The following is a 103,947-nucleotide window of genomic DNA, read 5'->3' as shown; positions in this document are numbered from 1 at the left end:
CGGACGGCTCGACGGACTCGGCCTCGGTCACGTTCTCACTGGTCATCGATGCATCTTCCTTGATCAGGAGTTACACCGATCGTTTTACAGTCCCGGATCGGGCTGTGTGCCGTTCGGCACGTCGCGGCGCAGTACCCGGGGCCGTGGGAGGTCGCCTTCCAGGAGGGCAACATCGCCGCAGTCGGATTCTGGCGCCGGGTTGCTACCGAGTTCGCTGGCGAGGCATGGACTGAGGAACGCAGACCGGTACCGGGTCGCCCAGACCTGCCGCCCGATACCTGGATCTCGTTCACTGCCCCGATTGAGGTCCAGGACTGAACGTCGAGCGCCGTGTTGCTGCCGAGCCGAACTCGGCGGCAACGCATACAACCGCCTGCGCACGTACTCGGGAGTGTGGTTGAGGTGAGCGGTGGTGAGGCCGGGACGAATGAGCACGGCGCGCCACTCAGTCGCCGCCAGGAGCGTGGCCCCGCTCGAAGACTGTTCCATCGACGCCGGAACCAACGCCAGAAGTCACCAAGCCTGTGTGGCGTCGCCAGATGAGGTAATGGCGGCTCATGCTTCCCTGCTCTTTGTGGTCGGCGTGGTCCATGCCGTCCAGGCTGAAGTAGCGCAGGCTGAAGTAGCGCAGCAGCACCATCTGGGCCCGTCGCCAGGTCACCACCGACCGGGCGCCCTTGCCGATGATGGCAGCAGCAGCCGTCCCTCGCCGTCGTCTGGTCTCGCACACTCGTGGACGCTCTGCCACTGCCCCACAGTGAGGGACGACCGATGCCCACGAAACGTCACTCAGACCGCTTGCCCCGTACGCGGAGGGCCGCCTCCAGCCGCGCGATGTCCTCGGCGTCCTTGGTCCGCCGAGGCCGGGAGGGATCCCAGATGGGCATCATCCGCTTGATCTCGATCTGGGCCTGCGGACTGACGATCGCACACTGCAGACCACCGATGCGGCCCGGCCCGGCATCGAGCATTCCCTCGGGCCAGGGCGCACCGGCCCAGGGGCCCCCGGCGACCACCACGCGGTCGGCCGCATCCCGGCCCAGGAGCGTAAAGCTCTTCTCCAGTCCGTCCTTGGCGAAATCGAGCTGCAGATCAGGCGACGGCCCTGGCACCGGTTGATAACCGTGCCGCAGCAAGCCTCCCGCCAGGGCACCCGGCATCGTCCGCCCAAACGAACCAGTCGATGTCCCCATGGTCCCGCGTGATCTCGCCGAGGAAGAAGTCCATGGCCCATCCACCGCGAAGCCACACCGTCACCCCAAGAGTTTCGGCAACCTCCACGGCCTCGGCAATCAGGCGAAGCTGTTGATCAGCACGTCCCATATCCACAACCAGGCAGGTTACGCGGCAACCGCTTTGCCCAGCACGTCATTTGTCCCCCACGGAGCGGGCAATCGCTGCTCGATGTGGCACTAGCCTGCTTCGGTGATCGAGTACGAAACATCAGACGGACCTGTCGTACGTGTGGGACGTCCCGGGCCACAGCCGGTCCACCTGTTGTTCTCTGAACCGTCAAGGCCGTATGGCGATGACCCGACGCTCGACTTCCTGGTGAGAGCCAGCGGGGAATGGGTGAGCATCGAGACTTCAGTGAGAACCTTGCACGGCGACGGTCTCGACGCCTTCCTCGCCACCTTGGCCGAGGACTTCCGAGGCTGGGAAGGCAGCCGCACTTGGCGCTCCCTGGAACATGACCTGACTCTCTCGGCAGAGCACCGCTCCAGCGGATACACGCACCTGACCTGGGGAATTCACGACCGTCCGCCCGCTGAGGAGTGGCACTTCGAGACCACCACGGTGCACGCGGCGGGCGAAGACATGCGAAATCTCGCTGCCGAGATGCACACATTCCTCACGACTCCAGTCGAGTAGGACCAGAGGGAGCAGCTGGCAGCCTTCTTGAGCACTGAGGGGAGACGGACCTCCATGTGCTCGATCGTGGCGTCCGTCCCGGCCCAGGCCACGGATGCACTGGACAACGATCTGGGCCACACCGCATGCACCGCCGACACGGACGCCGCGGCCTGACTTCCGCCGCTCTCCGCGACAGAGCTGGCAACCAGGAAACGGCCGACGCCCGTGTTCACCACGCAACCGTCGACGTCCTGCCCGGCTCCCGACCCCGCGTCGCCCACCAGCTCACGGTGTCCCTCTTCGAACTCGTCGACCGGTGCGGCCTGTTCAGCGGCCGTGGCCGGGGCCGCGCGCACGTATCCGTCCACCACCTCGTACGCCTCAACGACGGCACCGTCACCCGTATCGCCCTCGCCTGCCGTCGCACACCCGCCGCCAACCCCCACCAATCCCCCGCACTTCTCTGGCCGATCCGACAGCAGCAGAGCGAGCCGCTCCGGCTGGGTAGCGCGCATGATCCGAACGATGTCCCCTGGGCAGCCTCCGGTGCGTGCAAGCCAGCGGTGGCTACGACTTCGACAAGTACCGCCGCCCGCACACATCAATCCGCAGCGAAACGACCGCGGTCAGACCACGAGCAGCATCGCGACCGTCACCATGAGGAGCAGCCCGATGTAAGCCCAGGCGTGGGTGCGGTCGGGGATCCGTGGCGGGCGTCGGCGCAGCACCGCGATCACTGGCAGCGCCCCCAGGAGCAGCGCCGAGGCGGCGCGGAGGTCGATGAGACCCACGAGATGCACCTGCGTGTGCGCGGCGGTGGGGACCACTGCCACGCACAGGGACACCGCGGTGGCCGGCAACGCGATGGCGAGGGTGAGGGGGTTGGCCAGCGCAGTCGCCACATGCATCGCGTGCCCGGCCCGCCGCATCGCGGGGACGGTCATGACACTGCCGCCCACGCCGAGGAAGGCGGCGACCGCGCCGATCGGTGCACCAAGGGCGGCCGGCAGCGGATGCGGAGCGTCGGATGTCGTCCCGACCTGAGTGTTCGGGCGCAGGAATCCCGGGCGCAGGAGCAGGTCGGCAATGGTGAGAGCGACGTACGCGACGAACGCCCAGTGGGCCAGAACGGCCGGAGCGAGGCGCGTGGCGAGCGCGCCGGCCGAGGCGCCGACCGCCAGCAGGAGAAGCAGCGTGCCGCTGCCGCGGAGCGAGAGGAGTAACCGTCGCGGTGTGACGGCCGTCGCGAACCCTGCGTTCACCACCATCACCAGGGCCGAGGTGGCCGTCGCCACCCGCATCGCGTCCGCGCCGAGTACGGCGTCCGCCCAAACCACGACCGGTACGGCGACGAACCCTCCACCGAAACCGAACAACACTGTCGTCACCCCGGTGAGGAGCCCGACCCCGATCAACATCACGAAGTCCATGACCTCACTCCATCAGCTCCGACGATCTACTCGCATGCGATGGTCAGCACAGTTCCTTCGCGTGTCAGCCATTACGATGGACGAGTGAAGAACGTCCCGCTGGCCGATGTCGACCACGTCGACCGAGCTGTCCTGCCGATCGGCACCGACTACCCGCCCGGCCACGTGCTGGACTGGCACGAACACCGGCGCGCGCAGTTCCTCCACGGCGCCACGGGGGTCATGGTCGTCGATACCGCCGAGGGGACCTGGACCGTTCCGCCCGAGCGCGCCGTACTCATCCCGCCGACTACGCGGCACCGGGTCCACATGCTGGAGGTGAGCACCCGGAGCCTGTACATCGAGCCGCGCGCCGTCCCCTGGTGGCCCGCCACCTGCACGGTCGTGGACGTTCCGCCGCTGCTGCGCGAGCTGCTCCTGGCCGCTGCCGATTTCGAGGTCGACTACAGCCTGTCCGGGCGTGAGGGAAGCATCGCCGAGCTCCTCCTGTACGAGATCGCCGAGCGTGCCCCGCTCCCGTTCCACGTGGGGATTCCCGCCTCCGCCGACCTCGCGGTGCTCTGCCGCGAGTACCTTGCCGCCCCGGACGCCGACGCCACCAACGCCGCGTGGGCCGCCAGGACGGTCATGAGCGAACGGGCCTTCACCCGGCGTTTCCGCGCCGAGACCGGTGACAGCCCAGCCGTCTGGCGGGGCCGCGCCCGCCTGCTCGCGGCCGTCCCGCTGCTCCGCACCGGGTCGGTCAGCGAGGTCAGTGGCCGTATCGGCTACGCCTCTCCTGCGGCGTTCACCGCCGCCTTCACCCGCGCCTTCGGCACACCCCCGTCCCGCTTCTCCGTGGATCGCCGGGGCGGCGGCCGGCACTGACTGCCCATGATCGCGGTCCACGGGGCAGGATCATTTCCGTCCGCGGGGACCACCCAGCTGCCCGGAGGACCGACGCGCGGCTCCACCTCTACCGTCGCGCCGACCAGGACCGCACCGCACCCGTAGCCCCTTCCGGGGCCCCGAGGTTCATCGGATCAGCTGTTTTGCGGCACTTTTGGCCGGATGGTGCCGATCGGAGAGTGGGTTCATCCGTATCGCGCGCAGGGCACGGCCCGCTTGGGCAGCATACGGAGTGAACTCGATCAACTACTGAAAGCAACAATGGGGGGCAGATGCCACGGCCCAAGGACGCCGACTTCACCAGCACGCTGACGATGCTGCATACCGCCGTCATGACCACGGGGGCCGATCTTCGGGATGCCCTGGGCAAGGGCGTCGAGAAGCTGGAAGCGAGCGGGCAGGCCGCCCAGCAGAGTACGACGAAAACGGTGGTCGACGAGCTCGGCCGGATGCGTGTCAACCTGCGCGAGGCCCGGGACCGGCTCAGCGTCGGCGGGGAGGTGCTGAATTCAGAAGTGCGCCAGGCCGTTGCGGAGTTGCGGAACGAAATGCGCGAGGTGCGGAAGGCAGTCGAGGACCTCACCCCGCTCGGACCGGCTCCGCTTCCCACCGACAGCGGCACCGGTCCTGAGCCGGAACTCCCGTACGCCCCGGCCGCCCACGAAGTACCGCCCGCTCAGACCCCCCAGCCTCTCAGCGCAACGACCTCGTCGGCCCCGGCATCGGCGGCGGGGCACAGCGCAGCGCCGCAGACGGCACTGCAAGCCGTGGTCCCGGTGCAGCGCGATGGTGGTGACGGGAACAGGGACAAGGACGGGGACGGGGACGGGGACAGCAGAGACACTGTCCCGCTGCCGGTGGAACAGGTCCAGCAGGCGGTCCGTGACGTCCTGGCCGAAGAACTCGCGCCCCTGGGCTCCCTCTTGGAGAACTGGGTTACTGAGCGGGACACGGCGTTGATCGCCGTTCGTGACGATGTGCGGGCGCAACTGCACGGGTTGGCCACTGAGCTGCGCGAGCAGCTGGTCGCGGCCCGGAAGGAGTCGCGTGCCGGGCTTGTTGCCCTCCGAGAGGAGGCGAACGGTCTGCGGGCCGGACTGGAGAAGCTGCAATCAGCTGCTGATGTCGGGGAGCCGGCTGTCGTGGAGGTGGGCGAGGAGCACAGTGAGCTGCTGCGGCGGGCCGCCCGGGTGTCCTCCGCGATGCTGCTGTGTCATCGCGATATGTGGGAGTTCATCACGGCTCATGCCGGGCGTCACCCGCACTTCCGGGTGCCGCCGCAGGTGATCGACCAAGGGCACGACCGCATCCGTGCCGCGCTGTCCGGTCGTTCCCTGATCGCCCTGCTGATCAGCCTGCATTCTGTCGAGCACGCCTCCAGCGACGGCGACGGCGACCGGGAGCTGGCCGCCACCCTCTACGAACGGCTTCGGAACAGCCTGTCCGGCCTCACTGCGGCAGGCCAGCCGGTCGCCATCGCCCTGGACGACCGCGCTTCGTCCGAAGACGACACGATGACCGGCGCTGTCCCGCTCCCCGCGCCGATCGGAAATCCGGACAGCGCCTCGCATCCGAACGACCAGGAGGTCGGCAACGAGGTCGAGAAGGGAGTCGGGCGGCAGGTCGGGCCGGACCACGTGGCCGTCGGTGAACAGCCCGACCTCGACAAGGAGTAGCCACCGAACCCGCGCAGCCGCGCACGTGCAGGGCAACGGCTGCGATGCGAAGGATCCCCGTGAACCGGGTGGCCTGAGTTTCGGGTGGGGCCTGGAGTAAGCCATCACCGTTGTGGCAGCCGATAATGGAAGAGTGGGCCTGTGAGTTACAGCCTCTGGTTGATGCGGTTCGTGGACGGTGCGACCGTCGCCTCGGACGCTGAGCGGTTCCAGCAAGTGGTCGAGCCGTACGCGGTAAGTGGCGCGACGGTTGACCTTGCTCGACCCGCCACGGGGCACGGAGGCGAGTCCGACGCCTACGCCAGCTCCGAACGAAGTGACGGGCCGACAGCCGTGACGGTGACGCATGCACGTCGGGCGCCACGCTCGACCTGTTCGCTCGGCTCGTCGGCGAACTCGGGGACCTCGGGGACCTCGGGGACCTTGTCGTACCGCAGGGTGGTCGCGTTCTCTTCTCTCACCAGGACCGGCGGCAGTGTCTCCGTCTGGCGGTCCAGCAGGAGGCAGAGGCCATCCACCTCGCAGGCGAGCCGATCCGAACCGAGATCGACCGAAGCCGGGAGTGGGGCTGTCTTCCCCTTGCGGCGGGGAAGTATCGCGGCGGCTGTTCCCAGCCACAGACACGCTGACAGCCGGGCAGTCGCATGACAGTCCCCACCCAGTCATCGGGCTGGAGTTGGTGGCTGGTTACGTTCGCATGCCGGGCAGCGGCTACGGTGCTGTTGTGATGATCAACGGGGAGGACACGACATCCGGGACTGCGCTGCTGATCGCGGCAGCCCCGGCCGGCAAGGGCTGTCTCATCGACGCAACCAGCGTCCTGCCCACGCTCGCGGCGGTCGCGCCCAGCATCCTGACCGGCACGACGGCGGCCACCATCGTGGAACTCGCCGACCCGACCGACCCCCAGACCGTCCTCACCCGCATCCGCGCCGCAGCCGCCGCACCCGGTCCACTCACCCTCTACATGACTGGACAACTCCACCTCGACCACAAACAGCACCTGATCCACCTCGCACTCGCCCGGACCACGCCGACCACCCTGCGCTACACCGCACTGCCCTGGCACTGGCTGGCCGGCGAACTCGAACTGCGACGGCCGGGCACCACCACCGTCATCATCGACCTGGTCGCCACCCCGGACGCCTGGCAGAAGCTCCGCAACGAGGGCCTCGTTCTCGGCCATGGGATCCGCGTGTACGGCCGAGTCACCCCGCCGCCGAGCCGCCGCCAAATCGCAGAACCGGCCTACCTGAAGGCCCTCGCCACCACCTGGCGCAGTGGCATCAACCCGCCGCTCGCCCAGCTCCACGAACAGGTCGCCGCACAGGCCGGCTCCCACGACGCGCTGTTCCTGGCCATCGACAACACAGCCGTCCGCTCCCCCGCGGCGTCCGCTGTCCAGATCCCGAACCAGCCGCATCAGGCCCCAGTCCCTGGTCCGACAGCGCCCCCTCCGATGTGGGAAAGCGCCGAGGTGGCCAAGGAGGATCCGCTGCCTGCGATTCTTGCCGCCGCCCACGCCGGGCGGCACGGCGAAGCTGCGTCGCTCGCAGCCATGTGGGAGGGGTGGGCACTGCGTACCCACGGTGCGGGCTCCGCGCAGGCCACCCACTGGCTGGAGGTCCGGGCCGACCTCGCTCGTCTGGCCGACGATCCGGCGCGCAGCTGCGAGCTGTGGATGGCGGCCGCCGACGCCCGCCTCGCCCGGCAACAGCCCCCGGACGACCCCGCCGTGGAAGGCGCCGTGGACCGCGCCCACCACCAGTGGCAGGAACTTCGCGACCCGCAGCGGGCCCTGGAACTCGGCCCGCCCCTGGTCTCGTTGCGCCACCACGTACCTGGCCGACGCCCCGGGGCAGTCGAAGCCGTCCAGCACCGATTGGAGCTGCTGCACAGCACGTCCCCGGCGGGGGCCCGAAGCACGGCACCCTGACGAGAGACAGGGGGCGTCCCTCACACCCGGGTCGATCGTGTACGACCCGGCGTACCCCTGTCGGCCTGACGGTCGTCCCTCGCTCGCCCGGGGCACTTGGACAATTCTCCGCGCCTGCGGCCTCGAAGGCAACGGCGGGCGCGCTGGTCCGGCCCGTGTCCGGTGCCGTAGCCGACCTGGACGACCGGGCTGAACCGAATGGACATAGTGGTTCAACTTCCCATATCTGGTGAGTAGTTGAGGGTGCGAGGGTACGTTTGCAGTCGGTGACGCACTCGACAGCCGGCGAAAGTCTCGCGGGAGACGGCGTTGTGGCTCTGAGTCGCGGGGGGTTGGAGTGGACGCGAGTCGCGAGGAGGACGCCGAACCGTCGGCCGCAGTGGACGAGCGGCCATCGCGGTTCCGCTTTCGGGGAGTCAGGAACGGTGTCGCGCGGGCACTGTCTACCCGTACGCGGCGCTGGAGTGCGGTTTCGCTGTTGGTGCTGCTCGGCGCGGTTCTGACGGCGTATCTGGTGTGGCCGCAGGCCCGGACGCCTCAGGAGATGGCGTCGGAAGCCACGGACGGCCTGCGCACCTGGCGAGGTGTCACCTACGCGGGCACCGTGGCGGACAGCGATGGCGTGACGACCAGCGTGCGCGTCACGGTGAGAGGCGACGGCACGTCCTACGGCATGCTGAGTCGCGCCTACGGAGCACAGGCGCAGATCGCCGTGGGGAACGGCCGGACCCTGCTACGCGGCAACAGGCAGTGGTGGCTGTGGGACGAGCCGGGCAGCGCCGACTCTCTGGCCGACACCTGGATCGCGAATCCTCCCGAGAGGATATCGGGCCTGCTTCCGGCGTCCGAGCTGACCCCGAAGGCGCTGGCCGGTGCGGTCTCGGAGGGGACGGCAGGGAAGTGGCGGCAGGTAGAACCGCATCGGTGAACGGTCGCCATGCGCGCATGCTGATCAACGGCGCAGTGCAGATATGGTGACTGTTCCCGGCCGCTTCGTCGTCGCTGTCTGTACTGCCGACGCAGCCGAACGCGTGCGTGGGGCTTGCATGAGCCGTGTGGTGCGATGAATGGCTCGCACGGTTACGAGGGAGGAGCGCCGGAGGTGACCCGGTGTTCCTGCCCGGCACGAAACCCTCGGACCGTCGAAAGTTGCCGCAGCGGCTCACGGGAGACACAGTGAAAGAAGAGCACACGAGATCGGAGCATGTCGTGATCGTTCTCGGAGTCATCCTGCTTGTCATCGGTTTCGTGACCGGAATCTCGATCCTGTGGACGATCGGAATCATTCTCGCCGTGGTGGGTCTGATTCTGTGGATCCTGGGCGGGATGGGACACGCGGTCGCCGGTCGAAGGCACTACTGGTAGAGCGACAGGACAACCCTTCGTCGGATCCCGAAGGCCACTCGGCGTCATCCACCGGCGGATTCTGCCGGGGGCGGTGACAAATGAATGACGAGACCCGGGGAGGGAAGACCGCAGGAACGTCTCTGGCAATTCTTCGTTTCTCGGTGATCGGCGAGCGGAGGAGCCATGTCGACCGGAACCCTCATAGCGATCATCGTTGCGATAGTGGTCGTTTTGCTGGTGTGCGCACTCGTAGCATGGAGGGTTGCGCGCAGACGCCACCTGAAGGAACAGTTCGGCCCGGAGTACGAGCGGCTCGTGGAGGAGAAACAGAGCCGGCCGGCCGCGGAACACGAACTGAGGGAACGGGAACAGCGCCATGACGCGCTGGAGATCAAACCGCTCTCGGCGACGGATCGGGAGAAGTACGCCCAGGGCTGGAGCCAGGCGCAGGATCGTTTCGTCGACCATCCCGACGACGCAGTGCACGAAGCCGACCGGCTCGTGACCGCGCTGATGAGCGAGCGCGGCTATCCGACCAAGGGATACGAGCAGCAGGTCAGCGATCTGTCGGTCGAGCACGGCCGCACTCTGCAGAACTACCGCACCGCCCACGAGGTCAGCGACCGCAGCAGCCGTCACCAGGCGACCACGGAAGAGCTACGGGGGGCGATGGTCCACTACCGGGCTCTGTTCGACGAACTGCTTCACAATGGCGGGCGGCCGCAGGAGTAGCGAGGAAGAACCGCCCAGGTGCGCCTCCGGTCCGGGCCGCTACCCGCCGAAGGCGCCGGATCGGATGGAGGAAGAGCCATGGCGACGGGACACCGGGACCCCCTCGGGTCCGATGCAAGCAACCTGTCCACTGACGATCTACGCGGTGGGGGCGCCTCGGCGCCAGAGGTCCGCGAGGCCCCGACCGAAGTTCCACCGACCTTTCCGGGGGAAGCCACGACGACTGACCCGGGCCACGGTCCAGGCGGTGAGGACGAGACACCGCACGCACCGTCGTCCGGCGCCGCGCCCGACGACGACGCCGCCACCACCGCCGAAAGCAGAGACGGGGGTGAGGGGGACGAGCCCCTTCTCGGCGTCGGCAGGGAGCAGGAGGAGTTCCGCAGCCGGTGGCAGCGGATCCAGGGTGACTTCGTCGATGATCCCCGGGAAGCGGTCAGTGCTGCGGACACCCTGGTCGCGGAGGTGATGCAGGCACTTGCCAGGACCTTCTCCGACCACAAGCAGGGGCTCGAAAGCCAGTGGCAGCGAGGCGAGCAAGTACCGACCGAGGAACTGCGTGTCGCACTGCAACGCTACCGGTCTTTCTTCAACCGGTTGCTGAATACTTGAGCGGGCTGCCTGCCCGGCCCCGACGTCGGCAGTCGTGTACCGAAGCAGGTCCACCAGCTTCGGTGACCGAGGGCTCGGCGCAGTTCCTGCTTGTTCATGGACGAGCGGCCTTCGATGTTCTTCTTCTTGGCCTCCTCGTACAGATGGTCCCGCGTGGGCCCCTGTGAGCCGCGGTGTTCGGCACTTTCCTTGATGTGTCCGTACTGGCGCTCACGCTTCCTGCTCGATCCGGCCGGCATGAGAATCTCCTGGCGTGTCGGTACGGCCACAATCCGCACCGGGACATGTGAGGGATCCCCTCCAAGTGCGGTGTTCCTCCGTTCGTTCCTGTTGGCCGGCACCCGAACCGCCCGCTGCGGAGCAAGCCGACCCGGTGGTCGGCCACCGCCTCGGCGACCTGCCGGTACGAATGTCGCCGAGCGGTCCGTCGGCCGGTGCTCACTCCTTGACCGCGCCCGCATTGGCGCCGTTGACGAAGTAGCGCTGGAAGCAGAAGAAGAGAGCGGCCACCGGGATGGTGGACAGCAGGGCCGCCGCGAGTTTCAGCGGATACTGCGTTCCGCCGCCGAGTCCGCCCGAGACGAAGCGGGCCAGGCCCGTGGTGAGCGTCTCGTACTGGCCGGACTGCGTGCTGACGAGGAAGTGGGTGAACTCGTTCCACGATCCCTGGAACGAGAGGATCGTCAGGGTGATCAACGCCGGTCTGGCCATGGGCAGGACGACGGACCAGAAAATCCGGAACACACCCGCCCCGTCGACCCGTGCCGCCTCCTCGACCTCGCGCGGCACCGACTCGAAGAACTGCTTCATGATGAAGATGCCCGCCGCGTCCACCAGCAGCGGCAGGATCATGCCGGTGTACGTGTCGAAGAGACCGAAGGTGTTCAGCACCAGGAACTTCGGGATGAGCAGAGCCACGCCGGGCACCGCCATCACCGCGAGCACGAAGCCGAACAGCACCGAACGGCCCCGGAAACGCAGCCGCGCCAGCGCGTATCCCGCCATGGAGTCGAACAGCACCCGGCCCGCCGTCACCAGCACCGCGATCAGGGCGGAGTTGCCCAGCCAGCGCAGGAAGGGCACTCCGTCCGCGGCCCGGCTCAGCCCGAACAGCCGCTGGTACGCGGCCGTGGTCGGAGTGGTCGGCAGCAGGGCCAGCGGGTGCGCGGCGGCGTCCGGGTCCGTCTTGAAGCCCGTCACCAACTGGAGGACGAACGGGAGCAGATAGAGCAGACCCAGCCCGAGGACCGCGGTGTACCCCACCAGCCGCCACGGCAGGCGGAATCGGCTCAGGACGGGACGGCCCCGGTCGAGCGGGGCGCGACGGGCGCGTTCGCGTACGGCCGTAGCGGCAGCGGTCATCGGTTCCTCCTGGTACGTGCGCCGCGCTCCCGCAGCGCCCAGCGCTGGAACGCGGTCAGGACGAGGATCAGGGCTAGCAGGATGAACGCGATCGCCGCGCCCTGCCCGAAGTCCGCGTTGTCGAAGCCTGCCGAGTACGACAGGAAGGCGGGCGTGAGCGTCGTATTGCCCGGAGCGCCCTGGCCCATCACGTACACCTGGTCGAACACCTGCCAGGTGGAGATCAGCCCGAGCGTCAGAACCAGGAACAGCACGGGGCGCAGGGCCGGCAGCGTCACATACCGCAGCATCTGACGGCGGTTGACCCCTTCCATCGCCGCCGACTCCTCCAGTTCCCGCGGGATGTTCTGGAGCGCCGCGAGGAAGATCAGCATGAAGCTGCCGGAGGTCGTCCACACGGCGAGCAGGATGAGCGTGCACATCGCGACCGAGGGGCCCGAGAGCCACTCGAACCACGACAGCCCCAGTGTGGAGTGATCTGCCAGCAGGCCGGTGGGCCGTTCGGGATCGACGATTCCCAGACCTCCCAGGACCAGGGAGAGCACCCCGCGCGGGTCCGCGAACCAGTTCGGTCCCTTGACCCCGATCCAGGACAGCATGGAGTTGACGGCTCCGCTGCCCTGGAAGAGGAAGAGGAAGACCGTGGAGACGGCGATGGAGCTGGTGACCGACGGGAAGAAGAACGTCGTACGGAAGGCACCTCGCCCCCGCAGCATCTTCTGGTTGACGATCAGAGCCAGGCCCAGTGCCAGCACGGTCTGCAGGGGGACGGTCAGCAGGACGTAGTAGAGGTTGTTGCGCAGGGACGTGGCGAAGAGGGTGCGATCGAGCCCGTCCTGTGTGAGCAGCGACCGGTAGTTGTCCAGGCCGACGAAATCGGCCTGGCCGGAGAACGGGTTGGACTGTCCGTCCCAGTGCAGCAGGCTCACCCACAGCGCCATCAGGATGGGAAGCACCATGAACAGTCCGAGGACGAGCACCATGGGGCTGACGAACATCCAGCCCCAGGCGCCCTCCCCGCGCAGGCCCGCGCGCCGGGCGCGGGCCTGCGCGGTCGTGCCGGTTTCGCCGGGTGCGCTGTCAGGTGCGCCGGGCGAGCCGGTCGTACGGGGGACACCGCTCACGCGCATCGTGCGGAAGGGCATGGGGCTCAGTTGCCCTTCGCGATCGCCTGTTCGCCGTTGCGCTGAAGGTCGGCGAGGATCTTCTTCGGGTCGGCGGTGCGCAGCGACTGCAGATCGGTGTTGAACTGGCTCAGGACCTTGTCGAAGCCGGCGATCGTCACCGGGCCCTGCGCGTAGGCGCTGCCGTCCACCCAGGCCTTGGCGGCGGGCTGCTTCCCGGCGTACGTCTTGAGCGCGCTCGTCCGCGACGGCATGACTCCGAACGTGTCGGCGAAGTCCAGCTGCTGCTTCGCGGAGGTCAGGTACTTCACGAGGTCGACTCCCGCGTCGCGGTGCGCACTGTCGGCGGCAACGCCCCAGCAGTTACTGAAGGCGAGGGTGCCCTGGCCGGCCGGCCCCGCGGGCAGCGGTGCGACGGCGTACTTCACATCGGGGTAGTCGAGCTTCATGCCGCCTTCGAGCCAGTTGCCCTCGATGGTCATCGCGGCCTTGCCCTTGCCGAGCGCCTCACCGCCCCAGCTGGTGTCCACCTGCTTGGCGAACTTCATCGAGCCCGACTTGAGCAGGGACTGGACGAACTCGAGCCCCTTGGCGTTCTCCGCGGTGTCGGCGGTCATCTTCTTCTGGTCCGGGTCGGTGAGCCAGCCGCCCGCCTGCTTCATGAAGACGCCGAGCCGCTGGTACTCGTCGCTGGTGACCAGGCCGGTGACGCCGTTCTTGGTGAGCTTGCCCGCGACGGTCCTCAGCTCCTCCCAGCTCTTGGGATAGTCCTTCTCCGTCAGCCCGGCCTTCTGCCACAGGTCGGTGTTGATGGCCAGACCGAGGGTGGAGGTGTCCTTCGGCAGACAGACCAGCTTCCCGTCGTACGAGAACGAGGTCCGCAACTGCTGGGAGAAGTCGTCGGCGTCGGATATCCGGTCCCCGTACGGGTACAGCGAGCCGCCCTTCGCGTAGTTCGCGAACTGGTCGGAGTTGACGTAGAAGACGTCCGGCGGCTTGTGCCCGGCGAAGGACTGGGCAAGCTGCTGGTTCATGTCCTTGGCGACCTCGACGGAGACGGAGTTCCCCGACTCCTTCGCGTACGCGGCGGCGGCAGCCGTGACCGCCTGGGTCTCGGCGTCCCCCGAGGTGGCGATCAGTACCGTCAGATTCTGCTTGGCGGCCTTGTCCTGCTCCGGCTCCTTGTCGCTGCCGAAGCTGGACGAGCAGCCGGTGGCGGTCAGGAGCGCCGCGCAGGTGGCGAGCGCGACGACGGCCGTACGGGTTCCCATGAGTTCCTCCATGAGGGGGTGAGGCTTGCGGCTCAGCTGCCCGGAGAGGGCGCGCTGTGAATCGGTGGCCCGTGGAACGGGCGAGGGGGTGGTGGTTCAGTCGTCCGACGCGGACGTGCTGTCACGCACGACGAGGGACGGTTCGAGCAGGACGCGTTCGGGCGGAGCGCCGACCTGCGACATCCGGGCCAGCAGTAGCCGGACGCATTCGCGGCCGACGGCCTCCAGCGGCTGGGCGACGGTGGAGAGTCCGGGAGACAGGAGCGCCGCCAGGGGGTCGTCGTCGAAGCCGACGACGGCGATGTCGGCGCCCGGCACGACCCGTCGCTCGCGCAGGGCGTGATAGCAGCCCAGCGCGAGCATGTCGCTGGCGGCGATCACGGCCGTCGCCCCCGCGTCCAGCAGCGGTCCGACAGCGGCCTGGGCCGAAGCGATGTCATCGACGCTCTGTGCCCGCCTGCCGCGCACCGGTAGGCCGTGCCGTCGCATGGCGCGCTGCCAGCCCGCGGCGCGGTCGTCGCCGACCCCGGAGCCGCGCGGCCAGCCGAGGAACGCAATCCTGCGATGCCCCAGACCGACCAGATGCTCGACCGCGGCGTCCGTGCCCGAGGCGCCGTCGACGTCGACCCAGTCGCCGATCTGCCGACCGGACCACATCCGGCCGAAGGCCACGAACGGCACACCGCGCTTCTCCAGCCAGGCCTGGCGCTGGTCGCCCCGGTCGGTGCCGCTCAGTACGAAACCGTCCACGCTGTGGAGGTCGAGGAGTTCCTCGTATCCGTCGAGACCCGCACTGCCGGGGGGTGCGGCGAAGAGCAGGATCCGATAGCCGGCCTCGTCGGCGGTCTGGGACAGCGCGTGCAGGAACCGGTCCATGACCGGGGCCGAGGTGCCCGGGGCGGTGGGACGTATGCCGTAGCCGATGAGCTTGCTGGAGCGGGTGCGCAGGGTCTGCGCCGCTCGATGCGGGCGGTAGCCCAGCTCGTCGATGGTGCGCAGGACGCGGTCCAGGGTCTCCGGACGCAGCAGTTCGGGCGAGTTGAGCGCGTTCGACACCGTCTGCGGAGACACTCCGGCCCGCTGCGCGACCGTGGCCAGGGTTACCGAGGCGGCCTTGGTCGCGGGGGTGTTGGAGGAGCGTGGCATGAGGGTCTCCGGAACCGGTTGTGCGAATGGACGAGTTCATTGGAGCGTTCCAAAACCGTTGTCAACGCCCTGAGGTCGTCGTTAGGGTTCTTGGAACGCTCCAATGCCTGAGAGGTTCTGCTCTGTTGGACACAACTGTCAAGGCCCACGACATAACAAACTCCGAGACGGGGGCAGGCCCGTCGGCCGAAGGACTCCAGCCATTCCTGCATGACGCCTGTGTGACGCTGTACGCGCCGAGCTTCGTGATCTCGCGTGCGGACGGTCAGATCGACGGTGCCGCCGACGGCTTCTACCACGGCGACAGCAGAGCACTCGCCCGGCTGACCGTAGCGACGGACCACATCGTGCTCGCCCCGGTGAGCGGAGGGCTGGAGGGCGCGGACCGGGCGGCCTTCCGCAGTGTGCTGCGCGGCCTCGGCGAGGACACGCCGGACCCGGCAGTCACCCTGCACCGGCGCCGCCGCGTCGCCCCCGGGCGCCTGGAGGAGACCCTCGAAGTCTCCAACGCCGGGCGGCAGCACGTCCGTGTGCGGCTGATCGTCACCGCCGGGACGGACCTCGCCCCGATCGAGCGCGTCAAGTCCGGACATGCCCAGCGCCCGGTCACCGCCGCTTCCGCCGAGAACGGACTCCGCTGGTCGCAGGACACCTTCGCCGTACGTCTCACCGGCTCCCCGGAGCCCGCGGCCGTCGACCCGGCCGCCGGACGGCTGGAGTACGAGATCGAACTCGCCCCCGGAGCCGCCTGGACCGCCGTACTGCACTGCGACGCGGCACATGAGGACGGCGATCAGTTCCCCGCGCCCCCTGCGGACAGCCTGCCCTGGCGCACGCCGCGACTGCGCAGCGCGGACCGGCGCTTCGACCACTGGCTGAGCCAGTCCGCGGCCGACCTCGACCGGCTGCGTCTCACCGATCCGGAGAACCCCACCGACCAGTTCCTGGCCGCCGGGGCCCCGTGGTTCCTCACTCTCTTCGGCCGCGACTCCCTCTGGGCGGCCCGCATGCTGCTGCCCCTGGGCACCGACCTCGCCGCCGGTACGCTGCGCACCCTGGCCCGCAGGCAGGGCACGAAGTCCGACCGGGCCACCGAGGAGCAGCCGGGCAAGATCCTGCACGAAGTGCGCCGCGCCACCCAGAATTTCAACGAGAACTTCTCCCTGCCGCCCTGCTACTACGGCACGGTCGACGCCACCCCGCTCTGGATCACCCTGCTGCACGACTCCTGGCGCTGGGGCCTCGCGCCCGAACAGGTCGAACAGCTCCTGCCGCACGCGGAGTCCGCCCTTGCCTGGATGCGCGACCACGGCGACGCGGACGGGGACGGGTTCCTGAAGTACATCGACCACACCGGCCGGGGCCTGGCCAACCAGGGCTGGAAGGACTCGGGCGACTCCATCCGGTACGGCGACGGACGCATCGCGGCTTCCCCGATCGCGCTCTGCGAGGTCCAGGCGTACGCGTACGAGGCGGCCCGGGGCGGCGCGGACCTGCTGCGCGCCTTCGGCCGCCCCGGCGCCGACCGGTGGGAGGAATGGGCCGAGCGGCTCCGCGACCGTTTCCGCAGCCACTTCTGGGTGGAGGACGAGCGGGGACCGTACCCGGCCGTGGCGCTCGACGGTGACAAGAAGCCGGTGGACTCGGTCACCTCGGGCTTCGGCCACCTGCTGGGCACGGGCCTGCTCGACCACGAGGAGAGCGCCCTGCTGGCCGCCAGGCTCAGCGCGCCCGACCTCGATTCGGGCCATGGTCTGCGGACTCTGAGCAGCGACTCCGTGGCCTACAACCCGTACGGCTACCACATCGGTTCCATCTGGCCGCATGACACGGCCATCGCCGTGAACGGCCTGGTCAGGGCCGGGTTCCCGGAAGCGGCCGCGTCCCTGTCCGAGGGGCTGCTGAGCGCGTCCTCGGCCTTCGACGGCAGGCTTCCCGAACTGTTCGCCGGCCATGGAGCGGTGACCGACGCCCAGCCCTCGCCCTATCCCGCGTCGTGCCGCCCGCAGGCCTGGGCGGCGGCCTCGTCGGTGATGATCCTCCAGTCGGTGCTGGGGCTCTTCCCCGATGTCCCCGGCGGAACTCTCACGGTCGCGCCCGGGTTCGCGGAGGCATACCGTCCGCTGAAGGCCGAGGGGCTCGACATCGCGGGCGGGCGGCTGGACATCTCCGTCGATGCCGACGGTACGGCGCACGTCGAGGCGCCGAAGGGCCTGGTCGTGAGGAGGCAGCACCTGACACCCCGCTGACGCGAGCCGGTGTGCCCGCTCCACGGCACGTTGCCGTGGAGCGGGGCGAAGGCCTGCTTCTGCCCCGAGGGCCGGCGCGGGCCTCCGTGAAGGGCGGTGGCAACGGCCTTACGGCAGCGCACGCACGAGCGGTTCGGCTTCCGTCCCCACGCGCGGGGGCGGGCCGGCCGAGGAGGCCGGTGCCTCGCTTCCGCCTCGGCGCACCCTTCCCGGTGTGCACGGCTCACCTCTTCGCGGGTGTGGACTCGTCCGCCGGGCGCAGCGCCTGACGGACCGACCAGAGGACTGAGACGAGTGGTACTGCCACCACCGCTCCCAGTACTCCCGCCGCGATGGCGCCGCCGATCACCGACAGTGCGACCACGATCGGGTGCAGGCGGACGGCCCAGCTCATCACGAGCGGGTGCAGCAGGTGGCCCTCGATCTGGCCGATGACCACGATCAGGACGAGGACGACGGCCGCCACGATCGGGCCCTTCGCCGCAAGAGCCACCACGGCCGCGACCGCGAGGGCGATCGGCGAGCCGATCAACGGAATGAAGGCGGCGAAGAATTCCAGCAGCGCCAGCGGCAGAGCCAGTGGCACTCCGAGTGCGAAGAGGGCCAGTCCCACAAGTACGGCGTTGGTCCCTGCCACCAGGATGATGCCGTGGGTGTATCCGGTGAACGTACGCCAGGCCGCCCGGCCCGCGATCACCACCCGGGCCCGCGCCGTCCGAGGGAGCTGATCGCAGAACCAGTCCCACTGCCGGTCGCCCGAGTGAAGGAAGAAGACCGAGCAGAACAACGCCAGGACGAATACCGTCACCACCTCGACCAGTCGGCCCACACCGCTGACGGCCGTGCTGATGAGGGCGGAGCGATTGCTCGACAGGTACTGCCCGATCCGGGACTGGAGGTCGTCGAGCGTCCTCGGATTCAGCCGGAACGGCGGCCCCTCCAGCCAGTGTTCGATCCTGCCCAGACCGTCGCTGAACTCCCGTTCCAGCCCGGCGCGTTCTCCGGCGACCGCCTCGCCGACGAGCGTCAGGACGCCGAGGACGAGGACGATGCTGCCGAGCAGTGCCACGGTGACGGCGAGCGCCCGCGGCATCGGACGGGCCAGGAGATCCGTGATCGGGCGCAGCACCGCCGTCACGACCAGGCCGAGGAAGACGGCTGCCGCCACCTCGTGAAACCACCCCAGCGCCGAGAAGACCGCGTATACGACGGCACCCACCACGAGGATCCGCCAGGCGTAGGCGGCGGCCGTCCGGAGCGTGGGGTTCACGCGTGACGTGTACCGCGAGCCGGGCGGCGTCTGTCGCACGTCCGGGTTCCGGGCCGCGGGGCCGGTCATGCCGCGCAGCGCCCGGCGTGACGCGGTGCGGATCCGGTGTCGTCGTTCTTCGGGCGGTGCGCCGGGGTCCGTGTTGTCGGGCTGCGGATGCGAGGGCTCGGGCATTCCCTGCTGGTATCAGGAGGGGCCGCGTCGTTCCGGACTCCCGGGCCGACATGCGCAGGATGTCACCCCACGGGCGGAATCGCGGGTCACTGGAGGCGTCGCGACGCACCCGGCAAAGCGGAGCAGGACGGGGCGGAGAGCTGATTCTCGCGTGGCGTCGGCCGGCGCATCCGGTCCGGCCGCCAGCCGAAAGGACCGGCTCGTTTCCGCCGCGGACAGTGCGCCCCGGTCGCACCCTCTCTCCTGTGCGGGGTGATCCCTCCCCCCGCGCACCGGCGGGATACCAACTCCCCGGTCGAGTACGCCCGTTCACGACCTTTTTCGCACGCATCGGAGCCACTGGGCGACCCGTATCGCCCTCGCTGCCCGCCGGGCGTTCGAGAGTTCCATGCCCCCACGGAACGCCGAGTCGTCGAGCCAGAGCCGACCGGCTTTCGCACCACCCGTGACCAGCGAACCCGCCCACACCACTCCGATAGCATGTTCGAGCTCACGACGAGCGCTTTCATCGCCCGCCCTTCACCGGAGATCCACGTCATCCGGCACGAAGAGTGAACCATCCAGCCAACATCTAACAAATCGGCCAAACAATTGATACCTAGAGCATCGCGGGTGTTTTCGCGAAAAGACGACAGAATAGCGATCGCCGCGTGGCGTCGACCACGGGCGATACTGTGGGCCACAGCGGCGGTGGTAACCCTCGGATTCCTCATCGCACTGGAAATAGCCGCGCGCCACTACGGCATGCCGGGGCCGATCGTCACCCAGGCGCAAGAGGTGATCATCGCCCCCAAATCGGGCTTCCTGTTGTACGCCAGCATGGCGTTGATGATGGTGGTGCTCACCTGGAAGCAACGGCTCGTCGCCGCCGGTGCCGCGATCGGCATCGACCTCATCTTCTTGCTGGTGCGGTGGGCGACGGACACCAAGGTGACCGAAGGCCATCCCTTCGGCAACGGCGCACTGTGGGTGATTCTGGGCTGTGCGGTCATCGCAGTCACGCGCCGCACGGGCCAGGAGCGTGTCCTGCTGCTGAAGGGAGTCGGGCTGGGCCTGCTGCTGGTGACCGGCCGCAAGACGGGCGATGCCTGGCTGCTCATCACGTCGAAGGCCCGCCCGACCGTGCTCGACCAGTACGTGGCAACCGCAGATCATGCGCTGGGCGACCCGTCGTGGCTGGTGGGCCAGATCGTCACGGCCACCGGCCCGATCGGCGCCCGTTTCCTCGACGCCATCTACACACAGCTTCCGGTGGCCGCGGTCGCCGTCGCGGTGTACCAGCTACGCAAGGTGGCGGTCGAGCGTCGCTTCCCGGGCCACCATCTGGTGCGCACCTTCCTGGTCATCGGCCTGCTCGGGCCGGGCATCTACATGATCTTCCCGGTGGTCGGACCGATCTTCGCCTACGGCGCCGACGGCGGACACTGGGCGTTGGCCAACCTGTGGCCGGACACGCCGCCGCCGATCGGTACCCCGCACCACATGACATTCGACGAGATCACTCCGCGCAACTGCATGCCCAGCCTGCACACGGCGTGGGCTACCGCGATCTTCATCCATTCCCGCAAGGGGCCACGGATTCTGCAATTCGCGGGCGCGTTCTGGCTGGTTGCCACGCTCGGCGCAACGCTGGGCTTCGGCTACCACTACGGCGCGGACATCATTGCCGGCGTGGTGTTCACACTCACGATCGAGGCGGCACTGCGCTCGCTCGACCGTGGCTGGGACCGGTCGGGAATCCAGCTGGTCGCCTACGGTACAGCCGTCTTCGCCGCCCTCCTGGTGTCGTATCGCTATCTGTCGGTGGAGATGGCCGGACATCCGTGGGTGTTCGGACCACTTCTCATTCTGGCGACGGCCTCGGTGATCTACGGCTACGTCCGGACCACCAGGCTGTGGGATCCGAAGGCCGCACCGGTGCAGCAGCCGGAACCGCAACCGGAACTGGTTTGAGCCTGAGCCTCGTAGTCGGCCACCAGCGCTCGGCCGGTCCCGGCCGAGCAACTCGGCACTCCTGCGGCGGCGTTGCGCCAGGTGCCGGCCATGGGCGGGTCGGGCGACTCCTGAACGGCCGTACCACGCGCACCCCCGGGGCGGCAGCACGCCGACCGGGGTGCCTGGGATAGCGTCCCTCTCACTCCGGACAAGCGAGTGAGAGGGACGTCGTGCAGGTTCAGGTGCGTGGGCGGGGCGCCCGCTGGTGGATCACATTCGGGACGATTACGTTCGGGACGCTGTTCTTGGTCGTCGGGTTGATCCTGGCGGGGGTGTCGGCCTCGTTCCTGACGGACGCGGAGCGCGCCCCGGGCACAGTGGTGGCGCTGGAGTGGCGGAACGACCACAACGGCGCCTTCCGCAAGAAGCGGGAGAACGACAGGCCCGTGGCGTACCCGGTGGTCGAGTTCACCTCGGCGGACGGTACGCCGAGGACGTTCCGGAGCTCGACGGGTTCCAATCCACCGTCGTACGAGCAGGGTGAGCGGGTCGAGGTGCTGTACCGCTCGGATTCCCCCGAGGACGCGCGGATCAACGGGTTCGCCTCGCTGTGGCTGCTGCCCCTGATCTTCGGCGGGATCGGGCTGGTGATCGCGGGGATCGGGACAGCCATCGCGCTGGTGGGGCGGGCACGCTCCTGGACCGTGTGCTCAATGCGTACGTAACTGCGCGACCCCGGCCATGATCCGCCGGACAGCCCCAAGGTGAGGGAGCGATCAGCGGGTGTGCGCGTCCAGGGCGTCGATGATCTCGCGCCAGAGTTCGCGGGGTCGGTCGTGCCCCATGTCGGGGAGCAGCAGGAGCTTCGCTCCGGGCACCAGGTCGGCGGTGCGCTTCCCACCACTGGGGTCGGTCAGGATGTCGTCCAGACCATGAATCACCAAGGTCGGCACTCGAAGCCCGCGGAGTGCGTCGGCGCGTGAACCGCTGAGGATCATTGCTCCGAGTTGCCGTCCGGCTCCGGCCGGGTAGTAGGCGCGGTCGTAACTCTCGGCGGCCAGCTCACGCAGGAACGCCGGGTTGCCGTAACGCTTGGAGGCCCACACCAGGTCCCGTTCCGCCGCCGCGATGTACCCCTCGCGATCCGATGGCTTGGGGCGGAGGAGCACTGCCTGGGCCTCGGCGCTGGGCCGGCCGTAGTCGGACTCGCCGGTCGAGGACATCATCGACGTCAGGGTCAGCACTCGCGTCGGCTGTCCGATGGCCATCGTCTGGGCGAGCATGCCGCCCATCGAGGATCCGACCACATGCGCTCGTTCGATTCCGAGCGCGGTGAGCAGGTTGAGGCCGTCGTCGGCCATGTCCTTCAGGGTGTAGGGCACCATCGCGAGGGCGGACGCGATGTCTCCCGAGCTCACGGTGTCGGTGAACCGGCCCATGTCGACGGGGTGATCGTCGAACTTGGTGGACAGCCCGCAGTCACGGTTGTCGTACCGGATCACGTAACGTCCACGTTCTGCGAGTGCGCGGCAGAAGTCCTCGTGCCAGGCGATCATCTGCGCGCTGAAACCCATCACGAGCAGGACAGCCGGATCAGAGGGATCGCCGAAGGTCTCGTACGCGATGGACACTCCGGGCGACACTTCAACAATCGGCATACCGGGAGTATCTCAGCAATCCCCCGTCCGTGCGCACCCGGAATCGGCGCCGCTCGACCGTCGCGTCGGACTGCTGCCGGCAACCCGCCACGGCTGAGCCCTGGTCCTACGGTGTGAGACCGCTTCGCCAGCACCCGTGCACGTGCCGAAGCACCCGCTTGATAGTTCCGAGCGGTCTCTCCCATGGTTGCGAACTGCAGTCAGGCAGGAAACCAACTACCGGAGGGCACGCACTCATGCGCACTCTTTACGTCATCACTCACCCGGAGGCGACGCACCACGTCGAGGGAGTCGTCGGCGGGTGGCACGACTCGCAACTGACGCCCGCCGGTGTCCGTGCGGCGCGGTCCATTGCCCAGGCGCTACGGGCCCAAGTCCCGGACGACGCCGAGGTGGAGCTGTTCACCTCGGATCTGCAGCGCACCCTGCGGACGGCCAAGGAGGTGGCGGAACTGATCGGTGTGAAGCCGGCCCTGGATCGTAGGCTGCGGGAGAAATCGTACGGTGAAGCGGGAGGAAGGCCACAGGAGTGGCTGGACCAGCGCTTCGTCCCGCCGCCGGCTGTCGGGGAGCGGATGGAACACGACGAGGGTGTCGAGGGCGCGGAGACCAAGGCGGCGTGCGCGCAGCGCATCTACGCGGCCATGGACGAGATCCTTCGGAGCCCGTGCGAGCACCAGGTCATCGTGACGCACGGCGGCTCCTTGACGTTCGTCGTGGCGTCCTGGATCAGGATGCCGATCGAGTCGGCCGGATATGCCAGTTTCCGGGCGCCCTCCGGCAGCATCACCACGCTGCGCGAAGACGACTTCTTCCACAACCGCCAAGTCGTCAGCCTCGGTGACACCCGTCATCTCGACTCCACCGAAGCCGACTGACCTCGGCCTGGCCCGCTTCGACGACCACTGGAACGGAAGTCACAGCGGCGGGCCGTCCCGTGCACTGCCGGTCATGTCTCGGGTTCCGGCTCAGCTCTTGTGGCGTTGTCACACCAGGCGATCATCGTTGCCTTCGACAATTCAGGCCGGCGGGCGGATCCGATCGCTGGTCTTCTCCCGGAGCGCGGCTTCCAGTCGGTCGCGGGCCTTGGACTGGGCGGCGATCCGTTCGTTGAGGACCGCCAGCCGTTCCAGCGCGACGCGCAGACCCTTGTCCGAGGGCGGTGCGGCAGCCACATCGCCGTCCAGGCATGGCAGGAACACGTGCACATCGTCCAGCGTGAGCCCGGCGGCCAGCAGGTAGCGGATATTGCGGACCCGCAGCACGGCCCGCTCGTCGTAGACGCGGTAGCCGTTGGAGGCCCGTTCCGAGGAAATCAGCCCGGACTGCTCGTAGTGCCGCAGCGCACGAGCGGTCGTCCCGGTCGCGCCGGCCAGCTCACCGATCCGCACCCATTCCACCTCCCGGGTCACTCCTATCACGCCACCACCGCTCCGCCGTCGACCGGGAGTACCACTCCGGTGACGAACGACGCAGCCGGTGCGGCAAGTTGAGTGATCGCCCAGGCCACCTCCTCGGGGCGGCCGATCCGGGCCAGCGGGGTGTGCGCCACCTGCCACTCCCGCACTGCGGTCATCCGCTCCGGGGTCAGGCCCTGGTGCTCGCCGATGGGGGTGTCGATCGCGCCGGGGGCGACCGCGACCACCCGCACCCCGCGGGGTGCCAGCTCGACCGCCCAACTGCGGGTCAGCAGTTCCAGGGCGGTCTTGGTCGCCGCGTAGACCGAGCTGCCGGGCCAAGCACGCTGCCCCACCGACGTACTGACATTGACGATCACTCCGCCCGACGCTTCCAGGGACGGCAGCGCGGCCTGGGCCAGCAGGATTGGGGCGACGAGGTTGGTGGCAAGCTGAGCCGTGATCATCTCCGGCGTCAGCGTGCCGAGGGCGCCGCTGCGCACGATGCCGGCGTTGTTGACCAGCACGTCCAATCGGCCGTACGTCTCCAACACGGCCTGGACGATCCGCTCGGGCTCGCCCTCGGCGGTGATGTCGACGGGCAGCGGCGTGATCCGCTCATGCCCGGTCGCGGTCTCCTTCAGCGGTTCGCTTCGCCGTCCGATCGCGACCACGTGGGCGCCGTCGGCGGCGAAGGCACGGGCGGTGGCCCGACCGATGCCGGTGCCGGCTCCGGTGACGGCGACGATCCTGCTGCTCTGCGACGGGGTGCTGTTCATGCCAGTGATCGTGCAACCCTGCCGCCAGCGGCAAGGTCAACGTCTCGTCGGGGAATCCTCGGGAAATCCGCAGGAGGGCGAGCGTTCGGGCTTGGCCTGTGGGGCGGGTGCCGGCTTCGTCCGTAGCGCGGTGACCTCGTCGCGTTGTGCAGCCGGGCGGGAGAACGCCATGGTCCCCGGTCTGCTCGTGATGAGGCCCGTGGAGCGCGGTGTCAGGTCCGCACCCCACGGGCTGCCGGGGGCGGCTATGCCGCGGTGGTGATGCGGGCGACGGCCAGGCGCGTCGGCTCGCGATCGTGGGGGGCGTCGTCCAGGGCGCGGTGCAGGGTCAACCCCTCGATCAGCGCGTCCACTTGGCGTGCGGTGACGGCGTCGAAGTGCCGTTCGAGGATGCGGCGGCTTCGCCGCATCCACGATTGGCACAGCTGCCGGTATTCCGGGCGACGGGCGGCGAGGGTGTAGAGCTCCTGGGTGAGGATCAGGTCGCGACGGGGCCCCTCGGAGAGTGTGTGGATGAGGTCGGTGACGGCCTCACGGGCCTCTTCGAGGCTGTCGGCTCGGCCGAGGGAGATGTCGAAGCCGGCCACGATGTGGTCGGCGAATTGCGTGAAGGCTTCACGCAGCAGTTCGTCGATGCCGGTGAAGTGGTAGGTCATCGAGCCGAGCGGCACGTCGGCGCGGACAGCGATCTTGCGGTGGGAGACGCCTGCGACGCCTTCGTCGGCGATGAGGTCGAGCGTGGCGGCGAGAATCCGTTCGCGCCGCTGCGGGTCCGCACGTCCGGTGGCCATGCGAGCGCCGTCAGAGCTCGCGGACGGGGCGGGCCGGATTGCCGACGGCGACGACGTTGGCGGGGATGTCCTTGACGACCACCGCGCCGGCGCCGATCACCGAGTTCTCGCCGATCGTTACCCCGGGGCACACGATGGCGCCGCCGCCGAGCCAGACGTTGTCGCCGATGGTGATGGGGCGTGCGGCCTCGAGCTTGTCCCGCCGGGGCTGCGGCTCCACGGGGTGGGTGGGCGTGAGCAACTGGACGTTCGGGCCGATCTGGCAGTGCTCGCCGATGACGATCTGCGCGACGTCCAGTGCGGTCAGGTTGAAGTTGATGAAGGTGTGGGCCCCGATGGTGATGTTGCTGCCGTAGTCGACGGAGAGCGGCGGCCGCACGTCGACGCCCTCCCCCACGGAGCCGAGCAGTTCGGCGAGGAGCGGCCGGGCCTTGTCGGCGTCCTCGATGTAGGCAGCCTGGTAGCGGGCGGCCAGCTTCATCGCTTGCTGCTGGCGCCGGGCGATCTCGGGGTCATCGGCGATGTAGAGGTCGCCCGCGAGCATCCGCTCCAGGTTGGTGCGCGGGTCGTCAGCGAAGTGGTTCGTCGGCATGCGTACGATCGTACACCTTGAAGCGTACGATCGTACGCTCCTCGCGCGGACACGGACCCTTGAGGGCGGTCGCCAGTGCGGTCGCGAGCAGGCTGTGCGCCGAGGTGCGGTGGTACGTCCGCTCAGGGGCCGGTCGGTGGCGCTGTGCCGGCCGGGATCCGCGTGCCGTCCGGGGCCGTCTCGGACCGGGTCGGGACAGCGCCGGGCAGGCGGGGGATCCACAGCAGACCGATGAGCGCCGCGGCGAGCGCGAAGAGGAGGTTGAGCGTGAACAGCACGCGACTGTTGCTGGTCGCCAGGGTGGGGGTGATGACGGCGAACGCTGCGGCGAGCAGCCTGGCGAAGGCCATGGTGACACCCTGGACGGTGCCGCGCAGCAAGGTGGGAACGAGTTCCTGGCTCCAGACCTTGTAGATGGTCTCGCCGGAGGCGCCGGCGCCGATGGCGGTCAGCAGCAGGAGCGCGGCCAATGTGAAAGGGGTGGGTCCGGCCAGGACGGGCAGGGCGTAGCCGGTCAGGGCCAGCAGGGTTCCGGCGATGAACCACGGGCGGCGGGCCGGGCGGTCGGCGACCCGCATGAAGATGAGCAGACCGGCCAGTGCGACGGGGATGGCGGCGGCCTTCAGAGTGGTCACGGACTGGACGCTGTGATCGGTGAGGCTGACCCACAAGAAGTCGCCGAACTGGCCGTTGGTGTTGGCACCGAGGTTCCACAACGCGTAGTAGAGGCCGGTGGCCAGTGTGGTGGCCAGCAGCGGCCGGGTGAACACCTGTCGCAGTGCGCCCAGGCGGATCTCCTCGACCTGACCGTCTGCGGTCCGGCTGTCGCTGCTGTGTCAGGCAGCGGTCCATTCGGCGGATTCGCGCAGGGTGGTACGCAGTGCCAGGACGATCACCGCGACCAGCAGCAGCTGACCGTACAGGAGCCGGGCGCCCAGCTCGCCCAGTGGTGAGACGAAGATGGCGAACAGGGTGGCGACGACGATGCCGGCGGCCCACAGCAGACCGGACAGGGCGATCATGCGGCCCTTGCGCCCCGGTGGAGCCTCTTCGGCGATCAGTGCCAGGGAGACCGGCAGGTCGGCGCCGATGGCCAGGCCCACCACGATCACGCCCGCGTGGAGCATGGCGGGGCCCGTGGCGCCGGCCAGGAGTGCGGTGCCGAGGAGGAAGAGCAGCAGGGTGAGAGTGAGGACACGGCGGCGGCCGAAGCGGTCGCCCAGCCGACCGCCTGTCAGCGCGCCGAGGGCGAAACAGAAGGTGAGCAGGGCCGATATGCGGCCGATGGCGGCCTCGTTCAGGCCCAGGTGCGGTGCGTACAGCACCAGGGCGGTGCCGGTGGTGACGATGGCTCCGGCATCGAGATAGGAGGCCATTCCCGCCACGACGGCGGTACGCCAGGGGTTTTGCGGCGTGGGTGGTGAGGTGGACATGAGCGGCTCCGGGCAGGACGGTCGGGGCGGAAGAGGGCGGGGCGAGCCGAAGGACCCGGCGGCGAGGTGGCGCTGTTGCCGGGCTCGTGGCCGGCTTGCGGATGGGGCGCCCAGGGGCAGTCGGCGGATCTCGGGCCGGCTCCGCGTGCCGGGGCTCCGCCTCGCTCATCGCGGTGCCTCTTCCTGCCGCCGGAGGTTGGTGAGGATCGGCGCCCGCTCGCGCAGCTCGTGCCAGGGGGCGGCGGCCAGTTCCAGGACGGCCTCGGTGAAGGCGATGGACTGGCGGCGCAGTGCCGCGACATCGATGAGGTCCATCACGGGCTGGACGTTGAGCAGGTAGCCGGGGCCGGTGATGAAGTTCGCCGCGGGCAGGCCGGCGGTGTGCCAGAAGGGGCCGCCGTCGCCGGGCCAGGTGGTCCCGTCCGGGGAGCGGCCCGTGGTGTCGGGGACGAACGGGCGCAGCACTCTGGATTCGGTGACCCGGGCGCGTACGAGGGCGCCCCGCATGCTGTCGATGACGGCCGGGTGCGGGGTGGCGAAGCAGGCCCCGAACTCGTACTCCACACCGGGGACATGATCGCTGTGGCCGGCGGGCGCGACTCGTGCCCCGAGGTGCTCCAGACAGAGTGCTGCGGCGATGCGGGGCACCACGTCGTCCCGGTGCCGGTCGAGGAATGCCTCCAGACCCCAGGCTTCCTCGATGGCGAAATGCCCCGTCGACAGCAGCACCAGCACGCTGCGGGGCAGTTCCTGTCGCGGGATGCGGGCCAGGTGGTGGGCCATGGCGAGGATCGCCTCGCAACCGTTGTCCTCCAGGCCGTTACTGCCGTCGGTGTGCGACTGCAGCACCACCAGTTCCTCACTCGCGCCGGGGATGATCCCGACGATGTTGTGCGTGTCCACCCGCTCGACGTCCGCCACCAGGGTCAGCGTCACCCCCGCCTCCTGCCGGGCGGCCTCGTGCAGCACACGGCCGCTGTCCCTGCCTGCGAACAAGGCTGGAATACCGCGGTGCACACCGTCGTAGAGGAGGTATCCGCTGCCCAGTTCGGCCTCGGGCAGGTCGATCACCATGATGAGGCCGGCGGCACCCGCCGCCTCGAAGCGCGCCAGCTCGGCGCGCATCAGGTCGTGGGCCAGCCAGACCCGCTCGTAGCGCTGGTCGGGGGCGTAGGCGGGCTCGGCCACCGATGGTATGGGCGCGCTCCAGTCCAGCGCGTCGAAGTCCCCTGCCGTGAATGCCGGAAGCGGAACGCCCACCACGCCGATCCCGCCGGCCTGCGGCTCAAGGGTCAGCGGGCCGGTGACACCGCCGGGACCGGTACGTCCCGAGTACGCGACCGGGCTGACCACCTGCACCGCCGGCTCTCCGGCCGGACCGGCGAGCCGCAGCCCCCACTCGCGCGCGGTCCAGCGGCGCATCGGCACCGCCTCCAGAGCCACGTCGGACACGCCCACCTCGGCGAGGCGGCGGGCGAGGTCACCGACGTATTCGGCATGCGCCGCCGACCCGGTGGCGCGCAGTCCCCTCTCGTCCAGGGCACGCTGCCACGCCGTGAGTACCTCGACGGACAGGAACCGGTCGGCATCGACAGGGCGGACGGGCTCGGCGCGCACCCGGCCTTGTGACCAGGTCTGATTCGTTGCCTGCATCGGCACTCTCCCTTGATGTACGAGGAACAGCGCCAGCATGCACCGGTAAACTCACAACGAATAGACATGGATCCCCGAAGTACAGAGGACCATCTTTGTGACATCTCCAGAGCATGTTCCTGGCGGGCGACCGGTCCTGGAAGGCCGCCCGGCCGCCGCATGGCTGCGCGCGCACCGGGACGACCTCATCGCGTGCGCCCTCGACGCCCTGGCCGAACAGGAAGGCCAGGCGCCGGACCCCCTCCGGCGCCGCAACCCCGAACTCCGCTGGATCGTCGCGTACAACGTGGACGCGCTCATCAGCGCCATCGACAGGGGAAGCACCCGGGTCGAAGAGGACGACGTCGCCGACCTGGTCGCCTCGGCAGCCCGCCGCGCCGGCGAGGGCGACCCGATCAAGCACCTCCTGCGCGACTACCAGATCGGCATGGACGCACTGTGGCAGGCCGTGGCCCGCCGCTGCCTGCCCGCCGACCACATCGGTCTGATCCGGCTGACCAGCGCAATGCACACCTATCTGCTTCAGGTGACCACCCTGGTGGTCCGCGGATTCCAGCATGAGGCCGCCCGCATCCGAACCGGCGAACGCGACGCCCGCTACGCCCTCTACAGCGCCCTGCTCACCGGTGAACGCCCCGACACGGCGGCCAGACTCGCCGGCATCACCCTGCCCGAGCGCTACCTCGTGCTCAGCCTCCGTCTCGGCTCCGCACCGCCCACCGGCGCCACCGACCCCGGCCGTGCCCCCGAGATCACCCGGCACCGCCGCGCCAACGCCATCCGCCGCGTCCTGGCCGACCACGCCGGCGAGGACGCGCTGGCCCTGGTCCAGGACCCGGCCGCCACCGCTCTCGTGCCTCTGGCACCGGGATCCGGCGGCAGTCCCAAGCCACTCCTGTGTGAACTCACCGATCGGCTCACCACGCTGATAGCGGCCCCTGTGCACGCGGCGGCCGTCGAGGCAGCCCCCGACGCCGTTCCCGACGCCCGCGCCCAGAGCGAGGAGATCCTCCAGATCGCCCTGGCCACCGGGCAGCCTCCCGGCGCCTAGGTACTGGACGACGTCGTCGTCACCTACCAGCTCACCCGCCCCGGCCCCGGACGCGACCTGCTGCTCCGACGATTGCAGCCGCTGGACGGTCACCCCGAATGGGAGAACACCCTGCGCGCCTACCTGCGTCACGGATTCGACCGCAGGGCCACGGCCGCCCACCTCAACCTGCACCCCAACACGGTGGACTACCGCCTGGGCCGCATCGCCCGCCTGTGCGGCATCGACGCCGCCGACCCCGCCGAACGCCTCACCGCCTTCGCCGCCCTCTATGCCCGTGACCGTGCGGGCTACACGGCGATCGAGCGGATCGGGCTCGGGTTGGCGGTCACGCTGGAGTTCCTCGGCCCGTTGGCTGTGGCCCTGGCCGGGTCCCGGCGCCGCATCGACCTGGTTGCCGCGGTGGCGGCTGCGGGCGCGGTGGCCGTCCTCACGCGTCCCACGCCGTCCACCGACTACCTGGGCATCGGCCTGGCTCTGCTGGCCGCGACGTGCTGGGCCTGCTACATCCTGCTCAACCGGACGGTCGGGGCCCGCCTGCCCGGCCTGGAAGGCTCGGCCGCCGCGGCGGCCGTATCCGGCACCCTCTACCTGCCCGTCGGCATGTGGGTGCTGTGGCACCGCCCGCCCACAACAGCGGCGCTGGGCTGCGCGCTGGCGGCCGGGGTGCTCTCCTCCGTGGTGCCGTTCCTGGCCGACCTGCTGGCGCTGCGCCGCATTCCGGCGCACTTCTTCGGCGTGTTCATGAGCGTGAATCCGGTCTTCGCGGCCCTGACCGGCCTCGTCGTCCTCGGGCAACGGCTCGATTCCCTCGCCTGGCTCGCCATCGCCGTGATCGTCGGCGCGAACACCGCCGCGGTCTCCACCGCGCGCCGTCCCACCACCCGTAGGAGCACGACGTGAAGGCCCTCATCGTCCACGCCCACCCCGAGCCCGTACCTCCCGCTGAAAACTGTCTGCGCTCGTTCGCTGCTGACGAGTCGTAGACACTGCCGGCCGCACGGTCGAGTCCGGAAGCCGTCGCAGGGGTATGAAACTCCTATGGATCCGGATGTCACCACGGCCCAACTCCCCTTCGCGCGAACGGTGGCGAACGAAACAGCGAAACGAAGTACACGGTGACGGCGGCGGACACCACGTTGCGCGGTCGGTGCCTCTGGGTGGAGACGGTCGAGTCGATCGACAGCAGCACGAACAACGGGTTCACCGGCAAGGTCCGCAACGTCTCGTACACCTCGGGCTGAAAGGAAAACGAATGGCTACTCCTCTGTCCGCCTCTGCTGTCCTCAAGGCGTTGCGCGCCGAGGGCGTGCGCGTGGTCGAGGTCGGCAACTGGCGTACCCACAACCGCAACTCGAAGGGCCCGTGGGGCCCGGTCAACGGCAGCATCGTGCACCACACCGTGACCAAGGGCACCGCGGCGACGGTTCAGATGGTCCGCGACGGCTATCCGGAGCTGCCAGGTCCGCTGTGCCACGGGATGATCGCGAAGGACGGCCGGGTGCACATGGTCGGCTGGGGCCGCGCGAATCACGCCGGCGGCGGCGACCCCAAGGTGCTGGAGCAGGTCATAGCCGAGTCGTACGGCACCCGGCCGACTCCGCCCACTCGCGGCAACAGCGACGGGGTCGACGGCAACGCGAGGTTCTACGGGTGGGAGTGCGAGAACCTCGGCGACGGCAAGGACCCTTGGCCGGCCGCCCAGTACGACGCGATCGTCCGCGTCCAGGCCGCCCTGTGCCGGGCGCACAAATGGTCGGCGAAGTCCGTGATCGGCCACCTGGAGTGGTCGAACGACAAGATCGACCCCCGTGGTTTCACCATGGCCAAGCTCCGCACCGACGTCTCCGAGCGACTCAAGCACCCCGCGAGCTGGAACCCCGGCTCCGACCACGAGGAGGACCCCATGGCAGGAATCACCAAGCGCGACATCTTCGACGCCGTGTGGAAGACCGACGCGATCGGCGGCCCGACGGACGCGGCGGACCATTCGACGAATCCGACGTGGCAGCCGCAGTCCATCCTGAAGGACATGCAGGCCCGCATCCGGTCCATGGACAAGCGGATGGCCGCCCAGACTGCTGCGATCACCGCGCTCGCCGGTCAAGTCGGCACGGGCGCCGATTCGGAGACCGTCGTCGCCGCAGTCCAGGCCGCGATCGAGCGTGCCGTCGCCGGTGTCGACAACGCCGAGGAGTCCTGATGACCGCCACGATGTTCACGAAAGCCTTCTGGACGGCCACGGCGGAGCGCACCTTACGGACGGCTGCTCAGACCCTCATCGCGACGCTGGGACTCGACACCACCGGAGTGCTGGACGTCGACTGGGGACAGGCGCTCTCCCTCACCGGGAGCGCGGCGCTTCTGGCCGTGCTGACCGCGATCTCCGCCTCCGGGACCGGTGACGGGCCGGGGCTGACCGAGACCGTGCGGACGCGTACATAGCTCCGTCCTCCGTCGGCGAACGGATCACTGTCGAACCGGCACGGGTGCGGGGTGGGATCCGTGCCGCATGCGCGGCGCAGAACGGCCGACAGCCGCGACCGGGGGCAGCCATAATGCGTTAAACCCCCTGAGGAGCACGCCACTTCCACCGCCAATACGCGTCTGCCTGTACGCGCCCGGCGGGTCGGGTGGGTGGGGAAGGGCTACGCGGTCGGCGGAGGCCGTGCAGCGGAGTGCTGAGGGACCGGCTCGCGTCGGGTCAGGCGGTGATCTTGATCAACTCGACACCGCTGTACGCCTGTACCCCGTCACGGGTGACGACGGCGCGGACCGTTGCCCAGCCTGAAGCAGCGCCTTGCTTCGGCGCGAGCCACACGCTGCCGTCGTCGTCGGTGTCCAGGCGCACGATCGGCCGGCCGTCGAGCTCCCAGGTGATGTCCGCACCGGCCAGGTCGACCGGCGTGCCGTCCCACGCGGTGAGGGCCAGCGCCGCCCGGGTGGTGCCGCCCGCGGGGAGTTCGGCGGGCGTGGCGGTGAGCCGGAGGTCGGCGTGCACCGAGTTCGACCGGTACCCCGCCAGATCCGCCGGATACCAAGCGAGTTCGCGCACGAACCGGCCGTCCGCCCAGCGCGCGAGGTACCCGGGCCGGTGGTGCGCGTCGTCGATGAGTGCATACGTCGGGGTGCCGTTCTCACTGGCGACGAAGCCGTGCGGTGCGACGGTCACCGTGCCCAGGCTGCCGGGCAGCGGCAACGCGCGTGGCTGGAGATCGTGGCTGGCAACGATCTCCACTCCCCCGTCGAACGCCGTCCGCGACACCTTCAGATCCTCGGTGAGGTACCGGAACGCCGTCATCGCCCGCCCGAAGTACCGGCCGGCGACCCGCTTCTGTACGAGCGACAGCCCCTTGAGCAACTCGAATCCGCGCCCCGCCCTGAAGTCCGCCGTCATGTGCTGTGCCTGATAGTGCAGGTTGAGGCCGAACGCCAGCGCCCAGCTCAGGTTCTCGGTCGTGTCGACGCCGCGGTCGAGGTTGTGCGGGTAGAACGCGACCTTGTCGTGCATGACGGCCGTACCCAACGGCCACTGCTGCACGACGACGCCGTTGCGGTTGGGGCCGTCGTACGTGCCGGCCCGGTCGCCCTGCATGGTGTTGAGGTAGAAGCCGAGGCTCGACGTGAGGCTCTGGAAGATCCGGTCACCGCCGACCCCCTCGGTGCCGATGGGCAGGATCGCGGCGGACTGCGCCGTCTGCTCCACCAGTTCCTCGCAGTACGCGTACGGCGGCGCGCAGAAGTCGGCCGCGTAGTCGTACTCCCGGCGCGCGATCTCGTCCTGGAACATCATGTCCATTCCGTACGTGTCGCGGAACGTGCGGAGCTGGTCGAGGATCAGCGCCCGGGGCGCCTTGCGCCAGCCGCCGATGAGGTACCCGAGGTTGTTGGTGTGCGTCTTGGTGACCAGCTTGCCGTGTCCGTCGCGGATCCCGATCCGCTCGACGCCGCCGATCGCCGCCACCGCCCGGCTGTCGGGGTGCCACCATGTCGGGTTGGTGTACGCGCTGGCGTAGAACCCCCGGTCGTGGATGGTGTCGATGAGCCGCTGGAACTCCGCCGGCCCGCCGAGGTAGTCGAAGGTGAGGAAGTCCGGGTAGTGGTGATCGTGCTGCCCGTCGGAGTAGTAGCTGGCGAGTTCGACGCTGTACGGCCCCCCTGGCACCGCACGCAAGTAGTCGAACGCCACTTCGGGCCGGCCTGTCGCCGAGGTGCCGCCGGTCGGCTGCCAGAGGTCCACCTTGAGGTGCACCGCGTTGGCCAGCCCGGCGCGCAGCTGCGGATCGAGCTTGTCCGCCAGACCGCGCCAGGTGTTCATCCTGTTGTCGGCCCGGTACGCCGCGAACAGGTCGAAGGCGCTGCCTCCGGCCGCCAGCCGGGTCGCGGGGAGCGCCTCCGATCCGGCGGGGGCGATCCAGGCGTCGACCCGGTGCATCAACCCGGTCAACGCCTCGTTGCGGGCCCGGCCGCCCACGAAACCGAACTGTGTCGGGCGGAACGGCTTCACGCTCGCGGGCTGCACGGAGTAGACGCCGAGAGCGGAGTCGTCCTCCTCGAAGAGGATCAGATCGTGGGTCGCGGTCGGCATGCCGTAGTTGGCGTAGAAGCCGCCGGCGAGCACCGAGCGCGTGTGGGCGAGCCCGCCCCACTTCGGCGCGATGCCGAGCATGGTGCCGTCGGCGGGGATGACCCGGTAGGCCACTTCGGGGCAGGCGACCCGCAGGATGGGCCGCGACCAGAGGTTACGTATGGCTGTCGGGCGCAATTCCAGGTGTCCCGCGCGGAGCCGTACCGTCAGGTCCGCGGTGAAGAAACCGGGCACGCTGAGACGGACCGCGGCCTCGTCGGCGGCGACCCGGGTGACCTCGACCTCGGCCTCGTCGGAGAACACACCGGTGCCGTTGTCGTAGTACACGGCGAGCGGCAGCACACCGGGAGACTGGACCCGGCCGCCGGATGTCCAGTCGAGCAGCCGGCCGCGATCGTCGACGAGGACGCGGTCCGCACCGCTGCTCAGTTCCAGCGCACCGGCCCGGCTCCAGGTGGTCACCGGCCCGCCGTCGCCGACCACCTCTATGGAGTCCACGTCGAACACGAACGGATCGGCCGACTGCTTGTCGTCGGGGAAGAAGACGAGCACGAGCCGGCGCAGCGGGTAGGTGAGCTTGCCGTCGGCCACCCCGCTCCACGTCATCCGGGCCAGCCGCTGCGGCTCGAACGTCACGCGGGTCCGCCCGTCGAAACCGGTCGGGTCGACCCGGCTGGCGAGCGTGCCCCACTCCTCGTTGTCCTGGTCGAAGATCTTCAGCCAGAGGTTGCCCTTCTTCGGTGCGATCCCGGTGAGCCACACCGAAACCCGGGCGAGGTGCGGCTCGTACGGGCTGGGGAGCGCCACCGAGAACTCGCTGTACGCGTCGACCATGGTGACCCGCGCCTGCCCGGCGGTGTCGGTTGCCTCGATCGTCGTCCTGTACACCGTGGTCGGCGGAAGATCGTGCGGCACACCGTCGATGACGAGGCGCACGGTCGTGGCGGCGTCGTCACCGGAGAGCTGTGCGGCAGAGACCGGGGCGGCTGCTGCGGGCAGGGCGGTCATGGCGGGCAGGGACACGGCGGTGGTTCCGGCAAGGAAGGTGCGGCGCTTCATGGATACGCTCCGGCGTCGGCTCGATGGGGACAGCGTGTGCGCACCGTATGACCCTGTCATTAATGCGTCAATACCCTTGGCCTGCAAGACCGTTGGCCGATGAATTAACGCGTTAAAGCATGCTCGGGCGGTGGCTGTCTCGACGGGGGTCGGTCGTCTTCGCCTGCTCACCAGGTGGAACACACCCTCGGCCGACCGACTTCGGCGTCTCCGCACATGGCGACGCATGGCGAACACGATGGCAATCGGATCACGCTGATCGAGGACCCGGTGTCGTGGCGCAACCTCCCGCCTTGCACGCGCCGGTGGCTTTGCCCGTCCTCACCGAATCCGGGAGTACCGGTCTCCCTCGCATCGCCCTCGAGCGCGTCGACTCCTCCCAGCGGCTGGGCCGTCACCGCCGGGCCGTGGAGGGACGGGGACCCGGCTGTCCGGGGGGCGCCGCCCTGATCCGCCACCGCCACCGCCACCGCCACCCGTCTCGTGGGTTTCCCGTCTTTGACACCGCAGGCAGCGCGTGGGGTTGGCGCGGCGGCCCATGAGTGCAGCAATCATCACTGTCGGGCCGGCATTTGCCGGGCACCTCGTGACCTGTCTGAACGGTCTTCGGCTGACACAACGCCAGGAGCGGCCGGCTCGGGTCAACCGGCAACTGAGCGAGTTATACGGGCCCCTCCTCGCGCTGATCGAAATCAACAGCCGGGTGTACCACGCCTTCTCGGAGCGCCGTCCCCGCCCGGACGGCAGATCGCCCTTGCACCACGGACCGGACGAGCTGCCACCGTCGATCGCGGACATGGCGGCGCTGTCGCTCGAACCCGGGCCGCCCGATGACGCCCTACCGGCCTCCGCACTGCTCGATCACGGCGCGGCCGTGGCGCAGCAGTTGTTCGTCGTTGGCGCAGCGATAGCGGTTCCGGGCCGTGCCGCCCGTGTTGTCGTAGCGCCGGGCGGCGGCGAGCTCCTGGCGGAGGAGCGGGACGGCGGGGGCGGCCGCGGGCCCCATCCGCGCCCACACCTCGGCCACGTCGGGGCGATTGTCCCGGTGCTCCGACCACGCGTGCAGCAGCGCGGGCATCGACTCCTCCGGGTCCCTTCCCGCCTGCCACAGCGCCACCGCGAGGGTGCCCGCGACCCAGCCGCCGTTCTCCTCCGGCGACTCCTGGAGTCTGCGCAGGTCGGGCAGCAGCCCGGCCGCCTCGGTGCCCATGCGGGCGATCACCCGCATCGCGTCGTGTCGGTGGAACCAGCGCTCGGCCCTGAGGCTTTCGGACAGCGCGGACAGCGCGACATCCGTCTCGCCCCCGACCGACCACAACGCCGCAGCCGCGTCGACGCGGTGGCGTGGATCGCTGTCCCGGACCAGTTCCCTCAGCTCCGGCAGTGCCTCCTGCGCCGTCGCGCCGAGCCGTGCCAGTGCCCGCAGTGCGGCGCCCCGCACCCTGGCCCCTCCGGTCCCGGAGGTTCGCAGGAGGCGGAGAACCGGTGTCACCGGCTCGGCCGAGCCGGTGGCGGCCACGGCCTCCAGCAGGAACCCGGTGCGTTCGGGCCGGTCCTCGGGGTCGATCCAGGACAGCCGTCGGAGCAGTACGGGCAGCAGCGCGGCGGCCTCCTCCCGGCCCATCCGGTCGATCCAGTCGCCCAGTTCTTCCGGCACGTGTCCGAACCGCAGCACCTCGGCGAGCCCGGGTACGGCGCGTGCGTCACCCTGCACCGCGAGCGCGCTCAGCACCGCCCCGTAGGAAGTCTCGTTCCACTGCGCCTGGGTGGGGGAACCCGGCCCGGCCGCCACCCGTCCGGCCAGTGAATCGGCCGCCGGGCCGCCGATGGCGTACAACCGCTCCAGCTCCGCGGCCGCCCACCGGACGATGCGGGGCTCGGTCTCCCGGAGCTGCTCGCCCAGGAGCCGCACGGGCTCCTCGTGCGGGCCCCGCCATCCCGTCAGGAGCAGACCGCTCATGTCGATCGCCTCGCGCCGCTGGCCCCAGTCGGGACTGCGCAACTGGTCCTCCAGCAGCGCGAATCGTTCGGCGACCCGGTCCTCCAGGGCGTAGTGCAGTTCCCTGAGCAGGTCGGTCGCCCAGGGAGCCTTCACCGAGCCTCGATGCGATGCCTTGAGCCAACGCAGGTACGAGATCATCGTCGGCGTCTCCGGGGCGGGCACCCCGTCCTCGCGCGCCGCGCCCTCCGCCTCCCGTGCCTCCCGCATCACGCCGATGGCCATCTCCACGGTCCGCTCCGGCAGCCGGCCGGGGGCGCAGCGCGCGAGCTGCACCAGGGCCGCCAGTCGCAGCCCTGGTGCGGTCCGGCCGGTGTCGGGGAGCGCGAGGGCGGTCAGGGCGTCCGCCGCCTGAGGCGCGAGCTCCGCGTTACGGACGCCCAGTTCACCCAGTGCGGCTGCCAGATCCCGCAGCACGCGCGGGTCCTGCTCGGCCGTGAGCCGCCGGCGCAGCGCCGTGAGTACCGCTCTCTGGTCGTCGTGCAACTACACGAGTGCGCCCGGGAGTTGCTGCCGCAGGCTTGCGTCCGGGTCGTCGAGGAGATCCAGCAGCAGTCCGCTGCGCGCCCGGGTGTCCGACTCCGCTCGGGCGAGGTTGCGGGCCCAGGCGGCGTACTCGTCCTCGTCGTCGGACTCGAAGTACATCTCCGCCACGGCGCGGCCGTCGCCGTCGATGCTGCGGAGCAGTTCGACGATCTCGCCCCGCCCCGGCAGGCCTGCCGTCCTGACCAGTTCGAACAGGAACGGGATGCACGCGACCGTGCTGTCGTACACGTCTCCCTGGTGGTGCACCGCACCGTGCATGCCGTCGAGCGCGATCTCCCGTTCGGTCGCATCGGCGGACGCCAGCCCCCCGCAGCAGGCCCGGCACGTCCGAAGCATCGCCGTACGCATGGCCCATGGACGCCCAGTCGAGGCCTTCGATCCCTGTGAACATGATCGCAAGTCTGCCGGATCCCACTGACAACGGCGGTCGGCGCCCGGCGGCCGGACCCGAGGCGGTGCTCGCCTCCCCGACCGTTGCGATGTGCGGCATGCCGTACCAGCGGCGGACCCCGGAACGGGGCATGCGCGCGGGCCGAGCGTCTTGACAGAGACTGCCGTGCGGGGATCGTCTGGAGCTCAGCTCCGGTCGGTCGGAGTGTCCATGGAGTCGGGTACGGGGGTGGACTGGTCGTGTTGCGGGTGTACTTCACGTCCGAGGACCTGGGGCGGGTACGCGTCGCCTCGGGGCCGGATCATCTGTGGGAGATCAGCAACAGTGTGCAGACACTTCAACGGCGCGACGGAGAAGGGGTGTTCGGCGAATGGCGCCGGTGGGTCCGGCCGCGCCTCCCGGACAGTTGCCGGTTCCTGTCGGCGCTGCTGCCGCCTCACGGCTGTTCTCCGGATTTCCTCACTCCACCCCGGGGCGGCGGCGAGACGTTCCAGTCGGCGGTCGACACGCTGGTGCGTACCCCTGGTCCGCGCCTGCGCGGGGATCTGGCACGGGTCGCCGCTTCACGCCGGCTTCCGGGCTGGACGGACGCGCTGGCGGGTGGGGACGGTGAGATCCTCCTGCGACTGGGGCACGCCCTGCGCACGTACCACCAGGAAGCGCTGGCGCCGTTCTGGCCACGTATCCATGCCCACATCGACGCCGACCGCATCGTCCGTCTGCACAGACTGCTCGACGGCGGTACGGAGGGTCTGTTGGCCAGTCTCGGTCCGCGGCTGCGCTGGCGGCCACCGGTGCTCGAGGCCGACTACCCCGTGGACCATCACCTCCGCCTCGACGGCCGCGGGCTCACTCTCCAGCCTTCGTTCTTCTGCTGGCCCACGCCCATCACGCTCGCCGACGGTGAACTTCCCCCCGTTCTGGTGTATCCGATCGACCACGCGACGGACTGGATCCGCCCCGCGTCCCCGGAGCGAGCCGATGGCGGCGTGCCGGGTGCGCTGCTCGGGCATACACGTGCCGCCGTTCTCCAGGCGGTGCGAACCGGCTCCTCCACGGTCGGCCTGGCCCGTCTCCTCGGGGTGACCCACCCGGCGATCAGCCAGCACATGAAGGTATTGCGCGCGGCCGGCCTGGTGACCACGGTCCGCCGGGACGGGAGGTCGTTGCACGTCGCGACCGCGGAAGGGCGTGCGCTGCTGCGTAGTTGTGAGCGCGGCGGAACGCCCCGCCCGGAGGACTGGCCGGCGCCGCCCGGCACCGAGCGGTAAGTCTGGGCTTTCGGGGCTTGCGCCTGTCATGGGCACGAAAGGATGCTGAGGCGAGCTGTCGCACACGCATCCCCCCACCCCCACCGTCTCTCCCCCACCGCTTCTCCCCACGCTCCTTCGCCGTCACCTGCCCATGGCTCGGTTTCCCAACGGCGCATCCCCAGTGCGTCTTCGAGGTACCTCGCCGTAGCGGACGTGCCGAGCGATGCCGCGACACCAAGGCCCCTGAGCAGAACGGGCCACGCGTGGGGCGGATGGGCGGGGCGACGATCCCACGAAGGAGATGAAGCAGTGGCATTGCGCACTGCCTTCGGCCGCACTGCGGCCGCAGCCGCCTCGGTCGCCGTTGCCGGCACACTGTTCGCCGCACCCGGGGTGGCCCAGGCCTCCCCCGTACCGCGTACCGCCGCCGCGGCCACGAGCGGGAAGGCGGACTCCGGTCATGGCGTGGCATCGTTCCAGGAGCGTCACGGGCTGCCCGCCGGCGGACAGGTCGACGGCGCGACCGCAGCGGCCCTCCGACACGCGTCCGATGCCGAACTGCTCCGGACATTCCGCACGGCCACCGATCTCGGACCCGAGGAACTCGCCAACGCGCGCACCGTCATCGGTGTCGGCAAGGGAGCGGGAATTCCCGAACAGGGCCAGGTCATCGCGCTGATGACGGCCATGCAGGAGTCGAAGTTCGTCAACTACCTGACGCCGGTGGACCACGACTCCCTGGGTATCTTCCAGCAGCGTCCCAGCACCGGCTGGGGCACTCCTGAGCAGATCACCGACGTCGCCACGTCGTCGAAATCCTTCTACGGTGTGGCCCCCTTCGGCAGCAACCCCGGGCTGATCCAGATCGACGGCTGGGAGACGATGCCGCCGGGCGAGGTGTGCCAGGCCGTACAGGTCTCGGCCTATCCCGACCGTTACGCGCAGTGGGAAGCGTTCGCCCGCGACCTGCTGGCCCGCGAAAGCCCCTCCGTCCCGCCGATTCCCTGATCCCGCGTCGGCCACGGCATCCCACGCCCCACCGCACCGTGCACGCGGTACGGGCCGTGCACGCACTCCGCGCCCTGCACACCCGCCGCACTTCGCACCCCACTCCCCCCACACCCCTCCCATCAGGAGCCCCGATGCGCAAGAGATTCCTCGCCGCGGCAGTCGTCCTGGCCGCGGCCGGCACGCTCGTCGCCCCGGCCGCGGCCCAGGCGGAAGCCGCCCGCCCCGGTTCGGTGCCGGTACTCGCCCACGGTTCGAAGGCCGGGACCCCGGTCATCGGCGGACACCAAGATCCGGGCACGCGCCTTCGGGTCGGTGGTGTGGAAACGGCGAGCGCGCACACGTTGCCGATCGACTACCAGGTGCAGGAGACCGGCTACTGGTGCGGTCCCGCCGCTACCCGTATCGCACTGTCGGCGCGCATCGCCCCGCCCGGCCAGGCGGATCTGGCCCGGCAGCTCGGCACGACCGAGGCAGGCACCGATCACATCAGCCAGGTGACGGGCGTGCTCAACGCAAACCTCGGGACCGGCTGGTACGAGACCAAGGAGATGCCGAACGATCCACCCACCCAGGCCCAGCGGGACCTGCTGTGGAACGACATCGTCCTGGACATCGACAACAATTACCCGCTGGTGACGAACATCGTCGCCCCGCCGGGGAACCAGCCGCCCGGTTATCCGTCGGACCAGACGATCTACCACTACTTCACGGTCATCGGGTACGACGACGCGAACCGCACCGTCCTCATCGCCGACCCGGCGTCCTTCAGCGGCAACCAGATCTACTGGCTCTCCTTCGACCAACTCGCCACCCTGATACCGCCGAAGGGCTATTCCGCCTGATCCTGCGGCGGGTATTCAGCGCATGGAGCGGGCGACAGCCGCAGCCGGCCGCTGTCGTCCGCGCCCAGGCCACCATGCGGTCTCATGGAGACGACACGGCCGGGTGCCCCGTCAGGCTTGCGTCGTGGGCAGCGCGAATTGCCTTGTCAGGACATGCTTTTGGGGTGCTCAGGCAGCGAGTGAGTACAGACTGCGGTCGGCAACGGTGCTCAGTAGGTACAGCGACTCGACGCCCAGGTTCATCAGGAACAGCAGCAGGGTGACGAGCATCGCCGAGAACAGGCCGATGCCCGGGAGGACGAGGCGCGCGGCGATGCCCACGGGGCCGCCGGGCAGAGTACGCGGAGTCTTCGGCAGCCGCAGCGCGCCCCAGGGATTCGCCGACGAATTCGGGGGTATCGACGGGGCGGTCGCACACTGGGAGGGCTCGTCAGCCGTGCGTGAGCGGCTGGAGGCCATCGGCCGGTCCTCCACCAGTCTTGTGATCTTCCTGGAACACGTGCCGCACACGCTCGCCGCGTGGCTCAGCGACCGCAGGGCGGCCGCGCCGGAAGGCGAATACGGCCCGAGGTACGCGTGGGCGGAGGAAGCCCTGATGCGCGGAGCCGACTTCATGAGATCCCGCGGGCTCGTCCACTTCGATGCCCATTTCCACAATGTCCTGACCGACGGCCGGTCGATCTACTTCGCGGACTTCGGCCTCGCCCTGAGCTCAAGGTTCGAACTCTCGCGGATCGAGGCGGAGTTCCTCTCCGACCATCTCACGTATGACGGCCACTACATCGCGAATCATCTGCTCCGGCACCATCTGCCCGACGGTCTGCGCGGCCGTGTGGATCACGAGGCGTTTCTCCACAACTAGATCGCGGGCGAGAGGCCCGAGGGCGTCCGCCCGTGATCGCCACAATCATCGACCGGCACGCCCGGACTGCCGTCGTCCTGGACGGGTTCCACCGCCGCCTGCTTTCCGAGAGCAAGCGGACACCGTATCCGACGGCCGACATCGAGCAGGCCGGGCAAGGAAGTTGTTCAGCGGAATAGCGGCGGTTGGGGCCGGCCGGCGGGCCGGCACGCGTGTCCGATGCGGGAGAAGAGATCGGACGGACGGACCCCCCCGCCGGCCGGCCGCCTCGGCCGACAACGCGGCCCGGCGCGGCCCAGCTCACCCAAACACGACATATTCCTTGACGCGAATATTCTCCTCCAGGAATACTCGCCCTCATGGACGCACTCCTCACCGCCCTGGCCGACCCGGCGCGCTGGCGGCTCGTGAGCCTGCTGGCCGAGCGGCCGCGCCCGGTCGGTGTCCTTGCCCAACTGGCCGGAGCGCGCCAGCCGCAGACGACCAAACACCTGCAGACCCTTGAGCGCGCCGGCGTCGTCACCTCGCAGCGCACCGGCCAGCGCCGCGTCTACGCACTCCGGCCCGCCGCCCTGCGCGACCTGGCGGCGGCGCTCACCCTGCTCGCCGACACCGCGGACCAGGCCGGTGGCCCGCAAGCGACCTACGACCGCTACGGGCTCAGCCTCCACACGGAGCGGCTCGCCGCACAGGAATCGGGATGGGCCGACGGCCGTTCGTTCAGGTTCCTCCGGTCGTTGGCAGCCCACCCCGAGCTGGTCTGGCATCACCTGACCGAGGCCTCGCTGCTCGCTCGGTGGTGGACGCCGGACGACCTCCGCGTCTCCGAGCTCGTCTTCGAGGCGCGACCGGGTGGGCTGATCGTCCAGGAGTACCGCGATGCGGAGGACGTGGACGGCTCCGACCCGGTCGCCGGGCGCGCGGAGGGAGCCGTCGAGGACGTACGCCCCGGTGAGCATCTCGCCTACCGGCTCTCCCCGCTGCTTCCCGGCGGCGGGCTCGCCTTCACCGCCCATGTAGACCTCGGCCTCCGGCCCACCGTCACCGGCACGGACCTCGATGTCCGTTGGCGGATCACCAACAGCACCGTCGAATCCGCGGACTTCGTCGCAGGCATCGAGATCGGCTTCGGCCAGAGCCTCGACAGGCTCGCGGCAGATCTCGTCACGGGTTCGCACGACAACGACGGCACCGAGCACGACACCAACACCGACATCAGGAGCACGAAATGACAGAGCAGTCCGTCAGCCGCCGGGTCGTCATCAACATGAGCCTCTCCCTCGACGGCCACTACGCCGGGCCGCGCGACCCCGAGGACAATGGCTGGGTCATGCCGTACGCCCACACCGATGTCGCCCGCGACCACATGACCAGCGTCCGGGAGTCGGCGACGACGGCCCTGCTCGGACGGGTCAACGCCGAGGGGTTCCTCGGCTTCTGGCCGACCGTCATCGGCGCGGAAGGGGTCGACCCACGCGACGAGGGCTTCGCCAAGTGGCTCCTCGACACCGACAAGGTGGTCCTGTCCTCCACCCTCGGCCAGGCGCCGTGGGAGCGGACGACGATCGTCGACAAGCCGGCCGCCGAGGTGGTGGCGGACCTCAAGGCCACCGAGGGCGGCGACATCCTCGTGCTCAACAGCGCAAGCGTCATCAAGGCGCTGCTGGCGGCCGACAAGGTCGACCGGCTGGCCCTCACGGTCTTTCCGGTCTTCCTCGGCGGCGGTCCGCGCCTGTTCGACGACGGCCTGCCCACGGGGCGGTGGGCGCTCGTCAGCCAGGCCGCGGGCGAGCACGGCACGTTGTCTCTCGTCTACGACCGAGTCCGCTGAGCCGGCCGGCCAGCGGACTCGGCCGTGCACTGTTGCGTACCTCTCCCGCCCGGGTCGGGGCCGGCGGACTGGGTCGGGCCCGCGATTCACCGCTCCGCGGTCCCGAACGAACGCTGCTGCCGCCCCTGAGCGAGTCGCTGCCGTCCCCGGCCGCCAGAGCCTGAATCCACCGGCGAAACCGGGGTCCGTGCCCCCCGTTCCCGCGCTGACCGGAGTGGACCGATGGACGGCTTCGACCCCGCACCCGGTCGTAAGGTGCGGGGCCGAAGCCGCTGGATGAGCGCTGTGGTCACGCTACTCCTGGTCGGCGGTGCGGCGGCGCTTCCACCACACCAGGCCGCCGCCGACGGCCGCGAGGGCTGCGGCGAGTCCGGCGATCAGTCCGACCGGCGTACTGGAGCCGGTGTCGGCGAGGTCGCCTTCCGGATCCTTCCCGCCCGTGCCGCCGCCGTTGCCGCCGGTGGCCGGGGGCGTGCCGGGGTCGGTGGGCTTGCCCGTCGGCTCACCCGGCTTGGTCGGCGTGGGAGTCGGCTTCGGGTCCGGTCCCGGGGTGTCGCCGCCGCTGGAGATGTCGGAGGAGACGGTGTTGCCTCCCAAGAGCAAGAGGTTCGCGTCGCCGTCCTTGGCATTGTCCGTCAGCGTGCGCACCGATGACTTCGTCTCGCGAGGGAGATAGCGGTGCTCGGTGTCGAAGCGCTGCTTGGTCATGTTCCGCTTGGGCTGCTTGGAGAAGTCCACTCCGCCCACGCTCATGGTGTAACGGCCGCCGCCGGCGTCGTGCTCCCACTGCTGTTCGCCTTCACGCAGCGACTTCAGGTACGCCTGGTACACCTTCTCCCGCGTCCAGTCCTTGTTCTCCCCGCGCAGCGGCCACGAGGAGACATCGTTGCTGTTGATCACCTTGTGGTAATCGGTGGGGGTCTTGGCGTCCTGCTGGCGGATGAACTCCGCCGCCACCCGGGCCGTGTAGACGCGGCGCAGGTCGGCGTAGCGTGCGTCGTTGTTCACACGCCTTTCGACCTCGGGCATGATCAGCCGGTTCATGCGGTCTTCGGTGGCCTTCTTCTCGGCCTCGTTGAACTCGCACAGGTACGGGTCGCCCGGCATGTTGTCGATCTTCAGGTACTGAGCCTTGACCTTCAGCGGCGTGTCCAGGATATGGATGCCGCCGTTCTCCTCGCGAACGACCGCGGTGTCCGGCTCGATCCAGTTGCGGACCTGGAACCAGCAGGGAACGCCCTCGGAGTTGCGGGGCAGCGACTTCCAGTACTCGTCGGCCTCCGGGCGCTTCGTCGGGTTCATCGCATCGGCGAAGTCCCTCTTCAGCTCCAGGTCGGCCTCCAGCAGGGTCCGGCCGGCGTCGGTCTTCCCGAACGCGCTGTCCATGATCTTGTCGGGCTGGTCCGGGTTGAGGTTGACCCAGAACTTCTCCGGGGTCAGGGCGAGCCAGGTGAAGAACGCGTCGTTGATGAGCTGCGCCTTCTCCTTGCCTCCCCAGCCGGCGGTGTCTTCGGGGACTTCCTTGGCGGAGAAGCTGTAGTCGACGCCTTTGCCCTTGACCGGCTTGCCGATGTACCGCAGCTCCAGCGTGGTGAAGTCCACCCCGCCGGGCCCCTTGGGCTGGAGCCGGTTGGGGTCGGCCGCGTTCTTCCGGTCCAGGAACTCCTTCATGGCCTTCGGGTTCGGACGCGACTCGCGGATCAGGTCCTGCGCGCCGCCGCCGGTGACACCCTTGGAACCCGGGGGCTGCATCGTGGTCGTCTTGTCCCGTACGCCACCGCCCGGGGCCAACTCGACCTTCCTGGAGCGGTAGTTGTACTCGGTGACCTTGCCCGGGGCGTTCTTCTTCAGTTCGCTCAGGTGGTCCCTGGCGGCCTTCTCCTGCGGCTCGGCGAAGACGTACTTCAGGGACTTGACCGGGCTCTTCTCCTGCTTGGACCAGGCGATGTCGCCGGGCTTCTGCTTGGGGTCCGGGCGCCCGTTGGACTTGATCTCCAGCGCCTCTCCGGTCTTCTTGTTCCAGGCGTCCGCCTGACGCCGGTGGGTGTCGCCGGTGTCGGGGTCGGTGAAGTCGAACTCCTTCTGGCAGATCCAGTCGTCGCCGACGAGCCCGTGGTCCTTGATGATCTTCTTCTCGAACGCCTTGCCGCGCGGGTCGTTTCCAGCGTTCTTGATCAGGATGATGTCGCGCCAGTAGGTGAAGTCACCGTAGGCCTTCGGGTTCTTCTTGCTGGCCCTGATCCACTTCCACCACACCCGGTCGACGGCCCGGGACTTCGGAGGCTCCTTGGCCTCCTTCTCCAGCCGTTTGACGTCCTCCTCGGACGGCGGACCGAGGCCGTCCCACTTCTTGCCCGGGTTCTCGTACTCGTAGGTGTCCCACTGGGACTTGGCCCGCGAGGCATCGGCATCCGCGTCGGGCAGATCCACGATGGCCTGGAGATCCTCGGCCAGGTCGAAGTAGTCCCGGCACAGCATCCCCGGGTTCGGCGGCTTCTTGGCCGGCGCGGCATCCGCACTGGAGGTGAGGCCCGGCAGGCCGGTGAGCGTGAGAGTCGCCGCGGCGGCGACCGCGACAGCGGACGAGAGGCGCGCCCTCACGCGTAAACGTATGGATTTCAACTCTTTGTCCCTTACCTGAGGGGGCTTGGGGGACACTTGAGAGCGGTGTGAGCCCCCCGTGACATGACACCGCCAACGAGGCAGTCTGTACCTCAACTCTTTTTGAATGCAACCTGATTGGCGCCACGACACGCGGGCCGTTGCCGCACCTGCGGAGACACCGAGTAGGGTCGGCCGGTATGGAGATGACCGAGGACGAGTACCAGGAGCTGGCCGAGCTGGACCGGATCCGCTCCAGCAATCCCGTCCTGGACGCCTGGCTCCAGATCCAGCGGCAGGAGTTCCCCGCTTGGGCCCAACAGCTCGGCGGGGACTGGGACTTCACCCCCGCCTCGCTTGAGCGCCTGGAGACCCTCGTTCGCTCCCGCTGCACCAGCAGTGACCAGGCATGGGAGGAACGCGGCAGCGACTTCCTCCAGACAGCCGCCTGGTATGTCGGCGAGGTCCACAACCGCACCTGCGGCACCCGGTGGCAGTTCCACCCCGACTCCGCCACAGCCGACCCGGCCGTGTGGCCGTTCGTCACCGTGCCGTTCGACCGGCTCTTCGACTTCGAGGACGAAGACGGCATCGAATCCGATGCCAGACCCCTGTACACGCCGGTCAACCGCCTGTGCGGAATCCTTGACGCGGACGGCGGGAGCCTCATCACGGACATCGATATCCACACACCCCCGTCGCAGTAGTCGGCAGGGATCGCGTCAACGCGCCCTGAGGCACGGCCGGTTAGGTCGCGATGGGTCCCGACCGGTGCGGCGTATCCGCGGCCCGGCGGTGCGGGTCCTCGCCGCTGGTGGCCGAGAGGGGGTTGACCGGGCCGAGCAGGGCGAGCTCTCCCCCGTCCGGCGCCACAGCCGGCTCCCGGCCCAGGACCCGGCCGAAGTCCACCAGGTCGCCACCGGGACGGGCAAGGACTTCATCCTGGTCCTCACGGCGGGGGACGAGCCCTATGACCCGCTGATCAAGGGCTGAGTGCCGTCATCCCGGTCCGTCCGCCGACGTGAGCGCCGGAAATCGCCCGGCCGGCTCCACATCGGCCACGAGGAGCGCCGGATCGCTCTCGCGTCCACCTGCCGTCGGCGGGCTGCGGGGTCACTCCGCGGGCTTGTTCGCCCGGATCAGAGTCTGCTGGCCGTTGGCGACGAGCCTTCGATCGCCGTCCGCCCGGACGCCGTATACCTCCAACTGGCATACGGTCAGGGTGCGTCCGGACTTCAGGACAGTCCCGATCGCTTCGATGTGGTCACCTGCGGCGGGCGCGAGGAGGTTGATCTTGTACTCGACGGTGAGGACCTCGGACTCCTCGGGGAACAGCGTGAGCGCCGCGTAACCACCGGCGCTGTCCGCGATGGCGCTGGTGGCGCCCGCGTGGACGTAGCCGTGCTGCTGGGTCACCTCGGGACGGGACGGGAGCTCGATGTGGACCCGGCCGGGGCCGATGTGGGTCATGCGTGCGCCGAGGTGGGTCATGAGGCCCTGGCGGTCGAAGCTGTCCTGGACACGCTTCTGGACGTCGGGGCTCGCCTGTTCCTGCTGCGGTCGGTCTCCCATGTGCTCTCCTTCGTACGCGTACGGGCAAGGCGGGTGCGTAGCCCGACCAGGCATTCCACCAGCAGGAACCGCCGATGACGGTCATCATGGCACCGGATGGCCGACGGCCGGGTGGACCAGGCCCCGAGCCGTCCTGCGGAGGGTGCCGAGCAGTCCGGCCTGCGGGGCGACGGGCCAGCCGCACGCGGTGCCGATGCACTACGGAACGTCGATGAACCACGGGAGCAGAGAACTCGGCGGCGGCAGAATGTATCCAGTGGCAGGTGCGGCGCCGTCTTCTGTAGGTTCTACCGATGCGGCAATTCGCGGAGATCGAAGACCTGTCGGAACTCGTGCATGATGCGCTGGGAACGGGATGCCGCGTTGTCGCGGTGGACCGGCTGCGCGGGGGAAGCAAGAAAGGCGTGTACCGGGTCCGCCTCGATGGACCCCGTACAGAGAGCGTGATCGTCTACAGCTGGGCCGAGGCCGAGAACTTCTGGCCGGACGCGCGAGAGACCGATCCGGCCGACCCGTTCGCACCCGCCTCCGGGATGGTTCCGTTCCTGACCGCACGACGGACTCTGGAAAGTCTCGGGGCACGGACTCCGCAGGTGCTCCTGGCGGATGACAGCCGGCGCCGCTTCCCGGCGGACGTCGCCGTGGTCGAGGACGTCTCCGGCGGCACGCTCGAAGCACTCTTCGAAACCGACCCCGGGCGCGCCGCCGGGGCCCTGGGCGACCTCGCCGAAATGCTTGAGATGATGCACCGGGACCGGGCCCGGCATTACGGCAAGGTGCATCTGCTGGAGCGGGGCGACGGCGTGTCCGAGGTCTCGTGCGAGCGGCGGGTGCTCGACCGCGCCCTGCGGGATCTTGAGGAGGCGGCGGGCCGCGACGGCAGGATCGCGACGGCCGGCGCCGCTCTGCGCGACCGGCTGCGGGAGCTGGCCGACCGGGTGAGCCCTCGCACGGAATACGGACTGATCCACGGAGAACTCGGGCCCGACCACGTCCTGATCGACGCCGAGGGGCGCCCCGTCCTGATCGACATCGAGGACCTGATGTACTTCGACATCGAGTGGGAGCACGTCTTCCTCCGGCTCCGCTTCCGCGAGCGGTACACCGCACTGGCCCGGCCCGGTCTCGATCCGCAGCGGCTCGACCTCTACATGCTCGCGATGCGTCTGTCGCTGGTGGCCGGTCCACTGCGCCTCCTCGACGGTGACTTTCCCGACCGGGCGTTCATGCTCGGCGTCGCCGAGCACAACGCGAAGCAGGCTCTGGCGCTCCTGCCGTCGGTGTAGCCCCCGGGGCACGCGAGATCGCGTGGAGCACTCGCGTACGACCGCGTCGGCTTCCTCGGGGCTACGCGCCGGCCCGGCCGTGCGGGACGAGAGCGTCGGATGGTCACCGTCCAGCCGGCGTCGCGGACTTGGGCGGTCGGAGTTCGGCGCGTCGCAGCACGGGCACAGACAGGCCGAGCGCCGCGGCGAGCAGGCAGATCGCGCCGCATCCGGCGAAGAACACGTCCGCTCCCCACAGGGCCACGGTGACGCCGACGACCGGAAAGAGTGCGGGTGCGAGGCCGAGCGTGCACAGCGTCGTGACCGAGGTGACCCGGCCGAGGTATCGGGGGTCGGTCTCCGTCTGGATCAGGGCACCGGTCACGGTTGTGGTGAATCCGCTGGTCAGGCCGATCAAGGCGCCGAACATCACGGCGGTGGGCAGCGAGGGAGCGTGCCCCAGGGCGGCCGCCCCCGCGGCGGTGACGAGCAACGCGCCGGACATCGTCAGTCCGGCGCGCGGTATCCGGGGAGACACGGTGAGCAGCAACGCAGCGGCCGCCGCTCCGACGCTGAATGCGCTCGCGACCCATCGCATGCCCGAGGCGCCCCAGCCGCGTTCGTCCGCCAGGAGAACCAGGCCGGTGGCGACCGGACCGCTGAAGCACATCTCGCTCAGTCCGATCACCGCGACCAGTGGTGCGAGCATCCGGTGGCGGCGGACATATCGCAGGCCGTCAATCAACTCACGCCAGGCGGAGGCACGTTGAGACACCGCCTCGATCTCAGCTGTGATGCGCACCGTGAGCAGAACGCCGAGCGAGACGGCGAAGAGAACGCCTGCGACCGTGAACGCAGCGGCCGCACCACCTATCACCAGCACGGATCCCGCCAGAAGAGGGCCGACGGCGTTGCTCAGCCGGATCGACAGCCCGCGCATCCCCTGGACCCGGGCGAGTTGCTCGGGCGCCGTGATGCGCGGCGGGAGCGCGCCCACCGCCGGCATGAACACCGCGTCGACCACGCCGAAGACCAACGCGACCGCGACCAGCAGCCACACGCTCGGGGACGCCGGCACAACCGCCGCAGCCACGGCGAGGATCACCGCGCAGCGGATCGCATCGCTGACGACGGCAACCCGGCGCGGCCCGAACCGGTCGGCCACTACGCCCCCGCCGAGCATGAGCACCGCGCGGGGAAGTGCCCCGGCCGCGACCACCAGGCCCGCCTGCGACGGCCCGCCGACGCGAGTGGCAGCCCAGGACAGGGCGAGAAAGTACACGACGTCGCCCGTGACCGAAGCCGTGTACGCGGTGAGCCAGCGCAGGACATCGACGTCCCGGAACGCGGGCCGCGCGGACAGGGTCATGTCCTGCGCGCTCACGCGTCGCCGGTCGGCGGCTGAGCCGTACCGGGCACCGGGAACGCCTGCACTTGCAGCACCACCGGAGAGGAGCCTTCGGGCGCTTCGCTCGCTCCGTGCCGGTAGCGGGAGATCACCTCGAAGATCTCGGCCCTCATCCGGTCCACGTCACCAGGGGTCAGATACAGCAGGAAGTCGCTGTAGGCAGTGGCGTCGAGCCATTCCTCAGGAAGCAGCGCCACCTCCTGCGCGGCCCGGCGCAGTCGATCGGCAGCGGCCACGGCGACTGCCTGTACGTACGCGCGTCCGGCCTCGCGCTGTTCCGCGGGCGCGGCCGCGGGATCGTGGATCGACTGCCGATGGACGGATTTCCACCATCGTTCCCGTCCGGTGCCCCGGTCCGGCTCGTCCACGATGAGTCCGCCCGAGGCGAGGCGGCGCAGGTGATAGCTGGCCGCGCCGGGGTTGATGCCGAGTTCGTCGGCGATGCGGGTGGCGGTGGAGGGACCACGCTCGCGCAGCAGAGTGAGCACGTTCAGGCGCAACGGGTGAGCGAGTACGCGCAGGGCAGCGGTGTCGAGTTCGATGTCCCGTTCCGAGGACTCGGCGGAGGCGGAGCTCTTGGCGAAGGGAGTGGAGGAAGCGGCCATGCGCCGACGATAGACCTACAACAGTTCTTTCGAAAGAGATGTTGTGAAGGCATGGGTCAGGGGCAGGAGCCTGAACCCACGAAGTGGCAATACACCGGCCCTTCGAGTTGTCCCCCGGTCTTCGACACGGACAAGGGTGCCGAACGCCGCAATCTCCGTGACCGGCCCGGTGACCACTCGCCCGACCCTCGCGCTACCCGCGGCAGGTGGGCGAAGACGCTGATCTCCGGCTCTTGGACGGCCAGTTGACGGAAACCCTCGCCCGGCCACGGATCACCGGCCGGGCTCGCGCTCGGGGATTGCGGTCAGGGCGATCATGCGGTGCATGACCGCCGTCGGAATCGAAGGGTTCTGGGCGGCGTCCTCGGCACTGTGCTCATCGAGGAGCAGGGAGATCAGGACGTCCGACGGCAGGGCCGGGTTCTGCCGGGCCGAGTGCTGGACACTGTGGTCGGCATCGCCGGCCAGCCTGACGGCGGAGTCGACGCCGAGGCCGGAGTCGACGCCAAGGCCGGAGTCGACGCCAAGGCCCGATGGTTGACCTGCCTTGGCGCTGGTACTGCCATCGAGCCGGGGCCGCCCCGGACGCAAGGGTGAGGGTCGGCTCCGGCAAGGTCGAGCAGGGTGTCTCAGCCGGCGTCGGCGGTCTCGTCGAAGAAGCGGACGATCCGCGGAAGGGCCTGCCTCACCGAGTCGCTGTGGTCGAAGTCGCCGACGTCCGTGAGCCGGTAATCGGCGCCGTTGCCCGTCAACTGTTGCGCACAGTATTCGGAGTGGGAGTCATCGACGTCCTGGTCGCCGCGGGCGTGGAAGAGGCTCACAGGTACGTTCGGCTTCCAGTCGCACGTGGTGTCCAGCGCGTTGAGCCGGAGCTTGAGGGTGCCGCTGGGCGTGCGGATCTTGTCCAGGAAGTCTTCGGTGAACAGGTCCTTGGAAGCGGGCGGCAGCGCGCCGGCGATCTGCTCGGTCGTGTGGTCACCGTCGAAGAGGTCCTCCACGATCTGGTCGTAGGGCGCGCGGAAGACTTCGCCCGGCGAGCCGTAGAGGCCGTAGGTCTTGTTCCATGCGGTGGCGAAGTAGGCGAGATAGAGACCGGACTTGGCGATCTTGTCGTCCGCCGCGGCCGCCTCGAACACGGACAGATGGAACGGGCCGGCGACCGGGGCGAGCGCTCCGAGCCGGAAGTAGTGGTCGGCGCCCTCCTCCTGGAGTGCCCGGCCGACCAGCATCGTCGCCGGCCCGCCCTGCGAGAACCCGCTGACCTGGACCGTACGCTCAAGCTCCCGGCCGTTTCGGTGGGCGAAGGCACGGGCCGCGCGCAGCCCGTCGACACTGGCGGCAACGGTGGCCCGTGGGTCACCGTAGGGGTGGAATCCCTCGCCCGCGCCGAGGCCCACATAGTCGGGGGCCGAGACCGCGCGTCCGGTCGACGCGAACAGGTACGCGGCAAGTCGGTCGTCGGAGGCGGGGTTCTCCGAGGCGACGTCCTTGCGGTAGGCGATGGTTCCGTGCAGCCAGGAGACGGTCGGCAGACGATGCCCGACGGTCTTCGGCAAGACGAGGAGCTGGCTCGCCGTGGTGCGCTCGCCCGTGCTGTTCGTGGTGCGGTAGACGACCTGGTACGCCGTCACTCCGTAGCGGACCTGGGAGGAGTCGATCTTTCCTTGGAGCTCCAGGGTCACCTGTTGTGCCGTCAGGTCGGCCACCTGGCGAAAGGAGACGACGGTTCCGGCCTGCGCCGGCCGGGTGTGGGTGTCATCGACCGGGGCCGGCACGGTCGTGGCAGGTCGGGTCAGGGTCGCGGCCGTCGAGGACGAGGCCGGCACGGTCAGTGCCGCGCCGCTGCCGAGGATCGCCGCACCGACCAGGAGCCGGACATGGAAACGCTGTGAAGTCATGTGTGGATCTTGCCGACTGACGGTGGCACAGGGACATGAGGCCACCCACCCACCTTGCGTAGGGCCAGCCCTACAGGGCTTCCCTAGGGGTGAGCGGGTGCGCAGGCGGTGGATGGAAAGGTCACGTTCGTCGGTGACCCCGGAGCACCTCGGCCCGGTGGACGGCCGCTCGGCGGAGTCGGGCTCCGGGCTTCCGTGGAACGGCGGTCGGCATGGGGCGCCCGGTCACCGAAGGCGTTGGATGTTTAGGGTCGGGCCCATGACGAGGACCACACCGCCGCGGCCGCTGGTTGTCGAGACGCCGCTGGAGCATCCAGTAGCCCGTCCGGTTTCCGGGCCGTTGGCCGGTGGCCGGTTCACCGGCGTCGCGTCAGCTCCCTCTTGGCCCGGCCGTCCGCGGGCCCCGGCCATGACCGGCACGGTGTCTCGGCCATCAGCATCCGCCGGTTCGCACCCTTGAGCAGTCTTTGAGTTTTCCTCGAACCGCCCTTGCTCCGTGGCAAGCACGCATGATCATGGAGACTCCAGGGGCCGAGGGTTGCGGCTCGCGTCCGCTTCATACTGCCCACCGCTCGTCGTTTGCCCCTGCCTCTGCCGCTCAGTCAATGGAAGGTATTCCGTGCGCAAGCTCGTGTACTACATCGCGTCCACTCTCGACGGTTTCATCGCGGGACCGGACGGTTCCGACCCCACCGGTCCGGACGGCTTCTGGCCGGTGCCCGAGGACTACATTCAGCACCTCATCACCGAGTACCCGGAAACCCTGCCCGCTCCGGCCCGTGCCGCACTGTCCGTCACCGCCGACGGGACGCATTTCGACACCGTCCTCGAAGGACGCCGCTCCTACGAGATCGGTCTCCGGGCCGGATTGACCGACGCCTACCCGCACCTGCGGCATCTGGTGTTCTCCCGGACGCTGAGCGAGAGCCCGGACCCGGCGGTGGAGCTGGTCGCGGACGATCCGGTGGAAACCGTACGGCAGTTGAAGAAGCAGGACGGCAAGGACATCTGGCTGATAGGCGGTGCCGAGCTGGCCGGTGCGCTGTACTCCGAGATCGACGGGCTGATCGTCAAGCTGAGCCCGATGACCATCGGCACCGGGATACCGCTCTTCTCCCACAAGGCGGCATTCGACCCGTGCGGTTGGGAACTCACCGACCACACCGTCCTGAAGAGCGGGGCAGCCTTCCTCACCTACGCCCGCCGAACCCCGACCGCGTAACGGTTGGGCGAGGGCCATGAACACCTGCGGCCCTCGCAGCAATGGTTCCTCGACAACACCCTCGGGCCCGCACCACGCCCGAACGGCAACGCCGGTCCCCGCGACCCGAACCGGGTCCCGGAGGCCGGTGTTCGCCACATCACGCGAGTCCCGGATCAGCTCACAGCACGCATGTACCCGGGGACCGGGCAGCGCGAAGCGAGGAACGCACGGCGACGGGTCTCAGGCTCCGCAGAACGGCATGGCCCGCACGTATCCGCCGAGGTTCTCGTCGTCGGTACCCAGGAGGGCATCGGCGGAGCCGGGCAGACACTCCACCGCCTCGATCTTGTACCGAGGGAACGTCCCGAGCACGGCCGGGTGCGCCGCGAGCGTGATCCGCACCTGGCCGGCGGCCGACACGGTCACCCGGCCCGCGTCGCTCACCGCGGAGTCGAACGGGCCGTCGTCACCGGCGTCCGATGCCGAACTGACGATGATCCGGCCGGAACCGGTCACCGAGATGTCGGAGATGTGCCGGGTGCCCTCGCCCGTCGGGTACGCCGCCAGGTAGGCCCGGCGCGTGACGGCACCGAACTGCGGCTGTCCCCACGGAGCGAACGACAGCGGCGCCGCGTACAGCGTGGCGGGACGTTCCGCGCCGGCTCCCCGGTCCGCCCACAGGGCGGCAAGGTTCCCGCCCCGGGCGACGAGCGCGAAGCTCTCGAAGTCGTCGCCCTCACCGATGCCCGGCAGCGGCGAGTAGTCGAGGACTGACGCCGTGGAGCCGGTGACCTTCAGGCGGTAGACGATGCCGCGGCTGGCGAGCGCCAGGTACTCCCCGGCATCCCGCCGGGGATGGCCTCGATGGCCTCCAGGTCGACGGGTTCCGGGCCGTCCCAGGTGATCGGGGAGATACCGTCGGAGCCCTCCCGGTGGGTGATCCGGGACAGACGCTGCTGCCCCGACCGCTTGTTGTCGTGCACGATCAGCGCGTGCACGCCGGCTCCGTCCGCGGTACGGCCCTCGTACGCGAGACCGCTGACTCCGCTACGGGCGTCGCCGCCGACCTTCTGCCATTCGCCGTCCGCACCGGCCGGGGCGCTGCCGAGCACCGTCAGCAGCGCGGCCGCCGCGGTGATCCAGGCCATGCGCTGCAACTTCGGGAGTTCCACTGGGAGTCGCTCGCCTTCTCTGTCCGACAGGCGCGAGGTCACGCGCCGGGCGTCAGGCTATTGATCACGGCGGGCGCGACCCAGCGACGGTTGGTCCATTTAGCGGAGCGCGAAGTCGGACTCGCCAGGCACATGCCACACCCGACAGCGCCGCCCCGCGGCCGGCAAGGCTGGGGTCTTTCGTTTGGATCAGGCCGGATCAGGCACCGGGGCACGCGAGCCCGGCCCAGACGAGAGGCCCTGGGTGCGGAAACGTCGTGGCCGACCGGCGTGCGGTGCGGGTATCGTCCGGTCCCCCGACCAGCCGTCTTCGGCGGCCTCCGATGTTCAGAGAGCGATTGTCATGATCAGCCGTCAAGCAACGACGACCCTGTGGCGCCCGACTGGCCCCAAGGAACTGGATCTGGTCCGGGAACTGAACTGGCGTGGATGGCCACCTCGTCTCCCCGAGCAGCCCATCTTCTACCCGGTCCTCAACGAGGACTACGCGATCAGAATCGCGCGGGACTGGAACGTGAAGCACGACGGAGCCGGGTTCGTCACGCGTTTCGAGGTCGAGTCGGAGTTCCTGCGCCGCTACCCCGTACAGCAGGCCGGCGGGCGAACGATTCTCGAGCTGTGGGTTCCCGCCGAAGAGCTCGACGATTTCAACGAGCACATCGTCGGTGAGATTCAGTTGGTCCACGAATTCCACTGAGCAGCCCCGGGAACCACCGGCCTCGAACACAACCCGGAAGCAGGCAGGTTCGGCCAGTGCGTGCTCTCGGTGGGCGGTGCCGGAGTGGCTGGGGTGGCCGGCTCACACGGTGCCGAGAAAACCTGGATCCGCCCCGTCGAACTGTCGGCTCGACTCCCGGGCGATCCCGAGCAGTTCCCTCATCGGCACGGCGCGACGGCTGGTCCCGGAGATGTTCTCGCGTGCCTCGGCGGACCACAGCGGCGGAAACAGTGACAGGCCCTGGGCACCGCTCAAGGCCCGGACCTCGTCCTGCCAGCCGGGCCAGCGGAGGCCGGCGTAGAAATCGTCGAGCGCTCCGGAGGCCAGCCAGGTCAGCCAGGTCGAGTGGCCGACGCCCAGGGGTTCCCATTGCAGTGAGTCCGGAGCGAAGTAGACCATCTCGCCGGGGGCTCCGGGGCGGCCGGCAGCGGCGGCGTCCTCTCCGTTGAGGACGAAGACGCCGCCCAGTACGTCATGTGCCACCACCAGGCCCGTGCCGGTTCGCCAGTCGGGGTCGAAGTCGCGGGGGAACTGGTTGACCCCGGCCAGCCCCGGTACCCCGTGCGCCGCCCCGCTCCCGGGGCTCGCGAAGACCCGCAGCCAGCCGCCGTCGACGAGCAGACCGCCGCAGTGCAAGACCATCGCGCCCAGGTACGACCTGGCCGTCACCTGCAGTTGGAGGAGCACTGCCGCACCCAGCCGGTCATCGGGCGGGAGCACCTCGATGTGCGCCGGTCCGGCGCCGAGCGTCTCGCGGAGGTCCGGCCAGGCCGGGTTCTCGACGTCGATCAGCTGGTTCAACTCACGCATGCCCGCATCGTCGCACCCCAGGCCCGTGCCGTACTCCCCGGGTCAGTCCGTGGCCGAGGACTGGTCCGCTCGGCCCGGGCGGGACCATGTGAGCCCCTCAAGCAGTTCGATGCTCTGGTTGAACTCCACCAGCAGGGTGAGGAACTGCTCGGTCCGCTGGTCCGTCCATCCCGACGCCTCGATGAGGCGCGTGGTCCCCGCGCGACTGATGGCGCGATCCGCCTCCAGGTGTTCCAGGCCGAGCGCAGTGGGACGGAACTTGCGGGCCATCCCCCCGTCGGGATCGGGGATGCGTTCCACCAGGCCGTTGCGGAGCATGGCGCTGACCTGGCGGTTGATGGTGGAGACGTCGACCTGGAAAGTGTGTGTCAACTCCTTGAGCGTGAGCGGTTCACCGACTTCCAGCCGGGTGAGCAGGACGTAGGCCGATCGTTCCAGGCTCTGGCCCCCAGCTCGGTCATGCCGTGGTGGAACCGACCGCGGATGGTGAAGTGTGATCCGGTGCGGTGCGGGTCAGCGGTCCTGTGAAAGTGCCAGGCGCTCGGCGAAGGCGCCGTCGGCGTGGACCAGATCCTCGTACCGGCCCTGTTGGACGATGCGGCCGTGCTCCATCACCACGATGTGATCGGCGATCTTGGTGTTCTCCAGCCGGTGGGTGACCACGACCGTGATGCGGTCGGCGGCGATGGCATTGATCCGCTCGAAGATGCCGTGACCATCATCTGGGTGCGCAACACACCCATCTCCGCGGCCTGCTGGCGGTCCGCGAACCCGTGCTCCGGGTAGGCGGCGGCCTCGACCCGGCAGACCGCCTCGACCAGGGCGGTGTCGGCCTCGGGACTCGCCCCCGGGCCCCCCGGAGCCCCGGCCGGCCGCACCTCTTCCCCAGCCCGCCGCGGTGGACGACACTCGTCGCAAGATCACAGCACCTCCGTGCGATACCGGCTGGCCCCCGAGCACCCCTATCCTGCCGCCACCGACGACTGTTACGCGGCCCTGGAGTGGCTCGCCGCGAACGCCGCCGGCCTCGGGGCGGACCCGGCACGGATCGCCGTCGCCGGGATCAGCGCCGGGGGTGGTCTCGCCGCCGCCCTCGCCCTGCTCGCCAGGGACCGCGGCGGCCCGGAGCTGTGCTTCCAGCTGCTCGACATCCCGGAGCTGGACGACCGCCTGGAGACCCCCTCGATGCGGGAGTTCACCGACACTCCGGTGTGGAACCGTCCCAACGCCGTGCACAGCTGGCGGGCCTACCTCGGGGCGGACCGCGACCCGGCGGCCCCGGTGCCCGCCTATGCCGCGCCCGCCCGCGCCGAGGACCTGTCCGGGCTGCCGCCCGCGTATGTCGCCGTCAGCGACCTCGATCCGCTGCGCGACGAGGGCCTCGACTACGCCCAGCGCCTCGTGCGGGCCGGTGTCCCCACCGAGCTGCACCTGTTTCCCGGCACCTTCCACGGCGCGGCGGGCTTCGTGCCCGACGAGGGCGCGCTGGACGCGCTGCGCCGCGGTCTCGCCGGCTGACAACCCACTCCCCCGCAAGGAGCCGCACATGACCGACCAAGCAACCCCCGTACCGGAGTACGACGCGCTCGTCGTCGGCGCCGGTTTCGGTGGCCTCTACGCCCTGCATCAGCTGCGCGCGCACGAATTCAGCTGCCACGCCTTCGAGACGGGCGACGACGTCGGCGGTACGTGGTACTGGAACCGCTATCCCGGAGCCCGCTGCGACGTCGAGAGCCTGGACTACTGCTACTCGTTCTCCCCCGAGCTGCACGCCGAGTGGGACTGGACCGAGCGCTTCGCCACCCAGCCCGAGATCCTGCGCTACGCCAGGCACGTCGCGGACCGCTTCGATCTGCGACCGATGATCTCCTTCGAGACGCGGGTGGCCTCCGCCGTGTGGGAGGAGGAGAGCAGGACGTGGCTCCTGACGACCGAGGACGGCCACCGCGCCCGCGCGCGCTTCCTCGTCACCGCCGTGGGCTGCCTGTCCGCATCCCGCGTTCCCGACCTGCCCGGCCTCGATGCCTTCCGCGGCGAGGTGCACCACACCGGCCGCTGGCCGCACGAGGGCGTGGACCTGGCGCCAACGTGGAAGGAAAGGCACGGGTGTTCATGCCGTACGCGGGCGGGCTCAACCATTATCGGGAGCGGTGCGAGGAGGTCGCGCGATCCGGCTACCGGGGCTTCGCGCTGGGCCCGGAGGTGTCGGCATGACGCGGGACACCCTGACGCTGGACGGGCGCTCCGTCGTCGTCACCGGCGCGGGCCGGGGCCTCGGCCGGGCCTACGCCCTCGACCTCGCCGGGCGCGGTGCCCGTGTCGTGGTCAACGACCTCGGAACGGCGACGGACGGCACCGGGAGCCGGGACGCGGGCCCGGCGGCGCGGGTCGTGGAGGAGGAGCCGCCCGAGGCGGTCGCGCCGGTGGTGGCCGCGCTGCTCGCCGATGGGGTGCCGGTCACGGGCGAGGTGCTGAGCGCGGGGCGCGGCCGTGCGGGCCGGGTGCTGACGGGTGAGAGCCCGGAATCCGTTCGGCGGACGGCGGACCGCTGCTCCCGCAGGACCTCACCGAGTGGATCGCCGAACTCCTCGCTGTGGAGGGAGTGGTGTACCCGGCCTCGGCGCACGAGACGCCCTGAGCGGCTTTCCGGTTCGGCGCGGGTCGGTGGGGGTCGTCCCCCGCCGACCCGCAGAATTTTGCACTACGCGCAAACTTGCATAGCATGCACTTCATGAGTGCCGCCGACATGCCTCTCGGGCTGCGTGAACGCAAGAAGCGCGCGACGCGCGACGCCCTCGCGGACGCGGCGCTGCGCATGGCCGCAGACCGCGGTTTCGAGAACGTGACGGTGGAAGCGGTCACCGACGCGGTCGGCGTATCCGTGCGCACCTTCTTCAACTATTTCCCGTGCCTTGAGGACGCGATCACCCGTCCCGCCCAGGACAACGCCGAGCGGACCCGGCGGGCGGTGCTCAACGCACCGGAGGAACTCACGGCGCTCAACGCCCTGCGCGAGGCGATCGGCCAGGAACTCGCCCACATCGAGGAGGACCACGAACGCTGGGAGCTCCAGATGGCCGTGCTCAGGACGAGCCCTTCACTGCTGTCCGGATTCCTGGCCGCCCAGGGCGCGGACGAACGCGCACTGATCGCCGCCGTGGCCGAGCGCCTCGGCCAGGATCCCGAGTCCGATCTCCGTCCCAGGCTTCTCGCGCACGTGGCGATCGCCGCCGTGCGCGCCGCCGTCGAGCTCTGGGTGGCCTCCGGCCGTACCCGCACGTTCCAGAGCATCTATCACGAGGCGTTCGCCTCGCTGGCCGCCGGTCTGAACGACTGAACTGAAGCGCATCCCTGAGCCTCCACCGGGGACTTTCACCCGATCACCCCGACCATCCGATCAAGCGAAAATCCAGAGAATGAGGAACGCCAGCCGATGAGCGCTGCCGTCACACCCGAAACCGGTACCGCCGGTGCGCCCGAAAAAGCCGCACCAGCCATGACGCGTCGTCACATACTCCAGGCCATGTCGGGCCTGATGGCCGGCATGTTCGTGGCCATCCTGGCCTCCACCGTGGTCTCCAACGCACTTCCCAGGATCATCGCCGATCTGCACGGCAGCCAGTCCTCGTACACCTGGGTGGTCACCGCCGAGCTTCTGGCGATGACGGCGACCGTCCCGATCTGGGGCAAGCTGTCCGACCTCTACGACAAGAAGCTGCTCATCCAGCTGTCTCTCTCGATGTTCATCGTCGGCTCGCTCGTCGCCGGCTTCTCGCACAGCGTCGGCCTGCTCATCGTGAGCCGTGTGGTGCAGGGCATCGGCGCGGGCGGTCTCACGGCGCTGGCCCAGGTCGTGATGGCGGCGATCATTCCGCCGCGTGAACTCGGCCGCTACTCCGGCATCTTCGGCGCCGTGTTCGCGGTCGGCACCGTCGCGGGACCGCTCATCGGCGGTGTGCTCGTGGACACCTCCTGGCTGGGGTGGCGCTGGTGCTTCTTCATCGGCGTGCCGTTCGCACTGCTCGCGATCGTGCTGCTCCAACTGACCCTGAAGCTGCCCACGGTCCGCAGGGAGGTGAAGATCGATTATCTCGGTGCCGTCCTCATCATGAGCGGGGTCAGCGCACTGCTGCTGTGGGTGACCCTCGCGGGCAACCGGTTCGACTGGGCTTCGTGGCAGACCGCCGCACTGGTCACCGCCGGCGTGGTCCTGCTGGCCACCGCGGTGCTGGTCGAATCCAAGGTCCAGGAACCGATCATCCCTCTGGACATCTTCCGCAACCGCACCGTGACGCTGACGACCGTGGCGAGCCTGCTGGTCGGCGTGGCCATGTTCGGCGGCACGGTGTTCCTCTCCCAGTACTTCCAGATCTCGCTCGGCAAGACGCCGACCGTCGCGGGCCTGATGAGCCTGCCGATGATCCTCGGTCTGATGATCTCCACGACCGTCGCCGGGCAGATCATCTCCGCCCGGGGCAAGTGGAAGGGCTTCCTGATCGCGGGCGGCATCATCATGACGGCAGGCATGGGCCTGCTCTCCACGATCAGCGCGGACTCCTCGTTCGGGCTGCTCAGCGTCTACATGGTGGTACTCGGCGTGGGTGTCGGCATGCTGATGCAGAACCTGGTGCTGGCGGCCCAGAACGACGTACCCGCGTCGGAGCTCGGCGCGGCGACCTCGGTGCTGTCGTTCTTCCGCAGCCTCGGTGGGGCGATCGGCACGAGCGCGCTGGGCGCCGTGCTCAGCCACCGGGTTGCGAGCGAGATGGCGAAGGGCTTCGGCGGGGCGGCGGACAACGGGGGCGCCGGCCATGGCATCCCCGACCTGACCAAGCTTCCCGAACCGGCCCGGCAGGTGGTCGAGCACGCGTACGGGGTCGCGACCGCGGATGTCTTCCTGATCGGAGCCCCCTTCGCGTTCCTCGCCCTGATCGCGGTGCTGTTCATCAAGGAGAAGCCGCTCAAGACGCAGAGCGGCATGGAACGGCTCGCGCAGGAGAACGCCGCCGCGGCGAAGCCGCCGGCCACCCCGGCGCACTGAGCCCACCGGGTACGAGGAGGAGCAGGCCGCCGTGACCGCCGCGATCCGCGGACGCCCGGTACGTGGCGTACGCGTGAGGACGTGGCGCGCACGGCGGCCGGGCTCTCCCCTGCGGGTCGCGGGGTCACGGGGTCGCGGGGTCGCGGGGTCACGGGGTCGAGCCAGGCTCTTCCCCGCGGACCGCAGGTCGCTCCTGACTCACCGCGGGGCGGACACCGGTCGTCGATCGACACGGACTCGCGGCCTGCTGTGTCACCCGGCGGGAGGAGTCGGCCACGCGCCCGGCTGCGCCCCGCGGTTGGGTTTCTTTCCGGCGGAGCGGTTGCCGATGAGCGCCTGCCGGATCTGCGCGGCGGTCGCTCGCGCGTGCTCCGAGGTGGAGATCGCGTCGGCGGTGGCCGGGACGAAGCGGTGGGCCGGCCGCTGACAGTACGGGCAGGGCGCTCCGTCGGCGAGCAGGTAGCCGTCCTCGCATGTCCGGTTCGAGCAGGCGCCGGGGCTCACCAGGGCCTCGGCGATCTCCTGGGGCGCCCAGCGGCGACGGTTCTCCTCGTCGCGTTCGTGGATCGCGTGGGACCAGCGGTTGCTCCAGCGCCTTTCGATACGGTCGAGGAGTTGGGCAGCCGTCCGGCGCTCAAGCTCCTCGAACAGAATGTCGGGCAGGGTGCGCGGGACCCGGTGCCCGAGGGCCTGGAGCAGTGGTTGGGGAAAGCCCTGCATGATGAAGCGGATCGGGTCGCCGCCCGGACTCTGCTTCCACTGCTGGCAGTGGCAGACGCCTCCGTCGGACAGCGGGTTGTGGCAACGGGTGCACAGTCCCCGGCAGTCCACGCAGATCCCGTCGCTGAGCCCGTCCAGGTGCGGGGCCGGCGCCCTGCCGCATTCACGGCAGCAGGCCGCGCACAGGCCGCACAGCCGCTCGTTGCCCTGCTGGGTCGTCCAGTTCCGCTGCTGGCAGCGGCAGCACAGACTGGTGTTGCAGTAGTCGCTGTGCTCGCCGTTGTGCCGGCCGAGGGGAGCGAAGGACATGGTGCTTCCTCTCTTGGGGGGGGCCAGGGCGTGCCGACAAAGCGGGAGCAGCGGCCAGGAAAGCGACGGGCGCTGCTTCGATGCGGCGCGGTGGGACCTCCCCGCGCGGTGTTGCTCCGTACAGCCTAGTGAATCAGCGCCGGACCGGACGGCATGCGGAACCCGCACCGGCGGAGAGACACAGGCCTCCCGCCCTCAGGCGCTCTCCTCGATGAACCGGCGCAGTTCGCGGGCGAGTGCCGCCGGGTTGTCCATGGGGACCAGCGTTCCGGCCCCGGGGATCTCGACGTATCGCCCCTGCGGCAGCAGTTCGGCAAGACGTCGGCCGGTCTCGGGCGGCATCATCCGGTCCTCCGCGCCCCAGGCCACCAGCGCCGGCCGGTCGAAGTGCCGCAGCCGATCGGCGGCCCGCAGATAGGTGTCCTTGCGCGTGGAGCGCAGGAAGCGGGCCAGGTCCCGGCGGATCGCCCGGTCGGTCAGCAGCGGCCGGTACCAGCGGCGTACCCGCTCGTACGGGATCCCGTGCGCCGTCATACCGCCCAGTGAGCTGCGCATCGCCACCAGGAAGGGCACCCGGAAGGACTGGAGGAGCAGGAACAGGCCCCCCCGCACTCGGCTCGCGGCCGACAGGGTGCGGCCCTGGATGCCCGGCGGGTAGTTGTCGAGCGCCTCGCAGGAGGTGAGCACCAGTCGGGCGATGCGCTCGTCGCGTACGCCGGGCAGGAGCTGGGCCGTGCCCGCGTCGTTCTGCACCAGCGTGACCTCGCGCAGGTCCAGCCGCTCCAGGAATTCGGCGAGCAGGTCCGCCAGGCCCTGGGCCGACAGATCCGCGGACGGCCGCATCGGTCGGCGGTGGCTACCGAGCGGCAGGACGGGGACGACCACGCGGAAGTCTTCGCGCAGATCTGCCACGAGGGCGTCCCAGACCGAGTCGTCGAAAGCGAGCCCGTGGAGGAGCACCAGGGTCTCGCCCCCGCCCTCCCCGGTTCCGGTGTCGGTGTCGGTGTCGGTGTCGGTGTACTCGATGGTTCCGGCGCTCAGTTCGATCTCCGGCATCGCTTGGCCTCCCCATGACCGTCACTTGATAGACCGATCTAGTGAGAGACTATCCGGCATGAGGACCACCGGCGACACCAGGCAGCGGATTGTTACCGCCGCCACCGAGCTCTTCCGGCGGCAGGGCTACGCGGCGACCGGCATGAAGCAGATCGTCTCGGAGGCCGGGGCCCCGTACGGTTCGGCGTACCACTTCTTCCCCGGCGGCAAGGGGCAGCTCGGCGAGGAGGTGATCCGCACCTCCGGAGCCGCCTACCTGGAGCTGATCGGCAGCCTTTTCGCCGCCCCGGAGGCGGATCCGGCAGCCGCCACCGCTGCCGCCTTCACGGGCGCCGCCGAGACTCTCCGGGAGCTGGACTTCGCCGACCCGTGCCCGATCGCCACCGTGGCCCTGGAGGTCGCCAGTACACACGAGGGGCTTCGTCGTGCGACGGCGGATGTCTTCGCCTCGTGGATCGAGGCCCTCGCCGGCTTCTACGCCGGGGCGGGCATCGAGGCGGACACCGCCCGGGACACCGCGGGCTCGGTGATCGCCCTGCTGGAGGGCGCCTTCATGCTCGCCCGAGCGGCCCACGACACGACCCCGGTCCTCACCGCCGCCCGAGCGTCCGCCGCCATCGTCCGTGATGCCCTGGAGTCCGGCTGAGCGATGTCGGCCCGGCCGTCAGGAACCGCAACCTAGTTCAGGAGGCCTTCGGCGGCGAGACGGCCCGGGTGGACGAGACCGGTTGCGGCCGGTGTTTCGACGAGGATGAAGTCGAGTTGCTGCGGACTCCTGGCGTGCCGCTCCCCCGGACCTTCCCCGCAGGGTCGCGCAGAAGGATCCTCTCCACTGGCACGACCGGCCTGCGATCATCCGGCGGGTCCTGCCACAGCCGGTCGTGGTGCCGGTCGAGGGCGCGGACGAGTCCGATCTCATGGCCCGGGGCCTGGCCGCGGCGGACTGGTCGCGATGGCCCGGCGAGCAGGGCCGGTCCGTCGCCGGTTTCCTGAATGCGTGGTGGACCCGGATCCTGCGGGACGAGTCTCCGCCGACCCCGGCGTGCGAGGTGTTCAAGAGCTGGGTGACCGCGAGTTCCTCGGTCACCCCGTGGCTCGCCCGCAGGGAGGCGGAGACCGGCCCGGCCGCCCCTCGGCACCTGCTCGCGAGTGTCGAGTGGTGGCGGGAGGACCTGGCCTTCACCTGGTGGCGGGGCACGGAGGCGGCGGAAAAGGCGGCCTGGAGCGAAGTGAGGCTCTGGCCGGCCTGTCAGCTGCAAGAAAGTGCGCAGCCATTCATCCATGTCCCGGACGGGAGGCTCAGATGGTGGCCACGAGCAGATCCTCTCCGCTCGATGGGCGAAGTCCGTCGGTCCGATCGGCGAAGTAGCGCTCGGCCAGCAGCGCCCCCGGCACGTGTTGGGCATCCGTGAAGCCCGCTTCGCGGGCCAGTGCCAGCATTTCCTGCGGGGTGTAGAAGCTGACGAACGGTGTTCCGGACGCTCGGGCACCCTTTTCCGACGTCTGGAGTCCGGAGCGGTCGGCGTCGTCGAGGAGTTCGGTCGGCAGCAGGAACGTCATGGCGAGTGTCGAGCCGGGGCCGAGCGATGCGATCTGGCGGAGGGTGGCGGCGGCGGCGTCCTTGGTGAGGTACATCGTGACGCCGGTGGAGACGACGACCGCCGGCCGGCCCGGGTCGAAGCCGGCGGCGGTCAGCTGCACCGTCCAGGACTCGACGGCCTCGAAATCCACCGGCACCAGTCGCAGCCGGTCGGGGATGCCGTAGCCGAGTTCGATCAGGCGCCGGCGCTTCCAGGCCTGGGGGCCGGGCTGGTCGACCTCGAAGATCCGTAGCCGGGAGGCGATGTCCGGCCTGCGCTGGGCGAAGGTGTCCAGGCCGGCGCCCAGAACCACGTACTGGGCGACGCCGCGGCCGGCCTGCTCGGCAATCAGCTCCTCGATGAAACGAGCGCGGGCCACGACGGCCGCCCGGAATCCGCGGGTGGCACGCGGGTCCATGTCCGGACGGCAGCGCCAGCCATCGTCGGGGGCCGCCAGCCGCAGGCCGATCTCGTCCTCGAACACATGGGGCGGCGGGTCGACCTGGACGTGCATCGCCCGCCAGAGGGCGACGCGCACGGCGGTGCTGTCCGGTGCCTCGATCTGCTGGTCCGCCACGATGTTCTCTCCCTGCGGTCCTTGCGGTCGGTTCTCGTCCGGAGCCAGGAGGCCCCGGAACGCTGGTCGCGGAGCCCCTTCGACGAGGTCTCCCGCATCCGCGCGTACTCCCATGGGGGAGGATGCACGCTACTCGCACCAGCCGGACCATACGGAGGCACACAGTGGAAGAGCCGGACCCGATCGACCTGATCCACTTGGTGGACGCGGACGGCGACCGGTGTGTCGTCCGCGTCACCGGTCGCCATCAGCCAGGCGTTCTCACCGGGCACGACATCCTGCGCACCGATGTCCTGATGTCCACCGACTTCCTCGACGCACGGCTTGAGCTCCATCTCTTCCAGCGGGATCTCGCCTCCTGGGAACACGAGCTCGACGGGCTGGCTCCCGGGGGTATGGCGAGAATCGGCGGTGGCCGAGGGCTGGAGCTCGGCATTCGGCTCAACGAGGACCGGTCCGTGAGCGTGACGATCCACGACCCCGACCGGCTCACCACGCTCTTCTCGATCCAGCCGCAGGACGACTGGATCCAGGACCACCGGGTCCGGCTGGACCGGCTTCGGCAGGTCTGGCCGAGCGAGGTCGTCGAGAGCTCTCCGATGGTCTACGGCTGGAGTCCGGACCGTAGGAACTGAGTGCCTGAGGCACACCATCGGTACCCAGGCCGCTGTTGGGCGGCCTCATTGCGGATCGGGGGACGGGATCATGGGCGAGGGCGGACTCGACGGGCAACTCGTGTCGGCGGTACGAGCGGGCGATGCCGGGGCGGTGCGGTCCCTGCTCGAGAGCGGTACGGATCCGGACACGGTGGATGCGACCGGGCTGCCGGTGTTGTGCGTGGCCGTGGCCGCGTACGACGAGCATGTCGTCGGCGCGTTGGTGGAGGGCGGCGCGGACCCCGACCGGCTGCTGCCGGACGGAACCACGCCGCTGTGGCGCGCCGTGGACGGTGGTTCTCCGGCGATCGTCTCGGCGGTGCTGGGGGACGAGCCCCGGCTGCGGCTTTCGGAAGCCTCCCGTGAGCGGCTTCTCGTCCTGGCGCGGAACTGGTACGGGACGGGCGCGGTCGAGGAGTTGCGGCGCAGGACTCGTGCGCCGGGCCCCGCCGAGACCGTGCGGGTCCAGGACGACGACGTCGACCGCGTCGATCAGGTCTCGCTGGGCGGACTCGTCGTGCGGGCCGGGCACGGCGCCGTCCTGACTCTGCTGGAGTGGGCCTTCCGCGTTCTGACACCCGTCGACGAACTGATCGCCCGCGCTGTCGAGCACCCGGCCGAGGACGATGTGAACGGGTGGGCGGTCCACCACGTCCTGATCCAGCGGCGGAGCACCGAGACGTGGTCGGCCGTGGTGGCCCTTCGCCGCCATCCTGCCCCCGCACACCGTCTGGTCACGGCCCGCTACCTGTGGACCAGGGCGATCGTGCGTTGTGGCCCCGACCACCACGAGAAGGAGGAAGGCGAACTCCTGGCGGGTTGGGCGGCCGAGGAAACGGACAGTGAGGTCCTCGCGCAGGCGCTCGCCGCCTTCAGCGAGCACGGGCATCCGGAACAGGAGGCCATCGCCCTGCGGTACGCGGACCATCCCGACCCTCGCGTACGCCGCCGAGTGCCCGACACCCTCCACGTGGAAGGCGCCGCCCACACACCTGCGGCCACGGCCGCGTTGCTCGCTCTCGCGCAGGACCCGGTCGCCGCCGTGCGCAGCAGCGCGTGCACGATGCTGGGCGTACGGGACGACCACACCCCGGAGATCATCCGGGCGCTGCTCCGCCTGGCCCAGGACCCGGATGCCCAGGTACGGGCCATGGCCGCGGTGGCGCTGGCGGCGTCCCGGGACCGCACGCCCGCCGTCGCGGACGCCTTGGTGGCACTGCTCGACGAGCACGACCGGATCGTGCGTCTGGAGGCCGCCTACGGTCTTGCCCGACGCGACGATCCGCGCACCGGGGGGCGATCGAGCGGGTCGGGCCTCTCGGCCCCGGATTCGAGCACGATCACCGGGTCAGTGGGCTCTGGCAGTGGGAATGGCGGCAGGAGGACTCGGCGGCCGCCCAGCAGACGAAGCCGATGCCCATGGCATCTCAGGGCGCCGGACTCCCCCAAGTGACCGTCCACGAGCGACACTTACGATGTCGCCGGAGGACACCGGTAAGGCCGTACGGGACCTGTCCGCGCCGTGCGGCCCACATCGGTTCACGGGGTCCGGCGCCTCCCAGAGCGACGTCTGATTTCCGCCAGCGTCGGGACGGGCTCCTGCGGATGCTGGAGCCATGACCACGACTCATGAGGCGCGGGCCATCGACCCCGCCGTACTGAAACAACTGCGGGAACAGGACGACGCCGGTTGCGCCCGGGTACCCGTCACCGATCCGGAGGGCGGTGCCCCGCTGCGCTGCTGTCTGCGGCACAGCGAGGCAGGGGAGCGGATCGTCCTCGTCTCGTACGCGCCGTTGCGCCGCTGGGCGGCGGAGACCGGCGCCGAGCCGAGCCCGTACGACGAGTGCGGCCCGGTATTCGTCCACGCCGAGGAGTGCGACGGGCCGACCGCCGGCCCCGGCTATCCGGTCGAACTGCACGGTGCTCGCCGGGTGCTGCGCGCCTACGGTGCCCAGGGGCACATCCTCGGCGGGAGACTCATCGAGATCCCCAAGGAGCGGGCCACCGAGGTGGACCACGCACTGCGCGAGGTCTTCGCCGATCCGGAAGTGGCCCTGGTACACGTCCGCGCGGTGGAGTTCGGCTGCTTCATAGTCGAGATCCGCCGCCGGTAGGCGAGGAGTCGGGGAGAGGACGGCGTGCCGGGTCCCAGCGCACGGAAAGAACGCTGTCTACCTCTGAACATCACCAGGACAGGGTGCATGCTGTGCCCTCTCCGCATGCCACCCCGCCACGCAAACCTGTCGGCCGGCGAGCGACAGGCGTCAGCACATCGACAGCTGGGGTCTCCTCGGCCGGCAACGCCACGACGCCGGTGGGTAGGTGTCTGACCGGGCACACGAAGCCGGTGACGGCCGTGGCGACCGCAGCGGCCCCGGGCCGGTTTGTCGGAGATGCGATCAGCCGGAATCATGCGCCTGCACCGCCGACAGCGCGGGCACATGTTTCCGACGCCGCTGGGGGTGGGAGCACTCGGGCCTGCGACAGCCGCATCCACCCATGCTGCGCAGATACTCCACGTCCCCAGCGGCACGCCCAGCCTGCCGCACGGCACGGTCCCCCGGCGGGCGTCGAACCGCAGGTCGGTACACGTATCTGTGCCGTCCAGCCCTGTCACCCTCTTGGCGTCGGCATACGTACCGGAGGCGGGACGGGCATACGTACGGCCGGGTCGGCGTCACCTGCTCCGAACGCCGGCTGACACCAGGCATCGGCAGACGACCGTGATCCCTTCCTTCCTTCTCACCGCCAACCGCTGTCCGTCACCCACGACTGCGGCCGCACCACAGCCACCGCTCGGCACAACCAGGTCCTGACCGGCCGATCATGGCGTGAGGTGTGGCAGGCCACACCCCAGGTGGGCGGCGGACCGCAGTGACCGGGCGAGCGCCGGTGCGAAATGGTCATCGGCATGACAACAACGTCACAACCCACCAGCACGCATGGACAATCTCGCTCCGCAGGTATCTCCGGTCGCGCAATCGCTGTGCTCGTCGCTCTCGCCGTGGTCCTGGTCCCTGCCTTCATCATCGCCCCCCGCCCGTTGGCGACGAGCATGTCGGACGGCGGCTTCGACGATCAGCGCAACCTCATCGACAGCTTCTCCGAGTCGTTCGTCGACTACTGGAGTTCCGGCGACCGGAACTTCTCTCCGGACTTGGAGAACGTTGTCGACTACTGGCTCCACTACCACGTGGTCAAGGCCGTGATCGCTGCGATCCTGCTGGTCGTGTTCATCGCGCTCGGCGTTCTTCTCTGGAAGGCATTTCTGCGGGCCGGCGGGCTCAAAGCGGGAAGCCGGGCCGCTCTCGCGTCGGCCGGGGCTGTCGTCACGGTGCTCGCACTGTGCTCGCTGGCGGCGGTAATGGCCAACATCCAGGGCGCGACAGCGCCTCTTTCCTCACTGCTGCCCATGCTGCCGATCCACGCGTCCCACGGAGAACTCGCCGATACGCTCGATCAAGTCAGGCAGCGTCTGGCTGACTACCCGAATACCGGTGACCGAACTCCGCCTGCTCTCGAGGTGATGGTCAGCGACTTCTCCCGATACCACGCGGTGATAGCCGTGGCCGCCACGGCTGTGGCGGTCGTCCTTGTCGGCATGAGCGTGACGTCGTGGAAGAGGTTTGCGAGAACAAGAGCGTCCGACAGGCGAACGAAGCGCGTCTTCAGGTCGTTCGGTCTCCTGTCGGCCTTGTTGTCGCTGGCCGTCATCGTTCTCGCCGTGGCGAACACGACCACTGCAGCCGACCCGGCGCCGGCGCTCCTGGCCTTCTTCAAGGGCGGGTGGTGATGGGCCGCCGCCAGGCGTCGAGGTAGGCGAGGACGGCGAGCACCCGGCGGTGCTGGGCGTCGTCGGGCGGTAGGCCGAGCTTGGCGAAGATGTTGCCGATGTGCTTTTCCACCGCGCTGTTGGAGAGCACCAGCCGCCGGGCAATGGCCGTATTGGAATGGCCCTCGGCGATCAGTGCCAGCAGTTGCCGTTCGCGCGCGGTCAGCGCGCCCAGCGGGTCGTCCCGGCGCTGTCCGGCCAACAACTGGGCGACGACTTGAGGGTCGAGCACCGTCGCGCCACGGGCGACGCGGTCCAGGGCGTCCAGGAACTCCTCGACCTTTGCGACCCGGTCCTTCAGCAGATAGCCGACGGCGCCGGAACCGTCCGCGAGCAGGTCGGCGGCGTAGGACACCTCCACGTACTGGCTGAGCACCAGCATGGGGGCGCCGGGCAGCTGTCCGCGGGCGGTGACCGCCGCCCGCAGGCCCTCGTCCGTGTGCGTCGGCGGCATCCGCACATCGACGACCGACACATCCGGGCGATGTGCGAGCACAGCCTCGACCAGGGAGGGGCCGTCACCGACCGCCGCCACCACGTCGTGGCCGTCCTCGGCGAGCAGGCGTACCAGCCCCTCGCGCAGCAGCACCGCATCGTCGGCGACGACGATCCGCAGGGGATCCCGGGCCGCGACGTCCGGCAGTGCTTCAGGTGCTGGTTCGTCCGGGCTCAGCGACATGGCAACTCCGCGGTGACCGTCGTCGGGCCGTCCTCGGGGCTATCGACCCGCAGCCGGCCGCCGACCGCGTGCACCCGGTCGGCCAGCCCCTGTAGTCCGTGTCCTTTTGCCAAAGCCGCGCCGCCCACTCCATCGTCCGTCACCCAGATCCGCAAGACTTCCTCAGTGTGGCGCATACCGACTGTGCATCGGCCGGCGTGGCTGTGCTTGGCCACGTTCGTCAGCGCCTCGGCGACCACGAAATAGGCGGCCGTCTCGACGGCGGCGTCGAGCCGACAGCTCAGGGGACCGGCGTCGAGCTCGGCGGGTACGATGCAGCGTGCGGCCAGCGCAGAGAGCGCCTCCCGCAGTCCTCGGTCGGCGAGGACCGGCGGGGCGATGCCTCGTGACAGGGCCCGTAGCTCGTCCAGCGCCTCCTGAGTCTGGATGACCGCGTCGGCGAGTGCGGCCCGGACGAGTTCCGGCTTGCTGTCGAAGTTGTGCTGGGCGCGGCCCAGTTCCATCGCCAGACGGACCAACTGCTGTTGGGGCCCGTCGTGGATGTCGCGTTCGAGTCGGCGCAGGGCGACCGCCTCGGCCGTCACCGCTGCGACGGCCTGAGCGCGGGCGGTGTCGCGCTCCTGTTCCAGTCCGCTGATCCTGCGGTGCAACGCGGACATGTTGGACAGCAGCGCCTGCCCAAGACCGGCCTGGGCGGCGGTGCACACCCGGGTCACCAGCGGCAGGGTGAGCAGCAGCAGTACGCCGACCGTGATCGCGAAGGCGAGCCGCTCGGACGGCGACGTCAGCCCCAGGCTCAAGGCGACGTGGGACTGGTCGCTGCCCGCGTACAGGGTCATGGGCCGCAGCGACCCGGGCGTGACCTGGCTGCGCAGGGGGTACGTCGCGGTCGCGACTCCCACGAACCACCACAGCGCCGTCACCACCGAGGTGACCAGCACGACGGGGAGCACCATCACCGCGTGTGCCAGGTCGAGCCACAGCCCCGGGTCCGCCGCGTCGGCCGTCTCCTTCGACCTCGGCCGCTGGCCCGCGCCCCACGCCCCACCGGCCCGGGAACGGACCTTGCCGATCCGCCACCACTCCAGATCGCCGGGCCACCGCGCCAGGGCCAGAGCCCGGGCCGCGATGGGCGACCCGCTCGGCAACAACGAACCAACCATTCCGACGCACAGGCCGCCGACCACCAGCAGCAGACCGACAGCGGCGCTCAACGGCGCGGTGAGGAGATACAGGGACTCCACGAGCGTGCGGCGCCCGACGCGAACGACGGACACGGCACTTGGCCGCCACCGAACCGCGACCACGGAAGGCAACGACTCAACCATGCCCACAGCATAGTGTCGCTCCGGTCCAGGCTTTGAGCGATCGCGTCGAGAGTGGTTTGAGCGGCTCGGGCGATGGGCAACGCCCGGCGGATCATGTGGCTGTCCGCCGACGGCACCATAGTGAGGGTCGACTCGACGTCCCGCGTGGTCATCGACGGCTACGCACCCTGGATCGTCATCGACGCCTCCGCGATCGACGCCGGCCCGGACGTCCTCGATGCCGGACTCGTCGTCGCCCGCCGCCTGAGCGGAGCCGGCCGACGCGTCACCGCAGAGCGCGTGGTGGGACAACTCAGAGATCATTTGAAAGGCAGCGTTCAGAGATCGACAGCGTGGAACGATAGCCACCATGTCTGGTCAAGTCTGGGTGTCACTCATATCGTTGGGCGGCGTCGCGCTCGGTGGCGCGCTGTCCTTCCTCGTCCAGTTCGCGACGCAGCGATCGGCTGAGCGGGCGGAGCAGCGGCGGCAGCAGACCGAACTGTCCGAGGCCCGGCGTGCGGAGCGGCTCACGCTGCTGGAGCGGTTCGTCGAGGCGGGGGCCGAGGCGGAGCGCGCGGCCTTCAGGCGGCCGCAGGAGTGGGACGACACGACCCCTTGGTTCCTCACCACCCGAGACTCCATGAACAGACTCTGGGTGGCGGAACGGCTGATCCGCATCCAGTTTCCGCTGGCCGTGCACGACGCGGCACGCAAGTACTTCCTCGACCTCAACCGGACCGTGTGGGAAGGCTTGCCCAACGGTGAGAGCGTGCGCGACTACCTGGAGGACAACAGACTCGCCTTTCTCGACGCGGCCCGAGCAGTCATGGGATAGCCGCTGTGGGCCTCGAGGGTCATTCACGGGGACAGGCCTCAAGACTTCAGCACCGCCGCGATCTCTGTACGGGAATCGATGTCGAGCTTGGTGAGAATGCGCTCGACGTGTGTGTCCGCCGTCCGCTTGGAGATCACAAGTTGTTCGGCGACCTCGCGGTTGGACAGCCCTCGCGCGACCAGCGTGGCGACCTCCCGTTCCCGCGGGGTGAGCACATCGGCCGCCGCGGGCTCCTGCCGGCTGCGGGGCAGGCGCCGCACCGTCGAGGGTCTGTCGGTGTCCGCCCGCACCGCCTCCAGGATCTCGGTCCCCGACAACCGCGCCCCCACACCGTGCCAGCGTTCGTACTCCGTGATTCCCAACGCTTCCCGCACGGCATTCCGGGTCGCCTCCTGCTGTTCCAGCACGGACATCAGCATGGCCACCGGGTCACCGCTCAGCCGCCGCGCGCTTTCGGCGTACCCCAGCAACCAAGCCGCCCTGGCGTAGCGTTCCTGCTGTGCGGCATGCCAGGCAAGGCCCAGGCAGCAGAGCGCGGCGACCAGCACGTCACCGATCTCGCTCATGGCCTCCAGGGCCTGCCGCAGCGCGTCGGCACCCTCCTCGTGGCGTCCGGCGAGCCAGAGAACGAGGCCCTGTGCCATGAGCGTCGATCCGTAGAACTGACGATCACCTGTGCCGTGCAGATGCGCCAGCCCCATCTCGCACAGCTCCAGGGCCCCGTCGGTGTCTCCGAGTACGGCCCGCAACAGCGCACCTTCGTAGTGGACCATGCTGATGCCCAGTGAGTCGCCCACGGCGACGATCCTCCGACGCCCCTGCTCCAGGTCGACCAGTCCCTCGTCGATCTCGCCGCACAGCGCCCTCATCGCCCCGATGTACGGCTCCGTGAACAGCGCCACGCGCTGTTCGTCGCAGTTCAGCGCCGACTTCCGCGCCTCCTGGAAGAAGGTCGGCGCCTCCGCGAGGTCAGCGGTCCAGGTTGCGATCACTCCGGTCATGAAGAGGCCCCAGGCCCGCTCCGCGCAGTCCTCGGGCACCAGTTGGAGCCCTTTCTCGATCCAGTACCGCCCCTCCGAGAGGGTGCCGGTCGCCCTCCAGTGGGGGGCGAGCTGCACGGCAAGGCTCAGCCCTTCCGCCGCGCTGCCCGTGGCCGTGAAGGCGTACTTCATCGCGGCCCGGATGTCGGCGATCTGGCTGCGCACCGCTTGGTGCAACTCGGCCTGGGCGGGGGTGATCAGCTCGTCCCACAGGTGCCGGGCCGTGTCGCGATGATGCTCGAAGTGCCGCCCGCGCACACGGGCCGCGCTGCTCTCCTCGTCGAGGCGTTCGGCGCCGTACTCACGGATCGTGTCCAAGAGCCGGTAGCACGCCCCGTCCTCGCCGACCCGTTGCACGACCGACTTGTCCACCAGGCCGAACAGCGCCTCCAGGACGATGTCGGACGGGAGTCCGTCGCCCCCACCCACCCGTTCCGCAGCCGACAGTTCGAAGGGCCCGGCGAAGACGGACAGGCGTGCCCACAACAGGCGCTCCGCCGGGGTGCAGAGCTCGTAGGACCAGCCGATGGTCGTACGCAGCGTCTGATGCCGGGCGCAGGCGGCACGCTGCCCGCCGGTGAACACCTCGAACCGGCGGTCCAGCCGGGCCACCAACTCCCCCAGTGGTGCGACCCGCAGACGCACAGCGGCCAGTTCGAGCGCGAGCGGGATTCTGTCGAGCCGTTCCACGAGCGCCAGCGTCTGAGTCCGGTTGGATTCGGTGACGGTCCAGCCCGGCAGGACGCGGGCGGCTCGCTGGGTGAACAGCTCCAGGGCGTCGTCCACTCCGAGCGGGGCGATCGGCATCGTCTGCTCGTCGGCCACATCGAGTGGCTGCCGACTGGTGGCCAGGACGCACACCTCGGCGGCCTCGCGCAGGAGGATGTCGCAGAGCACGGCGCATGCGTCGACCATGTGCTCGCAGGTGTCGAGCACGATGAGCAGCTGCTGTCCCTTGATGTGGGCGACGACCGCGTCCAGTGGTTCCATCCCGGCGTGCTCCGGGACCCCCAGCACGGTGACCAGCGTCGCGGGTACCAGTTCGGGGTCGGACAGGGCCGACAGCTCGGCCAGCCACACCCCGTCCGGAAACCGTTCCCGCAGGCCCTCCGCGGCGCGCAGAGCGGTGCGGCTCTTGCCTACGCCTCCGGGCCCCACCAGGGTCACGAGCCGTGCCTCGCGGAAGGCCTCCTGAATCAGCGCGATCTCCTCGGCACGTCCGACGAAACTGGTCCGCTCGGCAGGGGGTTGTCCGCTGCGCCGCTGCCCGAAGCCGAATCCCATGGGGCCCCCGTGATGCTCAAGTACCTCGCCTCTTGACGAGATGTCAGCACAGTGTAGATGTGCGACTTCAGAGTGTTGTCAAGGTTTGGGGGGGATGTATAGATGTTGTGAGGATTTGGGGTGCGAGATGTGCCATGGTGCGGACGGGGGCGCGGACGCGAGTCGCCCGCGTTCCGGTCCGCCCGCGCCCCGTCCCCGTCCGCCCGCGCTTCCTGCCCGCGTCCGTGTGCTCAGTCGGCGTTCTCGTGCTCGACCACCAGGACGATCTTTCCCGCCGTCTTGCCGCGACGGTCATACCACGCGGCCCGCACAGATAGAAGAATCAAGCCGGGCACGCGAGTGCTGGCCGCGGGCCCTTTCGGCGCCATGACGGCCACAGACGCAAGCGGCGGAAGGTGCTGCTGCTCGCGGGTGGCGTGGGGATCACGCCGATGCGGGCTCTTTCGAGACGCTGCCGGGTGGGCCCGGCGACATCACCCTGCTCTATCGGGTCGGCAGTGAGGACCAGTTGGTTCTGCGGGAGGAACTGGAGGCCATCGCCGCTTTCCGCCAGGAGGGGACTGCACTATCTGCTCGGCCCGTCCGACGCCTCGTTCAATCCGCTCGCCCCGCAGACACTGCGCAGTCTGGTTCCCGACCACGCCAGGCGCGACGTTCGGATCCAACGGGCGTGGTTCCCGACGCTTCTTCCGCTGGCGGTTTCTGCAGCGCCGGGTCTGGCACTCGGCATTGCCCTTCTCGCTCTCCGCTCCCGTACGGGACAACAAATCCGACAGATGCGCCTCCTAGTACTCCAGCCAGAGGAGCGTCAATGACCTACGCCGACGACCCGCAACGCCTCGCCCGCCTCCTTCGCGATCTCGCTCCCGCGCTGGAGGATGCAGGCGTGAACCTCTCCGGGAGCAGCAGTTCCCGGCACCTCATGGACGACGCACGCCAAGCGGCCAGGGAACTGGAAGGACCGGACGACAAGAAGGGACCCGGTCGGTTCGCTGGCTTCTGAGGCCGGTCAGGCCGCGTCCCATTGGTGGGCGCGGCCTCCTCGCCACTCCACCATCTGTGGGTCGTCGATCAGCGTCTCGGCGTCCGGGAGGCCGGCGCGGCGGAGGAATTCGATCAGGTCCTGGTCGTCGTGGGCGAGGCCAAGGATGTGGCCGTACGCGGTCACCCGTCGGCCGCCAGACGGCGACGGCCGGTGCACGACTATCGGTGCAGCAGCCATGCCTCCTATCGTGCGACGGTTCGCAGGCCCCGGCACGCCGACGCCGCTAAGGCTATTGATGGGCGGATCGGTGCCCGAAGAAATGCCACCTGCGCGCCCCACCACCGCCCGGGGAGACAGGGCGGTCGTCGTGGGGTCGGTGCGCAGTCTCCGCTCGGTGGGTGTCGCGTTGACCTATCGTGTCTTCGCGATCCGCAGCCGGCTCGCGGCCGGGCCGCCTGAGGCCCCGGCGCGAGGTTCTGGAATGGTGGGACGGGCGGCGCACAGCGGCCACGATCAGGCTCAGCCCGAACATAGCCAGCGCCCCGACGATGATGCCGTAGAGGAACAGTGTGCCGGTGGAACCGGTCACGTGATATCCGAATACCGAGAAGTCGTCGGTGAGCTGGTGAGCACCGCCGCCGTTGGTGACAATGCCGGCCACGGCGACGACAACCGCGGCGATCAGGATGACGAGCCCCAGGATGAGAATCATGACGCGCTCCGGTAATTGCGGTGTTTATCCAGAATAAGTCCGTTTAGAAAGCACGAAGCGTCAGATCCATGACGTCAGGCTTGGGTGAGCGCCGCGTCCTCGGCGATCAGACTCATCGCCTATCGCGAGAGGTAGCTCGTTCAGCCGACAGCAGGGCGCATCGACACTGCACCGCTCGCCCTCAGCTGTCACGGTTGGCCCAGGGCTGCATCATCGCCGTCACACTCGATATGCCGCCCTGCCCCGCTCTGGGCGCCTGGGCCGATGTCGCCTTTCACCAGACGCCAGGGCGGGACGCATAGTCGTCGGGCTCGGCAGCCTTCAACCCTGCACAAGCTGTCCGGCCGGGGTCCCCTCGCGGACAGTAGGGCCGGCACCGCCGGACAGGCAGTCTTCCGGTCTCCGTCCGTGCCACTCCCCCGCGAAGGGCGCGGTCGTCGTGCGACCTGGTGGCGCCCAGGAGCCGAGGTGGAAACGGCAGGGGTACTGCGGCTGCACAGGTAAGCACGCGTCCGGCCTGCGGTACGGCGTGCCCTTTTGACCCTGCTGGCCAATTTGGCAGTAAGGCAGGCAGGGAGGACGATTAGCAATGGGGTGGGGATCGGGGTCATGCGTGATCGGAGGAGACCGTGATCATCATCGGAGTCGTTCTGCTGATTGTGGCGTTCTTGGCCAAGATCACCATTCTGTGGACGATCGGGATCATCCTGATCGTGATCGGGGCGATCCTGTTCCTGCTGGGCAGCCTGGGCCACGCAGTCGGCGGACGACGGCATTACTGGTAGGTGCAGCCGCACCCCGCTGTGCGTCAACCGCCAGCGTGGGCGCTTGAACCGCCCCCTTTGAGGCGTGGCGGGGGGCCGCATTGCACGGGGCTCACTCGGCTAACAAGCGGAGGACCCAATGTCCCCTATTGTCATCATCATTGCCGTCGTGCTGGTGCTTCTCCTGTGCACGGTGGCAGCGTGGATGGTCACCACGCGCCGCCGGAAGCTGCGGGAGCAGTTCGGCCCGGAGTACGAGCGGGCCGTGGAAGCCAAGCATGGCCGCCGGGCGGGCGAGCGTGAGCTGCGCGAGCGCGAGGAACGCCACGACGCGTTGGACATCAAGCCACTGCCCGCACCTGTCCGCGACCGCTACACCCAGGACTGGACCCGGGTGCAGGAGACGTTCGTAGACCGGCCCGGCGACGCGGTCCACGAGGCGGACCGGCTCGTGACCACGCTCATGAGCGAACGCGGGTATCCGACCAAGGGGTACGAGCAGCAGCTGAAGGACCTGTCGGTCGAGCACGGGCGCACGCTGGAGCACTATCGCGCCGCCCATGAGGTCAACGACCGCAGCAGCCGCCAACAGGCGACCACGGAGGAGCTGCGGGGCGCGATGGTGCACTACCGCGCGCTGTTCGGGGAACTGCTCCATAACGGCGACCGGCCGCACGAGGGCCAGGCGTGAGCCCGCGGCCGGCGACTTGAGGATGACGACGTCGGCCCAGTCGACGCCCGGGCGCAACACGTGAGGGACGGGAGTGAAGAGATGCGCAACCAAGACACACCCCAGCGGGACGAGGGCGTTCCGTCCACGGAGGACCTGACCGGTGCCCGGCAGGGCGCCGGAGACGAGGCGCCGGGTTTGACCGACACCCCACCGGAGTACCCCGGGGAGGCCACCGATCGGGAGGGCCGGGAGGAAAGCGGCGGCCGGGCATCCGCCGGTGAGCGCCGGGAAGCGGAACCGGACGAGGAGAATGAACCCCTGCTCGGGAATGAGCAGGAGGAATTCCGCGCCAGGTGGCAGAAGATCCAGGGCGAATTCGTCGACGACCCCCAGAACGCCGTCAACGCGGCCGACCATTTGGTCGCCGAGACGATGCAGGCACTGGCCACGACCTTCTCCGAGCACAAGCAAGGTCTCGAAGGCCAGTGGCAGCGCGGTGAGGAGGTCGCGACCGAGGATCTGCGCGTTGCGCTCCAGCGGTACCGCTCGTTCTTCAACCGCTTGCTCAACACCTGACCAACCCGGCCGCCCCCACACCCGCAGACCGCTGACTGGCCACCCTCCCGATGCACTCGCAGATCACTCACAAAGGACGGCCGACCATGAGTATCGCCAAGAAGATCGCGCACAAAGCCGAAGCGGTCAAGGGTGGCGCCAAGAAGGCTGCCGGGCGCGCCACAGGTAGCCCGCGTCTGCGTACGGAAGGACGCGGCGACCAGATCAAGGGCAACATCAAACAGGCTGGGGCGAAGATCAAGGACGCCTTCAAACACTGACCATTGCGCCCCTCGCCCCGACCCGCAGGGGTCCTACGCGGTGGAGTGGCGCTCCAGGGCGTGATGGCGGGTGGCTTTGGTCAGTTCGTGCCAGAAGGGGGCGGCGGTGAGGTAGAGGCCGAGGACGGAGATGATACCGAGCGAGATGTCGACGCTGATCCGGCCCTGTTTGGCCCAGTAGACGTCCTTCAGGTCCAGGAGGAGGGCGAATTCGTCGGCGATGAGCGCTGTTCCGGCGCCGTAGGCCGCCCCGACGCCGGGATGTCCGACGTATTGTGCATCACCCCGTACGGCGACCAGTCCGACGCCGGCCAGTGTGGCGATACCGAAGTTGTAATGGTGCATGTGGGTTCCGCCCGACGTAGAGACGTTGCCCCAGGGCAGTCGGCCGCTGCGGATGCCGTGAGTGATCAGGCGTGCGGCCCCGAAGGTGGCCCCGAAGGAGAGCCAGGTCGCAAGGAGGGAGCGCTGGGTTGGGTCGGTGTGCTCGTCCAAGGTTTCTCGCCACCGTCGCAGCAGCCCGGCACGCCGCTCATGGCGCTCGTCGTCTCCGCGCTGTTCCGTGTTCTCGCGCATCGGAACAACCTCCTCGTCACGTTTCGCGGTAGCTTTCCATCCCTGACCTCATACCACCTCGCAGGGCAATACTCCACTCCAGCTGAACTTCTTCATTCGTGCTGGTCAACGGTTTGGGCGTGGGAGTGTAGCGGGTTGGAATCGGGGGTGGGGTGGTCTTTGCCGGGTGGTGTAGTGGCAGTGGCGGGCGCGTGCTTGGTGGCGGCGACGTCAGTGGGACCACGTCATCGCGTGGTCGTGGTGTGGAGCACGGCGGCGGGGTCCAACTGCCAGCAGGCGTCGAATCTCGGCCGGTGTGAGGTCCACGAGGTCGGGTGTGTCCCGCTCGGTTCCCCCTTTTTCCGTTCCTGGCCGACCAGGTCGGCGAGGAAAGCGTGCGCGAGCATGGCGAGTGTGATGTGCCGGTACCAGCCCGCGTAGCGGCGGACTTCGTACCGGTCCAGGCCGCATTCGTTCTTCACGCTCCGGAAGCATTCCTCGACAGCGGCAGCCGGCGATGCGTACGAGGTCGGCGACGGTGGCTTCCAGGGATGCGCTGGCGCGCCTCTCGTGGCGAAGGCGCGGTCATCGGGAGTGAGTGCGGGATCAGCGAGTGGGGTTCCTGGCCGCCGAGCCGGCTGGTCCGATAGCCGAGGATCTGCGCCGCTGCCGGGTTGACCAGCACGCTCTCCTCCACACCGCCGACCAGGTCCTCGCTCTCGACCAGCACGACCGCGACGAAGCCCTCAGATCCATGCTCCGCTCCGGGCCCGACCCGGACTCCGGGAAATGGGGACGGACCGACCTTCACCTGTTCCACGCTTCGCTCTCCTTTCGCAGCGCGGTCATGCAGGCCCGAGACCGGCGGTCGCAGAATCTGGCGCGAGGTCCCAGCAGCCGACTCGGTCGGAACAGCTACCGCCCAGAACACATCCCCCAGTGGCTGCCGGACCACTGACTGCAATATCCCAACGGCGACCTCCTCGCCCCACGCCTCCGGCATCCGATGCAGCGTCGAGCAGCCGCCGTCCGGCTCATTCAGATGGTGTCCGACATAGGCGTCCAGGCGGCGGCACGCTTCCTCGGCATCCCCGACACATGGCCCGAGCGCCGAGCCGGCAACCAACGCCTGCCCATCGCCCTGTTCCTCAACGACCGAGAGATCGAACTCCTGGCGAACCGGATCAGCGACACCACCTGCACAACCGACTACCGCCACCGCCGGATCAGCCTGGCAACCTGGACGCCGCCCCAAACGCACTGGGCCACTATCTGGGGGCAGGTCACTCCGAGGCCCGGCACCACCCCGCCCGCGACAGCCCACGGAAGCACCGGGCCGCTTCGGAATTCGTCTGGTCGCGCGTCACCGGCAGTAAGCGCGCCCTCGCCCCTCTCATCTCCGCCCTACCGACCCAGCTACGGCACCGCAGGCACTGGGGATCGTCGGCATTGTTTCCATCGGCCCCGGAGGGGTTGCCGTCATGGGCCGGACACGGTGAAGAGGGCGCCGTCGGGATCACGGATGATGAAGGAATCCTTCGAAGGGCCGTCGCGTGCGGGAACCAATGACGATTCACCGCCTGCGTCGATGGCAGTGGCCGCGGCCCGCGCGCTGTCTTCGACGCGGAAGTCGACGTTCCACCGGGGCCGGATCCTGGGGTCCGCGGCGGTCTCGATACCTCCGCCGCGCAAGGTGGCCACCGTACGCCCTTCCAGGGTGACGCGGACGTGATCCTGTGCGTAGTCGACCGTGCAGCCGCCGGGCGGTTCGGCCCAGCCGAAGACCTCCGCGTAGAAGATGGCCGCTTCGAAGGCGTGGCGGGTCTGCAGGTCCAGCCGCGCGGGGGCGCTGCCCTGCCCCACCGACCAGGCCAGGGCCGTGCCTTCCCAGAAACCGAAGACGGCCCCGTCCCGGTCGGCGGCCATCGCCGCGCGGCCCTCCCCCAGTTTCACGGGCCCGACGGCGAGTGTGGCGCCGCGTTCCCTGACCCGGTCCGCGGTCTCGTCGGCGTCGTCCACCGCGAAGTACGGGGTCCAGACGGCGGGAGGGCTCGTGGCAGCAGAAGAGCAGCTTCCGATCCCGGCGACGGGCCGGCCGTGCGCCATCGCGACGGAGAAGTTGCTGCCCAGGGTGCTGGCGATGAACTCCCAGCCCATGACGTCCGTGTAGAAGGCCTGGGCAGCGTGCAGATCGCGTGCCATCAGGCTGACCCAGCAGGGAGCTCCGTTTACGGGCCTGATCCTTCCGAGGGCCGGCATTCGATGCTCCTTCGGGTTTCCCGCCGCCTACGGCCCGCGGGCTGCGCCTCGATCCGTGCGAACGGTTCCTCCATGTCGAGATGGTCCGCCGTGAGTTCCGCGATCACATTGCCGCCGATTCCCATCGCCGAAGAACTCGCCCCTGTCCTCGTCACCGACCGTCGCACGGTGTCCGCCGGTCGGTGACGGACGCGCGTGGCGGTCGGCAGAGCCGAGTTCATGATCTAACCGTGTACCCCGGGCTGCTCCCCCGCACCTCAGCGCCCCGGCTTCCGCGCCCGATCCCGCGCCACGACCGATCGAGGCATCCTCCACCAGCAACGGAAGGCCTTGAGGATGCCCGTAAGCGGCGCCACTGCGATCAGATCGTGGCGGTCCGCGGCCGGTGCTCGGACAGCCAGCCCTCGGCGTAGGCGACGGCATCCGCCAGGTCGAACAACCGGGCCTCCGCGCCGCCCACGGTGGCCCGCACCACCGGGCGTTCCTTCTCGAAGGCCGCACCCAGGTCGTCGAAGCGGTCCGCGGAGATCGAGGTCTCGCGCACGGTCGCCCAGCTGCGGCCCTGCGGAGTCATGACGGCGAAGGAGTTGTCCGTCTGCGGCGAGGGAACCCGGTACTCGGCCAGGTGGAACGCGGTACAGGAATCGAAGCCCGCCCCCAGGAGGAGAACCCGCGCCCCGCCCTCCTCCAGCCGGGCGAGCGGGCTGTGCTCGCCGAGCCGGCAGTCGAGTGCGTGGCCGTCCACGATCGCGGCGGCACGCGGTCCCACGGCCGCGAAGGACGTCTGCGGATGGCAACTACGGACGGCGCCCGGCCAGTTGCGGACGGTCTCCGGTATGACACCGACGCCGAGAGTGGGAGTGGTCCGTGCGTCGAAGACCGGGATCGAGGCACGGATGTCCGCCCACCACGCTTCGGGCACGGGCGGATACCCCCATTCCGCCGGGTCCGAATTGCCACCGGAATGGGTCGGCACCACCAGAGTGCCGCCGTCGCCGAGAACGTCGAGCAGCGCCATGACGACGACGCGGGAACCGCCGCAGACCCATCCGAGCGAGCTGAGCGAGGAGTGGACGAGGAGGGTCTCACCGGGGCGCAGGCCCATTGCACGGAGATCGGAGGCGAGCGAATCTCGGGTACACATCGGGCCGATTGCAGGCTTGGTAGACATAACCAGTCAGTGTCCGGGCGTCGAGGTACCCGGGCCACCGAATTTCGGCGCAGGCTCGGACCGGTCGTACCGCCTGTCTCCCGAGGTCTGGGACGGCAGTCGTAGAGGTCTAGTACGGCAGGTAGTAGCTGAGCAGATCGGCCGTGACCGGCGGGAAGAGCGCCTGGAACAGTTCCTCGTCCCCTGCGTAGACGTCGGGCCGGATCCGGGTCAGCCCCTCGATCCCGTGTGGGCCGAACAGCAGGGAGGGCAGGTGGTCGGGGGCCACTGCCAAGCCTCCCACGGCTCCGGGTCCCTGCATCGCACCGCCGGCGACGACCCGGCCGAGGCCGTCGGCCCGGACCGGGATCCGGTAGTGGGCGCCGAAGGTGGAGATGACGATGTCACGGCCGGTGCGGTCCGGCCCGGCCGTGGTGAGGCGGTGCCAGAGCAACGGCCGGAGCCGGTCGAGCAGCGCGGCGATGTCCGGGACGCGGACGTAGTACTGCTCCGCCCGTGCAGGCGGCTCGTGGACGAGGAACTCCTGCCACGAGGCGGCGGTCACGGTGCCGGCCCGGTGGACGACTCGCATCCGGCTGTCGGGGGCCGACGCGGCGACACCGCGGAGCAGTTCCCGTGCCGATGCCTCGTCGAGGGCGGCGGCCTCGGCCAGGAGTACCTCGTCGTCGGGGGGCGTGGTGCGACCGGTGGCGACGACGGCGCCGGCGCGCTCGACGACCCAGAGGTTGCTCGCCTCGTGGGCCAGCAGCCAGCGCCAGCGCGCCTCCGAGTGCGGCATGGCCACGTCGAACCGGTTCTGGGCCGTTTCCTGCAGGGCCGCCATGGCGGGGATGTCACTGGAGCGGGCAGCACGGAGTGCGGGTTCCCCCTCGCCGGGCGGTGCGGTGTGCACGGCAAGCGCCTGCGGGATGTCGATCGCGTACTCGTAGCCGAACAGCCGGTAGAAGTACGGGATTCCGATCATCGCCTGAATGACATGGCCGCGGGCGGCGGAGCGGTCGTGGGCCCATCGCATCAGCGCCCGGACGAGTCCGCGTCCTTCGTATTCCCGGTCGGTGGCGACCAGTTCGACCTGGCCGGCGGGCAGGTGGATGCCGCCGATGCGTACGTCCTCGTCGAGGAGTGTTGCGGTGGAGACGACCCGGTCGCCGTCGACGACCACGGCGCAGGCGGACCAGCCGGCGTCGGGATCCTTGACGACCAGCCGGTGGTCGAGGGCGTCGGCCGGTTCGCCGCGTTCCGCGAGGAGGGCGCCGATCTGGTCGAGGTCCTCGGGTCGTGCCTCTCGCAGGACGAGGCCGTCGGCCGAGGGGGTGGGTACGGGGGATGCGGGGGTGGCGGTCACGGTCGGACTGTCTCAGTGCCCGGGGCGCCCCGTCCATCGGGTTTTCGCCGGGTTGTGGCTCGCGGCCCGGGAATCCTCGGTCCCATGAAACGAACGCCGTCGAGACCGTCGTGCACCAGGACGGTTCGGGGCCCGTCGCACACGCGACGGGCCCCGGAGCGCGTACTGAGCAGTCTCCGTCAGTCCCCGCACACGGCGGCGTCGATGGCCCGCATCACCGCTTCGTTGGACTTCTCGCTCATCGGGACGTGATTGAACGTCAGTGCCACCGCACGGCCCTTCGGGTCGACACCGCCCGCGGTCATGAATCCGGGAATTCCCCCGCCGTGCCCCCAGATCTCCTTGCCGCAGGAGTTGTGGACGCGGACGAGCCCGAGACCGTACCCGTCCTTCGGGTTCTTGTTCAGCGGCACGGTGCGCTTCATCTCGGCGAGCCGGTCCTTCGACACGAGGTCACCGTACAGCAGCGCCGTGAAGAACGTGTTGAGATCGGCGCCGGTCGCGACCATGGCGCCCGCGGTGTACGCCCACGACACGTCGCCATCGGTGACGTCGACCTGCTTCTCGCCGATCCGGTGATAGCCGCGGGCGTGCGGGCCTCGGATGTCCGTCTCCCCGGACTTCGGGAAGTAGGTGTCCTTCAGTCCGAGCCGATCGATGATGCGCGAGGTGATCTCCTCCGGGGCGGGGTGGCCCGTCACCTTTTCGATGAGCATCCCGAGCAGGATGTAATTCGTGTTCGAGTAGACCGCCAAGTCCTTCGCGGCCGGGCCGGGCGGCAAGGACATCGCGATCTTCAACAGCTCGTCCGGTGTGTAGTGCCGCTGAGGTTCTCCGCTCTCCGCCATCCGCAGCTGTCCGGGCTTGATGTCCTCCGGTTTCGTGCCGCCCGCCGCGACGTAGTCCGTCAGCCCGCTCGTATGCTGCAGGAGATCGCGGATCTTCACCCGGCTCCCGTCGTTCCCGTTGCCCCGCACGCGTCCGGGCAGATAGTGCTCGACGCTCCAGGTCGACCCGCCCCTCGTCGACGAGTTACATGACGACGGTCGCCACGAACGCCTTCGTGTTGCTGCCGATCCGGACCCGCGCGTCATCGGGGAACGACTTCCCGGTGTCGGTGTTGCCCGTCCCCGCGCGCAGGATGCGCGTACCGCGTCCGGGGCCGGAGACCACCACCTGTACACCGGGGATGCCCTGCTCGGTGACGGCGTCGATCCTCCGCTGCGTCGTGGCGTCGGAGGACGGGGCAGGCTTCGCGGCGCCGGTCGGTGACGCCGACTTCTTGGCGTCGGTCGGTGGGGCGGACTTCGCGGCGTCATCACAGGCGGTCGTCATCAACGCGAGGGCGGCGGCCCCAGCGATCACGGCCAGCTTGGCGTGACGTCGTGAGGTGGTCATCGGCGGTGGTCCACCTGGTCCGTCGGACCTCTTGGTGAGATCCCTACGCCGACGAAACTATGGACGCGCGAGTGCACCTCCCATGGTGCTGACCACCGACTTTGCGGTGGGGTGGGCCGGTGCGCACGGGGTGCAGCAGACCCTACCCCGGGGCCTGCTGCGCGCAGTGGCCCGGCGAGCCACCCGCACCATGGTGAGGACATGAGCGGCCGGATCGGGCGACGGCTCAGCACGCGGCCCCGATGCGCTCACGGTGCGGTGCGCGCGCGATGTCGGCGTACCGCGTCGCGGTTGGCGCACCGCTGGGAGCAGTAGCGCTGCCGACCGGTGCGGGAGATGTCGGCGAAGATCGTGGTGCACTCGGTCACGGCACACCGCCGCAGCCGGTGCATGCCCCGTCCCGCCAGGTGCAGTGCGGTGCCGACGGAGAGCAGTGAGAACAGCAGGGAGCCGAGCGGCTGCCGGTCGTCGCGGTAGTGCAGGTGCCAGCCGTCTCCGGCGTGGTCGGTCAGCCGCGGGTAGGCGGCGGCCGCCGCCAGCATCCGGTTGAGCAGCTCGGCGCGCTCGTGCTCGTCCTCGGCGTCGACGGCCTTCTCCCACGCGTCCAGTGCCTCCTGGGTGCGGTCGAGGTCCTGCGGCGTGGCCGGGAGGTCCACCACCAGGCCGGCGGCGCGGCAGCGGTCCGCGAGTTCCTCGGCGTTCGCCGGGCGCCGGTTGGCCAGATCCGCAGCCAAGTTCACGACATCCTCGCCGTAAGGGTTGAGGTGCATAAGGTCATTACACCAACCTGATCGGCATGACACAACGCACTGGAGACCCCGCAGCTGTACGGCAGGCCGTGGAGGACGACATCGCGGAGCTCGTACGCCTGCGGGCGATGCTGTTCGAGAACCTCGGCGGCGACTTCTTCGACCCCGCGTCGGGAGGCGACGACTGGCTGGACGTCCTAGCCGTGGTGCTGAAGGAGCAGTTGGCCGCGGATGCCGTACACATCCTTGTCGTGGAGGGTGGGAGCGGCCTCGCCGCCTGTGGGATCGGCACGATCGAGCAACGGCTGCCCGGCCCGCACCTGCGCAATGGCCGGATCGGGCAGGTGATCGGTGTGGTCACCGACCCGGCGTACCGGCGGCTCGGTCACAGCCGCTCGATCATGCAGGGCCTGCTCGACTGGTTCCGGGAGAGCGACGTCGCCCGAGTCGACCTCTACGCCTCCGCCGGGGGTGAACCGCTCTATCGCGAGCTCGGCTTCACCAACCACCCCGACCCGTCGTTGTACTGGCGCCCGTGACCGGTCAGCCGCGACCCCGCCTCCTCCGGAGCGACATGCCCGACGCCGATGCCCACACACCCTCGCTCATGCTCACCCCGTCCGGCCTCGGACCAGTCCCGGCCGAATCCGTGATGCCGTCCCGGGCCGCGGGAGGTGAAGAGCGTTGATACGCGACGCTTCCCACTACCGCTGGATCGTCCTCGGCATCGCCACCTTCACCCAGGCGGCCTCCGGCTTCTTCGTGCAGGGCATCGGGGCAATGGGCATCCACCTTCAGCGGGACCTGAGTCTGAGCACGGCTCAGTTGGGTCTGCTGATCTCGGCAGCCCAGTTGGTTCCGTTGGTCGGCCTGCTGGTGGCGGGAGAGTTGCTGGACCGCTACGACGAGCGCTGGGTCGTCGGGCTGGGCTCCTGCGTGGTCGCCGTGGGTCTGTGCGCGGGAGGCCTCGCGCCGGGCTACGGGTCCCTGCTCTGCGTCCTGTTGGTCGTGGGCGCGGGATACAGCACCGTTCAGCCAGGTGGGAGCAAATCGGTGGCGTCCTGGTTCGACGCTTCCCGGCGCGGGTTGGCGATGGGCATCCGTCAGGCGGGGCTGCCACTGGGCGCCGCGCTCGCCTCAGCTGTGCTCCCCCTCCTCGCGGTCGCTCACGGCTGGCGGTCGACGCTCGTGGCCGGTGGACTCGTCGCGCTGCTGGGGGCCGCCGTCTTCATGGGCTTCTACCGCCGGCCGCCCGCGCAAGCCGTCCCGCAGAGCGAAGCGCCGCATGCCTCGCTCGGGCGGCAACTCGGGGATCGGCTGAGGATGTTCCGCGAACCGTCCATGGCGAACATCATGTTGTCCGGGACGAGCCTGATCTCGGTGCAGTGCGGCGTAGGCATCCTGACGGTGCTGTACCTCCATGAGACGGCGTCCGTCGGCGCCGGCCCGGCGGCCCTGGTCCTGGTGGTGGCCCAAGGGGCGGGCGTCGTGGGCCGTATCTGCCTGGCCGCCCGGAGCGATCGCAACGGTTCCGGACGGTACGCCACCGTCATGATCTGCATGGTCGCCGCGATCTTGGGGATGGTGGTGCTGATGACACCTCTGGGGCGATCACCAGCAATCGCCTGCTCCGTGCTCGTCTGGCTCGGGTTCTTCGGATTCGGCTGGTACGGCCCCTGGGTCGCCTACGTGACCGAGTCGGCTCCGCCGGGCAGGACCGGCTTCGCCCTCGGTCTGGCCATGTCCGTCAACCAGATCGCCATCGTCGTGGTTCCGCCCGCGCTCGGCCTGCTCAAGGACGTCACGCACAGCTTCGTACCGGCGTGGGGCGTCCTCACCACGATGACCGCTGTTGCCCTGATCGTCTCGGCCGGCGCAGAGCGTCGGCGCAGCCACGAGCCCCCTCGATGCGGGGCAGTCACCACACCGTCCGGACACAGCACGGCCAGAGAGCGCTGACACCCCTGCCCCTGCCCCTGCCGTCAATGCCCAGCCAGAACGCGGAGCCACCTCGTGCCCCACCTGATACCGGATACCGGTCCGCAGCGCGTCATCACCGCTTCGAACTTCGTCTACACCATCAGCAGCGGCCTCTATCTGACCGCCGGGGTGCTGTACTTCACCCAGGCGGTTCACCTTCCGGCCGCCCAGGTGGGGATCGGACTCGGCATCGCCGGATTCGTCTCGCTCGTCATGGGCATGGCCGTCGGCCATCTCGCCGACAGACACGGCGCACGGGGCGTCTACGCGATCACTCTCGTCGTCCGGGCACTGGCGACGGCCTGCTTCCTCCTGGTGGACAGCTTCTGGCCGTTCGTCCTCGCGGTATGCGCGGCCACCGGGGCGCAGGCCGCCGGGGTGGCCGCCCGCTCCCCGCTCATCAGGCATTACGGAGGAGACCGGCCGCAGGAGTTCCGCGCCCATCTCCGTGCCGTCACCAACATCGGCGTCTCCCTCGGCGCCCTGCTCGCGGGCTGGGCCGTCCAAGTCGGCACCCGTACCGCCTACCAACTCCTGGTCGTCGGCATCGCGATCGCCTGCGCGGCTTCCGCGGCCGTCCTGGTCCTGCTTCCCGCGGTCATGCCCGGACCTGTCGTCGACGGCCCTCGCTGGGTCGCCTTGCGGGATCGGCCCTACCTTCTGATCACCGCGCTCGACGGCATCATGGCCATCCAGTTCAAGGTGCTCACCGTGGCCGTTCCGCTCTGGCTGGTCGAGGCCATCACCGCCCCGCACTGGCTCATTTCGGGCGCCATGCTCGTCAACACCCTCATCGTCATCGCGTTTCAGGTGCGGGCCAGCCGCACCATCGACTCCCCCGCAGCCGGCGCAGGCGCCTACCGACGATCGGGCTTGGCCTTCCTCGTCTCCTGCTCGCTGCTCTCGCTGACCGCGGGGATGCCGCCGTGGGCCGCGGCCACGCTGCTCATGGTCGCGGTCGTGATCCACACGATCGGTGAGATGTGGCACTCCGCCGCAGGCTTCGAGGTGTCCTTCGCCCTCGCACCGCAGCACGCCACCGGCCAGTACCTGGGCGTTTTCGGCCTGGGCGCCGGCCTGGCCGAAGCACTCGGGCCGAGCCTGCTCATCTCGCTCTGCATCACCTGGGGCCGCCCCGGGTGGTACGTCGTAGGAGCACTGTTCACCGTGACCGGCCTCATAGCACCCCTTGCCGTCCGCCGGGCGGAGTACCGGCAGCGGTTCCGGCCCACACACATCGAAGCCCTCGGCAAGGCACCGGTCGCCTGAACGCGCCCGATGGCGGGACGGGCGGAACCGAGTCCCCATTGACGGACGGTCTCAGAGTTCGCCCGCCGGATGCAGTTGGGCGAACTCACCGGCGAGCATGCCCATCATGACGAGATCGTGGTGCCGGCCGGCAAAGAACACATGGTCGCGGAGGCGTCCCTCCTCCACGAACCCGAGCCGACGGTGAAGGGCCAGCGACGCCTCGTTGTGTGCGAAGATCCGCGCCTGGCACCTGTGGAACCGCCGCTCGGCGAACATGAAGCGCAGCAGCAACAGTACGGCTTCTGCCGCGTAGCCGTTGCGCCGGTGATCGGCGCCGATGGTGATGCCGTACTCGAACCAGCCCGACCGCGGATCGGCGTGGAACGAACCCACAGCTCCGACCGTTTCCCCCGTGTCGGCGGCTTCGATCGCCAACTGGAAACAGTCTCCGTCGGACTTGGCGGCTGCCTGCTCCTTCGCCCAGGCACGATGGCCCTCCGCGGATCGAGGCGGGTTCAGCAGGTCTCCCAACCGCTCCTCGTCCTCGGCGAAGCGCATGAACGCGGTCCAGTCGTCGGGCTCGATACCGCGCAGGCGTATCCGCTTTCCCGTCCAGAACGATGTCATCCCGCCATCGAATCACGCGGCCGGATTCGACGTCCAGAGCTTGCAGGACTTCCCGAATGGCCGCTGACCAGGCAATTCGCGGTGGAGCTCCAGACCTTCGCGACCTGCCTCCCAACGCGCTTGCGGGACTTGTCGGTAGGGTCACGCCCATGAGCGTCGAGGTGGAGGTCGTCCGCGGGGCGACCGACGAAGTGGTCGAAGCAGTCTCTCGCCTTCTGCCCCAGCTTTCGAGGACGGCCGGTGCGCCCGACCGGGAGTCGGTGGCCGAGTTGTTGCGCAGCGACGCCAACACCCTGCTGGTGGCCAGGGTCGAAGGACGAGCGGTCGGCATGCTGACGCTGATCATGTTTCCGCTGCCATCAGGTGTACGGGGCCGCATCGAGGATGTCGTGGTCGACGAGGCGGCCCGGGGGCACGGCGTGGGGGCGGCGCTGACGGAGGAGGCACTGCGCCTGGCCGAGGCGGCCGGGGTCCGGACGGTCGACCTCACCTCGCGTCCGTCCCGTCAGGCAGCGAATCGGCTGTACGAACGCCTGGGATTCCAGGCCCGCGACTCCAAGGTCTACCGGTTCGTGGTGCAGCCGTAGGGAGATTGGGCCTCGATCCACACACATGATGGGCCCGCTGCCGTTCGCGGGAGTCAACCGCACCATCGCCGTTGATGGGATCCCGCCCCGCTGTGTTGCACAGTCGGCGCGCTCGTTCCTGAGCGAGGTGAATCATCCACCCGGCGCGGTGCGTCGAGGAGGTGCACCGAGCCGACCTGTATCGGTCGGCTCGGTGCAACACGTGGCCCCGGTCGCCGCCGTCGACGGCTCCGCTGCGTGGGCTTGCGCCCGCCGAGGTCATGCGCCGGCCAGCAGCGCCTCCAGTGCGACGGCCGTATCCGGATGGCGACCGATCAGTGCCACACCTGCCGGGCCGGAGTCCGCCGTCTCCCACGTCCCCTCGCAACCCAGCAGACTCGCCACCGCGTCGCACGTCGCCGGGTGTGCGGCGAGCAGCGTGCAGCCGTGGCCGCCTTCCGCGTGGCGTGCCGGATGCGCGGCTTCCGGCTCCGGCTGGGCCCGCCACGGTGGCACCCACGTGTCCAGCGCCGCGAGCCGGCCGGGGAAGGTCCGCCCGGCCTCGCGGATCAGCAGGGGGGCCAGCTCCGCGCCGCCCGATCGCAGAGTGGTGATCAGGGTCGGCAGCCACGGCAGGAGCACCGGGTCCGGCAGCCGTCCGAACGCGTTCGACACCGCCTCCACCACGAAGTCGGTGAGGCCCGGGACAGGATCCAACGCGTACAGGAAGCCACTGAGGTAACGCGGATAGGCGGGCACCACCAAGGGATTGCCCAGCAACTCGTCGCACCTCGCCCGAAGGTCCTCGCGGGAGAGACGTCCGAGCTGCACCTGGGCCGCCCACAGCAGCGCCGTCTTCGACGACTCCTGCGGATGCGACTGGACCACTGCCAGTTCCAGTTGGGTCCGGTCGCACCCCAGCGACAGCGCGAGGCTCTCCATGCTGAACAGGAAACCCAGCATGGCCGCCACTTGGCGGACGGTGGCGTCGTCGTCGGTGAACGCCGTCGGCAGCAGGGTGCAGTAGTGGGCGTATCCGGTCTTGACGAAGGACTCGATCCAGGGCGGCAGCACCGGCTCGCTGGTGCGGTAGTACGCCAGCAGCCTCCGCACCCGGCGCAGTACCTCCGGTGCGCCGTCGACGCTGCGTTCGGCCGACAGCACCTCCAGGGCGTGTGTGCCCAGCTCCTCCGCGAGGCGGCGGCTGCGCAGGTACAGCGTCGCGTCCTCGACGGCTTCCAGGACGGTCGCCGCGGTGGCGCGCCGGTCGTACGCCGTGCGGCGCAGGCGCTGCTCCAGCACCTGCTCGATGCTGACGCCCTCGTAGCCGAGCTCGATGAGCGCACGCTGGTAGGTGCCGAGCGCGAGGTCCCACGACTCCTGGATCGGCCGCTCCCCCAGCTTCCGCTCGCCCATGATCGGCCGTGCGGCACCCTGCGGCATCAGGTAGCGCAGCATCCACAACATGTCGGAGCACCGCTCCAGTTCCGGCTGGGACACGATGTCCAGCAACGCCCGTTGCACACCCCCCTGCTGGAGCTTCAGCCCAAGGGGTGCGAGCCGGTCGTGCACGTCGCGGGCCAGGGGTGGCAGCGCGTCGTAGCCGACCTGGCCGACCCGGTCGCCGCCCATCATGATCTCCACGAGGCGCCGCACATCGCGCCGGCCGGGCACGGTGTCCTTCTCGATGCAGGTGACGGCCGCGTCCTGGAAGTCGTACGGCGTGGGCCTGGCCCGGTCGCGCATTCCGGCCAGCAGGATCGACGTCTCGAACACCGCGATGGCGTCGGCGGTGGAGGCGAGGTATCCGTTGCGGCGCGCAGCGCGCACGATCTCCACCGACCAGCCGAGCAGTTCGGCCTCGTCCAGCCGGTCCAGGGCGGGCGGTTGCCGCAGGAAGCCGGTCAGCTTGTCCGAGGGCGGGAGATCCGGTACGGGATCCACCGCGGCCGCGACCTTCCTGGCCCGCGATTTCTTCGTGCCCGCCTGTCCCGCCAGGCGGTACGGCTCCACGCGCGTGCGTCTGACGTTCTTCGCCCACACGGTGGCGGCGATCGACACCGAGCCTGCGGCGAGGCCGAATTGCGCCTCGATCGCCGCATGGCTGGACGGAATCAGGCCGTGCTGCCACGTGGTGGCGCTGGGCGGGCTGATCTCGAAGGTGTCCGTGCCGTGCACGCCGAACTCCGCCACCCGGCTGGCCGCGTGGAAGGCGCCGCAGACATAGAGGCAGTCCGCGGGATCGGCACCGGTCGCGGCCAGGTGCTCGCGCATCCTGGTCCACATATGGCGTTCGCGGTCCTCGTCCACGCGGACCCGGTGGGGGTCGCCCGGTGCGAGTCGCCGGAAGAGGCTTCCGATCAGAAGCATGACCTGGCGGTAGGTGTCGTGGTCGCTGTCACCGAGCGGCAGCTCGACGTACTGGTGCCACCATTCCGACCAGTGCCGCACCTTGCCGTGGCGCAGCAGGTGTTCCTCCAGCTCGGCGAAGCGCGGTCGCAGATCTCCGATCTCCACGCCGACGGCGTCGCCGTGCAGCGCGGCCTCCTCCTCGACGGGAGGTGCGTCCGGGTCGGCCGGCTCGGTGGTCTCCGTTCCGCGCGCGTCCCACTGGAAGACGTGGTCCGAGGAGCGGTCGACGAGGACCAGTTCGACGCCCGGCGTGTCCAGTGCGTAGGCGATCGCCTGGTACTCGGCGGAGGCCTCGGTGATCGGTGCGACCACCGACAGCGGGGACCACTCGGCCGGGAAGCCGTCGACCTCGGTCGCGAACGACTGGACCGCCACCGGCAGCTTGCAGTTGCGCAGTTCCGTCAGCAGCGGTGCCATGTCCTCGCACAGTTCGAGGTACACGACCTTGGGCTGCTTCTCCCGCAGCCGGCGGGCCATCGCGATCGCCGAGGCGGGCGAGTGATGGCAGACGGGGAAGATCTCGAGCGGCTCGCGGACCGCGTGGTCGACGTCGTCGACGATGCCGAGGAGGATGCCCTCCAGGGCGTCGGGCCCGTCGGCGAACGACGCGGCGGCCTCCTGCAGTTGGGCACGCAGTCCTTCGAAGGTCCCCTCGTGGGTGCTGCTCATGACAGGGTGGCGATCGCGTCGCGGCCGCCCTCCAGGAACTCCGGCCAGGATCCGCCCTCTTCCTTGCTGCGCGGCTCGACGACGCCGTGCAGGTACTTGTTGAGGATGGCCAGGTCCTCGGGCTCGCGCCGGGCCAGCGACCCGACGAGCGAGGAGGCCAGCGTGCGGGCGGTCAGGGCACGCTCGCCGAAGAAATTGCTGTACAGCACCGCGTCCTCGAGCACGCCGATCTGCTCCGCGGTGGACAGCGCGGACTCCAGCTTCTCGTCGTCGCTGCCGGCCGCCGCCGCCGAGGCCCGCAGGTCGGCGAAGCTCTGCAGCAGTACGTCGAGGAGTGTCGGCGGCACTTCCAGTTCGATCTGGTGACGGCGCAGCAGTTCCTCGGTGCGGAAGCGGACGATCTCCACCTCGCTCCTCTTGTTCGTCACCACCGGGATACGGACGAAGTTGAAGCGGCGCTTGAGCGCCGAGGACAGGTCGTTGACGCCACGGTCACGGCTGTTCGCGGTGGCGATGATCGAGAAGCCGGGCTTGGCGAAGACGATGCTGTCGCTGTCCAGTTCGGGAACCGAGATGTACTTCTCGGACAGGATCGAGATCAGCGCGTCCTGCACGTCGCTGGTGGAGCGGGTGAGTTCCTCGAAACGGCCGATGGCGCCGGATTCCATCGCGGTCATGATCGGCGAGGGGATCATCGATTCCCTCGACTGACCCTTGGCGATGACCATCGACACGTTCCAGGAGTACTTGATGTGGTCCTCGGTGGTGCCGGCCGTGCCCTGTACGACCAGCGTGGAATTGCGGCAGATCGCGGCGGACAACAGCTCGGCCAGCCAGCTCTTGCCCGTGCCGGGGTCACCTATGAGCAGCAGGCCCCGGTCGGAGGCGAGCGTGACGATGGAGCGCTCGACGAAGCTGCGGTCGCCGTACCACTTCTGCGCGATCTCCCGGTCCAGGCCGTCGGAGCGCTCGGAACCCAGGATGAACAGGCGGACCATCTTCGGGGACAGCCGCCAGGAGAAGGGCTTGGGGCTGTCGTCGATGGATTCGAGCCACTCCAGTTCCTCGGCGTACTTGATCTCGGCGGGGGCGCGCAACAGGTCGGACATGACAGGGCCTTTCTAAGCGTCTGAGCGTCTCTAGGCGAGGAATGTCTTGAGCTCGTGGACGAGCTTGCGGATGTGGCCGGAGAGCACCGGCGTACCGAGGTCCTTGAAGCGTTCGCGGAACCACGGGTTGACACTGCCGCGGCCGGAGCTGGTGACCGAGCCGACGGGTATGAACTTGGCTCCCGAGCGGTGAATGGCGACCATGCTCTCGAACAGTGGCTCGGTCTGCCATTCGTAGAAGTCGGAGATCCACACCACGACGGTGTTGCGGGGCTCGGCGATCTTCGGCTGGGCCAGTGCCATGGCCACCGTGCCGTCGGTGCCGCCCCCGAGGTTGGTGCGCAACAGGGTCTCGAAGGGGTCGTGCACCCAGGGCGTGAGGTCGAGGGCCTGTGTGTCGTACGCGATCAGGTGGACGTCCACCTTCGGCAGCCCGGCGAAGATCGACGCCAGGATGGTGCAGTTCACCATCGAGTCGACCATCGAGCCCGACTGGTCCACGACGACGATCAGCCGCTGGGGTGTCGTCTTGCGGACCGTGTGCCGGTAGTAGAGACGGTCGACGTAGAGCCGCTCCTCCTCCGGGCTCCAGTTGGTGAGGTTCTTCCAGATCGTGCGGTCGAGGTCGAGGTTCCGGAACACCCGCTTGGGCGGGACGGAACGGTCCAGGGCGCCCACCGTGGCCTTCTCGACCTGGGTGCGCAGTACTTCGGCGACCTCGTCGACGAAGCGGCGGATCAGGTCCTTGGCGTTGGCCAGGGCCACGCCCGAGAGGTTGTTCTTGTCGCGCAGCAGCTGTTCGATCAGCGACATGCTCGGGGTCAGCTGCGCGGCGAGCCGGGGGTCGGCCAGTACCTCGCGCAGGTGCATCCGCTTGACGAGGTCGGCCTCGATCGTGCCGAGTTCCGGGCCGATGGCCGGAATCAGCCGACTGAGGTCGGGGGTCGTGCCGCCACCGCCGCTGCCGGTCGGGCTTGCACCAGGCCCTGCGGTCCGTCCCCCGGCACGGCCACCACGCAGCTCGCCGGGTTTGCAGCCGAGCGCGCGCTCCAGCCAGCCCGCGTCGGACTGCCAGCGCGCCAGCTGTCCGGCGGTGACCGTGCCCGAGCCGGAGGCGAAGACGTTGAGCAGCACCTTCGACACCAGCGCCGCCCGTCGTACTTCGGCGGCCCGGTCGCGTGCGTCGTCGGGGTCGGGGGCGGGTGCCATCAGGCCGTCGAACTCGGCGACCAGCTCCGGGTGGCGCTGCACGATCGAGTCGACGGAGACCTGTGGGTCCAGAAGTGCGGAGGGCAGGCCGATGTCCTCGACGACGGCGAGGCTCGCGGATTCCAGCGTGCCCTGTTCCTCCTGGTCGAAGATCCGGGCGAGGAGCCGCCAGTACAGCACCTGGCGGCGGTTGTCCTGGGGGTCCGCCTCCGGGGTCCGCGGGGTCGTGTTCTCGGTGGTTCGTTCCGTCGTGTGCTCCGTCATTTCCGCAGCAGCCTCCCCGCACGCTCCCGCAGCACGGTCACGGCGTCGGTGGCGGCCTTCTCGGCCTTGACTCCGGTCTTGTCGGTCGTGCCGCCGGCCCATCCCCCGGCGTGGATCGCGACAGCCTTCTTCCGTACGGTCGTCTCGACGGCCAGGGGCTGGACGCGGTACGTCCCGGCGTCCCAGCGGAGCAATCCGATGCACGCGCCGGATGCCGCGACGGCCTCGGGGGTGAGCGGTCCGGCGGTCGGAATGCGGTCGGTGTCGACGGCGAGAGGGTCTCCGGCGAGGGTGAACGTCAGTGCGTCGTCGTCCTTGTGGGCGGCGTAGCCCTCCAGGAACACGGGGACGGCGATGCGTGCCGGGTGCCGGTCCAGGGGTGCGGTCGCCACGTCGGTGGCGGTGGGCAGCGCGACGCGGGCGGTGGCGAAGGCGTCGGCGGGCTCGCCCCGGCGTGCGTGCTCGTCGCTCCAGACCAGGTCGCCCTCGGTGGTGACCGGCATGTCGGTGAGGTCCATCGAGCGGCCTTCACTGACGGCTGCCAGGAGCGACATGTGCGGGCGGAGCAGTTGCCAGAGCCCTGCTCCGACGACCGTGTCGGGCTTCGGTACCGATATTCCGGCACGCACCAGGCGGGGCGACGCACCGTCCGCGGGCTCGAACACCGCGTGGACCTGGGCCTGTACGGCGGTCGCGTGTTCATGGACGTCGACGCCGAGGGGCAGGAGGCGGCCGGTGGCCGTACCGGTCACCGGCACATCGGCCGCACCGGGCAGCGTCAGCAGCAGCGCGCGTGCCCACAGGTCGGCCCAGCGTCGTGCCGGGATCCGCTCCAGGGACGTGCCCGGGCAGGACGCGGCAAGTTCGGCGGCGAATCCGTCGAGGAGCGTCGCCAGGCGGCGCAGCGCGGGGTCCGGAAGCATCGCGGAGATGACCGGCGCCGCCCCGGAGACCACGTCGTGGTCGATGCCCTGCCACCCGGAGCGCGCCAGATCGGACAGCCAGGACCGGGCGGCGGCGAGCAGGTTCGCCCCCTGCTGCCCGGTGGGCGACGGGACGGCCTCCTCGCTGCGGGGTCGGCCGGTCGCCTCCTCGATGCGAGTCATCAGTGCGTCGTGGACGGAACCGAGGAGTGCGGTGCGTGCGGCGGCGAGGGCGACGAAATGGTCCTCGCTCGCGGCTCCGCCCGCCGCCTTCTCCGCCGCCTCGGCGACCCTGGCGGCGAGCGGGGTCCCGGCGACCGCGTGGGCGAGTCCGGTCAGCCCGGTGGTCTGGGCGGGTTGCGGACGGAGCAGGCCGGCGACGAGCGCCCGGTCGAAGGCGTCGACGGCCGTGAGGGCTTCATCGAGCCCGGTGATGGTCTCCGAGAGCAGGTCGGTGCGCATCATGCCACCGCCCTGGTCGGCGGGAACCACTGCATCTCCGGCAACGGTGCAGTGGTCGGGGTGAGTTCGAGGTAGGCGAGGTGGCGCAGGAACCGGCTGAAGACGGGTGCGGCGGCCTTGCTGTCGCCCTGCGGCGGACGTGCGTCGCTCATGCCGGCGGTGATGGTGTGCGCGCTCGGCTCCCCGTCCGCGGTCTCGACTTTCAGGTAGCGGGCGACGCGCTCGGCGCCGTACTGCAGTACCGCCTCGTTGACCAGGGCCCGGATGTGATTGCAGAACGACCCCCGCGCGCCGCCGCACGGCCGATTGTTGTTGGTGCTGCAGGCGAACGTGTAGGTACCGGCGGCGACCGACGACACATAGACCCGGCCGATGTCCGAGCCGCTGGACACCACACCCTGCAGGCGTCCGTCGGCCAGCTCGACGAACGGGACTTTGGCCAGCTTGCGCGGTCGTGCGGGTGCTGTCACCCGTGCCGTGCTCGACCTCTCCCAGTCTGACAACGCACCACTCCTCTGTGCACCAGGGCGACTTCCGCGCCACAACGGCAGGACACGACCGAACGTACCTGCGACCACTGACAACGCCCGGTCGCGGACGCACGACGGTCCCCGTACCTGGCTGCGCATCGGACGCGCGTGGAGCCCGCTGCCCTGATCCCGAGCCGTGCTCCGCACGCCGGCTGCGGCACTTGTCCTGAGGCCCTGAGCGTGGGCTGTCGACGGTGCGGCCCGCTTCGGAGAGGGCCCCGGGGCACGAGGCGCGGAGCGGAGCGCGCCGTGCCCCGGGCAGGTGTCAGAGAGTGCGGGCTGCTCCTCGGGGGGCCCCGATCCCTCCGCCCGAGGGCAGCGGGTAGAGCGGGATGGCGACGAGGTCGTACTGGGGGCACGGCGTCGTGATGCACTGCTTCGGCGACGGCACACAGACATGTCCGGCAGGCGCCACGACGGCGGCACATGGGGTCGCCCGTGGTGCGACCGGATCTTCTCCGGCGGACGCCGGGCTCGTCATGGTCAGGGGCAGGGCGGTGAGAGCGACCGCCGTGGCGGCACGCAGCAAGTTCTCGATCACAAGCAGCAGAGATAGCCGCACACCAGCGCGGCGTCGCACCGGCGGAGGGGTCAATCACCCGTTCGGGTCGCGATGTTCACCATCGGAACGTACTTCCCATTTTAGGAGAAAGGGCTGTGGCACCTCGCCGGACGCTCGGGACGGTCACGCCGACCCGGCGCTCCGGGTACGTACAACCTTTTGTGCACCTCGCGTGTCGAGGGGGACGTTTCGTTGCTTGAGTCAATGAGTCAAGGAGTCCCGTTGCGCAGATCTGTCACGGCTGCTGCCGTGATCACAGCTGTCGTTGCCGTCCCGCTGGTCCCGACAGCGTCTTCCGCCGCATCCCCCTACAAGGGAGCCAACACCGCAGCCGTCCAGGACGACTTCAACGGCGACGGCTACCGCGACCTGGCGGTCGGTGCTCCGTCCGCGGCCAATGGCAGCGTGGCGGAGGCCGGAGCGGTCGTCATTCTCTACGGTTCGGCCTCTTCGGTCAGTGCCACGCGCCGGACCGTCATCACGCAGGCGACGTCCGGGATCCCGGGCGATCCCGAGGCATGGGACGGCTTCGGCCGGACCGTGGCCAGCGCCGACCTGGACCGGGACGGATACGCGGACCTGCTGGTGGGTGCGCAGGGCGAGGATGTCGGCGGCAAGGACGGCCGGGGCTCCGTGACCGTCGTGTGGGGCGGCTCCGGTGGGCTGAAGGGCGGCGCGAGCATCTCACCGCCCGCCGGTTACGGGGATGGACGCACGTACTGCGGTTTCGGCATGTCCCTGGCCACGGGGGACATGAACGGTGACGGCGCCCCGGAGGTCTCCATCGGCTCCCGATGCGAAGGGGCCTCGTACACCGGCCCCTTCTCCCGCACCGGAAAGGGCGCCTCCAACTACCGGGAATGGCGCATGGGCGATACCCGCGGCGTGGTGATGGGCGATGTGAATCACGACGGCAGGGCGGAGCGGTTCTGGCTGCCGGGTCCCTCGGACGACGACCTCCGCGGATCGGTCTACATCGACAACGGCCCTCCCGGCGATGACGGCCTCGATACCAGGCCCGTCGAACTCCCCTACGCCGACGGCCATTCCGGCCGTATCGGAGATGTCAACGGCGACGGCTACGGGGACCTCGTCACCGGCATCGCCGAGGACGACTCCCTTTCCGGCGGCACGGGCTCGGCGCACCGCGGTGGCGAGATCCAGGTGCTGTACGGCAGCGCGCAGGGCATCACCACCGCCCAGCGCCCGAAGATCTTCCACCAGGACACGGCGGGGGTCCCCGGCGTCGCGGAGAACGCCGACCGGTTCGGCCAGTCGCTCAGCATCGGAGACGTGAATGCCGATGGCTACGCCGACGTTCTCGTCGGCTCCCCCGAGGAGGCGGTCGGCACGCGCAAGTCGGCCGGCACGGCCGTGCTGCTGCGCGGTTCCGCCTCCGGCCTGACCACGGCGAAGGCGGCCGGATACACCCAGGACACCGCGGGCGTGCCGGGCGCCGCCGAGACCGGGGACCAGTTCGGTGCCGCGGTGCACCTTGCCGACCTCAACAAGGACGGCAGGGCCGAGACGATCGTCGGCGTGCCCACCGAGAACAGCGACGGCTGTGTGTGGGTCGCCCGTGGCTCGGCCTCCGGGCCCGTCCTGAGCGGCTCGGTCAACCTGTGCGGCAAGAGTGCCGGAATCACCGTCCGCGACGCCAAGGGCTACTTCGGTGCGGCGCTGACCGGCGTCCACACAGAGAGCTGACACCCGTACGTCCGGTCGCGCGGAACGCGACGCGGCCGGACGTACGCCGGGGGCCGATCACCGTACGGACGTCGGCCCTCGCCTCGCCCGCGGTCTCATCCCACTCCGTCGGCTCCTCAGAGGAGAAGGCGTAACAGATGCCCGCAGGCGGCCTGTTCGCTCGGGTGCCGAGCGATGACCTCGTAGGTACCGCGTTCGTACGCGCCGGTCTCCCACACCCCATCGGGTGCCTGCCGCAGGAACAGGAAGTCCGTGGGGGTGGGGACCGGTTCGTGGACGCCCTCGATGCGGTAGTAGCCGTCGGCCACGCCTGCCCGGCTCAGCGCCGCGTGCAGCTCCCGGCGGTCCACGCCGAAGCTATGCGCCGGCGGACGTGAGGTAGTCGTGCTCCAGCAACCACTTGACGTTCAGCCGCTGACCCTGGCCCGGGTCGAGGAAGACCGCGTCCAGCTTGATCTGCTGACCGCCGCCCGGCTGCTCGAACCACGGGGCGATGCTGCCCTGCCACACCCAGAAGGGCTTGGCCACCTTGTAGACGCGGTAGTCACAAGCGACGGCTGCGTCACGGGTGTTGAGGTTCTGCGGCGGCAGCGCACGCTCGGCGTACGCGTCACCGGCGGGTGCCAGGTAGCCGCCGTACTCGGAACCGAAGCGGTCCAGACGCTGGCCCGGACGCAGCTTGGTCGGCTCCTTGTCGATCTGCCCGTTGACCTGACCGAATCCGTCGTTGGGCGGGTACTTCCAGCTGCCGGAGTCGGCGGGGCCCTCCCAGTACTTCTTCAGGAAGGCCTGCGGGGACAGGATTCCGGTGCGCTTGTACCCCTTGAGGAGCGGGCCCACGGGCGCCAACCGGGTGTTCGGAAGCCACTTGGGACCGAGTCGGGCATCGCCGCGGAACTCACCGGTGCAGGGCTCGTGGCGGACCTTGGACGAAGACGACCGGTCCTCCGGCTTCGCCGACGCGCTCGCGGCGGGGGCCGCGATGAGCCCGGCGGTGATGCCGAGCACGGCAAGCACGTTGCGCATGCGGTTCATTCAGGTGTCCCCTCGGGTGCTGAAGATCATTCACGGTAACTGACGAAGAGTAACCACTCATTCACCCACAGCGTCCGCACCGTGCCGCTGAAAACCGGCCATCCTGTCGGGCTCCGCGGTGGCTCCCGCTGCGACGAGGAGGGCGACCGTTTCAAGATGGGGGCCGCCGATCGCCCAGTCCAGGGGGGTGCCTCTATGTTCTTCGTCAAGCGTGCAGGAGGCTTCGGTCCGGGCTCGATGTTCTCCGTGGGGCATGAGACTGTCTGGTTGTGTCGGA

Annotated in this window: 103 protein-coding genes and 7 pseudogenes; 51 read left to right on the top strand and 59 right to left on the bottom strand. The window is 69.5% G+C overall.

All coding sequences use genetic code 11. The features are described 5' to 3' along the window. Positions 1-126 precede the first annotated feature (126 nt). Positions 127-318, top strand: a pseudogene (locus ACFVX4_RS28125) (GNAT family N-acetyltransferase); the annotation flags it as partial. A gap of 127 nt (positions 319-445) precedes the next feature. Here ACFVX4_RS28125 and ACFVX4_RS28120 read toward each other — a convergent pair. From ACFVX4_RS28120 to ACFVX4_RS28110, 3 genes are read right to left on the bottom strand one after another with little or no spacing between them, the layout of a single operon-like run. Then, on the bottom strand, positions 446-730 hold the full coding sequence (locus ACFVX4_RS28120; protein WP_389982004.1) for a hypothetical protein: 285 nt from the start codon (positions 728-730) through the stop codon (positions 446-448). A gap of 55 nt (positions 731-785) precedes the next feature. Beyond that, on the bottom strand, positions 786-1,136 hold the full coding sequence (locus tag ACFVX4_RS28115; protein WP_389982027.1) for a hypothetical protein: 351 nt from the start codon (positions 1,134-1,136) through the stop codon (positions 786-788). Continuing rightward, positions 1,093-1,323 carry a nucleotidyltransferase domain-containing protein gene (locus tag ACFVX4_RS28110; RefSeq protein WP_389982021.1) on the bottom strand — a complete coding sequence of 77 codons (231 nt, stop codon included), beginning with the start codon at positions 1,321-1,323 and terminating at the stop codon, positions 1,093-1,095. Before ACFVX4_RS28110 ends, ACFVX4_RS28115 begins: the two co-directional genes overlap by 44 nt. 102 nt (positions 1,324-1,425) lie before the next feature. On the opposite strand from ACFVX4_RS28110, the gene ACFVX4_RS28105 reads away from it, so the two are divergent. After that, entirely contained in the window at positions 1,426-1,872 is a 447-nt protein-coding gene (locus ACFVX4_RS28105) for a DUF6228 family protein (protein ID WP_389982002.1), read from the top strand. 608 nt (positions 1,873-2,480) lie between these two features. On the opposite strand, the gene ACFVX4_RS28100 is transcribed toward ACFVX4_RS28105, so the two are convergent. Further along, positions 2,481-3,284, bottom strand: coding sequence for a sulfite exporter TauE/SafE family protein (locus ACFVX4_RS28100; RefSeq protein ID WP_389982001.1), 804 nt, complete (start codon positions 3,282-3,284; stop codon positions 2,481-2,483). Between the two features lie 84 nt (positions 3,285-3,368). Here ACFVX4_RS28100 and ACFVX4_RS28095 point away from each other — a divergent pair, with 84 nt between their 5' ends. Beyond that, positions 3,369-4,151: a helix-turn-helix domain-containing protein gene (locus ACFVX4_RS28095; protein ID WP_389981999.1), complete on the top strand. Its 783-nt coding sequence runs from the start codon at positions 3,369-3,371 to the stop codon at positions 4,149-4,151. Positions 4,152-4,444: 293 nt separating this feature from the next. Further along, complete coding sequence (locus ACFVX4_RS28090; RefSeq protein ID WP_389981997.1) at positions 4,445-5,848, top strand: hypothetical protein; 1,404 nt, start codon at positions 4,445-4,447, stop codon at positions 5,846-5,848. Positions 5,849-6,144: 296 nt separating this feature from the next. Here the strand turns inward: ACFVX4_RS28090 and ACFVX4_RS28085 are convergent, their stop codons facing one another. Continuing rightward, entirely contained in the window at positions 6,145-6,366 is a 222-nt protein-coding gene (locus ACFVX4_RS28085) for a hypothetical protein (protein ID WP_389981995.1), read from the bottom strand. Between the two features lie 209 nt (positions 6,367-6,575). On the opposite strand from ACFVX4_RS28085, the gene ACFVX4_RS28080 reads away from it, so the two are divergent. From ACFVX4_RS28080 to ACFVX4_RS28060, 5 genes are all read left to right on the top strand, one after another. Next, a complete protein-coding gene (locus ACFVX4_RS28080) occupies positions 6,576-7,784 on the top strand; it encodes a hypothetical protein (RefSeq protein WP_389982018.1) in 1,209 nt (402 codons plus the stop codon). A gap of 478 nt (positions 7,785-8,262) precedes the next feature. Next, the gene (locus ACFVX4_RS28075; protein ID WP_389981993.1) at positions 8,263-8,712 is read left to right on the top strand and encodes a hypothetical protein; all 450 of its coding nucleotides are present in this window, start codon (positions 8,263-8,265) and stop codon (positions 8,710-8,712) included. A 281-nt stretch (positions 8,713-8,993) separates the two neighbouring features. Next, on the top strand, positions 8,994-9,149 hold the full coding sequence (locus tag ACFVX4_RS28070; RefSeq protein ID WP_385327443.1) for a DUF6131 family protein: 156 nt from the start codon (positions 8,994-8,996) through the stop codon (positions 9,147-9,149). A 165-nt stretch (positions 9,150-9,314) separates the two neighbouring features. After that, positions 9,315-9,863 (top strand): hypothetical protein, encoded by a 549-nt coding sequence (locus ACFVX4_RS28065; RefSeq protein WP_389981991.1) that lies wholly within the window; start codon positions 9,315-9,317, stop codon positions 9,861-9,863. 78 nt (positions 9,864-9,941) lie between these two features. Next, positions 9,942-10,475: a hypothetical protein gene (locus tag ACFVX4_RS28060; RefSeq protein ID WP_389981989.1), complete on the top strand. Its 534-nt coding sequence runs from the start codon at positions 9,942-9,944 to the stop codon at positions 10,473-10,475. A 65-nt stretch (positions 10,476-10,540) separates the two neighbouring features. Here the strand turns inward: ACFVX4_RS28060 and ACFVX4_RS28055 are convergent. From ACFVX4_RS28055 to ACFVX4_RS28035, 5 genes and pseudogenes are all read right to left on the bottom strand, one after another. After that, a pseudogene (locus ACFVX4_RS28055) lies at positions 10,541-10,714 on the bottom strand (plasmid stabilization protein); the annotation flags it as partial. 199 nt (positions 10,715-10,913) lie between these two features. Then, positions 10,914-11,837 (bottom strand): carbohydrate ABC transporter permease, encoded by a 924-nt coding sequence (locus tag ACFVX4_RS28050; protein WP_389981987.1) that lies wholly within the window; start codon positions 11,835-11,837, stop codon positions 10,914-10,916. Next, positions 11,834-12,982: a carbohydrate ABC transporter permease gene (locus ACFVX4_RS28045; RefSeq protein ID WP_389981985.1), complete on the bottom strand. Its 1,149-nt coding sequence runs from the start codon at positions 12,980-12,982 to the stop codon at positions 11,834-11,836. The genes ACFVX4_RS28050 and ACFVX4_RS28045 overlap by 4 nt, the downstream gene beginning before the upstream one ends. A gap of 5 nt (positions 12,983-12,987) precedes the next feature. After that, positions 12,988-14,232: an extracellular solute-binding protein gene (locus tag ACFVX4_RS28040; protein ID WP_389981983.1), complete on the bottom strand. Its 1,245-nt coding sequence runs from the start codon at positions 14,230-14,232 to the stop codon at positions 12,988-12,990. 96 nt (positions 14,233-14,328) lie between these two features. Beyond that, complete coding sequence (locus tag ACFVX4_RS28035) at positions 14,329-15,378, bottom strand: LacI family DNA-binding transcriptional regulator (protein ID WP_389981981.1); 1,050 nt, start codon at positions 15,376-15,378, stop codon at positions 14,329-14,331. Between the two features lie 125 nt (positions 15,379-15,503). Between ACFVX4_RS28035 and ACFVX4_RS28030 the strand changes: the two genes are divergently transcribed. Next, a complete protein-coding gene (locus tag ACFVX4_RS28030) occupies positions 15,504-17,627 on the top strand; it encodes a glycogen debranching N-terminal domain-containing protein (protein WP_389981979.1) in 2,124 nt (707 codons plus the stop codon). Between the two features lie 223 nt (positions 17,628-17,850). On the opposite strand, the gene ACFVX4_RS28025 is transcribed toward ACFVX4_RS28030, so the two are convergent. Then, entirely contained in the window at positions 17,851-18,966 is a 1,116-nt protein-coding gene (locus ACFVX4_RS28025; protein ID WP_389982016.1) for an AI-2E family transporter, read from the bottom strand. A 795-nt stretch (positions 18,967-19,761) separates the two neighbouring features. Between ACFVX4_RS28025 and ACFVX4_RS28020 the strand changes: the two genes are divergently transcribed. Then, on the top strand, positions 19,762-21,024 hold the full coding sequence (locus ACFVX4_RS28020; protein ID WP_389982014.1) for a phosphatase PAP2 family protein: 1,263 nt from the start codon (positions 19,762-19,764) through the stop codon (positions 21,022-21,024). 212 nt (positions 21,025-21,236) lie between these two features. Then, positions 21,237-21,731, top strand: coding sequence for a DUF3592 domain-containing protein (locus tag ACFVX4_RS28015; protein ID WP_389981977.1), 495 nt, complete (start codon positions 21,237-21,239; stop codon positions 21,729-21,731). Between the two features lie 51 nt (positions 21,732-21,782). Here ACFVX4_RS28015 and ACFVX4_RS28010 read toward each other — a convergent pair whose 3' ends face one another. Continuing rightward, complete coding sequence (locus ACFVX4_RS28010) at positions 21,783-22,664, bottom strand: alpha/beta fold hydrolase (protein ID WP_389981975.1); 882 nt, start codon at positions 22,662-22,664, stop codon at positions 21,783-21,785. A 236-nt stretch (positions 22,665-22,900) separates the two neighbouring features. Between ACFVX4_RS28010 and ACFVX4_RS28005 the strand changes: the two genes are divergently transcribed. Then, positions 22,901-23,542: a histidine phosphatase family protein gene (locus ACFVX4_RS28005; protein ID WP_389981973.1), complete on the top strand. Its 642-nt coding sequence runs from the start codon at positions 22,901-22,903 to the stop codon at positions 23,540-23,542. Positions 23,543-23,683: 141 nt separating this feature from the next. Here ACFVX4_RS28005 and ACFVX4_RS28000 read toward each other — a convergent pair whose 3' ends face one another. The 7 genes from ACFVX4_RS28000 to ACFVX4_RS27970 all read right to left on the bottom strand — a co-directional run bounded on the left by ACFVX4_RS28000 (position 23,684) and on the right by ACFVX4_RS27970 (position 29,309). Next, positions 23,684-24,055: a MerR family transcriptional regulator gene (locus ACFVX4_RS28000; RefSeq protein ID WP_389982012.1), complete on the bottom strand. Its 372-nt coding sequence runs from the start codon at positions 24,053-24,055 to the stop codon at positions 23,684-23,686. A 26-nt stretch (positions 24,056-24,081) separates the two neighbouring features. Next, positions 24,082-24,840: an SDR family NAD(P)-dependent oxidoreductase gene (locus ACFVX4_RS27995; RefSeq protein ID WP_389981971.1), complete on the bottom strand. Its 759-nt coding sequence runs from the start codon at positions 24,838-24,840 to the stop codon at positions 24,082-24,084. Between the two features lie 245 nt (positions 24,841-25,085). Then, positions 25,086-25,631, bottom strand: coding sequence for a TetR/AcrR family transcriptional regulator (locus ACFVX4_RS27990; protein WP_389981970.1), 546 nt, complete (start codon positions 25,629-25,631; stop codon positions 25,086-25,088). A gap of 10 nt (positions 25,632-25,641) precedes the next feature. Beyond that, positions 25,642-26,223: a sugar O-acetyltransferase gene (locus ACFVX4_RS27985; protein ID WP_389981968.1), complete on the bottom strand. Its 582-nt coding sequence runs from the start codon at positions 26,221-26,223 to the stop codon at positions 25,642-25,644. A gap of 122 nt (positions 26,224-26,345) precedes the next feature. Then, complete coding sequence (locus ACFVX4_RS27980; RefSeq protein WP_389981966.1) at positions 26,346-26,993, bottom strand: MFS transporter; 648 nt, start codon at positions 26,991-26,993, stop codon at positions 26,346-26,348. Between the two features lie 66 nt (positions 26,994-27,059). Next, positions 27,060-27,656 (bottom strand): MFS transporter, encoded by a 597-nt coding sequence (locus tag ACFVX4_RS27975; protein ID WP_389981964.1) that lies wholly within the window; start codon positions 27,654-27,656, stop codon positions 27,060-27,062. 165 nt (positions 27,657-27,821) lie between these two features. Further along, positions 27,822-29,309: a hypothetical protein gene (locus ACFVX4_RS27970; protein WP_389981962.1), complete on the bottom strand. Its 1,488-nt coding sequence runs from the start codon at positions 29,307-29,309 to the stop codon at positions 27,822-27,824. 97 nt (positions 29,310-29,406) lie between these two features. Between ACFVX4_RS27970 and ACFVX4_RS27965 the strand changes: the two genes are divergently transcribed. The 5 genes from ACFVX4_RS27965 to ACFVX4_RS27945 all read left to right on the top strand — a co-directional run bounded on the left by ACFVX4_RS27965 (position 29,407) and on the right by ACFVX4_RS27945 (position 32,805). Further along, entirely contained in the window at positions 29,407-30,360 is a 954-nt protein-coding gene (locus ACFVX4_RS27965) for a hypothetical protein (RefSeq protein ID WP_389981960.1), read from the top strand. Between the two features lie 72 nt (positions 30,361-30,432). Then, the gene (locus tag ACFVX4_RS27960) at positions 30,433-31,263 is read left to right on the top strand and encodes a helix-turn-helix domain-containing protein (protein WP_389981958.1); all 831 of its coding nucleotides are present in this window, start codon (positions 30,433-30,435) and stop codon (positions 31,261-31,263) included. A 215-nt stretch (positions 31,264-31,478) separates the two neighbouring features. Beyond that, complete coding sequence (locus tag ACFVX4_RS27955; protein ID WP_389981956.1) at positions 31,479-31,604, top strand: hypothetical protein; 126 nt, start codon at positions 31,479-31,481, stop codon at positions 31,602-31,604. A gap of 11 nt (positions 31,605-31,615) precedes the next feature. Continuing rightward, positions 31,616-32,563, top strand: a complete 948-nt coding sequence (locus ACFVX4_RS27950; protein WP_389981954.1) for an N-acetylmuramoyl-L-alanine amidase — start codon at positions 31,616-31,618, stop codon at positions 32,561-32,563. After that, positions 32,563-32,805 (top strand): holin, encoded by a 243-nt coding sequence (locus tag ACFVX4_RS27945; RefSeq protein ID WP_389981952.1) that lies wholly within the window; start codon positions 32,563-32,565, stop codon positions 32,803-32,805. The genes ACFVX4_RS27950 and ACFVX4_RS27945 overlap by 1 nt, the downstream gene beginning before the upstream one ends. Before the next feature lie 259 nt (positions 32,806-33,064). On the opposite strand, the gene ACFVX4_RS27940 is transcribed toward ACFVX4_RS27945, so the two are convergent. The 3 genes from ACFVX4_RS27940 to ACFVX4_RS27930 all read right to left on the bottom strand — a co-directional run bounded on the left by ACFVX4_RS27940 (position 33,065) and on the right by ACFVX4_RS27930 (position 38,888). Beyond that, entirely contained in the window at positions 33,065-36,007 is a 2,943-nt protein-coding gene (locus ACFVX4_RS27940) for a hypothetical protein (RefSeq protein WP_389981950.1), read from the bottom strand. A gap of 838 nt (positions 36,008-36,845) precedes the next feature. Further along, a complete protein-coding gene (locus ACFVX4_RS27935; protein ID WP_389981948.1) occupies positions 36,846-38,492 on the bottom strand; it encodes a HEAT repeat domain-containing protein in 1,647 nt (548 codons plus the stop codon). Further along, complete coding sequence (locus tag ACFVX4_RS27930) at positions 38,493-38,888, bottom strand: hypothetical protein (protein WP_389981946.1); 396 nt, start codon at positions 38,886-38,888, stop codon at positions 38,493-38,495. A gap of 294 nt (positions 38,889-39,182) precedes the next feature. On the opposite strand from ACFVX4_RS27930, the gene ACFVX4_RS27925 reads away from it, so the two are divergent. The 3 genes from ACFVX4_RS27925 to ACFVX4_RS27915 all read left to right on the top strand — a co-directional run bounded on the left by ACFVX4_RS27925 (position 39,183) and on the right by ACFVX4_RS27915 (position 42,049). After that, on the top strand, positions 39,183-40,214 hold the full coding sequence (locus tag ACFVX4_RS27925) for an ArsR/SmtB family transcription factor (protein ID WP_389981944.1): 1,032 nt from the start codon (positions 39,183-39,185) through the stop codon (positions 40,212-40,214). A gap of 291 nt (positions 40,215-40,505) precedes the next feature. Next, positions 40,506-41,204: a peptidoglycan-binding protein gene (locus ACFVX4_RS27920; RefSeq protein ID WP_389981942.1), complete on the top strand. Its 699-nt coding sequence runs from the start codon at positions 40,506-40,508 to the stop codon at positions 41,202-41,204. 134 nt (positions 41,205-41,338) lie between these two features. Then, positions 41,339-42,049, top strand: coding sequence for a C39 family peptidase (locus tag ACFVX4_RS27915; RefSeq protein WP_389981940.1), 711 nt, complete (start codon positions 41,339-41,341; stop codon positions 42,047-42,049). Between the two features lie 168 nt (positions 42,050-42,217). On the opposite strand, the gene ACFVX4_RS27910 is transcribed toward ACFVX4_RS27915, so the two are convergent. After that, positions 42,218-42,370, bottom strand: coding sequence for a hypothetical protein (locus ACFVX4_RS27910; RefSeq protein WP_389981938.1), 153 nt, complete (start codon positions 42,368-42,370; stop codon positions 42,218-42,220). 40 nt (positions 42,371-42,410) lie between these two features. Here ACFVX4_RS27910 and ACFVX4_RS27905 point away from each other — a divergent pair. The 3 genes and pseudogenes from ACFVX4_RS27905 to ACFVX4_RS27895 form a co-directional block, all read left to right on the top strand. Then, a pseudogene (locus tag ACFVX4_RS27905) lies at positions 42,411-43,090 on the top strand (protein kinase family protein); the annotation flags it as partial. Between the two features lie 180 nt (positions 43,091-43,270). Then, positions 43,271-44,143, top strand: a complete 873-nt coding sequence (locus ACFVX4_RS27900; protein ID WP_389981936.1) for a metalloregulator ArsR/SmtB family transcription factor — start codon at positions 43,271-43,273, stop codon at positions 44,141-44,143. Continuing rightward, a complete protein-coding gene (locus ACFVX4_RS27895; RefSeq protein WP_389981934.1) occupies positions 44,140-44,742 on the top strand; it encodes a dihydrofolate reductase family protein in 603 nt (200 codons plus the stop codon). Before ACFVX4_RS27900 ends, ACFVX4_RS27895 begins: the two co-directional genes overlap by 4 nt. Before the next feature lie 294 nt (positions 44,743-45,036). On the opposite strand, the gene ACFVX4_RS27890 is transcribed toward ACFVX4_RS27895, so the two are convergent. Then, entirely contained in the window at positions 45,037-47,343 is a 2,307-nt protein-coding gene (locus ACFVX4_RS27890) for an LAETG motif-containing sortase-dependent surface protein (RefSeq protein ID WP_389981932.1), read from the bottom strand. 200 nt (positions 47,344-47,543) lie between these two features. On the opposite strand from ACFVX4_RS27890, the gene ACFVX4_RS27885 reads away from it, so the two are divergent. After that, entirely contained in the window at positions 47,544-48,050 is a 507-nt protein-coding gene (locus ACFVX4_RS27885; RefSeq protein WP_389981930.1) for a hypothetical protein, read from the top strand. Positions 48,051-48,114: 64 nt separating this feature from the next. Continuing rightward, complete coding sequence (locus ACFVX4_RS27880) at positions 48,115-48,336, top strand: hypothetical protein (RefSeq protein WP_389981928.1); 222 nt, start codon at positions 48,115-48,117, stop codon at positions 48,334-48,336. Positions 48,337-48,456: 120 nt separating this feature from the next. On the opposite strand, the gene ACFVX4_RS27875 is transcribed toward ACFVX4_RS27880, so the two are convergent. Further along, positions 48,457-48,915: a PaaI family thioesterase gene (locus ACFVX4_RS27875; protein WP_389981926.1), complete on the bottom strand. Its 459-nt coding sequence runs from the start codon at positions 48,913-48,915 to the stop codon at positions 48,457-48,459. Between the two features lie 293 nt (positions 48,916-49,208). On the opposite strand from ACFVX4_RS27875, the gene ACFVX4_RS27870 reads away from it, so the two are divergent. Then, positions 49,209-50,201, top strand: a complete 993-nt coding sequence (locus tag ACFVX4_RS27870) for a phosphotransferase family protein (protein ID WP_389981924.1) — start codon at positions 49,209-49,211, stop codon at positions 50,199-50,201. Between the two features lie 103 nt (positions 50,202-50,304). Here ACFVX4_RS27870 and ACFVX4_RS27865 read toward each other — a convergent pair whose 3' ends face one another. The 4 genes from ACFVX4_RS27865 to ACFVX4_RS27850 form a co-directional block, all read right to left on the bottom strand. Further along, positions 50,305-51,549, bottom strand: coding sequence for an MFS transporter (locus tag ACFVX4_RS27865; RefSeq protein ID WP_389982010.1), 1,245 nt, complete (start codon positions 51,547-51,549; stop codon positions 50,305-50,307). Between the two features lie 11 nt (positions 51,550-51,560). Further along, positions 51,561-52,193 (bottom strand): ArsR/SmtB family transcription factor, encoded by a 633-nt coding sequence (locus ACFVX4_RS27860; protein WP_389981922.1) that lies wholly within the window; start codon positions 52,191-52,193, stop codon positions 51,561-51,563. A 273-nt stretch (positions 52,194-52,466) separates the two neighbouring features. Further along, entirely contained in the window at positions 52,467-52,784 is a 318-nt protein-coding gene (locus tag ACFVX4_RS27855) for a hypothetical protein (protein WP_389981920.1), read from the bottom strand. 38 nt (positions 52,785-52,822) lie between these two features. Beyond that, positions 52,823-54,091, bottom strand: coding sequence for an alpha/beta hydrolase family protein (locus ACFVX4_RS27850; RefSeq protein WP_389981918.1), 1,269 nt, complete (start codon positions 54,089-54,091; stop codon positions 52,823-52,825). A gap of 619 nt (positions 54,092-54,710) precedes the next feature. On the opposite strand from ACFVX4_RS27850, the gene ACFVX4_RS27845 reads away from it, so the two are divergent. Continuing rightward, positions 54,711-55,313 (top strand): dihydrofolate reductase family protein, encoded by a 603-nt coding sequence (locus ACFVX4_RS27845; protein ID WP_389981916.1) that lies wholly within the window; start codon positions 54,711-54,713, stop codon positions 55,311-55,313. A 222-nt stretch (positions 55,314-55,535) separates the two neighbouring features. Here ACFVX4_RS27845 and ACFVX4_RS27840 read toward each other — a convergent pair whose 3' ends face one another. Continuing rightward, on the bottom strand, positions 55,536-55,811 hold the full coding sequence (locus ACFVX4_RS27840; RefSeq protein WP_389981914.1) for a hypothetical protein: 276 nt from the start codon (positions 55,809-55,811) through the stop codon (positions 55,536-55,538). A gap of 15 nt (positions 55,812-55,826) precedes the next feature. On the opposite strand from ACFVX4_RS27840, the gene ACFVX4_RS27835 reads away from it, so the two are divergent. Next, positions 55,827-56,069, top strand: coding sequence for a hypothetical protein (locus ACFVX4_RS27835; RefSeq protein WP_389981912.1), 243 nt, complete (start codon positions 55,827-55,829; stop codon positions 56,067-56,069). Between the two features lie 20 nt (positions 56,070-56,089). Here the strand turns inward: ACFVX4_RS27835 and ACFVX4_RS27830 are convergent, their stop codons facing one another. Continuing rightward, positions 56,090-56,443 carry a hypothetical protein gene (locus ACFVX4_RS27830; protein WP_389981910.1) on the bottom strand — a complete coding sequence of 118 codons (354 nt, stop codon included), beginning with the start codon at positions 56,441-56,443 and terminating at the stop codon, positions 56,090-56,092. A gap of 367 nt (positions 56,444-56,810) precedes the next feature. Here ACFVX4_RS27830 and ACFVX4_RS27825 point away from each other — a divergent pair, with 367 nt between their 5' ends. After that, positions 56,811-57,164 carry a hypothetical protein gene (locus ACFVX4_RS27825; protein WP_266424384.1) on the top strand — a complete coding sequence of 118 codons (354 nt, stop codon included), beginning with the start codon at positions 56,811-56,813 and terminating at the stop codon, positions 57,162-57,164. A gap of 102 nt (positions 57,165-57,266) precedes the next feature. On the opposite strand, the gene ACFVX4_RS27820 is transcribed toward ACFVX4_RS27825, so the two are convergent. From ACFVX4_RS27820 to ACFVX4_RS27810, 3 genes and pseudogenes are all read right to left on the bottom strand, one after another. After that, positions 57,267-57,995, bottom strand: a complete 729-nt coding sequence (locus ACFVX4_RS27820) for a DUF2625 family protein (RefSeq protein WP_389981908.1) — start codon at positions 57,993-57,995, stop codon at positions 57,267-57,269. 42 nt (positions 57,996-58,037) lie between these two features. Continuing rightward, positions 58,038-58,433, bottom strand: coding sequence for a MarR family winged helix-turn-helix transcriptional regulator (locus tag ACFVX4_RS27815; RefSeq protein ID WP_389982008.1), 396 nt, complete (start codon positions 58,431-58,433; stop codon positions 58,038-58,040). A 75-nt stretch (positions 58,434-58,508) separates the two neighbouring features. Next, positions 58,509-58,721 (bottom strand): annotated as a pseudogene (locus tag ACFVX4_RS27810) (ABC transporter ATP-binding protein); the annotation flags it as partial. 204 nt (positions 58,722-58,925) lie between these two features. Here ACFVX4_RS27810 and ACFVX4_RS27805 point away from each other — a divergent pair. From ACFVX4_RS27805 to ACFVX4_RS27785, 5 genes and pseudogenes are all read left to right on the top strand, one after another. Next, positions 58,926-59,513: pseudogene (locus ACFVX4_RS27805) on the top strand (alpha/beta hydrolase fold domain-containing protein); the annotation flags it as partial. Positions 59,514-59,541: 28 nt separating this feature from the next. Beyond that, positions 59,542-60,039, top strand: a pseudogene (locus tag ACFVX4_RS27800) (flavin-containing monooxygenase); the annotation flags it as partial. A 166-nt stretch (positions 60,040-60,205) separates the two neighbouring features. Next, positions 60,206-60,730 (top strand): hypothetical protein, encoded by a 525-nt coding sequence (locus ACFVX4_RS27795; protein ID WP_389982024.1) that lies wholly within the window; start codon positions 60,206-60,208, stop codon positions 60,728-60,730. After that, positions 60,727-61,332 (top strand): TetR family transcriptional regulator, encoded by a 606-nt coding sequence (locus ACFVX4_RS27790; RefSeq protein WP_389981906.1) that lies wholly within the window; start codon positions 60,727-60,729, stop codon positions 61,330-61,332. Before ACFVX4_RS27795 ends, ACFVX4_RS27790 begins: the two co-directional genes overlap by 4 nt. Before the next feature lie 96 nt (positions 61,333-61,428). Then, entirely contained in the window at positions 61,429-63,036 is a 1,608-nt protein-coding gene (locus tag ACFVX4_RS27785; protein WP_389981904.1) for an MDR family MFS transporter, read from the top strand. A gap of 252 nt (positions 63,037-63,288) precedes the next feature. Here the strand turns inward: ACFVX4_RS27785 and ACFVX4_RS27780 are convergent, their stop codons facing one another. Together ACFVX4_RS27780 and ACFVX4_RS27775 are read right to left on the bottom strand one after the other, a co-directional pair. Next, on the bottom strand, positions 63,289-64,065 hold the full coding sequence (locus ACFVX4_RS27780; RefSeq protein ID WP_389981902.1) for a hypothetical protein: 777 nt from the start codon (positions 64,063-64,065) through the stop codon (positions 63,289-63,291). Between the two features lie 195 nt (positions 64,066-64,260). Continuing rightward, the gene (locus ACFVX4_RS27775) at positions 64,261-65,121 is read right to left on the bottom strand and encodes an alpha/beta fold hydrolase (protein WP_389981900.1); all 861 of its coding nucleotides are present in this window, start codon (positions 65,119-65,121) and stop codon (positions 64,261-64,263) included. A gap of 58 nt (positions 65,122-65,179) precedes the next feature. Here ACFVX4_RS27775 and ACFVX4_RS27770 point away from each other — a divergent pair, with 58 nt between their 5' ends. Continuing rightward, the gene (locus ACFVX4_RS27770) at positions 65,180-65,767 is read left to right on the top strand and encodes a TetR/AcrR family transcriptional regulator (protein ID WP_389981898.1); all 588 of its coding nucleotides are present in this window, start codon (positions 65,180-65,182) and stop codon (positions 65,765-65,767) included. A 653-nt stretch (positions 65,768-66,420) separates the two neighbouring features. Here the strand turns inward: ACFVX4_RS27770 and ACFVX4_RS27765 are convergent. Further along, positions 66,421-67,278, bottom strand: a complete 858-nt coding sequence (locus tag ACFVX4_RS27765) for a class I SAM-dependent methyltransferase (RefSeq protein ID WP_389981897.1) — start codon at positions 67,276-67,278, stop codon at positions 66,421-66,423. 164 nt (positions 67,279-67,442) lie between these two features. Between ACFVX4_RS27765 and ACFVX4_RS27760 the strand changes: the two genes are divergently transcribed. From ACFVX4_RS27760 to ACFVX4_RS27745, 4 genes are all read left to right on the top strand, one after another. Next, positions 67,443-67,913 carry a DUF5959 family protein gene (locus ACFVX4_RS27760; RefSeq protein WP_389981895.1) on the top strand — a complete coding sequence of 157 codons (471 nt, stop codon included), beginning with the start codon at positions 67,443-67,445 and terminating at the stop codon, positions 67,911-67,913. Positions 67,914-67,983: 70 nt separating this feature from the next. Beyond that, positions 67,984-69,387, top strand: a complete 1,404-nt coding sequence (locus ACFVX4_RS27755; RefSeq protein ID WP_389981894.1) for a HEAT repeat domain-containing protein — start codon at positions 67,984-67,986, stop codon at positions 69,385-69,387. A 163-nt stretch (positions 69,388-69,550) separates the two neighbouring features. Further along, positions 69,551-70,051 (top strand): DUF1203 domain-containing protein, encoded by a 501-nt coding sequence (locus ACFVX4_RS27750; protein WP_389981893.1) that lies wholly within the window; start codon positions 69,551-69,553, stop codon positions 70,049-70,051. Positions 70,052-70,992: 941 nt separating this feature from the next. Further along, positions 70,993-71,730, top strand: coding sequence for a hypothetical protein (locus ACFVX4_RS27745; protein WP_389981892.1), 738 nt, complete (start codon positions 70,993-70,995; stop codon positions 71,728-71,730). Here the strand turns inward: ACFVX4_RS27745 and ACFVX4_RS27740 are convergent. After that, complete coding sequence (locus ACFVX4_RS27740) at positions 71,714-72,385, bottom strand: LuxR C-terminal-related transcriptional regulator (RefSeq protein WP_389982006.1); 672 nt, start codon at positions 72,383-72,385, stop codon at positions 71,714-71,716. The genes ACFVX4_RS27745 and ACFVX4_RS27740 overlap by 17 nt on opposite strands. Positions 72,386-72,438: 53 nt before the next feature. Further along, complete coding sequence (locus ACFVX4_RS27735; RefSeq protein ID WP_389981891.1) at positions 72,439-73,725, bottom strand: sensor domain-containing protein; 1,287 nt, start codon at positions 73,723-73,725, stop codon at positions 72,439-72,441. Positions 73,726-74,125: 400 nt separating this feature from the next. Between ACFVX4_RS27735 and ACFVX4_RS27730 the strand changes: the two genes are divergently transcribed. Then, the gene (locus ACFVX4_RS27730) at positions 74,126-74,593 is read left to right on the top strand and encodes a hypothetical protein (RefSeq protein ID WP_389981889.1); all 468 of its coding nucleotides are present in this window, start codon (positions 74,126-74,128) and stop codon (positions 74,591-74,593) included. Between the two features lie 38 nt (positions 74,594-74,631). On the opposite strand, the gene ACFVX4_RS27725 is transcribed toward ACFVX4_RS27730, so the two are convergent. After that, entirely contained in the window at positions 74,632-76,917 is a 2,286-nt protein-coding gene (locus tag ACFVX4_RS27725) for an ATP-binding protein (protein ID WP_389981887.1), read from the bottom strand. An 811-nt stretch (positions 76,918-77,728) separates the two neighbouring features. Here ACFVX4_RS27725 and ACFVX4_RS27720 point away from each other — a divergent pair. Continuing rightward, positions 77,729-77,920 carry a hypothetical protein gene (locus ACFVX4_RS27720; RefSeq protein WP_389981885.1) on the top strand — a complete coding sequence of 64 codons (192 nt, stop codon included), beginning with the start codon at positions 77,729-77,731 and terminating at the stop codon, positions 77,918-77,920. A 6-nt stretch (positions 77,921-77,926) separates the two neighbouring features. Here the strand turns inward: ACFVX4_RS27720 and ACFVX4_RS27715 are convergent, their stop codons facing one another. Next, positions 77,927-78,139: a hypothetical protein gene (locus ACFVX4_RS27715; RefSeq protein ID WP_389981883.1), complete on the bottom strand. Its 213-nt coding sequence runs from the start codon at positions 78,137-78,139 to the stop codon at positions 77,927-77,929. 52 nt (positions 78,140-78,191) lie between these two features. Further along, a complete protein-coding gene (locus ACFVX4_RS27710) occupies positions 78,192-78,614 on the bottom strand; it encodes a hypothetical protein (protein ID WP_389981881.1) in 423 nt (140 codons plus the stop codon). Positions 78,615-79,243: 629 nt separating this feature from the next. On the opposite strand from ACFVX4_RS27710, the gene ACFVX4_RS27705 reads away from it, so the two are divergent. The 4 genes from ACFVX4_RS27705 to ACFVX4_RS27690 all read left to right on the top strand — a co-directional run bounded on the left by ACFVX4_RS27705 (position 79,244) and on the right by ACFVX4_RS27690 (position 80,887). After that, complete coding sequence (locus tag ACFVX4_RS27705) at positions 79,244-79,399, top strand: DUF6131 family protein (protein WP_389981879.1); 156 nt, start codon at positions 79,244-79,246, stop codon at positions 79,397-79,399. A gap of 118 nt (positions 79,400-79,517) precedes the next feature. Next, a complete protein-coding gene (locus ACFVX4_RS27700) occupies positions 79,518-80,069 on the top strand; it encodes a hypothetical protein (RefSeq protein WP_389981877.1) in 552 nt (183 codons plus the stop codon). Between the two features lie 81 nt (positions 80,070-80,150). Next, complete coding sequence (locus ACFVX4_RS27695) at positions 80,151-80,627, top strand: hypothetical protein (protein WP_389981875.1); 477 nt, start codon at positions 80,151-80,153, stop codon at positions 80,625-80,627. An 86-nt stretch (positions 80,628-80,713) separates the two neighbouring features. Beyond that, on the top strand, positions 80,714-80,887 hold the full coding sequence (locus tag ACFVX4_RS27690) for a CsbD family protein (protein ID WP_389981873.1): 174 nt from the start codon (positions 80,714-80,716) through the stop codon (positions 80,885-80,887). A gap of 33 nt (positions 80,888-80,920) precedes the next feature. Here ACFVX4_RS27690 and ACFVX4_RS27685 read toward each other — a convergent pair whose 3' ends face one another. The 9 genes and pseudogenes from ACFVX4_RS27685 to ACFVX4_RS27645 form a co-directional block, all read right to left on the bottom strand. Further along, positions 80,921-81,463 (bottom strand): hypothetical protein, encoded by a 543-nt coding sequence (locus ACFVX4_RS27685; RefSeq protein ID WP_389981871.1) that lies wholly within the window; start codon positions 81,461-81,463, stop codon positions 80,921-80,923. Between the two features lie 224 nt (positions 81,464-81,687). Beyond that, a pseudogene (locus ACFVX4_RS27680) lies at positions 81,688-81,948 on the bottom strand (IS701 family transposase); the annotation flags it as partial. Further along, complete coding sequence (locus ACFVX4_RS27675; protein ID WP_389981869.1) at positions 81,921-82,661, bottom strand: hypothetical protein; 741 nt, start codon at positions 82,659-82,661, stop codon at positions 81,921-81,923. The pseudogene ACFVX4_RS27680 and the gene ACFVX4_RS27675, both read right to left, overlap by 28 nt. A gap of 260 nt (positions 82,662-82,921) precedes the next feature. After that, positions 82,922-83,701, bottom strand: a complete 780-nt coding sequence (locus ACFVX4_RS27670; RefSeq protein WP_389981867.1) for a VOC family protein — start codon at positions 83,699-83,701, stop codon at positions 82,922-82,924. Positions 83,702-84,062: 361 nt separating this feature from the next. Next, positions 84,063-84,872: an aminoglycoside N(3)-acetyltransferase gene (locus ACFVX4_RS27665; protein WP_389981865.1), complete on the bottom strand. Its 810-nt coding sequence runs from the start codon at positions 84,870-84,872 to the stop codon at positions 84,063-84,065. A 109-nt stretch (positions 84,873-84,981) separates the two neighbouring features. Continuing rightward, entirely contained in the window at positions 84,982-86,217 is a 1,236-nt protein-coding gene (locus ACFVX4_RS27660; protein WP_389981863.1) for a GNAT family N-acetyltransferase, read from the bottom strand. A gap of 179 nt (positions 86,218-86,396) precedes the next feature. Then, positions 86,397-87,311 (bottom strand): serine hydrolase domain-containing protein, encoded by a 915-nt coding sequence (locus ACFVX4_RS27655; protein WP_389981861.1) that lies wholly within the window; start codon positions 87,309-87,311, stop codon positions 86,397-86,399. Then, a complete protein-coding gene (locus ACFVX4_RS27650; RefSeq protein WP_389981859.1) occupies positions 87,250-87,615 on the bottom strand; it encodes a serine hydrolase in 366 nt (121 codons plus the stop codon). The genes ACFVX4_RS27655 and ACFVX4_RS27650 overlap by 62 nt, the downstream gene beginning before the upstream one ends. A gap of 248 nt (positions 87,616-87,863) precedes the next feature. After that, a complete protein-coding gene (locus ACFVX4_RS27645; RefSeq protein WP_389981858.1) occupies positions 87,864-88,385 on the bottom strand; it encodes a CGNR zinc finger domain-containing protein in 522 nt (173 codons plus the stop codon). Positions 88,386-88,411: 26 nt separating this feature from the next. Here ACFVX4_RS27645 and ACFVX4_RS27640 point away from each other — a divergent pair, with 26 nt between their 5' ends. The 3 genes from ACFVX4_RS27640 to ACFVX4_RS27630 all read left to right on the top strand — a co-directional run bounded on the left by ACFVX4_RS27640 (position 88,412) and on the right by ACFVX4_RS27630 (position 91,613). Continuing rightward, complete coding sequence (locus tag ACFVX4_RS27640) at positions 88,412-88,903, top strand: GNAT family N-acetyltransferase (protein WP_389981856.1); 492 nt, start codon at positions 88,412-88,414, stop codon at positions 88,901-88,903. 145 nt (positions 88,904-89,048) lie between these two features. Further along, positions 89,049-90,323 (top strand): MFS transporter, encoded by a 1,275-nt coding sequence (locus ACFVX4_RS27635; RefSeq protein WP_389981854.1) that lies wholly within the window; start codon positions 89,049-89,051, stop codon positions 90,321-90,323. A 54-nt stretch (positions 90,324-90,377) separates the two neighbouring features. Continuing rightward, the gene (locus ACFVX4_RS27630) at positions 90,378-91,613 is read left to right on the top strand and encodes an MFS transporter (protein WP_389981852.1); all 1,236 of its coding nucleotides are present in this window, start codon (positions 90,378-90,380) and stop codon (positions 91,611-91,613) included. Between the two features lie 51 nt (positions 91,614-91,664). Here the strand turns inward: ACFVX4_RS27630 and ACFVX4_RS27625 are convergent, their stop codons facing one another. Continuing rightward, positions 91,665-92,222: a GNAT family N-acetyltransferase gene (locus ACFVX4_RS27625; RefSeq protein WP_389981850.1), complete on the bottom strand. Its 558-nt coding sequence runs from the start codon at positions 92,220-92,222 to the stop codon at positions 91,665-91,667. 149 nt (positions 92,223-92,371) lie between these two features. Between ACFVX4_RS27625 and ACFVX4_RS27620 the strand changes: the two genes are divergently transcribed. Further along, positions 92,372-92,809 (top strand): GNAT family N-acetyltransferase, encoded by a 438-nt coding sequence (locus tag ACFVX4_RS27620; RefSeq protein WP_389981848.1) that lies wholly within the window; start codon positions 92,372-92,374, stop codon positions 92,807-92,809. 258 nt (positions 92,810-93,067) lie between these two features. On the opposite strand, the gene ACFVX4_RS27615 is transcribed toward ACFVX4_RS27620, so the two are convergent. From ACFVX4_RS27615 to ACFVX4_RS27595, 5 genes are read right to left on the bottom strand one after another with little or no spacing between them, the layout of a single operon-like run. Then, on the bottom strand, positions 93,068-95,869 hold the full coding sequence (locus ACFVX4_RS27615; RefSeq protein ID WP_389981846.1) for a hypothetical protein: 2,802 nt from the start codon (positions 95,867-95,869) through the stop codon (positions 93,068-93,070). Next, complete coding sequence (locus ACFVX4_RS27610) at positions 95,866-96,978, bottom strand: AAA family ATPase (RefSeq protein WP_389981844.1); 1,113 nt, start codon at positions 96,976-96,978, stop codon at positions 95,866-95,868. Before ACFVX4_RS27610 ends, ACFVX4_RS27615 begins: the two co-directional genes overlap by 4 nt. A 30-nt stretch (positions 96,979-97,008) precedes the next feature. Continuing rightward, a complete protein-coding gene (locus ACFVX4_RS27605) occupies positions 97,009-98,451 on the bottom strand; it encodes a VWA domain-containing protein (protein WP_389981843.1) in 1,443 nt (480 codons plus the stop codon). Beyond that, positions 98,448-99,866, bottom strand: coding sequence for a hypothetical protein (locus ACFVX4_RS27600; RefSeq protein ID WP_389981841.1), 1,419 nt, complete (start codon positions 99,864-99,866; stop codon positions 98,448-98,450). Before ACFVX4_RS27600 ends, ACFVX4_RS27605 begins: the two co-directional genes overlap by 4 nt. Further along, positions 99,836-100,339 carry a hypothetical protein gene (locus ACFVX4_RS27595; RefSeq protein ID WP_266424308.1) on the bottom strand — a complete coding sequence of 168 codons (504 nt, stop codon included), beginning with the start codon at positions 100,337-100,339 and terminating at the stop codon, positions 99,836-99,838. Before ACFVX4_RS27595 ends, ACFVX4_RS27600 begins: the two co-directional genes overlap by 31 nt. Positions 100,340-101,150: 811 nt before the next feature. Here ACFVX4_RS27595 and ACFVX4_RS27590 point away from each other — a divergent pair. Beyond that, positions 101,151-102,635 carry a hypothetical protein gene (locus ACFVX4_RS27590; protein WP_389981839.1) on the top strand — a complete coding sequence of 495 codons (1,485 nt, stop codon included), beginning with the start codon at positions 101,151-101,153 and terminating at the stop codon, positions 102,633-102,635. Between the two features lie 116 nt (positions 102,636-102,751). Here the strand turns inward: ACFVX4_RS27590 and ACFVX4_RS27585 are convergent, their stop codons facing one another. Next, complete coding sequence (locus ACFVX4_RS27585) at positions 102,752-102,985, bottom strand: hypothetical protein (protein WP_389981837.1); 234 nt, start codon at positions 102,983-102,985, stop codon at positions 102,752-102,754. Positions 102,986-102,992: 7 nt separating this feature from the next. Then, positions 102,993-103,670, bottom strand: coding sequence for a TNT domain-containing protein (locus tag ACFVX4_RS27580; protein WP_389981835.1), 678 nt, complete (start codon positions 103,668-103,670; stop codon positions 102,993-102,995). Positions 103,671-103,947 lie beyond the last annotated feature (277 nt).

Origin of the sequence: Streptomyces sp. NPDC058240, assembly GCF_042882135.1 — a bacterium.
Lineage (GTDB): Bacteria > Actinomycetota > Actinomycetes > Streptomycetales > Streptomycetaceae > Streptomyces.
Note: the sequence above shows the minus strand (reverse complement) of the source record. Positions and strands in the feature narration are given on the sequence as shown.

Bases quoted from the DNA above. Each gene is read 5' to 3' on its own strand.
- ACFVX4_RS28110 (WP_389982021.1), bottom strand. From the start codon at position 1,323: ATGGGACGTGCTGATCAACAGCTTCGCCTGATTGCCGAGGCCGTGGAG.
- ACFVX4_RS28100 (WP_389982001.1), bottom strand. From the start codon at position 3,284: ATGGACTTCGTGATGTTGATCGGGGTCGGGCTCCTCACCGGGGTGACG.
- ACFVX4_RS28090 (WP_389981997.1), top strand. From the start codon at position 4,445: ATGCCACGGCCCAAGGACGCCGACTTCACCAGCACGCTGACGATGCTG.
- ACFVX4_RS28080 (WP_389982018.1), top strand. From the start codon at position 6,576: ATGATCAACGGGGAGGACACGACATCCGGGACTGCGCTGCTGATCGCG.
- ACFVX4_RS28065 (WP_389981991.1), top strand. From the start codon at position 9,315: ATGTCGACCGGAACCCTCATAGCGATCATCGTTGCGATAGTGGTCGTT.
- ACFVX4_RS28060 (WP_389981989.1), top strand. From the start codon at position 9,942: ATGGCGACGGGACACCGGGACCCCCTCGGGTCCGATGCAAGCAACCTG.
- ACFVX4_RS28050 (WP_389981987.1), bottom strand. From the start codon at position 11,837: ATGACCGCTGCCGCTACGGCCGTACGCGAACGCGCCCGTCGCGCCCCG.
- ACFVX4_RS28045 (WP_389981985.1), bottom strand. From the start codon at position 12,982: ATGCCCTTCCGCACGATGCGCGTGAGCGGTGTCCCCCGTACGACCGGC.
- ACFVX4_RS28040 (WP_389981983.1), bottom strand. From the start codon at position 14,232: ATGGGAACCCGTACGGCCGTCGTCGCGCTCGCCACCTGCGCGGCGCTC.
- ACFVX4_RS28035 (WP_389981981.1), bottom strand. From the start codon at position 15,378: ATGCCACGCTCCTCCAACACCCCCGCGACCAAGGCCGCCTCGGTAACC.
- ACFVX4_RS28025 (WP_389982016.1), bottom strand. From the start codon at position 18,966: ATGACCGGCCCCGCGGCCCGGAACCCGGACGTGCGACAGACGCCGCCC.
- ACFVX4_RS28010 (WP_389981975.1), bottom strand. From the start codon at position 22,664: ATGCCGATTGTTGAAGTGTCGCCCGGAGTGTCCATCGCGTACGAGACC.
- ACFVX4_RS28005 (WP_389981973.1), top strand. From the start codon at position 22,901: ATGCGCACTCTTTACGTCATCACTCACCCGGAGGCGACGCACCACGTC.
- ACFVX4_RS27995 (WP_389981971.1), bottom strand. From the start codon at position 24,840: ATGAACAGCACCCCGTCGCAGAGCAGCAGGATCGTCGCCGTCACCGGA.
- ACFVX4_RS27990 (WP_389981970.1), bottom strand. From the start codon at position 25,631: ATGGCCACCGGACGTGCGGACCCGCAGCGGCGCGAACGGATTCTCGCC.
- ACFVX4_RS27985 (WP_389981968.1), bottom strand. From the start codon at position 26,223: ATGCCGACGAACCACTTCGCTGACGACCCGCGCACCAACCTGGAGCGG.
- ACFVX4_RS27975 (WP_389981964.1), bottom strand. From the start codon at position 27,656: ATGTCCACCTCACCACCCACGCCGCAAAACCCCTGGCGTACCGCCGTC.
- ACFVX4_RS27970 (WP_389981962.1), bottom strand. From the start codon at position 29,309: ATGCAGGCAACGAATCAGACCTGGTCACAAGGCCGGGTGCGCGCCGAG.
- ACFVX4_RS27950 (WP_389981954.1), top strand. From the start codon at position 31,616: ATGGCTACTCCTCTGTCCGCCTCTGCTGTCCTCAAGGCGTTGCGCGCC.
- ACFVX4_RS27945 (WP_389981952.1), top strand. From the start codon at position 32,563: ATGACCGCCACGATGTTCACGAAAGCCTTCTGGACGGCCACGGCGGAG.
- ACFVX4_RS27940 (WP_389981950.1), bottom strand. From the start codon at position 36,007: ATGAAGCGCCGCACCTTCCTTGCCGGAACCACCGCCGTGTCCCTGCCC.
- ACFVX4_RS27930 (WP_389981946.1), bottom strand. From the start codon at position 38,888: ATGCTTCGGACGTGCCGGGCCTGCTGCGGGGGGCTGGCGTCCGCCGAT.
- ACFVX4_RS27915 (WP_389981940.1), top strand. From the start codon at position 41,339: ATGCGCAAGAGATTCCTCGCCGCGGCAGTCGTCCTGGCCGCGGCCGGC.
- ACFVX4_RS27900 (WP_389981936.1), top strand. From the start codon at position 43,271: ATGGACGCACTCCTCACCGCCCTGGCCGACCCGGCGCGCTGGCGGCTC.
- ACFVX4_RS27895 (WP_389981934.1), top strand. From the start codon at position 44,140: ATGACAGAGCAGTCCGTCAGCCGCCGGGTCGTCATCAACATGAGCCTC.
- ACFVX4_RS27885 (WP_389981930.1), top strand. From the start codon at position 47,544: ATGGAGATGACCGAGGACGAGTACCAGGAGCTGGCCGAGCTGGACCGG.
- ACFVX4_RS27875 (WP_389981926.1), bottom strand. From the start codon at position 48,915: ATGGGAGACCGACCGCAGCAGGAACAGGCGAGCCCCGACGTCCAGAAG.
- ACFVX4_RS27870 (WP_389981924.1), top strand. From the start codon at position 49,209: ATGCGGCAATTCGCGGAGATCGAAGACCTGTCGGAACTCGTGCATGAT.
- ACFVX4_RS27865 (WP_389982010.1), bottom strand. From the start codon at position 51,549: ATGACCCTGTCCGCGCGGCCCGCGTTCCGGGACGTCGATGTCCTGCGC.
- ACFVX4_RS27860 (WP_389981922.1), bottom strand. From the start codon at position 52,193: ATGGCCGCTTCCTCCACTCCCTTCGCCAAGAGCTCCGCCTCCGCCGAG.
- ACFVX4_RS27850 (WP_389981918.1), bottom strand. From the start codon at position 54,091: ATGACTTCACAGCGTTTCCATGTCCGGCTCCTGGTCGGTGCGGCGATC.
- ACFVX4_RS27830 (WP_389981910.1), bottom strand. From the start codon at position 56,443: ATGGCCTGGATCACCGCGGCGGCCGCGCTGCTGACGGTGCTCGGCAGC.
- ACFVX4_RS27825 (WP_266424384.1), top strand. From the start codon at position 56,811: ATGATCAGCCGTCAAGCAACGACGACCCTGTGGCGCCCGACTGGCCCC.
- ACFVX4_RS27820 (WP_389981908.1), bottom strand. From the start codon at position 57,995: ATGCGTGAGTTGAACCAGCTGATCGACGTCGAGAACCCGGCCTGGCCG.
- ACFVX4_RS27795 (WP_389982024.1), top strand. From the start codon at position 60,206: ATGACGCGGGACACCCTGACGCTGGACGGGCGCTCCGTCGTCGTCACC.
- ACFVX4_RS27790 (WP_389981906.1), top strand. From the start codon at position 60,727: ATGAGTGCCGCCGACATGCCTCTCGGGCTGCGTGAACGCAAGAAGCGC.
- ACFVX4_RS27785 (WP_389981904.1), top strand. From the start codon at position 61,429: ATGAGCGCTGCCGTCACACCCGAAACCGGTACCGCCGGTGCGCCCGAA.
- ACFVX4_RS27780 (WP_389981902.1), bottom strand. From the start codon at position 64,065: ATGTCCTTCGCTCCCCTCGGCCGGCACAACGGCGAGCACAGCGACTAC.
- ACFVX4_RS27775 (WP_389981900.1), bottom strand. From the start codon at position 65,121: ATGCCGGAGATCGAACTGAGCGCCGGAACCATCGAGTACACCGACACC.
- ACFVX4_RS27770 (WP_389981898.1), top strand. From the start codon at position 65,180: ATGAGGACCACCGGCGACACCAGGCAGCGGATTGTTACCGCCGCCACC.
- ACFVX4_RS27755 (WP_389981894.1), top strand. From the start codon at position 67,984: ATGGGCGAGGGCGGACTCGACGGGCAACTCGTGTCGGCGGTACGAGCG.
- ACFVX4_RS27750 (WP_389981893.1), top strand. From the start codon at position 69,551: ATGACCACGACTCATGAGGCGCGGGCCATCGACCCCGCCGTACTGAAA.
- ACFVX4_RS27745 (WP_389981892.1), top strand. From the start codon at position 70,993: ATGTCGGACGGCGGCTTCGACGATCAGCGCAACCTCATCGACAGCTTC.
- ACFVX4_RS27730 (WP_389981889.1), top strand. From the start codon at position 74,126: ATGTCTGGTCAAGTCTGGGTGTCACTCATATCGTTGGGCGGCGTCGCG.
- ACFVX4_RS27725 (WP_389981887.1), bottom strand. From the start codon at position 76,917: ATGGGATTCGGCTTCGGGCAGCGGCGCAGCGGACAACCCCCTGCCGAG.
- ACFVX4_RS27720 (WP_389981885.1), top strand. From the start codon at position 77,729: ATGACCTACGCCGACGACCCGCAACGCCTCGCCCGCCTCCTTCGCGAT.
- ACFVX4_RS27715 (WP_389981883.1), bottom strand. From the start codon at position 78,139: ATGGCTGCTGCACCGATAGTCGTGCACCGGCCGTCGCCGTCTGGCGGC.
- ACFVX4_RS27710 (WP_389981881.1), bottom strand. From the start codon at position 78,614: ATGATTCTCATCCTGGGGCTCGTCATCCTGATCGCCGCGGTTGTCGTC.
- ACFVX4_RS27700 (WP_389981877.1), top strand. From the start codon at position 79,518: ATGTCCCCTATTGTCATCATCATTGCCGTCGTGCTGGTGCTTCTCCTG.
- ACFVX4_RS27695 (WP_389981875.1), top strand. From the start codon at position 80,151: ATGCGCAACCAAGACACACCCCAGCGGGACGAGGGCGTTCCGTCCACG.
- ACFVX4_RS27690 (WP_389981873.1), top strand. From the start codon at position 80,714: ATGAGTATCGCCAAGAAGATCGCGCACAAAGCCGAAGCGGTCAAGGGT.
- ACFVX4_RS27685 (WP_389981871.1), bottom strand. From the start codon at position 81,463: ATGCGCGAGAACACGGAACAGCGCGGAGACGACGAGCGCCATGAGCGG.
- ACFVX4_RS27670 (WP_389981867.1), bottom strand. From the start codon at position 83,701: ATGCCGGCCCTCGGAAGGATCAGGCCCGTAAACGGAGCTCCCTGCTGG.
- ACFVX4_RS27665 (WP_389981865.1), bottom strand. From the start codon at position 84,872: ATGTCTACCAAGCCTGCAATCGGCCCGATGTGTACCCGAGATTCGCTC.
- ACFVX4_RS27655 (WP_389981861.1), bottom strand. From the start codon at position 87,311: ATGACGCGCGGGTCCGGATCGGCAGCAACACGAAGGCGTTCGTGGCGA.
- ACFVX4_RS27650 (WP_389981859.1), bottom strand. From the start codon at position 87,615: ATGACCACCTCACGACGTCACGCCAAGCTGGCCGTGATCGCTGGGGCC.
- ACFVX4_RS27645 (WP_389981858.1), bottom strand. From the start codon at position 88,385: ATGCACCTCAACCCTTACGGCGAGGATGTCGTGAACTTGGCTGCGGAT.
- ACFVX4_RS27640 (WP_389981856.1), top strand. From the start codon at position 88,412: ATGACACAACGCACTGGAGACCCCGCAGCTGTACGGCAGGCCGTGGAG.
- ACFVX4_RS27625 (WP_389981850.1), bottom strand. From the start codon at position 92,222: ATGACATCGTTCTGGACGGGAAAGCGGATACGCCTGCGCGGTATCGAG.
- ACFVX4_RS27620 (WP_389981848.1), top strand. From the start codon at position 92,372: ATGAGCGTCGAGGTGGAGGTCGTCCGCGGGGCGACCGACGAAGTGGTC.
- ACFVX4_RS27615 (WP_389981846.1), bottom strand. From the start codon at position 95,869: ATGAGCAGCACCCACGAGGGGACCTTCGAAGGACTGCGTGCCCAACTG.
- ACFVX4_RS27610 (WP_389981844.1), bottom strand. From the start codon at position 96,978: ATGTCCGACCTGTTGCGCGCCCCCGCCGAGATCAAGTACGCCGAGGAA.
- ACFVX4_RS27605 (WP_389981843.1), bottom strand. From the start codon at position 98,451: ATGACGGAGCACACGACGGAACGAACCACCGAGAACACGACCCCGCGG.
- ACFVX4_RS27580 (WP_389981835.1), bottom strand. From the start codon at position 103,670: ATGAACCGCATGCGCAACGTGCTTGCCGTGCTCGGCATCACCGCCGGG.